This is a genomic window from Georgenia sp. G2120 (assembly GCF_055326485.1).
In genome coordinates this window covers 1-104,773 of the sequence record NZ_JBUZNL010000012.1, presented here as the reverse complement: position 1 = coordinate 104,773, position 104,773 = coordinate 1, and the positions used below count along the sequence as shown (strand labels likewise).

Sequence of the window (104,773 nt, the reverse complement as noted above, 5' to 3'; positions counted from 1 at the left end):
AAACTGCTTAACCCACCCTCCAAACAGCTCAGCGCCAGACGTACGAGCGGGGCGGCGCCACCATCCGGTGGCGCCGCCCCGCTCGTGCGTTCGTCGGCAGTGCGCCCGGCCTACCTCAGACGAGCTCGGTGAGGATGGCCGTGAGGTCGGCCGGCACGGAGATCGGGACGAGGACGAGGCCGTCGGCGAGCGCGGCGAACGAGCGCGCCTCGGCGAGGACGTCCTCGGCGGAGCCGATGACGGCCGCCGAGCCCGACCACGGCAGCTCGCGCTGCTCGACCGCCGCGATGTCCGCCACGAGCTCCGTGCGCGCCAGGGCCCGCTCGCGCGTCTCGGCGATCGCCACGTGCAGCTCGACGAGCACGCGCACGTCGGCCCCGGCCTCGGCGGCGCCGCGGCGGACGGCCGCGACGAACTCGGCCACCCGCTCGTGGTGGACGGCACGCACGATCACCGTGCCGCCGAGCCGTCCCGCGGCCTCGCACTCGGCGACCGAGTCGACGTAGGGAGCGGTCCGCACGCGCGCACCGACCGTCGTCGCCGCACCGGCGGTCCGCGCGCGGCTGGCCGAGGCGCGGCGCGCGGAGTCGGCGGTGAGGCCGGCCCCGGCGGTCGGCCCGCCCGCGGTCGGCGCGGCGGCGCCCGGGAGGAGGACGTCGACGCCGGCGTCGGTCAGGCGCTCACCGGTGCGGCGCGCGTCGGAGCCGGCGTCGGTGCGCCACGGCGCGTCCGAGCGCAGGTGGAAGGCGGGCGACAGCGCGACCTCGGCGATCCCCGCCTGGCGGGCGGCGTGGGCGTGCCGGGCGAGCCGCGGCAGGTCGGCGGTGTCGACGGGGAGGTCGGCCTCGGGGTCCGAGACCGCGGCACCGAGCCCGGACAGGTCGACGACGACGGCGCCGCCGATCCGCGACGAGCCCTCGGCGGCGCACCGCGGGTCCGGAGTGGTGGGCGCGCCGGCGCCGGTGGTGGTCGTGGTCCGCGCGGCGGGTGTTCCGGTGGACGGAGCGGTCGCGGGCGAGCGGCGGATCGTCGTCGTCGGCCCGGTCGTGGAGGTCGTGGCGGGTCGGGCAGAGGTCAGGCTGATGCTCATGGCAGGGGTCCTCACGGGGTCCCGCCGTCGGCGGCGCGGCCGACGGCTGTGCGATGACCGGGAGCGCTGCGGGCGGAGCGTGTCACTCGCTCCTGCGGGTCGCAGCCTCGACCGGCGGTGACGCGGCGCGGGAGCGCAGGCGTCGCTGGTGTCTCCGGGCTGTCAGGCCGACATTCGCCGACAGCCCGGGCGCATGCACATCATCATCGCCGGGAGGAGGGTGGAGCTGGATCGGTGGGTGCTCACCTGCTGCATCATGTCCGGATCCTTCGTGCAAGGGCGCGGGCTGCGCCGGGCGTTGCTCCACGGACGTGGAGCCAGGTCATCACCCGGAGCACCCCCGCCACACGAGGGGGGTTGCCGACCAGCGAGCCGGGGCTTCGCACTGGTTCTCAAGACCTGGAGGGACACTAGGCAGGCTTGCCGCCCGGGGTCAACGACCACCCGGTGCTGTCTCACGTTCCGGACGCGCGGGGGCGGCGTGCGCCCCGGGTCAGGTGCTCTGCGCGCGTCCGCCCACGTCCCGCATGACCGCGAGGTCGTCGCGGTGGACCGCGGGTCGCAGGTTCGCCCGCTCCGCCATCGGCGCCGCGACGAGATCTGTGAGCTCGCGGGTGTCATAACCGCTGACTCCCCGGGCCACGAGGCCCTCCGGCCCGAGCACCTCGACCACGTCCCCGGCCTCGAAGTCCCCGACCACCTCGGTGATCCCGGGGATCAGCAGCGAGCGCTGCCGCTCCCCCACGGCCGCAGCCGCACCGGCGTCGACCAGCACGCTCCCGCGCGGCCTGGCCGCGTGCGCGAGCCAGAGCCTGCGCGCGGACATCCGGCGGCCGCGGGCGGCGAACCAGGTGCCGACCGGCCGGCCGGCAAGCGCATCGGCGGCGTGGTCGGCGTCGGTGAGGACCACCGGGATGCCGGAGCCGGTGGCGATCGACGCGGCCTCGAGCTTGGTCACCATGCCTCCGGTCCCCACCGCGGAGCCACGGCCGGTGACCTCGATGCCCGCCAGATCCTCGGGCCCGATGACCGTGGGGATCAGCGACGACGTCGGGTGTGCGGGGTGGCCGTCGTAGAGGCCGTCGACGTCGGTGAGCAGGACGAGCGCGTCGGCCCGGACGAGGTTGGCCACCAGCGCGGCGAGCCGGTCGTTGTCCCCGAAGCGGATCTCGTCGGTGGCGACGGCGTCGTTCTCGTTGACGATCGGTGTCACGCCGAGGCTGAGGAGCTTGTCGAGCGCGCGGGCGGCATTGACGTGACTCTGACGGCGCACGAGATCCTCCGCCGTGAGCAGCACCTGGCCCACGCGCCGCCCGTGCCGCGCGAACGCCTCCGTGTAGCGGGCGAGGATCATCCCCTGGCCGACCGACGCCGCAGCCTGCTGCGTGGCGAGGTCCTTCGGCCGGGCGCTGAGACCGAGCGGTGCGAGACCGGCGGCGATGGCACCCGAGGACACGAGGACGACCTGCCGGTCCTGCGCGACCCGCGTGGCGAGCAGCGTGGAGAGCTGCGCGATCCGCTCGAGGTCGAGCGAGCCGTCCGTGCGCGTGAGCGAGGAGGAACCGATCTTCACGACGACGCACCCCGCCCGGGCGAGGAGCGCACGGTTGGCGAGGGGCCGGTGGACGGTCGGGAAGCTCACCCGGACATTGTGCCGCGCGGCTCCTCGGTGGCTCGGCCCGTGCCACGAAGCGGCCACGGTCAGGCCGTGACGCGCGCGCTCACTCGTCGGACGGGTCGGCCCAGTGGCCCGCCTTGCGCTCGGTCCACAGCTCCTCGCGGGCGGCGGTCTTGGCGTCCATCGACTCGTGGAACTCGCGGCGCTTCTCGGCGCGCGTGGGCCGGCGGCGCTCGTCCTCGACCCGCAGGTCGGTCCCGCGGGGGCCCAGGTGCTCGGCGCCGGTGGACATCGTGGGCTCCCAGTCGAACAGGACTCCGCCGTCGGCGGGTCCGATGACGACCGTGTCGCCGGGGACGGCGCCGGCCTTCATCAGCTCGGTCTCGACCCCGAGGCGCGCGAGCCGGTCGGCGAGGTAGCCGACCGCCTCGTCGTTGGAGAAGTCGGTCTGCTTGACCCAGCGCTCGGGGCGCTTGCCGCGGACCTGGAAGAACGGCTCGTCGGCGCTGCCCTTGCGGGTGACGGTGAACCCGGCGTCGTCGACCGCGGTGGGGCGCAGCACGACGCGCGGCGCCGCGACCTCGGCGGCCTCGGCACGCGCCCGGGACACGATCTCGGACAGGGCGAACGTGAGAGGCCGCAGTCCCTCGTGGGTGGCCGTGGAGACCTCGAAGACCTTGAGGCCGCGCGCCTCGAGGTCGGGGCGGACGAACTCGGCGAGCTCGCGGGCCTCGGGCACGTCGATCTTGTTGAGCACCACCACGCGGGGCCGCTGCATGAGGGGCACCGCCCCGGCCGCGGCGTCGAGGTCCGCGGAGTAGGCGGCGAGCTCGGCCTCGATCGTGTCGAGGTCGGAGATCGGGTCGCGCCCCGGCTCGAGCGTGGCGCAGTCGAGGACGTGGACGAGCACGGCGCACCGCTCGACGTGGCGGAGGAACTCCAGTCCCAGGCCCTTGCCGGTGGAGGCGCCGGGGATGAGCCCGGGGACGTCGGCAACGGTGAAGCGCTCGTCGCCCGCCATCACCACGCCGAGGTTGGGCACCAGCGTGGTGAACGGGTAGTCGGCGATCTTGGGCCGCGCCGCGCTGACCGTGGCGATGAGGGAGGACTTGCCCGCCGAGGGGAAGCCGACGAGGGCGACGTCGGCGACCGACTTGACCTCGAGGACGACGTCCCGCTCCTCCCCCTCCTCGCCGAGCAGGGCGAAGCCGGGGGCCTTGCGGCGCACGGAGGCCAGGGCCGCGTTGCCGAGCCCGCCGCGGCCGCCCTCGGCGATGACGACCGAGGTGCCGGCGCCCACGAGGTCCGCAATGACCTCGCCGTCGGAGGTCTTCACCACGGTGCCGTCGGGCACGCCGAGCACGAGGTCGGCCCCGTTCGCACCCTGCCGCATGTCGCCCGCGCCCTGCCCGCCGTTGGGGGCGCGCCGGTGGGGCGCGTGGTGGTAGTCGAGCAGCGTGTGGATCTGCGGGTCGACGACGAGGACGACGTCCCCGCCGTTGCCGCCGTTCGCGCCGTCGGGCCCGGCCAGGGGCTTGAACTTCTCACGGCGGATCGAGGCGACCCCGTGGCCGCCGTTCCCGCCGGCGGCATGGAGGACGACCCGGTCGACGAAGCTGGCCATGCGGTCCTCCAGGTGGGTGGATACAGACGAGGGGCGGACGGCATCATGCCGTCCGCCCCCGTCAAGGATGAAGCGGTGGTGCTCAGACCTCCAGCGGGAGGATGTTCACCACGCGGCGGTCGCGGCGACGACCGAACTCGACGGTGCCCGCCTCGAGGGCGAACAGGGTGTCGTCCTTGCCGCGGCCGACGCCGAGGCCCGGGTGCAGACGCGTGCCGCGCTGGCGGACGAGGATCTCGCCGGCCTTGACGACCTGGCCGCCGAAGCGCTTGACGCCCAGGCGCTGCGCGGTGGAGTCGCGGCCGTTCTTGGAGGAACTGGCGCCCTTCTTCGTTGCCATCTCGTTCTGCTCTCTCTTCGTGAGGTGGTGCGCTCGCGCGCGTGCGTCGGGTGCGGTCCGGGCTGCCGGACCGGCGGGATCAGGAGATGCCGGTGACCTTGAGCCGCGTGAGCGACTGGCGGTGGCCCTGGCGGCGCATGTAGCCGGTCTTGTTCTTGTAGCGCAGGATCGTGACCTTCTTGCCCTTCTCGGCACGGACGATCTCTGCGGTGACCTTGGCGGAGATGCCGTCGGCCGCGGTGGTGACCTTCTCGCCGTCGACGAGCAGGATCGGGGTCAGCTCGACGGTGTCGCCGGGCGCACCGGCCATCTTGTTGACGACGACGATGTCGCCGACGGACACCTTCTCCTGCCGGCCGCCGGCCTTGACGATCGCGTAGACCACGTTGCTGCTCATCTCTGTATCGCTGCTGGGGGAACCCTCCGCCCGCTCGGCGCGGACGTGCCGCGGCCGCGGGGCCACGGGGATTCTTCACTGTCGGCGCAGCGCGCGCCGACGACCTAGGTTACGCACCGCGGCCCCCAGCGGCAAGGCTCAGACGTGCGGGGACGCCCCGGATCGCCTGTGTGATCCCGCACAGGCACCTCCCCGCCCCGCGCGTCGCCCGCACTACCGTGACGGCATGCCTCAGCCCCACGCGCCCGGCGCGGCACCGCTGACCAGGATGACGGACGGGACGATCAAGCAGGTCTCACCGTTCACCGGGACGGAGGTCTGGACGGTCCCCGGCCGCGCCCATCGCCCGATCGGGCAGCCGCCCGCGGAGCCCACCGCGCTCGACCCGGCCCAGCACGGCCGGCACTGTGCGTTCTGCCACCTGCGCTACGACGAGACGCCGCCCGAGAAGGCCCGCCTCGTCCGGCACGAGGGTCCCACCACCTCCGACCCCTCCGACGACGACGAACGGCCCGACGCCGACGCCCGGTTCGCGCCGGACGATCACTGGCAGCTCCTGCGCGGTCTCCCGGCGGCGCGGATGTTCGACACGGTCGCCGAGTTCCGGCGCATCCCCAACCTGTTCGAGATCCTCTCCTTCGACTACTGGCACCAGAACTACGGCTACGAGGTGCCCGCCGCGGTGGCGGAGCGCCGCGACGCCTACCTCGCCACCCCCGACGGCGAGGCGCACGTCGCCCGGGTCGTCGACCAGCGCCTGCGGGCCTCCGGCGACGCGACCTCCACGTGGGAGTCGATGGGCGAGGCCGACCGCCTCGCGCACGCCACCGGGTTCTTCGGGGGCGGCCACGACGTGATCGTCGCGCGCCGGCACTTCACCGACGACGCCACGACCGACGTCGACCTCGCCTCGTCGGGGACGCTGACCCCGCAGGAGCACCACCGGTACACGTCCTTCACGGTCGACGCGATGCGGTCCCTCTACGAGGCCAACCGCTACGCGCGCTACGTGGCGGTGTTCCAGAACTGGCTGAAGCCGGCCGGGGCGAGCTTCGACCACCTGCACAAGCAGCTCGTGGCGATCGACGAGCGTGGCGTCCAGGCCGAGCTCGAGCTGCAGCGGCTGCGCGCGAACCCCAACCTCTTCAACGAGTCGGCTGTCAACTACGCGCAGTACCAGAACCTCGTGGTGGCGGAGAACGACCACGCGGTCGCGTTCGCCGGGTTCGGCCACCGCTACCCCACGCTCGAGATCTACTCCCGCTCGGAGCGCACGGCGCCGTGGGAGCACTCGGCCGACGAGCTGCGCGCGGTCTCGGACCTCGTGCACGCCTGCCACGCGGCGACCGGCACGCTCGTGCCGTGCAACGAGGAGTGGCACCACCAGCCGGCCGACGTCGACCAGCCGATGCCCTGGCGGATCATGCTCAAGTGGCGCGTCTCCACGCTCGCGGGCTTCGAGGGCGGCACGAAGATCTACCTCAACACGATCGACCCGTGGACGTTGCGGGACCGGGTCGTCGACCGGCTCTACGCCCTGCGCGACTCGGGCGCCGTCGCGGCGGACATGCGTATCGCCACGGAGGCCGAGTGCCGGCCCAACCCGCTGCGCTACCACCCGCTCGTGCGCTGAGCGGCGGTCGGCCGCACGCCGGAACGCCGCACGGGGAAGGCCGAACGGGCGCGCACCCCTCGGGGTGCGCGCCCGTTCGTCGTCATCGGGTCGGTCGGCGGCCCTGAGCCGGCCCGCCCTCGACCGGTCGGTCAGGCCTCCCCGGACGGAGCCGCGGTCGGCGCGCTCGTCGCGCGGCGCGACCGACGCTTCCGCGGGGCCGGGGCCTTCACGGCCTCGGTCCCCTCGTCGGCCGCACCCTGCCCGACGGCGGAGCTCACCTCGGCGGGCTCGCCCGCCTCGGCAGGGGCTGCCTCGGCGGGGGCTGCCTCGGCGGGGGCTGCCTCGGCGGCAGGCCTGTCTCCGGCCGCTGCCTCAGTAGACGTCGCGTCCTCTGCCCCGCCGCCCGTGGGCGTCGCGTCGTCGGGCGCGGCCTCGGTCGTCGAACCGGCGCCGGGGGCGTCGATCGTGGTGGCCCAGCCCGCGGCCGGCGCATCGGCGGAGGCGTCGTCGGAGCCGGACGCACCGGACGACGCGTCGTCGGCCGTGGCGTCCGCCGCAGGAACCGCGCCCGACTCGTCGGAGGCAGCCGGCGCGTCGGTCGTCGTCGTGCCCGTGTCCCCGGTCTCGCCCGCGGCCGGGGCGTCGGACGACTGTCCGACCTGAGCCCCCTCCTCGGCGGTCGCCGCGGAGTCCGCGCCCGTACGGTCGTGGGCGCTGGCCGCCGCGGCGGCGATCTGCGCGAGCGTCTGACGCACGGCCTCGCGGTCCGGCTCGGGCTTGGCCTCGCCGGACGAGTCCTGGTCCTTGCCGCCGCCGGAGCCGGACGAGCCGTTGCCGCCGGAGCCGGAGCCGCCGCCGGACCCGTTGCCGCCCCGGCCGGAGCCGCCGCGCCCGCGGCGACGGCGACCACCCTGCTCGGAGGAGTCGGCGATCTGCGCCTCGGCGGCGTCGCTGCGCTCGATCGGGTGGTCGTGGACGACGAACCCGCGGCCGTGGCAGTGCTCGCACGGCGTGGAGAACGCCTCGACCAGGCCCTGGCCGACCCGCTTGCGGGTCATCTGGACGAGCCCGAGGCTCGTCACCTCGGCCACCTGGTGACGCGTGCGGTCGCGGCCGAGGCACTCGAGCAGGCGCCGGACCACGAGGTCGCGGTTGGCGGGCAGCACCATGTCGATGAAGTCGATGACGATGATGCCGCCGATGTCCCGCAGCCGGAGCTGGCGGACGATCTCCTCGGCGGCCTCGAGGTTGTTCTTCGTCACCGTCTCCTCGAGCGTCCCGCCCGAGCCGGTGAACTTGCCGGTGTTGACGTCGACGACCGTCATGGCCTCGGTGCGGTCGATGACGAGCGAGCCGCCCGAGGGCAGCCAGACCTTGCGGTCCATGCCCTTGGCGAGCTGCTCGTCCACGCGGTGCTCGGCGAACAGGTCCTTGTCGTCCGTCCAGTGGTGCAGGCGCTCGGCGAGGTCCGGGGACATGTCGCCCACGTAGTCGCTGATCGTGCGCCACGCGGTGTCGCCGGCCACGACCAGCTTGGCGAAGTCCTCGTTGAAGACGTCGCGGACCACGCGGACGGCGAGCTCGGGCTCGCCCTTGAGCAGGACGGGCGCCTTGGCGTTGCCGGACGACTTCTTCGTGATGTCGTCCCAGATCTTCGTCAGCCGCTCGACGTCGCTGCGCAGCTGCTCCTCGGTCGCGCCCTCGGCGGCGGTGCGCACGATGACGCCGGATCCGGCGGGCACGATCTCCTTGAGCAGCTTCTTCAGGCGGTTCCGCTCGCCCTCGGGGAGCTTGCGGGAGATACCGGTCATCGCGCCCGAGGGGACGAGCACGAGGTGCCGGCCGGCGAGCGTGATCTGCGAGGTGAGGCGGGCGCCCTTGTGCCCGATCGGGTCCTTGGTGACCTGGACGAGCACCTGGTCGCCGGACTTGAGCGCCTGCTCGATGCGCCGGGGCTGGCCGTCCATACCGGCGGCCTCCCAGTTGACCTCGCCGGCGTAGAGGACCGCGTTGCGGCCCTTGCCGACGTCGATGAACGCGGCCTCCATCGAGGGCAGCACGTTCTGCACGCGCCCGAGGTAGACGTTGCCGACCATCGAGGTCTGGGTGTGCCGGGCGACGTAGTGCTCGACCAGGACGCCGTCCTCGAGCACGGCGATCTGGTTGAGGCCGTCCTGCTCGCGCACGAGCATCGTGCGCTCGACCGACTCGCGGCGCGCGAGGAACTCCGACTCGGAGATCGTCGTGCGGCGGCGGCCGGCGTCGCGACCCTCACGGCGGCGCTGGCGCTTGGCCTCGAGGCGGGTCGACCCCTTGAGGGCCGTCACCTCGTTGCGGGCACGCGCGGCGCCCCCGTCGTCGTCGCCCTGCCCGCCGGAGCGACGACGGCGCCGACGACGACGCGAGCTCGAGCCGTCCTCGCCGTCATCGTTGCCGGAGTCGTCACCGCCGTCCCCGTCGGAGTCGTTCTCGCCGGAGCGCGAGCGGTCCTGGCCGCGGCCGCCCGAGCCCGACCCGTTCTGCTCGTCGCCGTCGTCGGAGTCGTCACCGGAGTCGTCCGAGTCGCTGGAGCCCTCGCCGTTGCCGCGCGAGCCGGACCGGTTGCGTCGGCCGCGGCCGCCCCGACGACGACGCCGACGGTTGCCGCCGCCCTCGCCGTTCTGGGACTCGTCGTTCTGGGACTCGTCGGAGTCGTCGTCGGACCCGTCGTCGTCGGAGGAGGCGGAGGAGCCGGTGCTCGTGTCGCCGGCGGTGCCGGCCGCGTCGTCGGCCGGGCCGTCGCCGGAGCGGTCGCCGCCCTGGCGCGAGCCGGACCGGCCGCCCGAGCCACGGCGCGATCCGCCGCGGCCGCGGGAGCGCGGGCGCTCGTCGGCGGACTGCTCGTCACTGTCGTCGGTGTCCTCGGTGTCCGACGCCTGCGCCCGCTCCGACGCGTCATCGGTCGCCGGCGCGCCGAAGCGCACCTCGGGGGCCCCTGCCGGGGCCACGGCACGACGCCGGGGGCGCGCCTTGGCCGGGTCGGGCGCCTGGAAGAGGAGGGCCGAGGCCGGCAGTCGAGGCTCGTCGGACTGCTCGTCCGTCGCGTCCTCGTCGTCGATCTCGTCGGGGTCGACGTCGGTGGTGGCCTGCGTCGCGGTGTCGTCTGCGGGGTCGGTCGTCGCGGCGACGTCCGGGCCCGCGTCCGGCTGCCCGGCGGCCTGGGTGTCGTCGTCGGCGTCGGCCGATCCGTCGGCGGTCTCGACACCGAGCTCGGCGAGGACGTCGATGCTCTGGTCGGGCTCGCGCGCGGGGGCGGTCGCGCGGCGGCTGCGGCGCGGCTTGCGCGCGGCCGGGGCGGTGTCCTTGGCGGCGTCGGCGAGGTCGGCGGACCCGGTGGCGGCGGTCGCGGCCTCGGCGACGACGGCGTCCAGACCGGACGCCGCGGTGGCCGTGCCGGCCGTCGTGCGGGGCACCTCGGTCTCGGCGGGCTCGGCGGCCGCGGGTGTGGTCACGCGCGAGCTCGCCCGCCGTGAACCGCCGCTCGTCGCGCGGCGCGAGCGGGTGCCGGTGGAGGTGGAGGATCCCGACGTGCGGCTCGACCTGGTCCCGGTCCCGGTCGACCGTGCGGCGCGGGAGGCGCCGAGGGCCTCGACGTCGGCGGTGAGGTCGGTGGTGGTGCTCGGCGCGGCGTCGCCGGTGGTCGTCGCGGTGGCGTCCGAGGACGTGGTCGTGCCGTCGGCGGAGCTCTCGACATCGCCGCCGGTCGTCGTCGGGGCCGCGCCGGTCTCGACGGTGGACGTCGCGTCGACGTCGGCCGAGGTAGCGGTGCTTGCGCCGACGTCGGTCGAGGCGGCGTCGGTGGCGATCTCGTCGGCGCCGGCCCTGTCGGCGGGGGCGGCGGCCTGGCGCGAGCGGGTGGCGCGGCTCGTGGTCGAGCGGGTGCCGGACGCGCGGGCCGAGCCGGACGTGCGCGTCGCGCGGGTCCGGGTGACCTTCGGGGCGGCCTCGTCGGTCGCGGCCGGGGCGTCCGCGCCGGCGGCGGACGATGCGGCCTCGCCGGACGAGTCGGCGGCGCCGGGCGCTGCGGCGTCGTCGTCGGACGGGGCTGAACCGGCGGTCCCGGTGGTCTCCTCGGGGACCGTGGGCGCGGCGGCCGGCTTGGTGGCGCGGCGCGAGGCGCGCCTGCGCGGTGCCGGTGCGGCGGTCTCCCCCGCCTGCTCGCCTGCCTGTGCCGTGGGCTCGGAGCTCTCAGACATGCAAATCCTTCCACCCACCGTGCCGGCCGTCCCTCGGCCCGGTGAGCCTCTCGTCGTCCGCGGCGTGCGCGGACGGAAGTCCTGTGGGTGCGCCCCCCGCCGCGACGGGGCAGGAACGCCGACGGCGAACCCCGCAGCCGCGCGGGCTCTGTCGCCCGGCGGTTCGTCGGCTACGCAGGGCGGTCGCGGCGGCGCTCTCTGGCGGCGCGAACCGGTCCTGCTCACCGACGTGGAACTCGTCGTCGGACCCCGCGCGGGGGAACGGCCCCGCGGCAGGGTCCCGGCGAGTATCCCACACGGAGGCCGTCCGGACCCTGCAACCTCGCCCACGTCCCGCATCCCAGCGCACCGCCCGCCCCCGCCCACAGATCGCGACGTCGCGTCACCTCGCAGGACCTTGGTCCCGGCACTGACGCGGTGTCGCTTCCTACCGTGGCGGCAGCCGCGCTCACCCGTGCGACAGCCCTGCCCGGAAGGACAGCCAAGTGGAAGCCCTGGAGCTCGCCAGGTGGCAGTTCGGCATCACGACCGTCTACCACTTCATCCTCGTCCCGCTGACGATCGGCCTGGCCCCGCTCGTCGCGCTCATGCAGACGTTCTGGTGGCGCACCGGCAAGGATCACTGGCTCAAGCTGACGAACTTCTTCGGCAAGATCCTGCTCATCAACTTCGCGCTCGGCGTGGCCACCGGCATCGTCCAGGAGTTCCAGTTCGGCATGAACTGGTCGGAGTATTCGCGGTTCGTCGGCGACATCTTCGGCGCCCCGCTCGCCATCGAGGCGCTGGCCGCCTTCTTCCTCGAGTCGACGTTCCTCGGCCTGTGGCTCTTCGGCAAGGAACGCCTGTCCAAGGGCCTGCACCTGGCGTGCATCTGGATGGTGGCGATCGGCGTCAACCTGTCGGCGTACTGGATCATCGCGGCGAACTCGTGGATGCAGCACCCGGTCGGCGCCGTCTACAACGCCGAGACGGGCCGCGCCGAGCTCGACGGCATCGGCGGCTTCCTCGAGGTCATCACGAACAACACGGCGATCGCCGCGTTCGGCCACGCCGTCGCGGCCGCCTTCCTCGTGGCGGGCACGCTCGTGGCCGGCGTGTGCGGCTGGTGGATCGTGCGCACCGTCCGCGGCGCGGGCTCCCCCGCCTCCGGCCTCGCCCACGAGGGCGACCAGGCCGAGGCCGAGGCGCGGCACGTGTGGCGACCGGGCGCGATGGTCGGCCTGATCACGGTGGTGATCTCCGGCGTCGCCGTGATCCTCACGGGCCACCACCAGGGCCAGCTCATGTACGAGCAACAGCCCATGAAGATGGCCTCCGCCGAGGCCGTCTGCGACGGCGGCGAGTCCGTCCCCCTGTCCATCCTCGCGATCGGCGACCTGTCGAACGACTGCGAGAACGCCATCCACCTCTTCGAGCTGCCCGGCGTCACCTCGTTCATGGGAACCAACAGCTTCGCCGGCGAGGAGAGCTACCTGCCGGGCGTCAACGACGTCCAGGCCGAGTACGAGGAGCTCTACGGGGAGGGGGTCGACTACCGCCCCAACCTCGTCGTCACGTACTGGAGCTTCCGCCTGATGATCGGGCTCGGCGTGTTCTCCGCCGCCCTGGCGGTGTGGGGTCTGTGGGCGCTGCGCGGAGGACGGGTGACCGGCTCGCGCTGGTTCTCCCGCCTGTGCCTGGTCTCGCTGCCCATGCCGTTCCTCGCCTCCTCGTTCGGCTGGATCTTCACCGAGATGGGCCGACAGCCGTGGGTCGTCCACCCGAACCCGGACAACCCGGTCGACCAGGTCTGGCTGCGCACGGCGGACGGCGTGTCCACGGTCGTCACCTCGACGACGGTCCTCACCTCGCTGGTGACGTTCACCCTGCTGTACGCGGCGCTCGGCGTCGTCTGGTTCTGGCTCGTGCGCCGGTACGTCCGCGAGGGGATCGACCCCGCCCCCGCGCCCGAGCCGGACCCCGCCGACGACGACCAGCCGCTGTCCTTCGCCTACTGAACCGCCCGACCCGACAAGGAGACCGATCGACATGACCGAGGCGCTTCCCCTCGTCTGGTTCGTCCTCATCGCGGTCCTGTGGACCGGCTACCTCGTGCTTGAGGGATTCGACTTCGGCGTCGGCATGCTGCTGACGATCCTGCCCCGCGGCGACGCGCAGCGCCGCGACAAGGAGCGGCGCACCATGCTGTCCGCGATCGGCCCGCACTGGGACGGCAACGAGGTGTGGCTGATCACCGCGGGCGGAGCCATGTTCGCGGCGTTCCCCGAGTGGTACGCCACGATGTTCTCGGGCATGTACCTGCCGCTGCTGGTCATCCTCGTCGCGCTGATCGTGCGGATCTGCGCCATCGAGTGGCGCGGCAAGGTCACCGACCCCGCCTGGCGCCGGCGCTGGGACCTCCTGCACACGATCTCCGCCTGGGTGCCCGCCGTCCTGTGGGGGGTCGCGTTCGCCAACCTCGTCCAGGGCATGGAGATCGTCCGGGACGACGCCGGCAACGCCCAGCTCACCGGTGGCCTGCTCTCGCTCCTCACCCCGTTCACCCTCCTCGGCGGCCTGCTCACAGCGGTGCTGTTCCTCGCCCACGGCATGGTGTTCCTCGCCTGGAAGACGGCCGGAACCGTGCACGACCAGGCCGTCGCCGCCGCCAAGCCGCTCTCGCTGATCGCCCTCGTGGTCGGCGCCGCCTGGGGGCTGTGGGCCCAGCTCGCCCACTCCGCCCACGTGTGGACGTGGGCACCGCTGGTCGTCGCCGCGGTCGGCCTGGTCGGCGCCGCGTTCTTCGCGCACCGCGAGCAGGAGGGGCGGTCGTTCGTCTGCTCCGCCGTGACGATCGTCGCCGCCGTCGTGCTGATCGTCGGCGCGATGGCGCCCGACGTCATGCGCTCCTCGGTCGACCCCGCGTACTCGCTGACCTTCCGCGAGGCCGCGGCCACCGGGCCGACGCTCGTCGTCATGAGCATCGTCGCGCTCGTCCTCGTCCCCGTGGTGCTCGCCTACCAGGCGTGGTCGTACTGGGTCTTCCGCCGCCGGATCAACGCCGACGTCCTGCCCGACACGCCCGCCGGCCTCGACCGGCGGGTCACCGTCCCGGTCCGGGTCGCCGCCAGGTCGGACAGGGGCGACGCCGGGTCCGACGACGGGTCCGACGCCGGGTCCGACGACGACGGTGCGCCGACAGCGTGAAGCCGCTCGACCCCCGACTCCTCGCGCACGCCCGTGCGGCGCGGCGCTACGTCGTCGTCGTCGCCCTGGCCGGGGCCACGACGGCGGCGCTGGTGATCGCGCAGGTCCTCCTCCTCGCGCGCATCCTCGCCGCGGCGATCGAGGGCGGCGCCACCCTCACCGACGTCCGCACGCCGTTGATCTGGCTCGGCGTCGTCCTGGTCGCCCGCGCGCTCGTGCACGGCGCCCAGGAGTCAGTCGCGCACCGGGCGGCCACCGACGTCGTCGCGGAGCTCCGCGCAGGCGTGCTCGCCCACGCGCTCGCGCTCGGCCCCCGGTGGCGGGCGGAGCACGGCGCCGACAGCGTCACCCTCGCCGTGCGCGGCCTGGACGACCTCGAGCCCTACCTCGTGCGCTACCTGCCCCAGCTGGTCCTGGCCGCGACGGTCACGCCCGCCACGCTCGCGGTGGTGCTCGGGGCCGACCTCACCTCCGCGGCCATCCTCGCGGTGACGATCCCCCTGATCCCGGTGTTCATGATCCTCATCGGGCGACTCACCCAGCAGTTCGCCGACGCCCGCCTCGCGTCGATGTCCCGCCTCGGCGCCCAGCTCGTCGACCTCATGGCCGGCCTGGCCACCCTCACCGCGCTCGGCCGCGAGCACGGGCCCGCGAGGCGGGTGCGGGAGCTGGGACGAGCATGGTCGGCCGCCACCATGCGCACGCTACGCCTCGCGTTCCTCTCCGGGGCCGTGCTCGAGTTCCTCACCTCGATCTGCGTCGCGCTCGTCGCCGTCAGCGTCGGCATGCGGCTCGTCTACGGGCACGTCGGCCTCGAGGGCGCCCTGGTGTGCATCATGCTCGCGCCCGAGGTCTTCCGGCCGCTGCGCGAGGTCGGCACCCAGTTCCACGCGTCGTCCGACGGCGTCGCGGCCGCGGAGAAGGCGTTCGCCGTGCTCGACGCCCCGGCCGCCGGGTCCGGCACCGCCCCCGCACCCGGGCTGCGCGGCTCGACGGTGCTCCTCCAGGGCCTCGGGGTCCGGGCGGGCGACAGCGACCGCCTCGCCCCCGCGGGGCTCGACGCCGAGATCGCACCCGGGGAGGTCACGGCGCTCGTCGGCCCGTCGGGGTCGGGCAAGACGACGACGGCCCTCACCACCCTCGGCGTCCTCGCCCCCGACACCGGGCGGGTGGTTGTGCGCGCCCCCGACGGAACGGAGACCGACCTCGCCGACGTCGACCGGGAGTCCTGGTGGGCCCAGGTCGCGTACGTCCCGCAGCGCCCGACGATCCTGCCCGGCACGGTCGCCGAGAACGTCGCCCCGGGCGCGGGGGCCGACGTGCTCGCGGCGGCCGCCCGCGCCACCGGGCTCGACGAGGCGCTGTGCCAGCTGCCGCACGGGTGGGACACCGTGGTGGGCCACGGGGGTGTCGGCCTGTCGGTCGGGCAGCGCCAGCGGCTGGCCCTCACGCGCGCGCTCGTCGCCGACGCCCCGCTCGTCGTGCTCGACGAACCCTCGGCGCACCTCGACGCCGCCGCCGAGAGCCACGTCCTGACAGCGGTCCGGGCTCTGCGGGACGCGGGCCGCACCGTGCTCGTCGTCGCGCACCGTCCCGCGCTCGTCGCGGTCTCCGACCACGTCGTCGAGGTGGTCGCCGCCGACTCCTGCACCGTGGCGGACGAGGAGGCCGCGCGGTGACCGTGGGCGAGGGAGTGACCGTGGGCGAGGGGGCGGGCGAGCGGGTCGTGCTGCGGCGTGCGGTCGCGATGCTCGGTGTCTCGCGGTGGCGGGTGGCCTGGGCGGTGCTGCTCGGTGTCCTCGCCGTCGGCGCGGGCGTCGGGCTCACGGCCGTCTCGGCGTGGCTCATCGCGCGTGCCTCCCAGCACCCGCCCGTGCTCACGCTGTCGGTCGCGGCGGTGGGCGTGCGCACGTTCGGCATCTCCAAGGCCCTGTTCCGCTACCTCGAGCGCCTCGCCTCCCACAAGGTGGCCCTCGACGGCGTCGCCACGCTCCGCGAGCGCACCTACCTGGCGCTCGCGGGCGGCCGTACCGAGGTCGTGGCCACGCTGCGCCGCGGCGACCTGCTGGCCCGCGCCGGCGAGGACGTCGACGCGATCGGTGACCTCGTCGTCCGCTCGACCGTCCCCCGGGCGGTGGCCCTCGGCGTCGCTCTGGTGTCCGTGACGATCGTCGGTGCCCTGCTGCCCGCCGCCGGGCTGGTCCTCGCGGCAGGCCTGCTGCTGGCGGGGGTGGTCTCACCCGCCGTCACGGCAGCCGCGGCCCGGCGGGCGGCCACCGCGCAGGTCGCAGCTCGTGCCGACCTCACGGCACACTCCGGTGCGCTGATCGACGGGGCTGCCGAGCTGCAGACCTCGGGGCGGGTCGGCACCGCCCTGGCGGCGCTGGGTGCGACCGAGCGCCGCCTCGCGCGGGAGCGCGACGCGATCGGCCGGGCCCGGGGGTTCGCCGCCGCGCTCGACCTCACGGGCATGGCCGTGGGAGTCGTCGGCGCACTGGTGCTCGGGATCGCGGCCGTCGGCGCCGGGCAGCTGTCCGAGGTCGGGCTGTGCGTCGTCGCGCTCACGCCGCTCGCGAGCTTCGAGGGCACCGCGGTCCTCGGTCAGGCCGCGGTCCAGAGGGTGACGAGCGCGGCCGCCGCCCGCCGGGTCCTCGGCCTCGTGGACGCCGCGGGGGCGCCCGCCGACCAGGCCGGGGCGTCCTCCGCGTCCGCACCGGCGGACCGGTCGCCGACCGTCGCGGCGCCGGGGTCGGTACCGACCGCCGCTCCCCATGCCACCACCACCGGTCGGGACGCAACCGGGCCTCGGCTGCTCGCACAGGACCTCGCGGTCGCCTGGCCCGGCGGCCCCACCGTGGCGCGCGTCGACGTCGACCTGTCCCCGGGCCGGTCGATCGCCGTCGTCGGCCCGTCCGGGATCGGCAAGTCCACCGTGCTCGCCACGCTCGCCGGCCTGCTGGAACCGGCGGCCGGCACGGCGACGATCGACGGGCACGCCGCGACCGCCCTCACCTCGGCCGACCGCGCCTCCACCGTGACGCTCACCGCCGAGGACGCCCACGTCTTCGCCACGAGCGTGCTGGAGAACCTCCGCGTCGGTCGCGGCGACCTCACCGAGGGCGAGGCGTCCGCGCTGCTCGAGCAGGTCGGTCTCGGACCCTGGCTCGCGGGCCTCCCGGACGGGCTCGCCACCCGGCTCGGTGCCGACGCCACGACGATCTCCGGCGGCGAACGACGTCGCCTCCTGCTGGCCCGCGCCCTCGCGTCCCGCGCTCCGCTGCTCCTCCTGGACGAGCCGGCGGAGCACCTCGACCCCGGGACGGCCGACGAGCTCGTCACCGACCTGCTCACCGCGCCGCGCGCGGGAGGGGCGCCCGAGAGGGAGGCACGCGGTATCCTGCTCGTCACTCACCGTCTGGCCCCCCTCGCCGCGGCCGACGAGGTGCTCGTGCTCGGTCGGGACCACCCGTCGGACCATCCGTCGAACCGGGCGGGCGGACCCGACGACGGCTCCGTCGCGCCCGCCCGGGTGCTCGCCCGCGGCACGCACGCCGAGCTCCTCGCCGTCCACCCGCCGTACGCTGACGCGTGGCGGGCCGAGCGCGGCGCCCGCCCCGCCCGCGCCACGACCTGAGGGGGAGACATCCGGTGCACGAGCTCGACGACGACGTGCTGGGCTCCGCGCTCACCCTCACCAGCCACCTCGAGGTCCGCGGCGCGCTCGACGGGCTCGTCGCCTCCGCCGCCGCCCTGACGGGGGCCCGCTACGCGGCGCTCGGCGTCCTCGACTCCAACGGCGAGACGCAGACGTTCATCCAGGTGGGCATGTCCGAGGAGGACATGCGCGTGCTCGGGCACCCGCCGTCGGGGACGGGCGTCCTCGGCGCGATCCCCCCGGACGGCGCGCTCCTCCTCGACGACCTCACGGAGCACCCGGACTTCGGCGGCTTCCCGCCCGGGCACCCGCCGATGCACTCGTTCCTCGGCGTCCCGGTCCGCGCGGGTGGCCGCGTCTACGGACGGCTCTACCTCGCGGAGAAGGAGGACGGGCCCTTCACGCAGGCGGACGTGACGACGGCGATCACGCTCGCCCGGGCCACCGGGGTCGCGGTGGCGAACGCGACCACCTACGGCGCCTCGCAGACCCGGGCCCGGTGGACGGCCGTGGCGAACGAGATCACCACCGCCCTGCTCGAGGGCACGGACGAGGAGGAGACGCTCGAGCTCGTCGCTTCACGCCTGCTCGACGTGGCCGAGGCCGACACGGTCATCCTCGTGCTGCCCTCGGTCGGCGACACGTGGGTGGCCGAGATCGTGCGGGGCGACCGCTCCGGGGAGCTGCTCGGCCTCGTCTTCCCGCCGGACGGCCGCGCACGGACCGTCATCCGGGAGCGCTCGGGGCTCATCGTCGACTCGCTCACGCGGTCGCGCACGGTGCGTGTGCCCGAGCTCGCGTCGTACGGGCCCGCGCTGTACGCGCCGATGCTGCTCGGCGGCGAGGCCGAGGGGGTGCTCCTGCTCCTGCGGCACCGCGGCCGCCCCGAGTTCACCGAGCTCGAGCTGGAGATCGCCCAGCAGGTCGCCTCCCAGGCCGTGCTCGCGCTGCAGATCGCCGGGGCCCGGCACGTCGAGGACGTCGCGACCATGGTCGAGGAGCGCGCCCGGATCGCGCGGGACCTGCACGACCTCGCGATCCAGCAGCTCTTCGCCACGGGTATGCAGCTCACGCAGGCGCGCGCCCGCGCCGAGGACCTCGAGAAGGGGCAGGCCGGGGCCGCCGGGACGGGTGGCACCGAGGACGACCAGGCCAGCGCGCTCGGGCTCACGGCGCTCATCGACGCCGCCGTCGACGCCGTCGAGTCCTCTGTGCGGCAGATCCGGTCCATCGTCCACAACCTGCGCGAGCCCGAGCAGGGCGTGCTGCTCGTCGAGCGGCTGCGCCGCGAGGCGTCGATCGCCCGCACCACCCTGGGCTTCGCGCCGTCCTTGCTCGTCGAGGTCGACGGCACCCTCGTCTCGGACGCCGACCTCGGCGGTCCGATGTCCGACGTCATCCGGCAGCGGGTCGACCCCGACGTCGCGGACGACATCGTGGCGGTCGTCCGCGAGGGCGTGTCCAACGCCGCGCGGCACGCGGGCGCCTCGTCCGTCTCGGTGCGCCTGCGCATCCGCGGCTCCGGGCCCACTGGGTCGGTGCTGCTCGAGGTCGTCGACGACGGACGCGGCATCGACCCCGCCCGCACCCGCTCCTCCGGCCTCGGCAACCTCGCCCAGCGGGCGCGCCGGCACCGGGGGACGTTCTCGGTGGGCCGGACGGAGACCGGCCGCGGCACCCTGCTGCAGTGGCAGGTGCCCACGGGCGGACGCGGCTAGGCCGCCACCCGGTCCGCGTCCGCCCGGTCGCTCAGCCGCGCCAGCCGGCGGCCCGCTGGCCCGCGACCCAGGCGGCGACCTGCGTGCGGCGCTGGAGGCCCATCTTGCTCAGCAGGCTCGTGATGTGGTTCTTCACGGTCTTCTCCGCCACCCCGAGCCTCTCCCCGATCTCACGGTTGGACAGGCCGTCCCCGATGAGGTCGAGCACCTTGCGCTCGGAGGGGGTGAGGTCGGCGGTCGGGTCGTCGTGCGAGGCACGGCGCCGGGTGACGGTGCGGGCGTCGAGGAGGGTGCGCCCTTGGGCGACCGCGTGCACGACGTCGGCGATCTCCGCGCCGCGGACGGTCTTGAGCAGGTAGGCCTTCGCCCCGACGTCGAGGGCGGCGGCGAGGGCGTCGTCGTCGTCGAAGCTCGTGAGGACCACGGGGTGGGCGCCGGGCACCTTCTCGGCGAGGGCCTTGATGAGGTCGATGCCCGAGCCGTCGCCGAGCTGGAGGTCGACGAGCAGGACGTCGGGCCGGACGAGCTCGGCGCGCCGCAGAGCATCGGCGACCGACCCGGCCTCGGCCACGACGGTGAGCCCCTCGGCCCGGTCGACGACCTCGGCGATGCCCCTCCGGACGATCTCGTGATCGTCGATGATCATCACCCGGACGTCGCCGTTGGCCTCACTCGTCATGGTGCCGATGCTATCCGTCGCCGCGGCGCCCACCGGGCGCGAGTGCCCCCTGCATCAGCGCGGCCAGCGACCGAGCGCCGTCGCTCGTCCGGCACTCCCCTCGCACGCAGGCCGCGGCGAGCGCCTCGCCTGCGCCGACCAGGCCCGTGCACCGTCGACGCAGCTCTGCCGACGGCACCTCGGCGCGGGGGCCGAGGACGTCGACGAACAGGTCCACGCAGCTGTCCAGCAGCTCCTGGAAGACGGCATCCTTCTGCGCGCTGCCGGAGAGCGCCCGCCAGTCGGCGTCGACGTCGGCCGCACAGCGGATGTAGGCCTCGGCCAGGGCATCGATCGTCGACCCGGGGCGGGCCTCCCCCTGCGTGAGGGCTGCGCGCACGGCGTCCAGCTGCTGCTCGTGCAGGGTGCGGTACAGCGCGATCTGCAGGTCCTCCAGTGCGTGAAAGTGGTCGTAGACCACCGGCTTGGAGACCCCGGCGCGCTCGGCGAGGCGGCCCAGCGTCAGCCTGTCCGCACCCTCCTCCTGCCGGATGCGCGTCGCTGTCGTCAGCAGCTGGTCACGACGCCCGGCGCGCGTGAGTCGAGCTCTGCCGCCCCGAGCCACGCGAGCGTCTCCGGCCGGGGCCGCCGTCCCGTCCACGCCCCGCGCGGCCTCCGGCTGCTCCTGCTCGGTTCGCCGCACAGCCCCCCGTGCGGCCCCTGGCTGCGCCCGCGCGGTCCGTCGCACAGCCCCCCGCGCGACCTCCGGCTGCGCCCGCTCGGTTCGTCGCACAGCCCCCCGCGCGATCTCCCGCGGGTCGCTCGTCTCGAACTCCGCCACGTTCTCCCCGCCGTCCTCGCGCGCCGCCGTTGCTCAACCTACGAATAGTAGGTTAACGTGCATTGAACCTACTGTTCGTAGGTTACTAGCTGCAGGCAGGAGAACGACATGGACCCGATCCTGCTGGCCGGGGGATCCGGCCTCATCGGACGCTGGACCGCCCGGCACCTGCGCGACGCGCACCCGACGGTGCCGCTGCTCATCGGCGGGCGCGACCTCTCAAGGGCACGCAGGGTCGCCGAGGAGGTCGGCGCGGCGGAGGCCGTGCGTCTGGACCTCGGCGCCCCGGACCTCGGCCTCGGTGACCGCCCCGTCGCAGCCGTCGCCACCCTGTTCAGGGACGGGGCCCTGTCCGTGCTGCGCCTCGCGCAGGAGCGCGGAGCGGGGCACATCGGGATCTCGGCGCTGGGCGTCCACGAGATGGCCCCCGAGGTGGCAGCTTCCGCCGCCCGACCGCACGCCGCGCCGATCGTGCTGGGCGCCGAGTGGCTGGTCGCGGCGACAACGATCCCTGCCCTCCACCTCGCCGAGCGGTTCGCGCGTGTCGACCGGATCCGCCTGGCCGCCGTGCTCGACGAGCAGGACGCGGGCGGACCCGCCCAGGTCGCGGACCTGGAGCGGGCCGTGGGAGCGACGACACCGGCCATGGTCCGCAGCGACGGCGCGTACTCCTGGCTCCCCGAGGAAGACCTGGGGTCCATCGTCCGAGCGGCCGACGGCACGGAGATGCAGGCCGCGGCGCTCTCCCCGTTCGACGTCGTCGTGCTCGGGACCGCGACCGGCGCCCCGGACATCCGGTTCGACCTCGCCGAGGGGGTCACCTCTGCCCGCCGTGCGGGCGGGGCGTTGTCCACCGAGATCCTCGTCGAGCTCGTCGGTGAGGATCCGCAGGGCCGACCGCTGCGCCTGCGGCAGGCGGTCGTGCATCCCCAGGGGCAGATGTCTCCGACCGGCCTCGGGGTCGCGATGGTGCTCGAACGCCTGGCCGGCCTCGGGGGCGGCGACCCGGTGCCCTCCGGGCTGCACTTCCCCTCGCAGCTGCTTGACCCGGCCGCGTACCTCGACCGCCTCCGGCGCAGCGGCGCCCAGATCCTCGCCCTGGACGGGACGGAGACGTCGTGACGACGCCGCGACCTGCGTCGACGCGACGGGACCTGGCCGCGCACCCCCGACGAGCACATCAGCGCGAGCTGCCTCCCCTCACCGCCTGACCCGAGGCTCTCGCTGACAGACCGGGCAGAAGTGGCTCGAGCGGTTCATGAACCGCGCCCGTGCGATGCCCGCTCCGCACCGCGTGCACGGCTCCCCTGCGCGCCCGTAGACCTGCAGACTTCGGGCGAAGTAGCCTGGCGTGCCGGCGACGTTCACGTAGAGGGCGTCGAAGCTCGTGCCGCCCTGCGCGAGGGCCTCGGCCATCACCGCGGCGGCGGCCTCGTAGAGCTCGCGCAGCCGCGAGGCGGGCAGCGCGTCGGTGGCTCGCGTGCCGTGCAGGCGGGCGCGCCACAGCGCCTCGTCGGCGTAGATGTTGCCGACCCCGGAGACGAGGGTCTGGTCGAGCAGCGCCCGCTTGACCTCGGTGCGGCGGCGCCGGGTCCGGGCGACGAGTCCCGTCAGGTCGAGGTCCGGGTCGAGGAGGTCGCGGGCGACGTGCGCGACCGGCGCCGGGAGCACTGGCTCGGGCGAGCCGAGGCCGCCCGGCCCGCCGTCCGGGGTGGGCACGGTGCGCGTGAGGTCGACGTACCCGAAGGTGCGCTGGTCGACGAACCACACCTCGCCGCCGTCGTCGGTGCACAGGCGCGCCCGCAGGTGCGGGCCGGGGGCGAGGTCGGTGCCGGGCCGCTGGACGAGCATCTGCCCGGACATGCCGAGGTGGGCGAGAAGGGCGTCGGACGCATCGTCGAGCAGCAGCCACAGGTACTTGCCGCGCCTGACCGCGCCGACGACCTCCCGGCCGGTGAGGGCGCGGAACGCGTGGGCCCCGCCGGCGGTGTTCCGCGCGGCGCGGGGGTGGCGGATCTCGACGTCGGCGATCGTGCGTCCTACGAGTGCGGGGACCAGGCCGGCGCGGACGACCTCGACCTCGGGCAGCTCGGGCACTACGCGGTGGTCCCCGCCGGGCCGGCGTCACCCGCGGGCGCGGCGGACGAGGACGCATCGGGGGTCTCGTCGTCGGGCACCTCGTCGTTCGGGGTCTCGTCGTTCGAGGAACCCTCCTGCCCGACGCCGTCGCTCGCCTCTCCCGGCCCGGTCACCCAGGCGTAGGCGGCCTCGGCGGCCTCGGCCTCCGCGACCTTCTTCGACGTGCCCGCGCCCGTGCCGGCCACCTCGCCGGAGAAGGTGACGACGGCGGTGAACACCCTGGCGTGGTCCGGGCCCTCGTGGCTCAGCTCGTACGTGGGCGCCGGGAGCCCCTTCGCCGCGGCGGCCTCCTGGAGAGAGGACTTCCAGTCGAGCGCGGCGCCGAGCGAGCTGGCGTGCTCGAGCATCGGACCCACGAGGCGGGTGACGACCTCGCGGGTCGGCTCGAGGCCGTGGCCGAGGTAGACGGCGCCGATGATGGCCTCGACGGCGTCGGAGAGGATCGAGTCCTTCTCCCGGCCGCCGGAGGTGCGCTCGCCGCGGCCGAGGAGGACGTAGTCGCCGAGGTCGAGCTCGCGGGCGACGACGGCGAGCGCCTTCTGGGACACCGTGGCCGCGCGCATCCGGGCGAGGTCGCCCTCGGGCACGTCGGAGTGCGTGCGGTAGAGGTGCTCGGTGACGACGACGCCGAGGACGGAGTCGCCGAGGAACTCGAGCCGCTCGTTGGTCGGCAGACCACCGGCCTCGTGGGCGAAGGAGCGGTGGGTGAGGGCGAGGACGAGCAGCTCGGGGTCGATCGCCACGCCGAGGGCGTCGGTGAGCCGCTCGACGTCGGAGCGACGGGCCGGGCCCTCGCCGGTCTGCTGCCGGTTCCTGTTCCGGGTCACTCCCGGCCTCGCGGGTCGGGGGCGTCGGCGGAGGAGGTCGGTGCCTCGTCGTCCGCTCCCCCGGCCCCCGGGTCGCCGGCCTGGGTGTATCCGGCGTCCGGGTCGCTGACGACGGCGCCGTGCACCGGCGCGTCCTCGCTCGCGAGCGCGGACAGGGCGGCCCAGCGCGGGTCGACGTCCTCGTGCGCGTGGCCCGGCTCGGCGTCCGCGAGACGGATCCCGCACACGGAGCACAGGCCCGGGCAGTCAGGCCGGCACAGCGGGGTGAACGGGAGGTCGAGGACGATCGCGTCGCGCACGGCGACCTCGAGGTCGAGGTCGTCGCCGTCGACGACCGGGTACTCCTCCGCGTCCTCGTCGCCGTCCTCGACGAGCCGGGCGCGCACGTCCGGGTGGTAGAAGAGCTCGGTCAGCTCCGCCGTGACCTCGGTGTCGATCGGGTCGAGGCAGCGCGTGCACTCGCCGGCGAGGCGGGCGCGGACGGGGCCGGTGACGAGGATGCCGTCGGAGACCGCGGTGAGGGTGAGGTCCAGGTCGATGTCGGAGCCCTGCGGGACGCGCAGGACCTCGTTGCCCATCTCCTCGGGCGCCGGCGCGGCGAGCTCGACCTGGCGCACCGAGCCGGCGCGGCGCGCGAGGTCCCGGATCGAGACGGTCAGCGGGGAGCTCATCGGGACTCCGGTCGGCCGTGCTCGGGGCGGTGCTCGGAGCGCTGCTCGCGGCGGTCGCCGCCGTCGCGGCGCTCGGCGCCCTCCCGGTCGTCGGCCCCCTGCCCGGGCCGGGACAGACCCGCTCCCCCGGCGAGGTACTCGCGGCCGGCGCGGACCTGCTGGAGCAGGGCGTCGAGCTCCTTCTCGAACCGGCCGAGGTGCTGGCCGGCGTAGGAGTCGGCGTCGGCGGCGCGGCGCGCGGCGGCGTCCTCCGCCTCGGCCACGATGCGCCGGGCCTGCTCGGTGGCCTGGGCGAGGACGGGCTCGTCCTGGACGAGGCGGGCGGCCTGCTGCTCGCCGTCGTGGACGATCTCCTCGGCCTGCGTGCGGGCGCGCTCGAGGACGGCGTCGGCGTCCGCGACGATCGTGTCGGCCGCCGCGATCGACTCGGGGACCACCGCGCGCGCCGACGCGATGAGGTCGAGGACCTCGGCGCGGTTGACGATCGCCGAGGAGGACATCGGCATCGAGCGGGCCTGCGTCACCATCCGGCTCAGCTCGTCGAGGATCGCGAGCAGCGACTCCCCGGCGTCGTGGGTGGCGTCGATGGGCTCGGAGGTCATACCTGGACTCCTGGGTGTCGGGGCGGCGTGGCGTCCGGGTCGGACCCGTCGGCGACGGGGACGACCCGAGCGCCGGGACCGCCGGAGGTGCGGCGCAGGGCGAGGGGCAGGGCGGCGGCGACGTCGGCCGGCACGAGGTCGTCGACCGCGCCGCCGTGGCGGGCGACGTCCTTGACCATCGAGGAGGCGACGTGGCCGAGCCGCGGGTCGCCCATGACGAACACGGTCTCCACCCCGGTGAGGTGGCGGTTCATCAGGGCCATCGCCTGCTCGGCGTCGACGTCGGCGGCGCCGCGCAGGCCCTTGACGATCGCGCTCGCCCCGACGTCCGCGCAGTACTGCGCGAGCAGGCCGGGCACGAGCTCGACGCGCACCCCGTCGAGGTCGGCGACGGCGCGGCGGGCGAGGTCGACCCGCTCGTCGTCGGTGAAGAGGTAGCGCTTGGCGACGTTCGTGGCGACGGCGACGACGACCTCGTCGAACATCGCGCGGGCGCGGCGGACGACGTCGACGTGACCGAGGGTGACCGGGTCGAACGAACCGGGGCAGACGGCAAGACTCATGGTGCGTCCACGGTAGCCGTCGGGGCCTCGTGGGCGGCGACGTGGACGGTGGTGTCGCCGTACCGGCGGGTCCGCAGGGGGACCAGCCCGGCGGGCCAGCTCGGCTCCGGGGCACGGCGGTCCCGCTCGACGACGACGATCGCGCCGTCCGCGAGGTGGCCGTTGCTCGCGAGGGAGGCCAGGACGGCGTCGAGGTCGGCCGCCGCGAGGTCGTAGGGCGGGTCGAGGAGGACGAGGTCGGCGGGCTCCGCGGCCGGGGACGCGGCGTGGGCGGCGGCGTCGGCGGTGACGACCCGGGCGACCGCCAGGCCGAGGGTCCGGACGTTGTCCCGGATGACGGCGGCCGCCGGGGCCGCCCGCTCGACGAGGGTGACCGCGCGGGCACCCCGGGAGGCGGCCTCGAGGCCCAACGCGCCGGAGCCGGCGTAGAGGTCGAGGACGACCGCGTCCTCGACGGCCCCCATCGACCCGAGCGAGGAGAAGAGGGCCTCGCGGACCCGCTCGGAGGTGGGCCGGGTGCCCGAGCGCGGCACCTTGAGCGAGCGCCCGCCGGCGGTGCCCGCCACGATCCGTGTCACCCGCGCAGCCTACGACGGGTGGCCGGGAGGCCTGCGTAACCTGCGGGGATGCGGCTCGAGGCCACGGACCTGGTGGTGGGGTACGCGTTCCCCGTGTGCCCGCCGGTCACGTTCTCGGTCGGACCGGGCGAGGCGCTCGCGGTGGTCGGCGTCAACGGCACGGGCAAGTCGACGGTCCTGCGCACGGTCCTCGGGATGCTGCCCGCGCTCGGCGGCGAGGCCCGGATCGACGGCCGGCCGCCCGACCCGCGCTCGGCGCGCCAACGGGCCGCGATCTCCCACGACCTCGGCGACGAGGTCTTCTTCCCCGGCCTGTCCGCCGCGGAGCACCTCGAGCTCACCGCGCTCGGGCACGGTGTCGACTCCCCCGGCGAGCTCGCGGGCGAGCTGCTCACCGAGTTCGGGTTGGCCGAACGCTCGCGCGCGGTGCCGTCCGCGCTCTCGTCGGGCCAGCGCCGCCGCCTCCTGCTCGCCGCCGCGTTCGCCCGGCCCCGCGGGCTCCTCGTCCTCGACGAGCCCGAGTCCCGACTCGACACCGGGGCGCGCCACCGGGTGGCGGACCGGCTCGCCGACGAGCGCGAGGCCGGGCGGGCGGTGCTGTTCGCCTCGCACGACCCGGCCACGGTGCAGCTCGCCGCCACCTCGGTGCTCGTCCTGTCCGACGACGGCGTGCGGATCACCGACGCCGAGGACGGCGCCGACCTCGTGGCCGGGCTGTGACGGCGGGCGGGCCGGGGGGCGGGTCGAGCTCGGCTCCCGGACCACCCGGCGGACCGTCATCCGCGGCTCCGGCGGCGACCTCGTGGCCGTCCGGTCGGTCGGTGCGCCGCTGGACCGAGGTGCGCCGCTCGCTCGGCGCGTCGACGACGCTCGCCGACACCCTCGCCGACGTCTACATGGGCGTCCTCGCCGCCGCGATGGCCCTGGCCGTCGCGCTCTATGCGGCCCGGGACGCGGGACTGCTCGCCCAGGGGGCCGAGGGCGCCGCCGGCCGGGTCGACGCCGGCTGGCTCTGGCTGCTCGCCCTCGCCGCCGCCCTCGTCTCCGTGGTCCGGTTCTCGCGCCGCCTGGGCCCGGTGGGGCTCGACCGCGAACGCGTGCGCTGGTGGCTGCCGCTCCCGGTCGACCGGCTCTCGCTCATCGGCCCGGCGGCGTGGCGCTGGCCCGCCCTCGGCGCGGTCGTCGGCGGCGGGCTGGGGGCGGTCGCGGCCACCGCCCTCGGCGGGCAGGAGGTCGCCGCCGGGCCCGTCGCCTCCGCCGCCGCGCTCGCCGCGACGCTCACCGGCGCGGCCTGCCTCGCCCTCGTCCCGGCGCAGTCCGCCGGGCCGGTCGACGCCTCGACCGTACGCGCGGGCGTCGACGGTCCGGCCGGCACGCACGCCCACGAGGCGCCCCGGTCTCGCGACGAGCCTGCGTCCGCGCCCGCATCACCGGCGCGAGGCCGGACCACCGGCCGGGCGGTCGACGTCGCCACGGGAGCGGCACTTCTCGTCGTCGTCGCAGGTGCGCTCGTCGTTCTCGTCACGGCGCCCCCGGTCCCGGCCCTGCCGCCGGTGCACGTCCTGCTCGCAGTCGCGGGGCTGGGGCTTGCGGCTGCTGTGGTGGCCGGCGCGCTCGCCCGGCGCAGCGTCGAGCGGATCGCGGACGCCGAGCTCGCGCGCGGCGGAGGGGTCGCGGGGTCCGCCACGTTCGCTCTCGCCACCCTCGACACCCGCACGCTCGGGGCCCTCACGGCCGCCGACGGTGCGCCGGTCGTCCGCCGCCGGGCCCGGTGGGGGCTGCTCGCCCGCCTGCCCCGCCGCCTCCGGGCACCCGCGGCGCTGCTCGCGGCCGACGCCGTCGCCACGCTGCGCCGCCCCGCGCTCGCGCTGCGGCCCCTGCTCGCGGTGCTCGCCCTCACGCTCGTGGCCGACGTCCGCGGGGCGCCGGCGTGGTTGCTCCCGGTGGCCGTCGGTGCGCTCGGCTACGTCTCGGCGTGCGCGAGCGCGACCGGCGCCCGCATCGCCCGCACGCGCGAGGGGCTCGACGCGCACCTGCCGATGAGTGCCCGCGCGCACCGCGTGACCCGCCTGACGTGGTCGTGGGTGGCGCTCGCGCCGTTCGTCGTCGGGGCTGCGATCGTCCTCGGTCTCCACGCGTCCGGCGGCCGGGGCCCGGCCCTCGACGTCCTCGCGTGGGTGCCGGTCCTCGCCTCCGCCGCGCTCGGCTGGGCCGGGGCGGCGCTGCGCTGGGCCTACCGCAAGGACGACGAGGGCACCGGTCCGGTCGCCCCTTCCCCCATGGGCCCCGTGCCGGTCGGGTCGATCATGCTGCTGCTCACAGGGCCCGACGTCGGGGTCGTCGCCTCCGTCGCGGTCGGGCTCGCGGTCTGGGCCGGCGCTCCGCTCGGCGTCCTCACCGCGATCGCGCTCGCCGTCTCGCTGCTCGTCGCGTCCGTCGTCACGTCCCCGCCACCCCCGTACGAGGAGTAGCCCGGCGACGCAGTCTCACGACTTGTCGAGGAACTCGTCCTCGCCGTCGGCCAGCTCGATCGCGATCGCGTCCGCGAGGCCCGGATGGCGCTCGAGGTCCGGGTCGCCCGAGACGAGCTCGCGGGCGGCGGTCCGGGCGGCGGCGATGACGTCGGCGTCCCGCGCGAGCCGGAGGAGCCGCAGCCCGCTCGTACGCCCGGACTGGGCGGTGCCGAGCACATCGCCCTCCCGGCGCATCGACAGGTCCGCCTCGGCCAGGGCGAAGCCGTCCGAGGTCGAGGCGAAGACCTCGAGCCGCTCCCAGGCGGGCGTGCCGGGCTCGACGCCGCTGACGACGAGGCAGATGCTGGGCCGCGACCCACGACCCACGCGGCCGCGCAGCTGGTGGAGCTGGGACAGGCCGAAGCGGTCGGCGTCGAGGACGACGATGATGCTCGCCTCGCTCACGTCCACGCCGACCTCGACCACGGTGGTGGCCACGAGCACCGGCGTCTCGCCGGAGGCGAAGGCCGCCATGGCCGCGTCCTTCTCGTCGGCCGCCATCCGCCCGTGCAGGACCCCGACCCGTACGCCGGCGAGCGCCTGCTCCGCCGCCAGCAGCGCCGAGGTCTCCTCCACGGACGCGGACGGGAGCGGGCGAGGTGCGTCGTCGGGCGCCCCGCCGGTCGCTCCCTGGGCGGGGGCGTCGTCGGAGTCCCCGGCATCGATCCGGGGGACGACGACGTAGGCGCGCCCTCCGGCGTCGACCTCCTCGCGCACGCGCTCCCACACGCGCGCCATCCACCGGGCGTTGGCGGCAGGGACGAGGGTGGTGGCGATCGGCGAGCGCCCCGCGGGCAGCTCCCCGAGGACCGAGGTCTCGAGGTCGCCGAAGACCGTCATCGCGACGGTGCGCGGGATGGGGGTCGCGGTCATGATGAGCTGGTGCGGCACGGCTTCGCCGCGCGTGCGCAGGGCGTCGCGCTGCTCGACCCCGAACTTGTGCTGCTCGTCGACGACGACGAGGCGGAGGAACGGGATCTGCACGGTATCGGTGAGCAGGGCGTGCGTGCCGACGACGATGCCGGTCTCCCCCGACGCGAGCCGCGCGAGCTCGTCCCGGCGGGTGGCGGCCGGCTGGGAGCCGGTGAGCAGGCCGACCCGGGTGGCGGGACCGTCCGGGGCGTCGAGACGGCCGGCGCGGGCGAGCGGGCCGAGCAGGGCGCTCAGCGCGCGGTGGTGCTGCTGGGCGAGGACCTCGGTGGGGGCGAGCAGCGCGGCCTGGCCGCCGGCGTCGACCACCTGGAGCATGGCGCGGGCGGCGACCACGGTCTTGCCCGAGCCGACCTCGCCGTGCAGGAGCCGCTGCATGGGGACCGTGCCGGACAGTTCCTCGGCGATCGCGGCGCCGACCTCGGACTGGCCGCGCGTGAGGGTGAACGGCAGGGCCGCGTCGAAGGCGGCGAGCAGGCCGGCGTCGATCGCGGCGTTGGGCTCGGCGCCGTCCCCGGCGGCCTCGGCCCGGCGGCGGGCGAGCGCCGTCTGGACGAGGAAGGCCTCCTCGTGGCGAAGGGTGAGCGCTCCGGCGGCGACCTCCCGCTCGTCGGCCGGATGGTGGATCGCCCGCAGCGCCTCGAGCGAGCCGAGGAGGCCGTGCTCGGCGCGGTAGCCGGCCGGGAGCGGCTCGGGCAGGTCGCCGGGCCGCAGGGGGTCGAGGACCGAGCGCACGGTCGCGGCGATCACCCACGAGGGCAGGCCGCGGGTGGCCGGGTAGATCGGCGTGGGGCGGAGCGCCTCCTCGGCGGCGAGGGCCTCCGCCTCGGCCCCGTCCTCGCCCGCCTCGAAGGTCTGGTAGTCGGGGTGGGTGAGCTGGAGCTCGTCGCGGAAGACGGAGACCTCGCCGGTGAACTGGCCGCGCACGCCGGCGCGCAGGCGGCGCGTGTGCATCCCGAACGAGCGCGGGGACGAGCCGAAGAAGACGAGCGTGAGGAAGGCGGAGCCGTCGGTGATCGTCACGACGAGCCGGGAGCCGCCGCGCCCGCCGGCCCGGGAGACGCGCGTCTCGGCGCCGACGACCTCCGCGACGACGGTCACCTGCTCGCCGGGGCGCAGGTCCGCGAGGGAGGAGAGGCGGCCGGGGGCGACCCACCGGAACGGGTAGTGCCGCAGGAGGTCGCGCTGCGTGCGCACGCCGAGCCGGGCGAACTTGTCCGCGGCGGCCTTGCGCACGAGCCGGCTCACGGGAGAGTCGAGCCCGGCCGGGTCCTCGCCCGCACGGTGAGCCGCCACGCCTGTCACGGGGCCAGGTTACGGTGAGCCACCGACGTCGGGACCTGCGCATCCCCAGGCCCGCGCGACTCTCCCCTGTGTCTCAACGCACGCGACCGGGGGCCGCCGCCCCTTGGGGCGGGGGTGCCGACTCGGGTACGCTGTCCCGGTTGCCCGTCCGGCCCCGGCCGTCGAATGGGCGTGTCGACCATCGGCCCGCGGCTCCCGTCGCGGCCGCCCCGTACGAGCTCAGGAGATCCACCGTGGCTGCGACCTGCGACATCTGTGGCAAGCACCCCAGCTTCGGCAAGACCGTGTCGCACTCCCACGTGCGCACGTCGCGCCGCTGGAACCCGAACATCCAGCGCATCCGCGCCAACATCGACGGCGCGCCGAAGCGCATGAACGTGTGCACCTCGTGCCTCAAGGCCGACAAGGTCACGCGTTACGTCAAGAGCTGACACCTCCGCGAACCGGCTCTCGGCCGGCCGCGTGAACGAAGGACCTCGCCCGTCGGGCGGGGTCCTTCGTCGTTCCCAGGTCCGTTGTCAGACGAAGTGGTCGTAGCCGCCGATCCCGCCGACCGGGCGGGAGTCGAGCAGGACCGCGCCGCCGACCCCGTCGACCACGGGCGGGGGTGTCTCCGCCGCCGCCTCGCCCGCGCCGAGGACGCGGCCGATCGCCCGGAAGCCCGCCGGAAGCGCGGCATCGGACGGAAAGGTGGCGAGCAGCCCGTGGTCCTCGCCACCGCGCAGGACCCACTCGGCCGGGTCGGCGCCGAGCTCGGCGGCAGCACCGGCGAGGGCGTCGCGATCCGCAGCGAGCGTCGCCCGGGAGTCGAGGTCGACGACGACACCGGACGCCCGCGCGATCCGGCCCGCGTCGCGCACGAGGCCGTCGGAGACGTCGATCATCGCGGTCGCGCCGGCCTCCTGCGCCAGGGGCCCGAGCGCGACCGGCGGGTCCGGTCGGAGGAAGGCGGCCACGAGCGGGTCGCGCCCCGGCCCCTCCCCGGCGTCCCGTGCGCCCGCGTCGAGCAGCGCGTACCCGGCGGCGGCACGGCCCAGCACGCCGGCGTGCGCGAGGACGTCCCCGGGCCGGGCGCCGCGGCGCAGGACGGGGTCGCGGCCCTGGAGGTCGCCGTGGACGGCGACGGAGACGACGAGGCGCTCGGACGCGGTGAGGTCGCCGCCGACCACGCCCACCCCGATCGGCCGGCAGGCGAGCGTGAGGCCCCGGGCGAGGTCGCGCACCCACGTCAGCGGGGTCGCCCCGGGCAGGCCGAGCGAGACGACGAGGGCGAGCGGGGCCGCGCCCATCGCGGCGACGTCGGCGAGGTTCTGGGCCGCGGCCCGCCACCCGACGTCGACGCCGGTGCCCCAGTCGGTGCGGAAGTGGTGGCCCTCGACGAGCATGTCCGCGCTGACGACGAGCCGGGAGTCGGTCGACGCGACGACCGCGCAGTCGTCGCCGGGACCGACGATCGTGCCGTCGCCGGCCGGGAGCTCGGGCAGGAGCACGGCGAGCACCCCGTCCTCGCCGACGTCGCGGACCGTGGGCGTGGTGCCGTCCCGGTCGTCGACTCGCGGCTGCTGGTCGGAACTGCTCGGCGGGACGGTCACCCGGACACGCTACCCAGCGCGCGACGTACCCTGCGGACATGCCTCGCCGTCGCCCCCTCGCCCCGGCGGCGGTCCTGACCGCGCTGCTCCTCGGCGCCTGCGGCACGCCCGTCTCGCTCGAGGCCGCGCCGTCGGCGGCCGCCCCGGACTGCGGCGCCGTCCTCCAGGCCACCCCGGACGTCCTGGCCGAGGGCGAGCGGCGGTCGACCACGTCGCAGGCCTCGACCGCCTGGGGCGACCCGGCGATCACGCTGCGCTGCGGCGTCGAGCCGCCCCCGCCGACCACGGCCGAGTGCCTGTCGATCGAGCTGCCCGACGGGCGGATCCACGACTGGATCCACACCGACGCCGGCGCGGTCCTCGAGGAGGGCGCGAGCGACGGCGTCGAGTCGACCTGGGTCTCCTACGGCCGTCGGCCGGCGATCGAGGTGGTCGTCCCGCCGGAGCTGGCCGACCAGGCGTCCGCGGTGCTCGTCGACCTCGACGGTGCGGTCGAGGCCACCGAGCACGTGGCGAGCTGCGTGGGCGCGGCCGAGGTCGAGTCCGCCGAGGCGGAGTCGTCGTCGGACGGGAGCGCCACGGACGAGACCGCCACGGACGAGACGGCGACGGACGGCGCCGGCTGAGTCAGCGCAGGCCGTCGGGCCGCGCGAGCGCGAGCGTGATGAGCTCGTCGAGGAGCTCGCCGTAGGGAACGCCGCTCGCCTCCCACACCACCGGGAACATCGAGAAGGGCGTGAAGCCGGGCATCGTGTTGATCTCGTTGACGACGATCGTCTCGCCGTCGACGAAGAAGTCCACGCGCGCGAGCCCCTCGCAGCCCATGGCGTCGAAGGCCCGGACGGCGAGCTCGCGGACGCGGGCGGCCACGTGCTCGGGGATGTCGGCGGGGACCGCCATCTCCAGGCCGTCGGTGTCGACGTACTTGGCCTCGTAGTCGTAGAAGCCGGCGGGCGCGCCGTCGAGGACGATCTCGCCGGGCAGCGAGGCGCGCGGCGCGGACGTGCCGCGACCGCCGAGCACGCCGCACTCGATCTCGCGCCCGTCGATGCCCGCCTCGACGACCACCTTCGGGTCGTGCGCGTGGGCCTGATCGATCGCTGCGTCGAGCTCGGCGAGGTCGGCGACCTTGCTGATGCCGATCGACGAGCCTGCCCGGGCCGGCTTGACGAACAGCGGGAGGCCGAGGGCGGCGACCTCGGCGCGCACGGCGTCGGGCTCCGTGGCCCAGCGGCGCGCGGGGACGGACACGTACGGGCCGACGGGCAGCCCGCGGGCGGCGAGCAGCACCTTCATCACGTCCTTGTCCATGCCCGCGGCCGAGGCGAGGACGCCCGAGCCCACGTAGGGCACGTCCGCCATCTCGAGCAGCCCCTGCAGCGTGCCGTCCTCGCCGAACGGTCCGTGCAGGAGGGGCAGGACGACGTCGACGCGCCCGAGCGCGCGGAGCCCCTGAGCCGCACTCTCGACACCGGTGGCGGCAGAGCCGGTCGGGCCGGACGCGGCTACCGCATCCGCCGCGGGGCGGTCCTCGACGACGAGCTCCCGGCCGCCGTCGAGCCGGAGCAGGACGTCGGCGCCCTCGGTGACGGCGCCGTGGGCGGCGAGCTCGAGCGTGGCCGGGTCGGTCGGTCCCTCCACCCAGCGGCCCTCCCGGGTGATGCCGACGGGCACGATCTCGTAACGATCCGGGTCGAGCGCCCGCATCACACCGGCGGCCGTCGCGCAGCTGATCTCGTGCTCACCGCTGCGCCCGCCGAACACCAGGGCGACGCGGATCCTGCGGTCTGTGGCCGGGGTCTCGATAGTCATCGACCGAAGCCTAACGGCCACCCGATCGCGTCTGTCCTGTGACCACGCCGTGACGGATCCGCGCCACTCGTGAGGCAGGATCGATGCCGACCAGGCGGGCCCCCGACCGCCCTTTCCCCAGATCATGAAGGAGATCACGTGCGCGCTCGTCGCGCGGCAGCCACTGCCGCCACCGCCGCCCTCCTCGTCACGCTCGTCGCCTGCTCGTCCGAGGACGACTCCGGACCCGACGACGGCGCGAACGTCGACACCCCGACCCAGCAGTCGGGCTCGCCCAGCGAGGACAGCCCTACGGAGGCCCCCTCGAGCGAGGAGGACACCGGTTCCGCCGAGTCCGGGTCCGCCGCCGAGACCGGCTCCGAGAGCGGCTCCGACCTCAACGAGCTCGAGGACGACGACGCCGACGGGAGCGACGACTCGGCCGGTGGCACCGAGGAGGGCTCGAGCGACGAGCAGGAGCCCGGCGGCACGGACGCGCAGTGGATCTCCCCCGGCAGCTCCGACGAGGGCGCCGGCGACCCTGCCGGCGGCCCGCTGCTCGCCGTCGACGTCCGCTCGGGCATCCACCCGTACTACGACCGCGTCGTGGTCGACCTCGAGGGCGAGGGCGGCAACCCCGGCTGGTACGCCGACTACACGGGCGACCCGGTCGAGGACGGCTCGGGCACCCCGATCGACATCGACGGCAACGCGTTCCTCCACGTCTCGGTCTCGGGCTTCCGCTACCCCGAGGAGGGCGAGGAGTTCGCCGACGGCGTCTACCCGGTCGACGGCACCGGCGTCACCGAGGCCTACGTGTCCTCCCCGTTCGAGGGCCAGATCCAGGTGGTCCTCGGCGTCGACTCCGCCCGCCCCTACCGCGTGTTCGTCCTGCCCGACCCGCTGCGCCTCGTCATCGACATCGAGATCGCCGGCTAGGCACCCCGTACCCCACCGGCCGGACCCGATGACGGGTCCGGCCGGTCGGCACGTCCGGGGCCATCGACGTCGGACGGCATTCCTGACACCCGCGTCGTGGTGCCTGCCGGCGAGTCGGCGGCGGGACCGGCGTCAGCGCGCGGAGCGGCGCCGCGGGTGCGGGTCGCCGTCGACCCGGGTGTCCCACCGGCGCTCCCGCACGGGCTCGCCGCGCACCACCGACAGCATCGCGGCCAGCCGGTCCATCACACGGTCCGTCGCGCCCGTCAGCTCCTCCGGCGTCAGGGCCGCCACGGCCTCGGGGCCCGTCCCGGCGTCCGCCGTTCCCGCGTCGACGCGGTGGCCCTCCCGCCCCGTTACCCCGTCGTCCCCCAGGAGCTCGGCGCGACCCATCGGCCGCCCCGCGACGACCTCGGCGGTGGTCCGCGGCAGCGGCCGGAACCGCGAGGTGAACGGGGGCAGCACCCGCTGGCCGCCCCAGGACACGACGGGGAGGAGCGGGACGCCGGCCCCGAGCGCGAGCCGGACCGCGCCGTTGCGCCCGGTCATCGGCCACAGGTCGGGGTCACGGGTGAAGGTCCCCTCGGGGTAGACGACGACGCAGCGTCCGTCCGCGAGCGCCTCTCGCGCGTGATCGAGCGCCCGGTCCGCGTCCTCGGTGTCCCGGCGGACCTCGACCTGGCCGGCGGCGCGCAGGATGCGCCCGACCGGCCCCGACGTGAAGAGCTCGGACTTGGCGAGGAACGCCGGCGGCGCACCGTGGGCGTGGAGGAAGTCGCCCACGAGCAACGGGTCGAGGTTGGAGACGTGGTTCGAGGCGACGACGAACCCAGCCGTGGGCGGCACGTGCTCCCCGCCGGACCACCGGCGGCCCACGAGCAGGCGCAGCGGCGGCACGACCAGCCCGGCGACGGCGGCGAGCGCGGGCGGGACGCGGCGGGACACCGGGCGATGGTACGCGGGGCCCGGCTCCTCAGATCCAGCCGTGCTCGCGCGCCTTGTGCACCGCCTCGTGGCGGTTGGCGGCGTCGAGCTTGTGGGTGGCCGACGAGAGGTAGTTGCGCACGGTCCCGGCGGACAGGTGCGCGCGCTCGGCGATCTCCTCGACCGGGGCGCCCTGCGCGGCGAGCTCGAGGACGTCGGCCTCGCGCGCGGTGAGCGGGGAGTCACCCGCCCCGATGGCCTCGGCCGCGAGCTGCGGGTCGACGTACCGGCCGCCGTCGTGGACCTGCCGGACCACCTGGCCGAGCACGGTCGAGGACACCGTCTTCGGGAGGAACCCCGAGACGCCCGCGGACAGTGCGCGCTTGAGGTAGCCGGGCCGGCCGTGGCTCGTGACGATGATCGATCGGCAACCGGGGACCGCCCGCGCGATCTCCTCCGAGGCCTCGATGCCGTCGAGCCCGGGCATCTGGAGGTCGAGGACCGCCACGTCGGGCTCGTGCTTGCGCGCGGCGTCGAGCGCCTCTGTGCCCGAGGCGGCGACCGCCACCACGTCGATGTCGTCCTCGAGGCGCAGCAGTGAGGCGAGGGCGTCGCGGATGAGAGTCTCGTCGTCGGCGAGCAGGAGCCGGATCATCGGGCCACCTCCGTGGTGGTCGAGGGTGGGGCGGCGGGCGGAGCGGCACCGGCGGCCGCGCCGGTGGCGGGGTCGGCGCCGTCGGTCGCCCCGGGCTCGGGCGAGGGCGCACTCGCGGCCGACGACGCCGCCTCCGTGGGCGAGCCCTGCCGTCCGACGGCGCCGGCGGGGACGCGGGCGACGAGCACGAACCGCTCGCCGTCGCGCTCGGTCGTCAGCCGGCCGCCGACCCGGGCGAGGCGCTCCTCGAGGCCGGCGAGCCCGCTCCCCCGACGCCCGTCGGCGGCGGTGCCGTGGGGCGTCGCTCCGTCGGTGTCCGCCTCGTCCGCCCCGGGGGCGGCGCCGTCGTTGACGAGGGTGAGGACCGCATCCCCGTCCTCGCGGGCGAGCGTGAGGGTGACCTCGCGGGCGGACGAGTGTCGGACGACGTTCGTCACGCCCTCGCGGACCACCCAGGCAAGGACGTCCTGCGCGACGGGCCCGACACCGTCGACGTCCCCGGTCATCGTGGTGACCGCGCCGGTCGAGCGCAGGAGCGAGCGGGCGCCCTCGAGCTCGTCGGTGAGGCTGACCGCACGGTAGCCGGCGGCGACGGTGCGCACCTCGGCGAGCGCGTCGTGGGCGAGGTCGCGCACGCTCGTCATCTCCTCGGCCGCCTCCCCCCGGCCGCGGCGCGCGAGCTCGGCGGCGAGCTCGGACTTGACGGCGATCGCCGAGAGGGAGCGGCCCACGGTGTCGTGGAGGTCCCGGGAGAAGCGCAGCCGCTCCTCGGCGACGGCGAGCCGCCCCTCGACCTCGCGGGACTGCTCGAGGCGGCGCACCACCTCGACCATCCAGGCCGAGAGCCAGATCGAGGCGCCGAAGCCGAAGATGACGAGACCGTCGGCGACCAGCACGACGAGCGCCTCGCTCGCCTCCGAGTCGTGCGACAGCAGCCGCACGACGCCGCTGAGGACGGTGGCCGGGAGCACCGCCAGGGCCAGCGTCCGGAAGCTCCATCGCGCACCGTAGGAGGCCACCGCCGCCGTGATCGCCACGAGGACGACGAACTCGCCGTTGCTCAGCACGTCCTCGGAGCTCGGCACGAACAGCACGGCGGAGACGACGAGCAGGGCGGTCGTCACGACCTGCAGGACGAGCGTCGTCGGGCTCGACGTGCCGCGCCCGAGGCGCACCGACCAGGACTCGCGCGCGGCACGGACGTCGGCCAACGTCTGAAGGACGGCGGCCCCCACGAGGACGACGACGGTCCAGGTCCGGGTGAGTGGGACCGGAGCATCCGACTCCGCGACGGTCACGCCCTCGGTGGCGGCGGCAGAGGCCCCGAGGGCGAAGAAGGGGACGATCCAGAGCAGGACCGCGATCGACCACCACGTGTACGCCTCGAACCGGGCGGCGTCGGTCGAGCTGCGCCAGCGGTCGAGCACCTTCATCGATCGTCCTTCCTCCGGGGTGGACAGTCTTCCAGGCCGGGCCCGCCACACGTGGCGGACCCGGCCCGGAGGTTCGGTCGGTGGTCAGCGGCGCGGCTCGAACGGCATCTTCTTCGAGACGACGACGGCGAGGACCGCGATCCAGATGACGAGGACGGCCGCGGGTCGGGCCGCGTGGGTGAAGGTCTCCATGAGGCTGAGCTCCTGTCCGGCGAGCGAGGTGCCCCCGAGGCCGATCGTGACGAGCTCCGTGATCGGCATGACCGGGAGGAGCTCGAGGACGGTGGCCGCGGTGTCGGGGAGGACCGACATCGGCACGAGTGCCCCGGAGATGACGAGGCCGACGAGCATCATCGGCATCGTGGTGAGCTGGGCGGACTCGGCGGTCCGGGTGACGATGGTCGTCACGTAGGCCAGCAGGGCGAAGACGATGGCGCCGAGGAGGACGCCGACGACGGCGACGAGCGGGTTGGTCAGCGCCGGCATCTCCATGCGGGTGGCGACCACGGCGAACGCGATGACGACCTGGGCGAGGAAGACCGCCGTGTTGGGGATCGCCAGGGCGGTGAGCACCTCCCACGGCCGGGCGGTGCCGGAGACCTGCCGCTTGAGGGCGAGAGACTCGCGGCGGGCGACGGCCGCCGTCGTGAGGTTGAAGTAGATCGCCATGACGATGCCGAAGATCGCGAGCATGCCCAGCGCGCGCACGGACATCGAGGGTCCGGCGACGGACGCGATGTCCTCCCAGACGGGGAGGGTCGTCATCAGCAGCAGCATGGCCGGCGCCATGGCGATCGCGTAGAACGCGGCCACGGAGTTGCGGCGCAGGACCTTGAGCTCGGCGGTGGCGAGGGAGGCGATGCGGCCGAGCGGGCCGGTCCGGCGCGCGGTCGCCGTGGGCGGCTCCTGCGCGCCGGCCGCGGGGCGGGGCCGCCCCGCGCCGTACGGGTTCTCGGTGGACTGCTGGTTCGGCGAGAGGGTCTGCTCGGTGGTCATGTCGTTCTCCTGACGGTCGACGGGATCGGTGGCGGCCCGGGCGCTCATGCGGCGGCCTGCTGGTCGAGCTCGGAGCCGGCGACGCCGAGGAAGACCTGCTCGAGCGAGGCGTGGCGGGCGTCCAGCCCCTCGATGCGGACATCGGCGTCGGACGCGGCGGTCAGCAGCGCCGTGAGGGTGGCCTGGAGGTCGTGGGTCTCGAGGACCGTACGGCCGCGCTCGTGGGCGGGGCGGGCGAGCAGGTGCGGCAGTCCGGCGACGGGCACGTGCTCGGTGCCGGCGGTGGTGAAGGAGATCCGCTCCGGCTCGTCGGCGACGATGTCCGCGAGCGTGCCCTCCCTGACGATCTCGCCCTGGTGCATGATGGCGATCCGGTCGGCGAGGGACTCGGCCTCCTCGAGGTAGTGCGTGGTGAGCACGACGGTGGTGCCACCGGCGAGCCGGGCGCGCACGAGGTCCCACAGGACGGCCCGCGACTGCGGGTCGAGGCCGGCGGTCGGTTCGTCGAGGAAGAGGAGCTCCGGGTCGCCCATGAGCGCGAGCGCGAGGTCGAGACGGCGCCGCTCGCCGCCGGACAGCGACGGGACGCGGACGTCGAGACGGTGGTCGAGCTCGACCATCGACAGCGCGGCCTCGGGCCCGATCGAGCTGGGCAGCGTGCCGTGCCACGAGCGGGCGGTGTCCATGACGGTGAGCTCGGCGACGAACCCGCCCTCCTGGAGCAGGACGCCGGTGCGGGGACGGATGCGGGCGCGGTCCTTGACGGGGTCGCCGCCGAGGACGGAGACGGTGCCGCCGCTCCTCCGGCCGAGGCCCTCGAGGACCTCGAGGGTGGAGGTCTTGCCGGCGCCGTTGGTGCCGAGCAGCGCGAACAGCTCGCCGCGGCGGACGGTGAGGTCGATGCCGCGGACGGCCTCGTAGGTCTCCTTGCCGGAGCCGTAGGAGCGGCGCAGGTCGCGCGCCTCGATGACGGTGTCGGTCTCGGTGCCGGGACCGGGTCGGTGGGGTGCCTGGGTGCTGGTCGTCGTCGTCATGGCATCCACGATGCCGCCGGATCCGCCCCCTCCCCAGTGCGTGCACTCACCGGGTCACCTGCCCCCGTCACGGCCGCCCCATGAGGTTTGTCATCCCACCCCGTCGTCGAGATTGCGGTTCGTCGTCGTCGAGAGTGCGGTTGGTGCACGCCGTGGTCTCGGTTCCTGCACCAACCGCAATCTCGATGAACCCCCGTGACGGCACCCGGCCACCGAACGACCCGACGCCGGAGCGCGAGGTGCGCTCCGGCGTCGGGCGGGGTGGTGCTTCGGGACCCGGAGGGGCCCGGCGGTGTCAGTCGGACATCGATCAGTCGGTCATCGAGGCGGCGGCGCCGAGGGCCTCGAGCTTGTCCATGAAGTGCTCGTACCCGCGGTTGATGAGCGTGATGCCGCTGACCCGGGAGGTGCCCTCGGCGGCGAGCGCCGCGATGAGGTGGGAGAAGCCGCCGCGCAGGTCGGGCACGACGATGTCGGCCGCCTTGAGCGGGGTCCGGCCGGAGATGACGGCCGAGTGGTAGAAGTTCCGCTGCCCGAACCGGCACTGCGAGCCGCCGAGGCAGTCGCGGTAGACCTGGATCTCGGCGCCCATGCCGCGCAGCGCCTCGGTGAAGCCGAACCGGTTCTCGTACACGGTCTCGTGGACGATCGACAGCCCCTCGGCCTGCGTGAGCGCCACGACGAGCGGCTGCTGCCAGTCCGTCATGAAGCCCGGGTGCACGGCCGTCTCGAGGACGATCGGCTGGAGGTCGCCGCCGGGGTGCCAGAAGCGGATGCCGTCGTCGCGGACGTCGAACGCGCCCCCGACCTTCCGGAAGGTGTTGAGGAAGGTCATCATCTCGGGCTGGGTCGCGCCCTTGACGAGGATGTCGCCGCCAGTGGCGAGCGCGGCGGAGGCCCAGGACGCGGCCTCGATGCGGTCGGAGAGGCTGTTGTGCCGGAAGCCCTCGAGGCGGTCGACGCCCTCGATGCGGATCGTGCGGTCGGTGTCGACCGAGATGATCGCGCCCATCTTCTGCAGGACGGCGATGAGGTCGAGGATCTCGGGCTCGGTCGCGGCGCCGCGCAGCTCGGTGCGACCCTCGGCGCGCACGGCGGTGAGCAGGGTCTGCTCGGTGGCGCCGACCGACGGGTAGGGCAGCTCGATGACGGAGCCCTTGAGGCCCTTCGGCGCCGTGATGGCGATGCCGGAGGGCTGCTTGTCCACGACCGCGCCGAACTCGCGCAGGATGTTGAGGTGGAAGTCGATCGGTCGGTCTCCGATGCGGCAGCCGCCGAGGTCCGGGATGAAGGCCTCGCCGAGGCGGTGCAGCAGCGGGCCGCAGAAGAGGATCGGGATCCGCGAGGACCCCGCGTGGGCGTCGATGTCCGCGACGTGCGCCGACTCGACGTTGCTCGGGTCCATCCGCAGGACGCCGGCCTCGTGGTCGTGCTCGATGCCGACCCCATGGATGCTCAGCAGGCCGGAGACGACCTCGACGTCGCGGATGTCGGGGACGTTGCGCAGCTCCGAGGGCGTCTCGCCGAGCAGCGCGGCCACCATCGCCTTGGAGACGAGATTCTTCGCGCCGCGGACCGTGATCTCGCCGCTCAGGGGCCGACCGCCCTCGATCGTCAGGACGTCGTTCATCGTCAGCAGGTCGCTCATCGAGCCTCCGATCCGTGCGCCGCGGGCGGTCGCCGGACGCGGTGGGCCCCTGGGCCAGCCGGGGGCGGTGCCGCGCACCGGTCGGCGCGTGACGCCGTTCAGGATACGTCGCGCCTCCCCCGGACCGCCGTGAGGGCACTCACGGGGCGTCGCGGGGAGAGAGCTCTCATCCCCGCCTCACGTCGGGACGGCGAGGACCGGGGCGTCCGACGACGACGAACGGCCGCCGGCGCGGGCGCCTCGTCGGGCGTCCCGCGCCGGTGCCGACCGACGCGGCTCAGCCGAGAGCGGCCTCCTCGCCGACCGGGCGGGCGAGCGTGACCTCGCCCGGGCCCAGCGTGCGGGCGGGCAGCGTCTTGGGGCGCCAGTCGGCGCGCGTCTGCTCGAACGCCTCGATGCTGTCCTCCTTCTGGAGGGTGAGCCCGATGTCGTCGAGGCCCTCCATCAGGCGCCAGCGGGTGTAGTCGTCGATCTGGAACGGCACGGTGACGTCGCCCGCGGTCGCCGTGCGCGACTCGAGGTCGACGGTCACGGGCGTGCCCGGCTCGGACTCGAGGATCTTGAACAGCACCTCGGCGTCCTCGGCGGCGAGCTGGCCGGCGACCAGGCCCTGCTTGCCGGAGTTGCCGCGGAAGATGTCGGCGAACTTCGTGGACAGCACCACGCGGAAGCCGTAGTCCTTGAGCGCCCAGACGGCGTGCTCGCGGGAGGAGCCGGTGCCGAAGTCCGGGCCGGCCACGAGCACGGACGCCCCGGCGTAGGCCGGCTGGTTGAGGACGAAGTCCGGGTCGCCGCGCCAGGCGGCGAACAGGGCGTCCTCGAAGCCGGTGCGGGTGACGCGCTTGAGGTAGACGGCCGGGATGATCTGGTCCGTGTCGACGTTGCTGCGCCGCAGCGGGACGCCGACCCCGGTGTGGGTGGTGAACTTCTCCATGGCGTGCTCCTCCTCAGGCGCCGGCGCCGACGGGCTCGGCGGCCGGCTCCAGGTCGGCGGGCGTGGACAGGGTGCCGCGGATCGCGGTGGCGGCGGCCACGAGCGGCGAGACGAGGTGGGTGCGGCCGCCCTTGCCCTGGCGTCCCTCGAAGTTGCGGTTCGAGGTCGACGCCGCGCGCTCGCCGGGGGCCAGCTGGTCGGGGTTCATGCCCAGGCACATCGAGCAGCCCGCGTTGCGCCACTCGGCGCCGAACTCGGCGAACACCTTGTCCAGGCCCTCGGCCTCGGCCTGGAGGCGGACCCGGGCCGAGCCCGGGACCACGAGGACCCGGACGTCGTCGGCCTTCGTCTTGCCCTTGATGACCTCGACGACGGAACGCAGGTCCTCGATCCGCCCGTTCGTGCACGAGCCGATGAACACCGTGTCGACGGCGATGTCCTTGAGCGGCGTGCCCGGGGTGAGCGCCATGTACTCCAGGGCGCGCTCGGCGGCCTTGCGGGAGTTCTCGTCGGCGATGTCCGCGGGGTCCGGGACGGCGCCGGAGATCGGCAGGCCCTGGCCGGGGTTCGTGCCCCACGTGACAAACGGCTCGAGGTCCGCGGCGCTGAGGGTGACCTCGGCGTCGAAGACCGCGTCGTCGTCCGTGCGCAGCGTCCTCCAGTGCTCGACGGCGGCGTCCCAGTCCGCGCCCTGCGGCGCGTGCGGGCGGCCCTTGACGTACTCGAAGGTCGTCTCGTCGGGGGCGATCATGCCCGCGCGGGCGCCGGCCTCGATCGACATGTTGCAGATCGTCATCCGCGCCTCCATGGAGAGCTTGCGGATCGCCTCGCCCCGGTACTCCAGGACGTAGCCCTGGCCGCCGCCGGTGCCGATCTTGGCGATGACGGCGAGGATGATGTCCTTCGACGTCGTCCCCGGTCGCAGCTCGCCCTCGACGTTGATCGCCATCGTCTTGAAGGGCGCGAGCGGGAGGGTCTGGGTGGCGAGGACGTGCTCGACCTCGGAGGTGCCGATGCCGAACGCGAGCGCCCCGAACGCGCCGTGGGTCGAGGTGTGCGAGTCGCCGCAGACCACGGTCATCCCGGGCATCGTGAGCCCCAGCTGCGGGCCGACCACGTGGACGATGCCCTGCTCGGCGTCACCGAGCGAGTGGATCCGGACACCGAACTCCTCGGCGTTGGCGCGCAGCGTGTCGATCTGCTTGCGCGACGTGCGGTCGGCGATCGGCAGGTCGATGTTGACCGTGGGCGTGTTGTGGTCCTCGGTGGCGATCGTCAGGTCGGGGCGACGCACCTGGCGGCCGGCGAGCCGGAGGCCCTCGAAGGCCTGCGGGCTCGTCACCTCGTGCACGAGGTGGAGGTCGATGTAGAGGAGGTCGGGGGCGCCGTCCTCCCCGCGTGCCACCACGTGCTCCTGCCACACCTTCTCGGCGAGCGTGCCGCTCATCCGTACTCCTTCATCCGGTCCGAACCGCACGTCCGTCCAACGTGCGTGCATCTCAGGGGCTGAGATAGTAGTCTTGATCCATGGACAACTCTAGCGGAGTCGGCGTCCTTGACAAGGCCGCGGCAGTGCTCGCGGCCCTCGAGTCGGGGCCGGCCACCCTCGCCCAGCTCGTCGCTGCCACTCACCTCGCCCGCCCGACGGCGCACCGCCTCGCGGTCGCCCTCGAGTTCCACCGCCTCGTCTCGCGCGACATGCAGGGGCGGTTCGTGCTCGGCCCACGCCTCGGTGAGCTCGCGTCGGCCGCGGGCGAGGACCGGCTGCTCGCCGCGGCCGGCCCGGTGCTGCTCGCGCTGCGCGACCACACGAGCGAGTCGGCCCAGCTCTTCCGCCGGCAGGGCGAGCAGCGCATCTGCGTGGCCGCCGCCGACCGGCCGGTGGGCCTGCGCGACTCGATCCCCGTGGGCGCGACCCTGTCGATGCTCGCCGGCTCCGCCGCCCAGACGCTGCTCGCGTGGGAGGAGCCGGACCGGCTCCACCGCGGGCTGCACGGGGCCACCTTCACCGCGACGATGCTCTCCCAGGTCCGACGCCGGGGCTGGGCCCAGTCCGTCGGCGAGCGGGAGGCCGGGGTCGCCTCGGTGTCGGCGCCCGTACGCGGGCCGTCGGGGCGCGTGGTCGCCGCGGTGTCCGTCTCCGGGCCGATCGAGCGGATGGGCCGGCAGCCGGGCCGCCACTTCGCACCCGCCGTCATGGCCGCGGCGAACCGCCTGAGCGAGGTCGTGCGCACCACCGACGAGGACGCCGAGGAGTAGGCGCGTCGGGCCCGTCCCGTCCCGTCCCGGCCAGGCTCGGGACCGGTCCGACGACGAGCGCGCGGCCGGCACCCGGGTGGCCCGCCGGCGCGGCCGCGGCCGGGCATGACGACGGCCCCCGGACCATGTGGTCCGGGGGCCGTCGATCTGTACCCCCAGCGGGATTCGAACCCGCGCCGCCGCCGTGAGAGGGCGGTGTCCTAGGCCGCTAAACGATGGGGGCCTCCGATGTGCTGTTGTGTCCTGCGATCGTGCTGTGCGCCGCGGCGCCCGGGAGACATTACCGGACCGACGCCCCGCCGTCACCCGATGGGCTCCGACGTGCCGGTGAGGTCAGTCACCGTGTACCCCCAGCGGGATTCGAACCCGCGCCGCCGCCGTGAGAGGGCGGTGTCCTAGGCCGCTAAACGATGGGGGCCTGCCACCGAACGAGGCGGTGACGTCCGACGCCGGGGCGCCGGAGGAGCTGGGGTACCAGGACTCGAACCTAGAATAACTGGACCAGAACCAGTCGTGTTGCCAATTACACCATACCCCATGGGGGTAGTCGGTCGTCCGATGGTCAGCTTCCGGAGCACGCTCCGGGGCCGAACTCGCGACCTCGTACCGGCGTTGAACTTTACCCTCTTCAACCGGGTCGTCCAACCGGATCGGGCCTCCGGTGAGGGACCTCACGACCCCGACGTGACGCCGGTCCCCCGCCGGTCCGTCCTACTCCCCCAGCTGCCCGGCGAGCCGGTCGATCCGCGCGAGCGTCTCGTCGCTCCCGAGGATCTCCATCGACTCGAACAGCGGCGGGGAGACCTGACGCCCGGTGACGGCCACGCGCAGCGGACCGAACGCGTGGCGCGGCTTGATCCCCAGTCCCTCGACGACAGCGGCCCGCAGCGCGGCCTCGATGTTCGCCGTCGTGAACCCGTCCGCGGGAAGCGCCGCGAGGGCCTCGCGGCCCGAGGCGAGGACGGACGGCGCGGTGTCGGCGAGCTTGCCGACGGCCTTCTCGTCGTAGGTGAGGTCGGCGCCGTCGACGAAGAGGAAGCCGGCCATGTCGGTGACCTCGCCGAGCACCTGCATGCGGGTCTGCACGAGCGGGGCGACGGCGTCGAGGATCTCGCGCTCGCGGTCGGTCAGCGCCTCGTAGGAGTCCGCTGCCACGAACCCGCCGGAGTGCAGGAACGGCACGAGCCGGCGCGCGAGGTCGCCGACCTCGAGGCGGCGTACGTGCTCGGCGTTGATGGCGGTGGCCTTGTCGTTGTCGAAGCGCGCCGGGTTGGCCAGGACGTCGCGGATGTCGAAGGCGGCGACCATCTCCTCGCGCGTGAACAGGTCGTTGTCCGGCGCGATCGACCAGCCGAGCAGGGCGAGGTAGTTGAGCAGGCCCTCGGGGATCATCCCGCGCTCGCGGTGGAGGAAGAGGTTGGACTCGGGGTCGCGCTTGGAGAGCTTCTTGTTGCCCTCCCCCATGACGTAGGGCAGGTGCCCGAACTCCGGGACCTGGGCCGAGACGCCGAGCTCGGCGAGCGCGCGGTGCAGCGCGATCTGCCGCGGGGTCGAGGAGAGGATGTCCTCGCCGCGCAGGACGTGGGTGATGCCCATGAGCGCGTCGTCGACGGGGTTGACGAGCGTGTAGAGCGGCTGCCCGTTGGCCCGCACGACGACGAAGTCCGGCACCGACCCCGCCGTGAACGTGATCTCGCCGCGGACGAGGTCGTCGAAGGTGATGTCCTCGGCCGGCATCCGCATCCGCAGGGACGGTTCCCGGCCCTCGGCGCGGAACGCGGCCACCTGGTCGTCGGTGAGGTCGCGGTCGAAATTGTCGTAGCCGAGCTTGGGGTCACGCCCGGCCGCGCGGTGACGGGCCTCGACCTCCTCCGGCGTCGAGAAGGACTCGTAGAGGTAGCCGGCCGCACGCAGCTGCTCGATGACGCCCGCGTGGATCTCGCCGCGCTCGGACTGCCGGTAGGGGCCGTGCGGGCCGCCGACCTCGACGCCCTCGTCCCAGTCGAGGCCGAGCCAGCGCATCGTGTCGATGAGCTGGTCGTAGCTCTCCTGGCTGTCGCGCGCCGCGTCGGTGTCCTCGATGCGGAAGACGAACGTGCCGCCGGTGTGCCGCGCCCAGGCCCAGTTGAACAGGGCGGTGCGCACGAGGCCCACGTGGGGCGTGCCGGTCGGGGACGGGCAGAAGCGGACGCGGACGTCGGGGCGCGGGGCGGCGGTGTCAGTCATGGTGCGCCCAGGGTAGTCGGGCGCCGGTTCAGTCCCGGCGCAGGATCGGGTTGGTGAACGAGCCGATGCCCTCGACCTCGACCTCGACCCGCTGCCCCTCGGTGACGATCCCGTTGCCGGCGGGCGTCCCGGTGAGCACGACGTCGCCCGGCAGGAGCGTGAAGACCTCCGAGACCTGGGCGACGATCTCCCGCACCGTCGAGACGAGCTGCGAGGTGCGGCCGTCCTGGGTGAGCCCGCCGTCGACCCGCGCGCGCACGGCGAGGTCGTCCGGCTCGAGGTCGAGCGCGAGGTACGGGCCGATCGGCGTCGACGTGTCCCAGGCCTTCGCCCGCGTCCACGACGTGCCCGGGGCGAGCTGGTCCTTAGCCGTGTAGTCGTTGGCGGCGGTGTACCCGAAGATGATCTCGTCGGCGCGCTCGACGGGCACGTCCTTGCCCATCCGGCCGATGACCACGGCGAGCTCGGCCTCGTACCAGACCTCGCTGCTCCACCGCGGCAGCACCACCGGGTCGTCGGGGCCGATGACGGAGGTGTTGGGCTTGATGAACAGCACCGGCTCCGGGTCCGGCATCTCGTCGGTGCGGTAGCTGCGGGCGAGGCCGATGACCTTCGAGCGCGGGATGACCGGCGAGAGCAGCCGGGCCGAGTCGAGCGGGACCCGCTCCCCCGTCGTGTCGAACCCGGCGAACAGCGGGTCGGACTTGAGGACCACGAGCTCGGCGGAGTCCTCGTCGAGGACGCCGTAGCGGGGGTTGCCGTCGGTGACGAAGCGGGCGATGCGCATGCCCCGATCCTATGGCTCGCCGAGATTGCGGTTCGTGCTCGTCGAGATTGCGGTTGGGAGCAGCCCCGGTGGTCGAGAGTGCGGTTCAGGCCCACCACGGATGGTCGAGAGTGCGGCTCAGGGCGGCGGCCACCCACGGAACGCGCGGTTCGTCGTCGTCGGGGGCGGTGAGGTGACCTGCCTACCCTGGGCGACGTGCGACTGACGGCGAGGAACTGGCGGGCGCGCGCCGCCGAGCACGCCGCGCGCGCGGACGCGTTCACCGCCGGCCATCGCGCTCGGCGCTCGCGCCACGAGAAGCACGCGGTCGAGGACTTCCTCTACGAGTACTACCCGTTCAAGCCGGGCAAGGCACGTCGGTGGCACCCCGGGGTCGGGGTGGAGCTCCTGCCCGACGACGACGCGCACCCCGCCGATGCCCACCCCGCGGGCGAGGGCGCGGAATCGGTCGCCGACCTCGACGAGCGCTCCGCCTGGCGCTGGCACCGCCGCACCGAGGACGGCGGCGTGACCCTGGACGTGCCCGCGTTCGTGGCCGACCGCGGCGACGGCGTGCGGTGGGTCGACCAGCTGCTGCGCCGCACGGCCGGCCGGGCGCCCACCCTCGGCTGCTTCGGCTGGCACGAGTGGGCGATGGTCTACCGGCAGGAACGGCACCGGCACCCGCTACCGCTGCGGCTCGGGCAGGCGGCCACGGACGCCGCGGTCGAGTCGGCGACGATCCGCTGCAGCCACTTCGATGCGTACCGGTTCTTCACGCCCGACGCCGAACCCCTCAACACCCTCACGCCCACCCGTGAGCGACAGATCGAGCTCGACCAGCCCGGCTGCCTGCACGTCAACATGGACCTGCTGCGGTGGTGCCTCACGCTGGGGCCCGCGGTCCCCGGCGAGCTGCTGCTCGACTGCGCCGATCTCGCCCTCGACGTGCGGCGGCTCGACATGGCCGCGGCGCCGTACGACGTGTCGGGCTACGGGCTTGCGCCGGTGCGCATCGAGGAGCCCGCCGGGAGGGCGGAGTATGCGCGCCGGCAGAAGGAGATGGCGGTGCGGGCGGCGCCGCTGCGGGAGCGACTCATCGAGGTGACGAGCGCGCTTCTCGCAGACGAGTGAGCGCCGCCCGGACCGTGGTCCGGGCGGCGCTCACTCGCCATCAGCTGGTGATCGGTCAGCGGCGGATGCCGACGGTGTCGGTGCCGTTGCCGTCCCAGTCGCCGACGAAGACCTCGTCACCGGAGCGGCCGTAGTCCTGCTCGATCTCGGCGTTGACCGCCGTGAGCGAGTTCGAGACGAAGAACGTGATCCCACGCCGCACCGCGAACGTGTCGACCGCGTCACCGTCCCAGTCACCGACGTACACCTCGTCCGTGGCCCGGCCGTAGTCGAGCTCGGCATCGGCGTTGCCACCGGTCAGCGAGTTGGCGATGAAGTAGGTGTTCCCACGCCGGACGGTGAACGTGTCGATCGCGTCGCCGTCGTAGTCACCCACGAGGACGGCGTCGTCAGCGCGGCCGTAGGCCAGCTCGGTGTCCGCGTCGCCCGACTCGAGGGTGTTGGACACGAAGTAGGCGTTGCCCCGGCGCACGGCGAAGGTGTCCACGCCGTCGCCGTCCCAGTCACCGACCAGCACGGTGTCGCCGGCGCGGCCATAGTCCAGCTCGACGTCCGCGTTCCCGCCGTACAGCGAGTTGGACAGGAAGTAGCTGTTCCCGCGACGGACCGCGAGCGAGTCGCTCCCGTCGCCGTCCCAGTCACCCACGAGCACCTCGTCACCGGCGCGGCCGAAGGAGAACTCGTGCTCCGCGACCGCGTCCCAGCCGTCATTGAGGTAGAACCCACGACCCGGCGTCGGCGGCACCGGCTCACCGGGCTCGCCCGGTTCCTCGGGGTCCTCGCCGTCGCCGGCCGCGGTGGCGAACGTCGCCAGCGGGGAGACCGTCCGGCCGCCCGTGGCGTTCTCGGCCACGGCGTACCAGCCGTGCGTCTCGTCCGCGGCGAGGTCGGTCCACTGCGCGGTCGCCGTCCCCTCGCCGGCCACCGTGTCCTCACCGATGACGTCGTCGGAGAGGACGGCCACCGAGACGGCGTCCGTCGCGATCGACGTGGTCCGCGAGGTGAGGTTGACGGGGAGCGTCATCTCGTCCTCGGTGCCGTCGTAGCGCTCGTTGGTGTCGAACTCGGTCGCGCCGTGGTTGTCGATGCGCGGCGAGTAGGTGTCCACCGTCATCTCGGACCGGTCGACGTCGAACTGCAGCATGCGGAAGAAGCCGGAGGCGCGGGCGCCGTCGACCTCGTAGTTCTGGTAGTCCGCCAGCATCTCGACCACGTTGTGCCCCGGCTCGGCGACGTCCGTGCGGACGTTAGTGCCGACACCGTGGATGTGCCCGCTGAGGGTAAGGAACACGTTCGGGCTCTGCGAGACGACCTCGTCGAAGATCGGCTGCCCGTCGGGCGCGCCGAACCCGGCACCACGGCCGTCGGGGGACGACGACGCCCCCAGGTAGACGTGGGTCGCGACGATGCCGTTCCGGTCCGGGTGCTCCGCGAGGATCTCGCGGGCCCAGGTCAGCTGCGCGTCCGAGCTCCAGTACGGCAGGTGCACCGCGATGAAGTCGAGGCCACCGGCCGTGAACAGGTCGTAGTGCGCCGAGTTGTCGCCCGGCTGCCACGGGCCGCCGTAGCTGGCGTTCTCCCATCCCTCGGAGAGCGCCTCGTACCGCTCCGGGCCGAAGTACTCGTTGAAGACGTCGTTGTTCGCGCCGTAGATGTTGTCGTGGTTGCCGGGCAGGATCCCGTTCGGGATGCCGGCCTCGTCGAGCACCGTCTGCATGTCGCTGGCGAACTGGTACTCGTCGTGGACGAGCCCCATCCACTCCTCGTCGTCCGTGGTGACGATGTGGTTCTGCACCACGTCCCCGGTGTGGAACGCGTAGGCGAGGTTGCGCTCGTCCTCGTTCTCCACGAGCCAGTCGACGATGCCGCGGTAGGAGTCCGCGAACGCCTGGCGCTCCTCCTCGGGCAGCGAGTCCGGGACACCGCCGGCGGCACCAACAGCCCCCTCCGAGTAGTACTGCGTGTCGGTGACGTGGGCGAGCGAGAAGTCGTAGCTCTCCGGGTCGCGGAACGCTCCGTCCGGCTCGCCGGGGACGTCGTCGGCGAAGGGGTCGTAGCCCTCGACCAGGAGGTGCACCTCACCGGCGTCGTCGTGCACGGCGGTGGCCGGGCCGGACAGGTGGGTGTCGCCGTCGGACGCGCCGCGGGCGTCGGCGAGCCGCTCCCAGGTCAGCTCCTCGGCGTTCCACGCGTAGAGGCGCACGCCGCGGGCGGGGTCGACCTGGCCGGACCAGGAGACCACCATCTCGTCGTCGTCCGAGCCCTCGACGGGGACGTCGAAGCGCTGGTAGGTCACGCCCTCGGCGGCCGGGCTGCGCAGCACCTCGTCGTCACCGGGGCGCAGCGCGTCGGTGGCCGCCTCGGTCTGGCCGGTGAAGTCGAGCTGGCTGAGCGGGAGCTCGGCGGCCGTGCCCTGGTACGCGGCGTCGGGCCGCGCGGGGTCGGCGGCGTAGAACGTGGTCGTCACGTCGGCGCCGTTCGGGTCGGTGACGTCGACGGACAGGTCGACGGCGCCGTCCTGGTCGCGCGAACCGCTCTCCGGGCTCATCGCGCCGATCGTGGGCGAGTTCGGCGCGGTGGTGAAGGGCAGGACGTGGCGCGAGGCGTTACCGAGCGAGTCGCTCGACTCGACGACGAGCTCGTGCTCGCCCGGGGTGAGGTCGTCGGTGCTCAGGGTCGAGCCGATGCGGATCGGCTCGCCGTCGAGGGTGACCGCGACCGGGCCGCGCACGCCGGCGTCGTCGGCCACCTCGGCACCGATGGTGAACTCGCCGAGGAGGTCGTCGCCCGCGGCGGGGCTGGACGAGACGAGCGCGGGGCCCGTGTTGTCCGTCGTGATGGTCTGGGTGGTCTCGGCGCCGGACTCGGTCGACGCCGTCACCTCGTGCTCGCCGTCGTCGACGGTGGTCGTGTCGAGCACGTGGAGCAGGCCGGACTCGGCCGTGGGCTCACCGTCGATGGTGAACGTGAGGTCCTGGGTCGTGCTCCGCTCCGTGTTCGAGCCACAGCTGCCGTCGCCGACGGTCACGTTGTCGGGGTTGGCGTCGTCGCGGATCTCCGTGCCGTCGGCGAGGACGAGCCGGAAGTCGTCGAGGACGAAGTCGTCGAAGTTGACGCCGCAGGCGGACGGGCGGCCGCCGGCACCGATGGTGATGTGGTTCTCGCCGTGCACGAGGAGCTCGTAGGGCACCTCGACGCGGGTGGCCTCGCTCGCGTACGTCTCGAAGATCGTCAGGCGCGTCCCGTTGACGACGAGGTAGTTGTCGAAGCCGCGCGACATCGAGTTGCTGCCGACGTTGACCTGGAACAGCGCGTTCTCGTCGCCGCCGAGGGTCGTGCGCGCGGGGACCGGCTCGCCGTCCACGGCGAGGGACTCGACCGGGTCGTCGACCGAGGTGGGCTCGGCGACGAGCGTCTGGTGGCCCGACACGCGCGTGCCGTCGGCGGGGGTGAGCGTGGGGGCGCCGGCGGCCTCCTGCTCGGGGGTCGCCGTCGCGGGCTCGTACTGCATCGGGAGGACGGGGCCGAGCGGCTCGGCCCCGTCGGCGGGCGCGGCCTGGTCGTCGGACGGTTCGAACGGCGCGGCACCGGGGGTGGCGGCAGCCGGCAGGGCCGTCCCCACCATGAGCGCGCCGAGCGCCACCGCTGCAAGGCGGCGCGGTCTGTGGACTGTCATCGGTCGGTACTCCTTCGGAGGGGATGGCGGTCCGGGCGGACCGGCCCCTGCACCGTGCGCCAGCTGTGCGTCGCAATGACTGCCGTAGCGTGACGACCGGGTGAACTGACCTGCGCAAACGCGAAGAACGCGGCTATGCGCGCGGGTAACGGCGTCACGTGTCGTCGAACGGCCGGACCGTCAGGAGGTGCCCGACCCGCCGCTTGCCGACCGGGCTGAAGGACGTCCCGGAACCCCCGTGAGCAGCCCCACATGGGGAGCGCTCTCCCGGTCCGGGCGTGATCGCGGGTCGTGCGGGCAGGCCCTCGCGCGGCAGGATGCGCGCATGAGTCACACGCCCGCGGCGCCCATGTCCGCACCGGCCTCCGCGGGCCACGCGAACGGCAGCGTCTCGCCGTACGCCGGCGCCTCGCCGTACGGCAACGCCGGACCGAGCCCCAGCGCCTCGCCGTACGGCAACGCCGGACCGAGCACCAACGCCTCGCCGTACGTCAACGGCCGTCCCGCCACGAGCGGCGCGAGCGCCGCGACCGCCGCACGCACCACGGAGTCCGGCCCCGCGGCCCCGCGCAGCACGGGCCGCCTCGTCGGCCTCGACCTCGCGCGCGGCATCGCCGTGCTCGGCATGGTCACGGCGCACGTCGGCTACACGACCGACGACCTGTCGACCCTGTCCGGCTGGCTCGGGTTCGCCCACGGCCGCAGCTCGATCCTCTTCTGCCTCCTCGCCGGCGTCTCGCTCGGCATCCTCACGGGCGGGCGCACGCCGTCCACGGGCGTGCGGGCGCTCCAGTCGCGCACCCGCATCCTCGTCCGTGCCGTCCTCCTGCTCGCGATCACGGCGCTGCTCGCGATGCTCGACACCTTCGTCGCGCTCATCCTCGGCTTCTACGCCGTGTGGTTCATGTTCTCGCTGCCGTTCCACCGGTGGCGCGCCCGCCGGCTCCTCGTCGTCGGAGGGGTGTGGACGCTCGTCGCCGCCATCGCGAAGCCGTACCTGCTCACGCTCATCACGGCGTCGGGGATGGTGAGCGACTCCTGGGGCGTCAACGGGGCCGTCCTCGACGCCCTGCTCGGCCTCTACCCCGGCCTCGTCTGGTTCGGCCTGGTCCTCGTCGGCATGGGGGTCGCGCGGCTCGACCTGCGCAGCTGGAAGGTGCTGCTCATCCTCCTCGGGGCCGGGCTGCTCTCGGCGGGCGTCGGCTACGGCGGCGGGGCGGCGTTGCGCGCGGCGAACGTCGGCACGATGGCGTTCGGCGAGGAGAGCGCGGACGACCCCTTCCCCGGCGAGCAGCAGTCCGGCCAGTTCCTCTGGGTCGGCGAGCAGCCGGATGCGGTGATCGACGAGTCCTCCCCCGGCGCCGGCGACGCGACGACCGGCGGCGGCGAGCCGTGGCACTTTCCCGGGCTCCCGGGGGCCACCTTCGACACGGACGTCGTCTGGCCGGGCACCCTCGACCTGTTCCAGGCCACGGCCCACTCGGCGTCGCCGGTCGAGATGGTCGGCTCCGGCGGCGTGGCCCTGACGATCCTCGCGGCCTGCCTCCTCCTGCCACGCGTCGTCCACCTGGCGCTGCTCCCGATCCGCGCGATCGGGACCATGTCGCTCACCGCGTACTCGGCCCACGTCATCGCCATCGACTGGTGGCCGGACACCTTCGCCACGTTCGAGGAGTCGAACCGGCCGCTCGCCTACCTCGCCGGTGGGCTCGCGATCGGCTGCCTCGCCTGGTACCTCACGCTCGGCCGCGGGCCGCTCGAGCGCCTGATGCACGGGGCCTCCGTCCGGGCCGCCCGAACGGACGCCGGGGAGCGAGTCTCCCCGGTCGCGCCCAGCCCGGGCACGCACCCATGGCCGACGACGAACGGCGCCTCCGCCTCGTACGCCGCCCCCGCTCCGTCCCGGGCGCCCGCCGCGGGCCGCCCCGACGTCGAGGACACGTCCCGGTTCGCCCCGCCGCCCGTTCATCCGGCGGACACCGGTCCGGCCTAACCTTCGCGGGTGACCGCACCCCCCACGCCGTCGGCTCCCCCGGGCCCGTCCGGCTCGCTCGACCGGCGGCTCGGACTGCCCGGGGCCGTCGCGATCGGCCTCGGGTCGATGATCGGCGCCGGCGTCTTCGCCGCGTTCGGCCCCGCGGCTGGAGCGGCCGGCGGCCTGCTCCTCGCGGGCCTCGCGATCGCGGTCGTCGTCGCGCTGTGCAACGCCACGTCGACGGCGCAGCTCGCCGCCGCCTACCCCACCTCGGGCGGGGCCTACGTCTTCGGCCGCGAGCGCCTCGGCGAGTGGGCCGGGTTCACGGCCGGCTGGGGCTTCGTCATCGGCAAGACGGCCTCGGCCGCCGCGATGGCCACGACCTTCGCCGCGTACGCGGTCCCGCCGGGGTGGGCGCGGCCGGTCGCCGCCCTCGCCGTTCTCGCCCTCACCGCGGTCAACCTCCGCGGCATCACGCGCACCGCCCGGGCGGCCGCCGTCATCGCGGGGGTCGTCCTCGCGCTTCTCGTCGTCGTGCTCGTGGCGATGTGGGCCGGCGGGGGCGCGGACCCGGGCGCCGCCCTCGGGAGCTGGGACGCCCCCGGCGGCGCGTACGGCGTGCTGCAGTCCGCGGGACTGCTGTTCTTCGCGCTCGCGGGGTACGCGCGGATCGCCACGCTCGGCGAGGAGGTCCGCGACCCGCGCCGGACGATCCCGCGCGCCATCGTCACCACGCTCCTCGCCGTCGTGCTCCTGTACGCGGTCGTCGCGCTCACACTGCTCGGCACGCTCGGGCCGGGCGACCTCGCCGACTCGGCGGCCCCGCTCGTCGACGCCGCCCAGGCAGCCGGCCTCGGCCCGTGGTCGGAGGGGCTCGTCCGCGTGGCCGCGGCCGCCGCCTGCCTCGGGGCGCTCCTCGCCGGGCTCGCGGGGGTCTCCCGCACGGCGCTCGCGATGGCCCGGCACCGCGACCTGCCCGGGGTCCTCGACGCCGTGCACCCCGTCCACAAGGTGCCGCACCGGGTGGAGATGGTCATCGGCGCGGTCGTCGCCGTCGCGGTCCTGCTCGTCGACCTGCGCGAGATGATCGGCTTCTCCTCGACCGGCGTGCTCGTGTACTACGCGGTGGCCAACCTGTCCGCGCTCACGCAGGCGGGCGACGACCGGAGGTACCCGCGGGCGCTGCAGGTGGTGGGGCTGATCGGGTGCGTGGTGCTGGTGGCCACGCTGCCGTGGACCTCGCTCGTGGCCGGGCTCGCGGTGCTCGCCGTCGGCCTCGCGGGCCGGGCGGTCGTCGTCTCCCGCCGGCGCAGCTGACGGGGCGTGACACCCTGGGCCGGTGACCACCTCCCCCGAGCCCGACGTCGAGACGCCCGCCGCCCCCGCGCCGGAGGCGCCGTCGTCGGACGAGGTCGCCGGTCCGCCGCTCAACGTGCTCCTCGACCGCCTCGAGGACGAGGCCGACGGCACGCCCACCGGCGACGCGATCCTCGAGGGCTTCCTCGACTGGGTCTCCTCGACCGGCCGTGAGCCGTACCCGCACCAGGAGGAGGCGCTGGTCGCGCTGGCCACCGACGCCCACGTCGTCCTCGCCACGCCGACGGGCTCGGGGAAGTCGCTCGTCGCCGTCGGGGCCCTCACGCACGCGCTCGCCCAGGGCCGCCCGGGCGTCTACACGGCGCCGATCAAGGCGCTCGTCTCGGAGAAGTTCTTCGAGCTCGTCGACCTGTTCGGCGCGGCCAACGTCGGCATGGTCACCGGCGACAGCTCGATCAACCCCGACGCCCCGATCATCTGCTGCACGGCCGAGATCCTCGCGAACACGGCGCTGCGCGAGGGGCCCGACGGTCCGACGTCGGAGGCCACCGTCGTCATGGACGAGTTCCACTACTACGCGGACCCGCAGCGCGGCGGTGCCTGGCAGATCCCGCTGCTCGAGCTGCCCCACGCCCGGTTCCTGCTGATGTCCGCCACGCTCGGCGACGTCACGTGGCTGCGCGAGGACCTCACGCGGCGCACCGGCCGTGAGGTCGAGCTCGTCGACGACGCCGTACGGCCCGTCCCCCTCACCTTCACGTGGTCGGTCCAGCAGCTGCAGGACCTGCTCGTCGAGCTGACCTCCACGCACCGGGCTCCCGCCTACGTCGTCCACTTCTCCCAGAAGGACGCGGTCACCCGCGCCCAGGCGCTCACCTCGGTGAAGATCGCGACCCGCGAGCAGCGCGACGCCGTGGCCGAGGCCATCGGGGACTTCCGCTTCGGCCCCGGGTTCGGTGTCACCCTGTCCGGCCTGCTGCGCAAGGGCATCGGCGTCCACCACGCGGGGATGCTGCCGCGCTACCGCCGGCTCGTCGAGCGCCTCGCCCAGCGCGGCCTGCTTCCCGTCATCTGCGGGACCGACACCCTCGGCGTGGGCATCAACGTGCCGATCCGCACCGTGGTCCTCACGGCGCTGACGAAGTTCGACGGCGAACGGGTCCGACACCTCACCGCCCGCGAGTTCCACCAGATCGCGGGGCGTGCGGGACGCGCCGGGTTCGACACCCTCGGCGAGGTCGTCACACAGGCGCCGGAGCACGAGATCGAGAACGCGCGCCTCCTCGCCCGCGCCGGCGACGACGAGGCGAAGAAGAAGCGGATCCAGCGCAAGAAGCCCGAGCCGGGCCTGGTCAACTGGACCGAGAAGACGCACGACCGGCTCGTCGAGGCCACCCCGGAGCGGCTGACCAGCCAGCTCCAGGTCAGCCACACGATGATCCTCGCGCTGCTCGCCCGCCCCGGGGACCCGGTCGCCGCCGCGTACCGCCTGCTCACGGACAACCACGAGCCGGACTCGCCGCGGAACATGCACGTGCGCCGGGCGATCGAGATCTACCGGTCGCTGCGGCTCGCCGGCGTGGTCGAGCACGCGGACGCGCAGTGGCGGCGCGCGAATCCCGGCGAGCCCTACGTGCGCCTCACCCTCGACCTGCCGAAGAACTTCGCCCTCACCGCCCCGCTCGCGCCGTTCGCGCTGGCCGCGATCGACCTGCTCGACGTCGACGACGAGATGCACGCCCTCGACGTCGTGTCCGTCGTCGAGGCCACCCTCGAGAACCCGCGCCCCGTCCTCTACGCGCAGGAGCGCGCCGCCCGCGGCGAGGCGATCGCCGCGATGAAGGCCGAGGGCGTGGAGTACGAGCAGCGGATGGAGGCGCTCGAGGAGGTCACGTGGCCGCGGCCGCTCGACGAGATGCTCACCGCCGCGCTCGCGACCTACCGCCAGTCCAACCCGTGGGTCGCCGACCTCGAGCTCGCCCCGAAGTCCGTGGTCCGCGAGATGGTCGAGAGCGCGTCGACGTTCTCCGAGCTGATCTCCCGCTACGACCTCGGCCGCTCCGAGGGCGTCGTGCTGCGCTACCTCACCGACGCCTACCGGGCCCTGCGCCAGGTCGTGCCCGACGCGCACCGGACCGAGGCCGTGACCGAGATCGTCGACTGGCTCGGCGCGCTCGTGCGGTCGGTCGACTCCTCGCTGCTCGACGAGTGGTCGGCGCTGGCCGACGGCACGGTCGACCCAGGGGACGCGCAGGCGGCGGCGCACGCGGTCGGGGGGCTCGAGGAGCCGCGGCTGGGGGCCGACGCCGACGGCAACGTGGCGCTCACGCGCAACACGCACGCGTTCCGGTCGGCGGTCCTGCGGGCGAGCACCGCGTACGTCCGGCAGATCGCCAACGACAACCCAGGCGCGCTCGCTCGGCTGGTGGCCGGCTCCGGCTGGCCCACCTCTTCCGTCGAGATTGCGGTTGGGAGCAACCCTTCCGTCGAGATTGCGGTTGGGAGCGTGGCGGCGGCCCTGGCGCCGGGCGCACCGGTGACCGAGGACGACTGGACGCGGGTCCTCGACGACTTCTACGACGCCCACGAGTGGCTCTCGACCGGGCCCGACGCGACCAGCCGCCAGGTCGTCACGGTGACGACCGACCCCGACGACGCCGACCTCGAGCTCGCGGGCGTGGACGTCGACGCGGCCCCGGAGCCGGGCGAGCGGCGCTGGTGGCTCGTCACGCAGCGGCTCGTCGACGAGAACGAGGAGCTCGACTGGGCGCTGACGGGGGTGGTCGACCTCGCGGCGTCGGACGAGGCGGGTCGCGTCATCCTCGCGGTCGTCCGCGTGGCCGCCGCCTCCTGACCCCCGTTCGTCGAGATTGCGGTTGGTGCACGTCGAAACTGCGGTTGGTGCGACACACACCGCGATCTCGATACGCACGAACCGCACTCTCGATGACGGGACTGGTCGGGAGTGCGGGTGAGGCCCGCGAACCGCACTCTCGACATGGACGGGGCGGGGCACGATTCGCGCTGTTCGTCGTCGTCGGGTCGATCGAAGGGATGACACCGGTCGTCGGTCGGACGGCGGACGCCCGCCCCCTCCCCGCCTGCTTGACTCGGCTCCGTGACACCTGACGGCCCGAAGGGCGAGACGCCCGGCGACGAGAGCGAGCTGCGCCCCGTGACCGGCTGGCAGTGGCTCTGGCGGTCCCAGCTCGGCACGACGCTCGGCGGGACCACCTGGGACGTCGACGTCGACCTGTTCGACCTCTCCGAGAAGGTCCACCTCTACCGCGACGGTGTGCAGGACCGCGTCCAGCGCGGCAAGTCTCGGTTCGAGCTCCCGCACGGGCATCGGATCGAGGTCGCGTGGAGCACGTACGGCCTCTCGCGCGCGCACCTCGTCGACGCCGTGGGGCAGGAGATCCAGCTCGAGCCGCGCCCCGGGACGGGCGAACGATGGCGGGCCGACCTCGAGCGCGAGCGCCCGACGGCCAGCCGGATCCTCGCGGCGGCCTCGTGGACGATCCTCGTCCTCGCCCTGCTCCTCGAGCTCCCCCAGCTCGTGCAGCTCGTGTCCGGCTGGACCGGGTGGTTCGACTTCACCTCCCCGGTGTCCCTGCCGAGCTGGGCGAACGTGGCGCTCATGGTCGCCGGCGTCGTCGCCGCGCTCGAACGGGCCCTCGGGATGCGCAACCACTGGCTGCTCGACGAGTAGTCCCGTCCGACGAACCGCAATCTCGGTGAGCACCAACCGCACTCTCGACGAGAGCGGGACCGACTGGCACGCGTGAGGTGAGGCTCGCCTCACCCTCTCTTGACGTTGTGAGGTAAGGCTCACCAACCCATCGCCCGACGACGAACGACGCACACCCAGGTCGGCACGTGAGGCCAGCCTTTCCAACGGTGACAAGCACCTGGGCGCGGCGTACGGTCAGTGTCATGACCCTCTTCCTCGACCCCGCCCCGAGCGGCACCATCCGTCCGAAACCTGACGTCCCGACGTCGAAAGGCGCCTCGCCGGACGCCCCCTCCGAGCACGCCCTGGCCGCCGCGAGCGCCCACGACGAGCGCGTGGGGTCGAGCGCGCGCCTCAACCAGCTTCGCGCCGGGGTGCTCGGCGCGAACGACGGCATCGTCTCCGTGGCCGGCCTCGTCGTCGGGGTCGCGGGAGCCAGCTCGTCGGTCACCGCGCTCGCCATCGCGGGCGTGGCCGCGCTGGTGGCCGGCGCCCTGTCGATGGCCGCCGGCGAATACGTCTCGGTCTCCACCCAGCGCGACACGGAGCGGTCGATGATCGCGCGCATCCGCTCCGGGCTCGCCACGGACCCCGAGCGCGAGCGCCTCGCGCTCATGGGGTCGCTCGAGCACACCGGCGTCCCGGCCGAGCTGTCCGGCCAGGTGGCCGACGCGATGACCGCGCACGACGCCGTCGACGCCCACCTCAACGTCCGGCTCGGCATGGACGAGGAGCAGCTCGTCAGCCCGTGGCAGGCCGCCGTGGCCTCGCTCGTGGCGTTCACGCTCGGCGGCCTCGTCCCGCTCGCCGCGATGCTCCTGACCCCGGTGTCGCTGCGGGTGCCGGCGACGATGCTCGCCGTCGTCGTGGCGCTCGCCCTCACCGGGCTCGTCTCCTCCCGCCTCGGCGAGGCCGCGCAGGGTCGCGCGACCGTCCGAACGATCGCGGGCGGACTGATCGCCATGCTCGTCACCTACGGCATCGGCTCGCTCGTCGGCGGCGCGATCGGCTGACGGTCTCGCGCGTCGGGGCCGGCCGGGGACGCCGATCCCGGACCGGCACGACGGGAGCGCCGGATCAGCCCGGTCGTTCGTCGTCGTCCCGGCGAGCGCCCCCGCTCGGCAGGACGGGGAAGATGTCGGGCCGCGGGAAGCCGGCGCCCTCCACCGCGTCGGTGACCTCGGCGGCGATGCGTTCGGCGTCGGCGGCGTCGACGAGCGCGATCGACGCCCCGCCGAACCCTCCCCCGGTGAGCCGGGCGCCGTGCGCGCCGGCGGCCACCGCGGCGTCGACGGCGGCGTCGATCGCCGGCACCGAGACCTCGAAGTCGTCCCGCAGGGACGCGTGCGCCTCGGTGAGCACCGGCCCGACCGCGCGCGGCTCACCCGCCGCGAGGAGGCGCGCGACCTCGTGGCACCGGGCGGTGTCGGTCACGACGTGCCGCATCCGGCGCAGCTCGACGTCGGGCATCCGCCCCGACCAACCGGCCACCTCACCCGGCGCGACCTCGGCCAGGTGCTCCACCCCGGCGATCCGGGCCGCCCGCTCGCACTCGGCCCGCCGCGTTCCGTAGCCACTGGTGGCGTGGTCGTGGCGCACGGTGGAGTCGACGACGAGGATCGCGAGCCCAGCGTCGTCGAGGTCGAGCGGGACCTGGGACACGGTGCCGCGGCCGAAGTCGAGGAGGATGCCGGCCCCGGGCCGGGTGAGCAGCGCGGCAGACTGGTCGAGCGTGCCGGTCGGCGCCCCGGCCACCACGTTCTCCGCGCGCTGGCACACCCGCACCATCGTCTGCCGGTCGAGGCCGAGGCCCCACAGCTCGTCGAGGGCCACGCACATCGCGGCCTCGACCGCGGCCGACGACGACACCCCCACACCGACAGGGACGGTCGAGTCGATCCACGCGTCGAACCCGGACAGGCCGTCGAGCGGTCGGACCTCCCCGAGCGCCCAGACGACGCCAAGGGCGTAGGCGCCCCAGCCCGTCGGGCGCTCCGACCCGCTCGCGAGCCCGCCGAGATCGAACGTGACGGAGTCCGGGGAGAAGCTCGTGCCGGCGCGCACCACCCCGTCCTCGCGCAGGGCAACGGCGACCCGGGCCCGACGGTCGATGGCGAACGGCAGGCTCGCGCCGCCGTTGTAGTCGGTGTGCTCGCCGACGAGGTTGACGCGCCCGGGGGCCGACCAGACGCCCGTCGGTGCGTGCCCGAACGTGGCGGCGAAGGCGTCGCGCAGCCCGGTGGCGCTCAATCCAGTGGAGCTCGACCCTGTGGCGCCCGTGCCGTCACTCATCCGAGCCGTCCCCGTCGCGCGCGGCCTCGTCGGCATCGAACCGAGCCGCGTCCGCGTCGACCCGTGCGAGCGCCTCCCGCAGCCGCTCCGCGCCGGCCTCGGGCACGATGTCGGCAACCCAGGCGCCCATCGCGGCCTCGGAACCCGCGAGGTACTTCAGCCGATCCACGGCGCGCCGCGGAGAGGTGATCTGCCAGGTCAGCCGGACGTCGTCGCGCCCCTCGCGCACGGGCGCCTGGTGCCACGCGGCGATGTACGGCGTCGGGGTGCCGTAGAGGGCGTCGACCGCCCGCAGCAGGCGCAACGACAGTCCCGCGAGCTCGGTGCGCTCGTCGTCGTCGATGGCGGCGAGGTCGGGGATACGACGTCTCGGCTGCACGTGCAGCTCGATCGGCCAGCGGGCCGCGAAGGGCACGTAGGCGACCCACCGATCGGTCTGCGCCACCACGCGAGGGCCGGCGAGCTCGCTCGCGAGCACGTCGCCCTGGAGGCCCCCGCCGTGGGCGCGCACCTGGTCGAGCAGTGCCCGCGTGCGCGGGGTGACGTAGGGGTAGGCGTAGATCTGGCCGTGCGGGTGGTGCAGGGTCACACCGATCTCGACGCCGCGGTTCTCGAACACGACCACCTGCTCGACGCCGTCCATCGCGCTCAGCTCCGCCGTGCGCTGCGCCCACGCGTCGATGATCGTGCGGGCCCGCCGCTCCGTCTGCGTGGCGAACGAGCCCGTGCGGTCGGGGCTGAAGCAGACGACCTCGCACCGGCCGACCGCGTCCCGCACCTGCTCGAGGCCGCCGGTCTTCGCCGGCTCGCCGAGCCCCGGTCCGAACGACGGCGAGCGGTTCTCGAACACCGCCACCTCGTAGTCGTCCGGGATCTCGCTGGGGTTGGTGGGCGTCTGCGGCGCGAGCGGGTCGAACTCGGCCGGCGGCAGGAAGGCGCGGTTCTGCCGCGCGCTCGCGACGGTCACCCAGTCCCCCGTCAGCGGGTCGCGCCGGAGCCGGGGTGTCGCGGGCCGGGGGGCGAGGGTGCGCGGGTCGGGGCTCGGCACGCGCGGAGGAGCACCGGGCGCGTCGAAGTAGATGAGCTCGCGGCCGTCGGCGAGCGCCGCCCGGGTCATCGTCGTCCCGGTCGTCGTCGTCCCGGTCGTCGTCGTCCCGGTCGTCGTCGTCCCGGTCGTCGTCGTCCCGGTCGAGAGTGCGGGTGAGGGCGCGGGCCCGTCGCCCGAGGGGGTGCTGCTGACCACGTCGTCTCCGTCGGAGGTGTCCGGTTCGTCGGCACATGGCATGCCGTTCCATGACGCTACCGCGCCCGCGGGTACCCGTGTCACAGCCCGACGTCGGACGGTCCCGCGCTCCGGCGTACCGACCGGTGCCGGGGACCGAGCACGCGAGCTCACGGACCGGTCGTCCGGCGTCGGAGGCATCTCCGACGCGACTCCCCCGCAGCGATAAGGTGCCCCGATGACCGAGTCCGACCTCCTCGCGCGGATGCGCACCGTGCGCGACCGCGTGGTCGCCGCCGCGGATGCCGCCGGCCGCGACCAGCGCGAGGTCCGCGTGCTCGTCGCGGTCAAGACGCAGGCGATCGCCGACATGCTCGCCGTGCTCGACGCGGGCGCCACGATCCTCGGCCACAACCGGGTCGACGAGCTCGTCGCGTCCGGGCCGGAGCTCGCCGCCCCCGAGGTCCACAGCCACGAGATGCATCTCATCGGGCACCTGCAGTCGAACAAGATCAACGCGGCGCTGCCGTGGACCACGTGCGTGCAGTCCGTGGAGTCGCCCCGACGCGCGCGCAAGATCGACGAGGCAGTCGGGCGCCGCCTCGACGCCGGGGACGGGATCGGGCCGCGGGCCGAGCAGCGTCTGCTCGACGTGATGATCCAGGTCAACACCTCGCGCGAGCCGACGAAGCACGGGGTCGAGCCCGCGTCCGCCGTCGACCTCGCCGCCTACGTCGGCCAGTGCGAGAACCTCCGGCTGACCGGTCTCATGACGATCGGCGCCAACAGCCCCGACGCCGGACTCGTGCGGGCCTCCTACACCGAGCTCGCCGAGCTGCGCGAGCGGATCGGTCAGGAGGTCGGCGGGCTCGGGGCGCTCGAGCTGAGCATGGGGATGTCGAGGGACATCGAGCCGGCCGTCGCCGCCGGCGCGACGATCATCCGCGTCGGCACGGCTGTCTTCGGCCCGCGCCCCACCCCCGCGTAGGGAGACCCACCACCCGTTCGTCGAGATTGCGGTTGGTGACCGTCGAGATTGCGGCTGGTGCACACCCGACACCACAACCCCACGCCCGACGACGAACGGCACCCGTCAGGAAGAGCTCCGCTCGTCCGCGACGAAGGCCGTGATCTCGTCGGCGACCTGCGTCCCCTCGCGGACGAACAGCGCCGGCCGCCCGATCGGTGCGTCAACCTCGACCTCGGTCACGCCGTCGTCCTCCCCGTGCACGCCCCCGCTCCACGCATGAACCCAACGACCGGGCGGCAGCACGGCCTCCACGCTCTCCGCCCCGGGCTCGAGCACGGGCGTGAGCAGCACGTCGGGCCCCATCGCGATCTCGGCACCCGCCCCCTCGAGGAGCTCCGCACCCCCGTGGATCATCCACGGGTGGTGCTGCGCGGCGCCGAGCGGATCGTCCTCCGTCAGCCGGGCCCGCTCGGGTGCGAGCGCGACGAACAGCCGCGCCGACGCTGCGAGATCCGCGGCAGTCTCCGCCGATCCCGCCGCCTGCACCACCTCTGCCGGCCGGTTGCCCTCGTGCGTCCTCAGCACCGGCCCGAGCACCGAGAGCTCACCCCATCGGGCGAGCAGCTCGTCGTCGCGCCCGATGTCCGGGACCACGGGTAGGGCGAGGGAGGTGTACCCGCCGACGTCGGAATGCATCTGCGCCATCCCGCTCGCCGCGGTCGCCTGCAGCATCGCCGGGACCGAGGCCAGCCCGTCCTCCGCCGACCAGTCCTGCATCTGGTCCCCGAGCCACAGCGCGTCCGCGGCCCCGGCGGACGCCGAGTGCCCGCTGCGGTGCCACACGAGCCCCTCGGACTCGAGCCCGGCAAGCTCGAGTGCCCGGGCGTTGACCTCCTGCCAGAGCACGGGCCAGGCGGCGCGCCACTGCTCGCCGGACCCGGCGTCGAGCACGGCGTCCGGCGGCGGCCCCTCGGCGAAGTCGGCCATCCACCCGCTCGCGCCCGCGTCGGCCACCTCGTCGGCGATCACGCGGGCGAACCACTCCCGGGCGTCCTCGCTGGTGAGGTCGACCATCGCCGCGTCGAACCCCTGCTGGTCGAGCTCGTACACCTCGCCCGCGGGGTCGAGGACGAGGTGCCCGAGCTCGGCGGCCTCGGCGTGCAGGTCGCGCCCGCCCCGCTCGGCCGCGGCCGCCCCGCTGTCCGCCGTGACGAACGCGTTCGTGTACGTGAGTACCCGGATCCCCTCGGCCTCCAGCTCCGCGACGAGCTCGTCCCACCCGGGATAGCGCTCCTCGTCGAGCACCCAGTTCCACTGGAGACGGTCGCCGAACGAGGTCACGCGCCGCCCCGTCCAGTCCTGCAGCCACACCGCGGCGACCGGCACGCCCGCGTTCCGCAGCGTCTCGAGCTCGGCGCGCACCTCGTCGGTCCCGCCCTGGAGCCCGACGATCGCGCCCTCCTGCGTCCAGCTCGGCGGCGGGTCGGCCGCCCCCGCCCAGCCCGACTGGATCTCGACCGCCTCGAGCGGCGTCCCCGCGGCAGCGAGCGAGAACGACGCCTCGTCCGCCCAGACCTCCCACACGAGACCCTCACCAGTGAGGTCGACGCTCGCGATCCGCTCGCCCCGGTAGGCGAGGCTGCGCGCCTCGCTCGTCACGTTGACGCCGCTGACCAGGTAGGTCGTGTCCTGCCCGCCCGCGGCGGCCTCCGCCAGGTCAACGGCGAACGACAGCGGCTGGTTCCCGCGCCCGACTCCCTGCTCGCGAGAGACGATCGGCACCCGCCGGCCGCGCAGGTCGAAGTCGCCGCTCTGCGCGCCGAGCCCATGCACGCTCTCGTCCTCGGCCAGCACGGAGGAGAGGTAGAGCCGGTTCGGCGCGCGGCCGTCCGCCTCGCCGTCGCCGGACTCCCCAGCGGCCCCCTCCGCAGCGATCCGCACGTCGACGTCGAGCCGCCCGGGCGCCCCCTCGCTCAGCGCCATCTCCCAGCCGACCGGGCCGAGATCGCCGTCGTCCCCGGTCAGGGTCCCGGTCAGCCGCAGGGTGTCGCCGTCGGGCTCGACGGAATCGATCGTCTGCGCCGCCCACGTCGCGTCGTGCTCGTCGTCGATCCGCAGCAGTCCGACGTCGTCCCGGTAGGTCGTCTCCCCAGCCGCCGCGGTGAGGAACGCGTCCCCGGGCGCGGTCTCCCAGACCGGGCCGTCGGCGTCGTCGTGCGTGACCGTGAGCGAGTCCCCCACGACGACGTCGAACCCCCCGACCTCCCACGTCCCCCCGTCCCCGGCATCGAGGTCGCCCGTGGGCGGATCGGCGAGGTCGGTCGCCGGTGGGGGTAGTCGCCACAGGATCCCCGCGGTCACGCCGACGACCAGGACGAGTGCGACGACGAGCGTGATCCGGCGCCATCGCCTCGGGCGTCGTCGCCCCCGTCGTCGCCCGGCATCGCTGCTCGTCACCGCGTCATCGTAGGTCCGCGTCGCGTTGTGGCCCGGACCGCCTGGTGGCAGCGTGGAGACACTTGCCGACGAAGTGGGCACGACGATGACCATGCGACCGCAGGAGACCGCCACCCGCGACCGCCGTCCGCTCGACGGGATCTGGGACTTCGCCCTCGACCCCGACGGCCGCGGTCGCACCGACCGCTGGTTCGCCGGACGGCTCCCCGGCGCCCGGGACATGGCCGTGCCCGCGAGCTACAACGACCTCGTCCCCGACCGTGCGGTCCGGGAGCACGTGGGCGAGGCCTGGTACCAGCGCACGGTCCGTGTCCCGCGGGGCTGGGCCGGCGAACGGATCGTCCTCCACCTCGAGTCTGTGACGCACCGCGCCACCGTGTGGGTGGGCGAGACCGAGGTGGTCTCCCACGAGGGCGGCTACACGCCGTTCGAGGTCGACGTCACCGACCACGTACGCCCCGGGGAGACCGTCCGCGTCACCGTCGTCGTCGACAACACGCTGACCTTCCGGTCGATCCCGCCGGGCGTCGTCGATGACACCGAGGACGGGCGCCGCCAGACCTACTGGCACGACTTCTTCAACTACGCCGGGCTGCACCGCTCGGTCTGGCTCCACTCGACGCCGCGCGACCACCTCACCGACATCACCGTCGTCCCCGGCCTCGACGGCACCACCGGGACGATCGACTGGCTGGTCGAGGCGTCCTCGCAGGCCACGGAGACGGTCGCGGTCATCCTGCGGGACGCCGACGGTCGGGTCGTCGCGGAGGACGACGCCGAGGCCGGCCCGGGCGGCGCCGCCGGCACGCTCACCGTCCCGGACGTCCACCGCTGGGCACCCGGGGACGGCTACCTCTACGACCTCGAGGTCCGGCTCGTCGACGGCGAGGAGGTGCTCGACAGCTATCACCAGAGCGTCGGCGTCCGCACGGTCGAGGTGCGCGGCACCGAGCTCCTCATCAACGGCGAGCCGTTCTACTTCCGTGGCTTCGGTATGCACGAGGACCACGACATCATCGGCAAGGGGCACTCCGACGCCCACCTCGTCCACGACACCGAGCTCCTGCACTGGATCGGCGCCAACTCCATCCGAACGTCGCACTATCCCTACTCCCAGGACGTCCTCGACCACGCCGACCGGCACGGGCTGGTGGTCATCGACGAGGTGGCCGCCGTCGGGCAGAACTTGGGACTGGGCGGCGGGATCTTCGGCGCGCAGGGGTACACGACCTTCTCGCCGGAGACGATCAACGACGAGAGCCGCGAGGTCCACGCCCAGGCGATCCGCGAGCTCGTCCACCGGGACAAGAACCACCCGAGCGTGGTGCTGTGGTCGATCGCCAACGAGCCGGAGTCGGACACGGAGGCCGCCGAGGCGTACTTCCGGCCGCTGTTCGCGCTCACCCGCGAGCTCGACGCCACGCGCCCGGTCGGGTTCGTCAACGTCATGCTCGCCCCGCACGGGACGTGCCGGGTCTCGCAGTTCGCCGACGTCCTCATGCTCAACCGCTACTACGGCTGGTACGTCCACACCGGGGAGCTCGCCGCCGCCGAGCGAGCCTGGACCGAGGAACTCCAGGCGTGGGCGACCGACCGCAAGCCGATCATCATCACCGAGTACGGCGCCGACACCCTGGCCGGGCTCCACTCCGACCCGGCCGAGCCGTGGAGCGAGGAGTACCAGGTCGAGTACCTCGAGATGAACCACCGGGTGCTCGACTCGATCGACGCCGTCATCGGCGAGCACGTGTGGAACTTCGCCGACTTCGCGACCGAGGCCGGGGTCATGCGGGTGGGCGGCAACAAGAAGGGCGCGTTCACCCGCGACCGGCGCCCCAAGGCGGCCGCGCACGCGCTGCGGGAGCGCTGGCGGGCGGCTCGCGATCGAGACGCAGGGCCCGACGACGACCACCGCACCGACCGACCCGCGCGGTAGTCGCCGCCGAGCGGTCAGCGGATGGTGAATCCGCCGTCGACCACGAGGTCGGCGCCGTTGATCATCGCCGCAGCATCGGAGGCGAGGAACACGGCGGTCGCCGCGATCTCCTCGGGGTAGGCGAAGCGGCCGATCGGGATCTCGGCCTTGTGCGCGTCGCCCTTCGGGCCGGCCCACGCCTTGCGGCCCATGTCCGTGAGGACGACGGTCGGCGAGATCGTGTTGACCGTGACGCCGCGGCCGCCCCACTCGTTGGCGAGGTTCCGCGTCAGGCCGATGACGCCGAACTTCGAGGCGCCGTAGGCCACGTGCTGGTCGAGGGCAACACTCCCTCCCTGGGAGGCCATGTTGATGACTCGGCCCTGACCGGCGGGCAGCATGTGCCGGGCCACGGCCTGGGCCACGAGGAACGAGCCCGTGAGGTTGATGTCGATCGTCTTCCGGAAGTCGGCCGCGGGGAGCTCCTCCGCCGGGCCGAGGAGGGCGATCCCCGCGCTGTTGACGAGGATGTCGATGCGCCCGGTCTCGGCGATCACCGCGTCGACGGCCCGCTGCACCGACGCCTCGTCGGAGACGTCGCAGGCCTCGGCGAGCCCGCCCTCGAGGTCGGCGACCTTCGCGGCGGCGGCCTCGCCGTCGAGGTCGAGGACGGCGATCCGGGCGCCCTTCGCTGCGAAGGCGTCGACGATCGCGGATCCGATGCCGGCGGCTCCGCCGGTGACGAGCGCGACCTTCCCGGCGAGGCTGAAGTCGAGGTCGACGGTGGGTGCGGTCTCGGACACGGTGGTCTCCTTCGTTCGGTCGACGATCCGGCGCCCGGCACTCGACCGGCGTCTCGTCCACCGTCTCACCCCGGAGCGGTCACCGCACCAGGACCTCGGTCCTGTGCCGCGTCCGAGGCCGACGGCGACATCCGGGCGTTCATCGACGACGAAGTGACCTCTGCGATTCGCGGGCTCCTGCTGACGGCACAACCCAGAGCCCGGCTCACTGCGGCGCGCCGAGCAGATGCTCGAGGATTACGCGGACCTGGCTCTAGCGAGGCCGCCAGGGTCTGCCCCTCGTCAGGCCGAGGACGCCGCCGCGAGGTCGTCCGCCAGGCGGTGCGCGGCGTCGTCGTCGAGGTGGTGGACCGTGAGGCGGAGGTGCCGCGACCCCTCGGCGTCGTCGATCGCGAACTCGCCCCCTGGGCGGGCGAGCCAGCCGCGCCGCATGAGGCGCTCGGCGACCTCCCGGGCGGGCGCGGCCACCGGCACCCACAGGCTGAGCCCGTCGGAGCCCGGCACGTCGATGCCGCGCTCGGCGAGCAGCCCCGCGAACGCCGCGTTCCGCGCCCCGTAGTGCGCCGCCGCCCGCTCGATGGTGGCCAACGCGTCCGCATCCGTGAGGAGCGCGTGCGCGAGCCTCTGGAGGACGTGGCTCACCCACGTGGTGCCCGGGCTCAGGCGCAGGGCGAGCCGCTCGGCCGTGCCCGGATCGGTGGCGGTGATGGCGAGCGACATGTCCGGGCCGAGAAACTTGGACACCGACCGGACGAGTGCCCACCGCCGGTGGTCCGGCCTTACGATCGTGCGGAAAGGGCGGCGCGAGAGCCTGGAGAAGTGGTCGTCCTCGATGACGAGCACGTAGGGGTGGTCCACCAGCAGCGCCCGCAGCTCGGCCGCCCGCGCCTCGCTCAGGCTCGCGCCCGTCGGGTTCTGCGCCCGCGGCGTGCAGACCACCGCGCGCACGCCCTGCTCGAGCGCGGCCCGCAGCCCCTCGACGGTCATCCCCTCGGCGTCCATCGGGACCGGGACGGGGCGGTAGCCGGCCAGCCGCACGGTCCGCAGCGTGGCGAGGAAGCACGGGTCCTCGAGCGCGACGGCGTCGTCCCTCGTCAGCGCCTGCGCGAGCAGCCGCTCGACGGCGTCGAACGCCCCGCCCGTGACGGTCAGCCGGGCCTCGCCCTCGGCCCCGACGTCGGGCAGCAGCCACTCCCGCGCCAGCCCCTCGAGCCCGGCGTCGATCACGCGCTCCCCATACATCACCGGCCGGCTCGACAGCGTGGCGAGCGCCCGCTCGATGCCCGGGACGAGCGTCGGGTCGGGGTTCCCGGTCGCGACGTCGCGCAGCACGCTGTCCGCGGCGTACCCCTCCTCGGGGACCGACGCGAGCCCGGCGACGTGCGTCCCGGCGCGCCCGCGGGTGACGACGAGCCCCGCCTGACCGAGGAGCCGGTAGGCGGAGACCACGGTGTTCCGGTTGAGCCGCAGGCGGTCGGCGAGGGAGCGGACCGACGGGAGCTGCTCCCCCGGCACCAGCCGTCCCCGCTCGACGAGGCCGCGGACGCTCTCGACGATCTCGGCCGCCGTCGAGCCCGTGATCTCGCGGGCGGTCTCAGATGTCGTCATCGGGTCCGAGCCTACTGACAGGACAGGTAGCCTGTTTGGCCTAGGTCAAAACCCTCACCCTGCACGACGACGAACGGATCCCTCGCCATGACCACCGCACCTGCCTCCGCCACCCGCCTCTCCCCCGACGCCCTCACCGACTCCCTGCGCGGGGGCGTCATCATGGACGTCGTCACCCCGGAGCAGGCGACGATCGCCGAGAACGCGGGCGCGGTCGCCGTCATGGCGCTCGAGCGCGTGCCGTCCGACATCCGCGCCCAGGGCGGCGTGGCCCGGATGAGCGACCCCGACCTCATCGACGGCATCATCTCCGCCGTCTCGATCCCCGTCATGGCCAAGGCGCGCATCGGGCACCTGGTCGAGGCGCAGGTGCTGCAGCACCTCGGGGTCGACTACGTCGACGAGTCCGAGGTCCTCTCCCCCGCCGACTACGCCCACCACATCGACAAGCGCGCGTTCACCGTGCCGTTCGTCTGCGGGGCGACCAACCTCGGCGAGGCCCTCCGGCGCATCACCGAGGGCGCGTCGATGATCCGTTCGAAGGGCGAGGCCGGAACCGGCGACGTGTCCGAGGCGACCAAGCACATCCGCCAGATCACCGGCGAGATCAATGCCCTGCGCTCACGGTCGGCGGACGAGCTCTACCTCGCCGCCAAGGAGCTGCAGGCGCCCTACGAGCTCGTCGTCGAGGTGGCGCGCGAGGGCCGGCTGCCGGTGCCGCTGTTCACCGCCGGCGGGGTCGCCACCCCGGCCGACGCGGCGATGATGATGCAGCTCGGCTCCGACGGCGTGTTCGTCGGCTCCGGCATCTTCACGTCCGGCAACCCCGAGGCGCGCGCAGCGGCGATCGTGAAGGCGACGCAGTCCTACCAGGACCCGGCCGTCGTCGCGGAGGTCTCGCGCGGGCTTGGCGAGGCAATGGTGGGCATCAGCGTGGCCGACCTGCCGGCCCCGCACCGGCTCGCCGAGCGCGGGTGGTGACGGCGGGCGCGGGCCGGCGGCGGTTCGACCATCCGCCGGCTCACGGCACCCGGTAGGTCCACTTCTCGTCGGTGAACTTCTCGTCGACGAGCCTCTGCGCGGCCTCGAGCTCCTCGGGCCGGATCCCCGACTCGGTCGTCGAGTACCGCAGCCGCAGGTGGTCGAGGAACGAGGAGATGATCGCCTCGCGCGCCATGCCGGTCTGACTGCGCATGGGGTCCACGCGCTTGGCGGCGGACCGCACGCCCTTGTCGGAGAGCTTCTCGCGGCCGATGCGCAGCACGTCGAGCATCTTCTGGGCGTCGATGTCGTAGCTCATCGTCACGTGGTGGAGCACCACGCCGTTCGCGAACCGCTTCTGGGCGGCTCCGCCGATCTTTCCGACGTCGGAGGCGATGTCATTGAGCGGCACGTAGCGGGCGTTGACGCCGATCTCCTTCAACGCATCGAGCACCCACGCGTCGAGGAAGGCGTACGACTGCTCGAAGCTGAGGCCCTCGACCAGCGACGTCGGCACCACGAGCGAGTACGTGATGCAGTTGCCGGCCTCCATGAACATCGCGCCGCCGCCGGAGACGCGGCGGACCACGGACATGCCGTACCGGTCGAGCGCCTCCTCGTCGACCTCGTTGCGCACCGACTGGAACGAGCCGATGACGACCAGCGGCGCGTCCCACTCCCAGAACCGCAGGGTCGGGCCGCGGCGTCCGGCGGCGACCTCGGCGGGGAGCACCTCGTCGAGCGCGACGTGCATCGCGGGGTGCAGCGTGGGGCCGTGGACGAGCTCGAGCGTGAGGTCGTCCCAGGAGATCGCGCGGCCGAGCGCCCGGCGGACGGCGATGCCGACACCCTCGGCGGTGAGGCCGAACGGGTGCACGTCGGGCCGGTCGAGGACGGCGGCCGCGACAGCGGCGAGGTCCGCCGCGGACGCCGACTCCGGCTGCCCGGTCAGGGCCGCGTCGAGGTCGGCGAGCGCCGAGTCGGGCTCGAGGAAGAAGTCGCCGGCCAGGTGGACGTCGCTCAGGCGCCCGTCGCTCACCTCCAGGTCGACGACGACGAGCTTACCTCCGGGGACCTTGTACTCACCGTGCACGTGCTCGAGCCTACGCACTCACCGAGATTGCGGTTCGTCGGCATCCGTGCCGTGAGTGCGGCTCAGGGGCGCTCTTACCCGCACTCTCGACATGCCGTGGGGCTCCCAACCGCAATCTCGACGTGCACCAACCGCAATCTCGACGAACGGGGGGACGGTCACGAGCCCGACGCGTGGCGGTCGAGGAACTCGTAGACCTCGGTGTCGTCGACCCCGGGGAACGTGCCCGGCGGCAGCGCGGCGAGCAGGTGGGAGTGCGCCCGTGCGCTCGGCCAGGCGTGCGACTTCCAGCGGCCGGCGAGCTCGGCGGGCGGGCGCCGGCAGCAGGCGGGGTCCGGGCAGCTCGACCGCGCCCGCTCCCCCGTCTCGCGACCGCGGAACCACTTGGCGTAGTCGAACGGCACGCCGACGTCGATGGCGAAGTCCCCGGCGTCCGTGCGCTCCACGTGAGTCGTGCACCAGTACGTGCCCCGCCCCATGTCCGTGTACTGGAAGTGGGTGGCGTAGCGGTCGACGTTGGCGAACACCCGCCGCGAGGCCCACCGCCGGCAGACGATCTGCCCCTCGACGGCGCCGGTGACGTCGGTGGGGAACGTGACGTCGTCGTTCTCGTAGGCCTTGTAGATCACCCCGTCCTCGCCGACCCGCATGAAGTGCACGGGCAGCCCGAGGTGCTCGGTGGCGAGGTTGGTGAAGCGGTGGGCGGCGGTCTCGTAGGACACGGCGAAGGCGTCGCGCAGGTCGTCGATCGCGAGCGCCCGCTCCTTCTTGGCGGCGGCGAGGAAGTCGACCGCCGCCCGCTCGGGAACGAGAAGCGCGGCGGCGAAGTAGTTCGCCTCGACCCGCTGGGCGAGGAACTCCGCGTACCCGCGCGGGTCGGCGTGGTTCAGGGCGAAGTGACCGAGGGTCTGCAGGACGATCGTGCGCGGGTCGTGCCCGCCCTGCGCGGTGAGCGGCAGGTATATCCGGCGGTGGTGGAGGTCGGTGACCGAACGGGTCGAGCGCGGCAGGTCGTCGGTGCGGTGGATCGTGAAGCCCAGGTGCTCGGTGACGGCGGAGACGCCGCGGTCGGTGAGCGGCCCGCCGCGGTGCCCCACGGCCGCCGAGATCTCCGCCGCGGCCGTCTCGATCTCCGCGAAGTAGTTGTTCCGCCCCCGCATCGAGGCGCGCAGCTCGGCGTTCGCGCGCCGCGCCTCCTCCGGTGTGGCCGAGCGGATCGTCGCGCTGCGGGCGAGCTCGACGTGCAGGCCGACGAGCGCCTCGAGCGCGTCGGCCGGCAGCTTGGCGGTGGCGCGCACGGACGGCAGGCCGAGCGCCGCGTACCCGGGGTCGGCCTGGGCCCGCTCGAGCGCGAGCTCGAGGGCCGCCCGGCGCGAGGGCGGCACGGACCGCATGAGGTCCGCGACCGGAACGTCGAGGGCCCGCGCGATCGCGTGGACGAGCGCGAGGCGCGGCTCGCGCTTCCCGTTCTCGATCTGGGAGAGCAACGACGGCGCCCGCTCGACCCGCACCGCGAGCTCGGCCAGCGTCAGCCCCGCCTCCTGGCGGGCGTGCCGGATCCGGCGGCCGAGGACGGCGAGGTCGAGCTCGTCGTCGGAGGCGTTCGGGTCGGCCTCCCCGCGAGAGCGCGGCCCGTCCGGCAGGGCGCCGGCGCGCCGCGCGGGTCCGTCGTCGTCGGGCGTGGTCGTTCGCGTCGTCGCGGCCATCTCTTCTCTCTCGGTGAAGATCGCTCGAACTTTACACATTCTACTGCTGGTCGCGGCCAGAACGAGCCACGAGCGTGTACTCAGCGCGGATTTCACCCGAGGTTCGCCGACCGCCACGAGGAAGAGGCACACCATGAGCATCGACGTCGAGACGCACCAGACGCACACGACGACCGCGCCCCGCACCACACCCCGCACGCAGCCCCGCCCCGAGCCCCGCTCCGTCGAGGGCCGCATCCGCTCCGAGGCGGCGGACCTCGCACAGGACTGGGCGTCCAACCCCCGCTGGGCGGGCGTGCGCCGCGACCACTCGGCGGAGGACGTCGTCCGGCTGCGCGGTACGGTGCGCGAGGAGCCCACGCTCGGGCGTCGCGGCGCCGAGCGCCTGTGGGAGCTGCTCCACACCCGCGACTACGTCCACGCGCTCGGCGCGATCACCGGCAACCAGGCCACGCAGATGGTCCGCGCCGGCCTCGAGGCCATCTACCTCTCGGGCTGGCAGGTCGCGGCCGACGCCAACTCGGCCGGCCAGACCTACCCCGACCAGTCGCTCTACCCCGTCAACTCCGTCCCCGCGGTGGTCCGCCGGATCAACAACGCGCTCCTGCGGGCGGACGAGATCAGCTTCTCCGAGGGCACGGACCCGGGCTTCGACTGGCTCGCCCCGATCGTCGCGGACGCGGAGGCCGGGTTCGGCGGGGCGCTCAACGCGTTCGAGCTGACGAAGGCACTCATCGTCGCGGGAGCGGCCGGCGTCCACCTCGAGGACCAGCTGGCCTCGGAGAAGAAGTGCGGCCACCTCGGCGGCAAGGTCCTCGTCCCCACCTCCCAGCACGTGCGCACCCTCTCCGCGGCGCGCCTCGCGGCGGACGTCCTCGATACGCCCACCCTCGTCGTCGCCCGCACCGACTCGCTCGCGGCCACGCTCATCACCTCCGACGTCGATCCCCGCGACCAGGTCTTCACCACCGGCGAGCGCACGGCGGAGGGGTTCTACCGCACCACGCCGGGCACCGAGGCCGTCATCGCCCGCGCGCTGGCCTACGCGCCCTACGCCGACCTGCTGTGGGTCGAGACGTCGACGCCGGACCTCGAGCACGCCCGCGAGGTGGCCGAGGCGGTCCACGCCGAGCACCCGGACCAGATGCTCGCGTACAACTGCTCGCCGTCGTTCAACTGGCGCAAGCACCTCGACGACGACACGATCGCCCGGTTCCAGCGCGAGCTCGGCGCCATGGGCTACCGCTTCCAGTTCATCACCCTGGCCGGCTTCCACCAGCTCAACCACGGGATGTTCGAGCTCGCCCGCGGCTACTCCCGCGAGGGGATGACCGCCTACGTCGACCTCCAGGAGCGCGAGTTCGCCGCCGAGGCCGAGGGCTACACCGCGACGCGCCACCAGCGCGAGGTCGGCACCGGCTACTTCGACCTCGTCGCCACCGCGCTCAACCCGACCGCCGAGACCCTCGCCCTGCGCGGGTCCACCGAGGAGCAGCAGTTCCACTGAGCGGCCCCGCCGCCCCGACACGAAGGAGTGCACCGACATGACCCTCACCGACCTCCCGATGACCGCCCCGCTCCGTCGCGTCCCCGCCTCCCGGGTGCCCGACGCCGACAACCCCATGCCCGACGGCGAACGGCCCGCCCTGTCCGCCGACCGAGGCGCCCGCGTCGCGGTGGTCCGCCGCCGCGCCGGCCGCATCCCCTCGCCGGTGGCCCTCGCACTCGTCGGCGCCCTCCACGAGCGGTTCGACGACGAGCGGCGCGAGGTCCTGCGCGAGCGCCGGTGCCGGGCCCAGTCCGCGGCTGATGGCGCACCGATCGCCCCGGACCGCCGATCCGGCGGCGCGCACGAGGACCCCGCGTGGCGGGTGCTGCCGGGCTCGGCACGGGCGGCGGTCGTCGCGCGGCCCCGCGGGTGGGAGGAGATCGAGGACAGGCTCGAGGTCGGAGGCCGTCCCGCGTCGGCGACCCTCGTCGACGTCGCCCTGCACGTGGCCGACGCCCACGCCCGCCGCGCGGACGGCCCCGGCATCGAGGTCCGGCTGACCGGCCTGCAGGGGCGCCGGGAGGCACGGCTGTGGGACGAGGTCCTCGCGTTCACCGAGCGGTGGCTCGGCCTGCCGGGCGGAACCGTGCGGGCGCGCATCGTCCTCGGCTGCGTCCAGGCGGCGAGCGAGGCGGAGGAGGTCCTCTTCGAGCTGCGCGGCCGGGCGGCGACCTTCGCGCTCGGCGACCTCGACGCGCTGCAGGCGGAGGCGGCCGACGCCCGCGCGCGCACGGCCGCCGTGCACCCCGGCTGCGGGGAGGTCGGCCCGACGCCGGCGTCCGTGCGGGCGCTGCCGGAGCGGGTCGCGCAGATCCGGTCGCGGCGCTACACCGAACCGGTCAGCGGGAGCGTCGCGATGGCCTCGTGACGCGGGCCTCCGCCGCGCCCCTCGCCCAGGTGGGAGGACACGAGCTCGACGACGTCGGCCCGCCACGTGGGCCCCTCGTAGATCGCGAGCGCGGAGGCGAGGCCGGCCAGGTCGGTCCCCCGCGAGCGGCGTGACTCGCGGGCCACGGTGAGGTGGGCGCGGCGGCGGTCGTGGCCGGCGTGGGCCGACCGGCCGCGGCTCGAGCGGGAGCCGTTGGGCCGGGAGCCGTTCGACCGAGCACCGTTCGGCCGGCCGCGGGCCGGGGCGCCACCGGGGCGTCCCGGCTCGTCGTCGTGCTCCTCGTCCTCGTCCGGGTCGAGGTCGAGCTCGTACGGGGCTCCCGCGACGTCGGACATGAGGGCGGTGAGCCGGTCGGTGTCCCCGCCGACCCCGACCCACAGGGTCCGGCCGGTGAAGGAGCCGGCGCCGCGCAGCCGCAGGTCGAGCGGGGCGTGCCGGGCGGCGGCCTCGGCGAGGGAGTCGGCGACGTCGTCGGCCGCGCCGTCGGGGATCTCGCCGTAGAAGGCGAGCGTGAGGTGCTGCTGGTCGGGCGGCACCCAGCGCAGCGGGGCGCCGGCGCCGAGCCGGAGGTTGGTCAGCGGGAGCTCGAGGTGGTCGAGCACCTCGGCGGGCGGCCGGATCGCGGCGAACAGGCGCATCAGGTCAGCCTCTCCCCCGCGGCGCCCGGCGTCCATCCGAATCGGGCGCAAGGCGGGGTCCTGCCACGGTGCTCGGCGCGCGGTGGCCGGTTCGCGGTGGCCGATCTGCGACTACCGGCTGAAGCGGGCGATCGCGTCGGCGACCTCCTTGAACTTGGCGTCCGCCTCCTCGTCGCCGGCGATGACGGCGTCGCGGACGCAGTGCCGCATGTGGTCGTCGAGCAGCCCGAGGCCCACGTTGCGCAGCGCGGAGGTCAGCGCCGTGATCTGCGTGAGGATGTCGATGCAGTACTTCTCCTCGTCGACCATCCGCTGGAGGCCGCGCGCCTGCCCCTCGATCTTCCGAAGCCGCGCGACGTAGCGGGCCTTGTCGTTGATGTAGCCGTGGTGGTGCGCGGGGTCGCTCTCCACGGAGTCGGTGCTCGCCCCGGTGGAGGCGGTCGCCGCGCCGGGCTCGGCGTCGACGGGCGGGTCGATGTCGGTCGTCGTCATGGCTGTCTCCCGTTGGTCTTCTGGTTCGCTGGTTGGTTACTTCGCCTCGACGAGCTCGCGGTCCCCCGCCGCGGTCTCCGCACCGTGCTCGACCCCGGTGGTATCCGCCGGGCGGCCCTCGCCCAACGTCGACCGGAAGCCGCGCAGCGTCAAGGAGTTCGACACGACGAACACCGACGAGAATCCCATCGCGATGCCGGCGAGCCCAGGGTTGAGCAGCCCGAGCGCGGCGACGGGGATCAGCGCGACGTTGTACGCGAACGCCCAGAACAGGTTGCCTTTGATCGTCCGCAGCGTACGGCGCGAGAGTCGGATCGCGTCACCCGCCGAGCGCAGGTCGTTGTTCATCAGCGTGATGTCGGAGGCCTCGATCGCGACGTCGGTGCCGGCGCCCATCGCGAGGCCGAGGTCGGCCTGCGCCAGGGCGGCCGCGTCGTTGACGCCGTCGCCGACCATCGCCACACGCCTGCCTTCGTCCTGCAGTCGTGCCACGACCGCGACCTTGTCCTCCGGCATGACGTCGGCGATGACGTTGCCCTCGCCGACCCCGACCTCGGCCGCCACAGCGGCGGCGGCCCGGGCGTTGTCCCCGGTGAGCAGGTACGGCGTGAGCCCGAGCTTCGTGAACTGCTCGACCGCCTGCGCCGAGGACGACTTGATGGTGTCGCGCACGACCACCACCCCGGCGGGGACCGAGTCGACGGACACGACGACGGGCGTCGCGCCGCGGCCCTGCGCGTCCTCGAACGCCTGGGACAACTCCGCCGGGAGCTCACCGTCCGGGCGGCCGACGACGACGGTCCGACCGTCGACGACGGCGCTCACGCCCCGTCCGGCGGAGTTCTCGAAACCGGTGGCCGCGGCGAGCTCGCCGCGCTCGGACGCGGCGGTGACGATCGCCTTGGCGATCGGGTGCTCCGAGCCCGACTCGACCGCGCCCGCGAGCGCGAGTACCGCGTCCTCGTCGAAGCCGTGGGCCGCGTGCACGCCGGTCACCGACATGACGCCCTCGGTGACGGTGCCGGTCTTGTCCATGACGATCGTGTCGACCTGGCGCGTCGACTCGAGCACCTCGGGTCCCTTGATGAGCAGGCCCAGCTGGGCTCCGCGGGAGGTGCCGACGAGCAGCGCGGTCGGCGTCGCGAGTCCGAGCGCGCACGGGCAGGCGATGATGAGCACCGCGACGGCGGCCGAGAACGCCCAGTTGACGTCGTTGCCGATCGCCAGGTGGACGATCAGGGCGATGACGGCGAGGACGATGACGGTCGGCACGAACACCGCCGAGATCCTGTCGACGAGGCGCTGCACGGGGGCCTTCTTCGACTGCGCCTCGGTGACGAGCTTCGCCATCTGGGACAGGGTCGTGTCGGCGCCGGTGCGGGTGACCTCGACGAGGAGGCGGCCGGAGGTGTTGATCGTGGCGCCGGTGACGAGGCTGCCGGGCGACGCGTCGACGGGGACCGACTCGCCGGTCAGCATCGACTCGTCGATCGCGGAGGCGCCCTCGACGACCCGGCCGTCGGTCGCGATCTTCTCGCCGGGGCGGACGACGAAGACGTCGCCGACTGCCAGCTGTCCGACGGGCACGCGGACCTCACGTCCGTCGCGAAGAACGGCCGCGTCCTTCGCGCCCATGTCGAGGAGCGCCTTGAGCGCCGCCGAGGAGGCGCCCTTCGCGCGGACCTCGAACCAGCGGCCGAGCAGCAGGAAGGTGATGACGACCGCGATCGTCTCGAGGTAGATGTGGTCCATGCCGTCGGCGCGCGGCAGCAGGCTCATCTCCATCGTCATCCCGGGGTGGCCCGCGGTGCCGAAGAACAGCGCCCACAGCGACCACACGTACGCGGCGGTCGTCCCGAGCGACACGAGGGTGTCCATCGTGGTCGAGCGGTGCCGCAGGTTGAGGAGTGTGGCGCGGTGGAAGGGCATGCCGCCGTACAGGTAGATGAGCGTCGACAGCACGAGGATCGCCCACTGCCAGTTCATGAACTGAAGGGCCGGGATCATCGAGATCGCCACGACCGGCACGGAGAAGATCGCCGACCAGATCAGGCGATTCTTGAGGTCCTTCTCCTCGGCGAGGCGGGCCTCCTCGTGCCGGTCGACGATCTCGTCCCCACCCGACTCGTCGACGGCCGGCTCCTCCGCCGCCGTCATCGCGAAGGCGTCGTACCCCGCGCCGCGGACGACCTCGATGAGCTCGTCCTCCGTGATCCTGCTCGGGTCGTAGTCGATCGTCGCGGTCTCGGTCGCGTAGTTGACGATCGCGTCCGCGCCGTCGACCTTGTTGATCTTTCGCTCGATCCGGGAGGAGCACGACGTGCACGTCATGCCCGTCACCCCGAGCTCGAGGTGGACGAGGTCCGTCGCGTCGACCGGTGCAGCAGTCTGTGCCATGTGCTCTCCCCTTCCCTAGGAGGTCGCTGGATCGTTCGTTATGCCCGGTATGGGTATCCCACGGGCGGCGGCGCGGGGCGTCGCGAAGGTCAGGCCTTGAGCGAGTAGCCGGCCTCGCTGACAGCTGCGGCGACCTGCTCGTCGGTGAAGTTCTCGCCCGTGACGCTGACCTTGCCGGACTCGTGCGACGCCTCGACCTCGGAAACGCCCGCGATCTCGCCGATCTCCTCCTTGACCGACATCTCGCAGTGCCCGCAGGTCATGCCGTCGACGAGGTACTCCTTGGTGCTGGCAGCCATGACTGTTCCTTTCGTCTCGAACGGCAGCGCTCACTGCCGTTACGACCGAGCATATACCCCCTATAGGTATCAAACAAGGGCAAGGAGCGGCCTGGCACCGGGCGTGCGTCCGAGCATGGGCGAGGGCCCGACGAGCGGAAGCGGCCCGGACAGTCACGTACACGTAGAAGCACCGACGGGTCAGAATGGTTAGCCTCGAGACGAACCACGACGACAGGCCGATTCATCGACACCCGAGCTTTCGGCATGCGATCGGGCCATGGAAGGAGCTGACGACCGATGCCGACCTGGTCGATCGAGTCGTTCCCCTTCGACGAAGGGTCCGTGACCAGCTGGGCCGGCCAGGATCCACGGCATCGCAACTGGCCGGTCGTCTACAGCATCAGCGGCACGGGGTCCGTCTACGTCGGTGAGACCGGTAACGCCGCCGGCCGTATGCGCCAGCATCTGTCGACACGGGACGGGCTCGACACCGCCAACGTCATCGTCGACGACACGTTCAACCGGTCGGCATGCCTCGACCTGGAGTCGACTCTTATCAGGCTCTTCAGCGGCGACGGCCAGTTCGAGGTGCTCAACCGCAACGACGGGATCGTCGACGCCGAGTACTACGACCGCGGCCGGTATCAGCTGCTGTTCGACGAGATCTTCGAGTCACTGCGCGAATCCGGGTACTTCACCCGGTCGATTCCCGAGATCGTCAACAGCGACCTCTTCAAGCTGTCGCCGTTCAAGGCGCTGAGCAACGACCAGGCGATCGTCGTCGAGAGCATTCTCGACGGGCTCTTCGAGGACCTCTCGAACGACGCCGACAGCCGAAGCCTTGTCGAAGGACACCCCGGCACCGGGAAGACGATCGTCGCGATCTTCCTCGTCAAGCTGCTCGTCGACATCGCGCTCTCCGACGACGAGGAGCAGATCTCGTCGGACTCGTTCCTCGCCGAGTACTTCACGCCCGGCCACCGTGAGCTTCTCGCGGACTTCCGAGTCGGACTCGTCGTCCCGCAGCAGTCGCTCCGACACTCGGTGCAGAACGTGTTCAGGCGGACGCCCGGGCTCGAGCCGGGCATGGTGCTCACGCCGTTCGAGGTCGGACGGAGCACCGACACCTTCGAACTCCTGATCGTCGACGAGGCTCACCGACTCACCATCTACTCGGCCCAGGCGATGGGAACGATGACGAAGGCCTACAGAGAGATCAGCCAGGAGCTGTTCGGGGAGGACTGGCAGGCAAAGACGCAGCTCGACTGGATCACCGCGAGGAGCAGGCACCAGATCCTGCTCGTCGACACCGGGCAGAGAGTCCGTCCCGCCGACATTCCCGAACAGACGCTGGCGGCACTGCAGGACGACGCGCACCGTGACGGCCGTCGTTACACCCTCACCTCGCAGATGCGAGTCAGGGCCGACGCCGACTACGTCGGATACATCCGTCGGGTCCTGGCCGGCTCTCAGCCGGGACGACAGGAGTTCGGCGAGTACGAGCTCGAGCTCTTCGACGACTTCGATGCGATGTACGAACGCATTCGCACGCAGAACGAGGAGTACGGGCTGTCGCGCCTCGTCGCCGGCTACGCATGGAGGTGGGTGAGCAGGCGCGACAACGCCGCCCACGACATCGAGCTCGGCAGCCACAAGCTCGCCTGGAACCGCGCAACACGGGACTGGATCAACTCACCAGGCTCGATCGGCGAAGTCGGATCGATCCACACCGTCCAGGGATACGACCTCAACTACGCGGGCGTGATCATCGGGAACGACCTGCGTCTCGACCCGCTCAGCGGACGAGTCGTCGCCGACCGCTCCTCGTACTTCGACGCCAAGGGCAAGGCCAACAACAACCTGCTCGGCATCACCTACTCCGACGACGACATTCTCGGGCTCATCCGAAACATCTACGGCGTGCTCCTGACCCGAGGGATTCGCGGGACCTACGTCTACGTCTGCGACGCACCGCTGCGCGAGTACCTGCGCCGGTTCTTCTGACGCCCCCGCACCTCACACGATCGCGGTCCCGTCCTCCCGCCGGTCCCGCAGGTCCTTCACGGCCACGGCCAGCGCGGCGAGCAGCATTTCGAGCCCCGTGCCATCCATCAGGCGTCGTCGTCGGACTCCTCGCGCTCAAGATGCGTCATGAACCAGGTCAGGCTCTCTGCAATCACGTCGAATGCGGCGGCATCCGCCAGCACCTCGACCGAGAAGCCGGGCCTGGGCCGGTCCAGCAGGTCCACTCCGGGCGCGCCGTTCAGTCGCTCTCTGAGCTCGTCCCGCAACAGCACGTCATCGAACGGCGGTCGACTCTCGAGATATTGGAAGACCACTTCAACCTTTCCGCTGGGGTACAGCGCGAACGGCCAGACCGAACCATCTGCGCCCTGAGCGTTGAAGAACGCCGTGACCTCCGAGGCTCGGCCCCAATCCATCTCGCCACCGATCGTTTCCCAGTGAGCGATCAGCCGGTGGACAGCGTCCACAATATCGGGCCCCTGGTACGAGCTGAGTTGTCTCTCGAACTGTTCAGGTCGCAGTTGGGGCACCGAAAGGCCAGACAGTTCGGCAAGGTCGATCGCCCTCAGGCGATCAGCCTCCAGGGCGCGCCCATCCTGACCGAACAACACCCCTTCAGCCCGCAGCACGTCGTGCGGGTCGTCCGTGCGCTGTGGATCGATCCACCTGAACCCGGACGCGACCCGCCCGTCTGCGGTCAGGACGCGGTGAGCGTTGGCCGTGGGGACGCGAGCGAGCCGCTGACCGACGGGAACAGGGTGCGTACCCGCAACGATGGCGACGTCTCCGTACGAGGTCCATCTACCGGCTGGAATCTCGGCCAGAATCTCGGCGACCGTCAGCCAGAGTTCCTCCGACGATCCGTCATCGACAAGCGCCTCGACCGGTCCCGGCCAGATCTCGATGATCGCATCAGCAATAGCCGACGCCCGCCGCTCGATCTCGTTCGGGCCCCACGTCTCGTGAGCGCCGATCAACTGATTCAGACGCAGCCCGCTGCGCGCGAGCTCGACCCGTTTGCGCGCGAACTCATCGTTGCTGAGTTCGCTGTTGTACCCGGTGAGAGTGAGGTTGCCGATCGCGTGCACCTTCGATTCGTGGAAGGCATGAATCTCCTCGACGCTGAGCCACTGCGACAGGTCTGCACGCCACTCGTCGGACAACGACTGAGGCATGACGTGCTCGATCGAGAGGCGTTTCATGTCGACCGGCTCCTTGGAGCCGAACGACTCCTCCAACCACTCGAGGATGAGTCGCTTGTGCAGCCCACGTCCCTGCCAGTAGTAGGGAACTGCATGCACCGCCTCGCGGACCTCGCGATCCGTCCCGTAGTACTTGCGACCACGTGACAGGAACTCACGAAGCCCGGCAGCGACATCATCTGCGGCGACGACTGCCTGGACGGCCTGGAGGAGAGTCCGGTTCAGACTGGCGGTTGCACGCCCGATGACGATCCGGCGCACGAGGTAGCTCTCGAGGATCCGAAGCGCGTCGGCTACCTCTTCTGCCGTCGACGTCCCGTCGGCGCGGCGAGACAGCAGCTGGAGCATGACGGGGAACGCAGTCTTCGTACCCCAGGTCCACAGCCGTTCGAGCCGCACCCGCACTCGTGGGTCCTTCTCTCGATCAGGCTCGAGAATGAGGACGAGCAGCTCCCCGAGCGCGGCGATGCGTCGCACCTCCAGCTCGATCTGCTCCGTCTCGACCATCACGTCGAGACGCCTCTGCTGCTTGTCGTAGGTCTCCGACTGCTTGACGCGCTCGTCACGCTGGACGGAATCGAGCCAGAACAGCAGCTCGATGTTGTCGGACGACAGCAGTCTCTCGAGCGGGAGCCATACCGACTGGTAAACGGAGTCACCGCTGTCGCCAAGCCGCATGAACAGGTAGTTCTTGAGCAGGTCAGCCTGGGTCAGCTGCAGACCGGTGTTGTTGAGCGACTCGAAGATCCGATGGACGTTGTCACCCTGCTGAGCGGTGACCGAGACAAGTGACAGGCCGGCAAGAACTGCATTCTCGATGCCCTCAACCTGATCGGCAGGAACCGAGCTGAGGACCGATCTGAAGTACCGGTACGCGGCCCCCACATGGTCCGTGCCGCCCGCGCTCGGGGCGGCACGGATGACCGCGAGATAGGCGTCCCTGTCCGCCTGGGTCGGGAGAAACTTCGTCGGTGTGCCCTTGTCCCAGACGTTGACGAGGTACTGCGAGTTGAGTCGGTCGAAATGCTCGCGACCGGTGTGCTCCGACTGATGGTCCCGCAGTGCCGCCAGCAGCAGGGTCAACGTGGTCAGTCGCTGCTGACCGTCGACGACAAGGAACTGCTGCACGCCCACCGGTCCGGCTGCCGGGCTCGTCGCCAGGACGAGCGACCCGATGAAGTGCGTGGCCGCCGGGTCGGTCCGACGAGTCTCCTCGAGCTCGACGATGTCGGACCACAACTTGGTGAGTTGTCTAGGCCCCCATTCGTACCGCCGCTGGAAGAGCGGGACGACGTACTGCTTCTTGCCCTCGAAGATGCTCTGGAGGTTGGCCTCCAATGCCGTAACCACTGATGTGTCCCCCGAACGTGTGAGCGTGTCGTCCACCCTATGCGGACGGGGCCCCACACCTCAGACCATCGCTGTGCCGTCCTCCCGCCGGTCCCGCAGGTCCTTCACGGCCACGGCCAGCGCGGCGAGCAGCACCACGGCGATGACCCCGAACCCGAGCGACGCGGCCGTGGGCCAGTCCGTCGCCTCCAGCGTGCCGAACACGGCCGCGGTGATGACGGCGATGCCGATCGAGGTGCCGATCCGCTGCCCGGTCTGCATGACCGCCCCCGAGCTCCCGGCGTACGCGAGCGGGACCTCGGCGAGCGTGAGGGTCTGGTTGGGGCTGACCACACACCCCTGCGCGGCGCCGATGAAAGAGAGGGACAGCAGGAGCCACCAGACGCTCAGCCCCGCCGACGCGTGCAGCTGGACCACGACGATGCTCAGCACGAGGCCCACCAGCCCCATGAGCAGCCCGCCGATCACCAGCTTGCGGCCGTAGGTGAGCACCCGCTTGCCGGCCCAGTTGGCCCCGAACGCGGACAGCACCGCCGACGGCAGCCCGATGACGCCGGCCTCCATCGCGGAGCGGCCGTCGCCCTGCTGCATGTACAGCGCGACGAGCACCCACACGCTCGTCATCCCGAGGAAGTAGAGCGTGATCATCAGGGACCCGTTGGTGAAGCTGCGGGTGCGGAAGATGGCGAGGTCGACCATCGGGCTCCGCCCGGAGCGCGCGTACCGCTTCTCCCACCACACCCAGGCGACGACGAGCAGGACACCCGCCGGCACCAGCAGCCACAGCGCGGCCGACCCGCGCCCCTCCATGAACGGGAAGAGGATGGCGAGGACCGCGGCGCCGAGCAGCAGCGCGCCGACGGGGTCGAGGGAGCGTTCTGCGCGCGTGGCGGGATCGGCCCGGCGCAGCGACCGGATGAGGGGCCGCGGGAACCACCGCAGCCCGAGGGCGATCGTCACGAGCCCCACCGGCACGTTGACGAGGAAGGTGAGGCGCCAGCCCAGGTCGGTCCCGCCGGCGCTGATGAGGACCCCGCCGAGGACCGGTCCGATCGCGACCGACACCCCGACCGCGGCGCCGAAGTAGCCGAAGGCCCTCGCCCGCTCGGCGCCCCGGAAGTATTGCTGGATCATCCCGACGCCCTGCGGGTTGACGAGCCCGGAGCCGACCCCCTGCGCGAACCGCGAGACGTTGAGCCACTCGGCGTTCGGCGCGAGGCTCGAGGTGATCGAGAAGACGGTGAAGATCGCCATCCCGACGAGGAAGATCCCGCCGCGCCCCATGACGTCGCCGGCCCGGCCGGCCGCCACGAGCACTACGCCAAACGTCAGCGCGTAGCCGGACAGCACCCACTGGAGGTCGGACTGCGAGGCGCCGAGGCCCTCCTGCATCGACGGGAGCGCCACGTTGACGATGCTCACCGAGATGAGGGCCATGAAGATGGCCCCGAGGGTGACCACGAGGATCCGCCAGCGCGCAGGGTCCGGGGTGTCGGGCGACCGGTTCGGATCGTTCTCGGCCTGCACCGACGAGCTCCTCCCTCCGAGGCGTGGGCACCTGCCGCACGCCACTCCCCGACGACGAACACCCCGCGTCGACCCGCCGAGCCTACGTCGGCGCCCGCTCGATCACCCCTCGACGTTCACTTCCGGTCGGCGCCGTCACGCACGAGGTGCGACCGAGCACCGCGCAGGCAGGACAGGGCCTACAGGCAGGACGTGATGGGCGACGGGCCGAGGTGCCGACCGTCGAACCCGGGCGACGCGCGCACTCGCGCGGTCCACCTGGCATTCGCCGCCCGATCACCCGAGATCCATGTCGGCGGTTCAGGCTCGAGGGTATGGACACCTCGGACCGGCAGCAGCTGACGAACTGGATCCGCCGTCACGGGCCCGACTACCTCGCCGACCCGAACATCACCTCGGTCGGTATCGGCTACAAGGAGACCGGCGGGGAGCGCACGGACGAAATCTCGCTCCAGTTCACCGTGACGCGGAAGGTCCCGCTCACCGAGCTCGAGGCGCTCGGTACGCGGGCGATCCCCGAGACGATCGAGGCCGAGCGGATCTCCGTCCCCACCGACGTTCTCCAGCGCGGCTTCCGGCTCTCCTACGAGATCGTGCCCGAGGCATTCGACGACGCGCGCCGGAGGCGCGTCGATCCGCTGGTGCCGGGCGTGAGCGTGTCCCACCCTCGGGTCTCGGCCGGCACCGCGGGGGCGATCGTCCACGACCGGCACACCGGGGAGCCGGTGCTGCTGTCGAACTGGCACGTCCTGCACGGTCCGGACGGCGCGATCGGCGACGCCGCGCTGCAGCCGGGCACCCACGACGACAACCGCGCCACCGACAACCGGTTCGGCCGCCTGCTCCGGTCGCACCTGGGTGCTGCGGGGGACGCGGCGATCGCGACGATCGACAACCGCGGTGCCGACCCGACGATCCTCGAGCTGGACATCGTGCCGGACCAGATCGGCGACCCGGACCTCGGCGACCAGGTGGTCAAGTCCGGACGCACGACGGGCGTCAGCCACGGGCAGGTGTCGCGGATCGAGACCCTGGTGTCGATCGACTACGGCGACGGGACCGGCGAGCAGCAGATCGGCTGCTTCGAGATCGAGCCGGACCCGCGCCGCTCCGGCACCTCCGACCGGCTCAGCGACGGGGGCGACTCCGGCGCCGTCTGGATGCTCAAGGCGGGCAACGGGCACACCTCGACGGTGATGGGCGGGCTCCACTTCGCCGGGTCCGACTCCGCCGAGGGGGAACGCGCCCTGGCCTGCTACGCCTCCTCGGTGCGAGACAAGCTCGAGTTCTCCCTGTCCGCGGAGGTCGCGGACGAGTCCGCCACGGCCGAGGCCACAGGCGGAGGATTCGACGAGGAGTTCCTTTCCCTCCCGGTCGCGGTCCCCGAGCTCGGGAAGGATCTCGCGTCCGACGCCGTCGAGGTCGACGGCTCCCCGGTCGTCCCCTACACCCACTTCAGCCTGACCCAGTCCCGGAGCCGCCGGCTGGCCCGGTGGGTCGCCTGGAACGTCGACGGCACCGGCCTGCGGCGGCTCAGTCGCGACGGGATCGAGTTCCGCTACGACGAGCGGATCGACGAGGAGTTCCAGGCGGGTGACGACCTCTACGGGGCGAACGACCTCGACCGCGGCCACATCGCGCGTCGCTCGGACCTGCTCTGGGGACCGCGCGGCGAGGCGCAGCGCGCCAACGAGGACTCGTTCAGCTTCACCAACATCGCCCCGCAGATGAACACCTTCAACCAGTCCGGCCTCGCGGGCGTCTGGGGCAAGCTCGAGGACGCGCTCTTCGACCGGGTCGAGGTCGAGGACCTGCGGATCGCCGTGGTCGCAGGACCGGTGTTCAAGGAGTCCGACCGCGAGTACCGCGGCTTCCAGGTCCCCCGCGAGTTCTACAAGATCATCTACTACGTGGTCGGCGGCGAGCTGCGGGCACAGTCCTTCCTGCTCTCGCAGGACCTGTCCGACCTCGAGGTGCTCGACCTCTCCGAGTTCGCGACGTACCAGGTGGCGCGCGCCGAGCTCGAGGAGCGGACAGGGCTGACGTTCGCCGCAGCCGCGGCCGGTGACGGTCCCGACGGGTCGGGTCCGGAGGCGGAGCGCAGCCGCGCGCTGGGGTCGGTGGACCAGATCGCCTGGTGAGGGCCTCCCGCACGCGGCGAACGCCCTCGGCGAACCGCACTCTCGATGACAGCGGGCCGAGCTAGCGCGGCGCGACCTCCGCGTGCACGAGGCCCCAGACGAACGAGTCGACGAGCGCCTCCCAGGACGCCTCGACGACGTCGGTCCCGACCCCCACCGTCGACCACGAGCGCACGCCGTCCGAGGACCGCACGAGCACGCGGATCGAGGCGTCGGTTCCCTGCTGGGAGTCGAGGATGCGCACCATGTAGTCGACGAGCGCGAACTCCTCGATCTCCGGGTAGGTGTCCACGAGCGCCTCGCGCAGCGCGTGGTCGAGCGCGTTGACGGGGCCGTTGCCCTCGCCGGTGCGGACGATCCTCCCCTGCCCGGTGCGGAGCTTGACGGTGGCCTCGGCCTCGGTCCGGCCGCGGCCGTCCAGCGAGGTCACCTGCGCACGCCAGGACTCGACGTCGAAGTACGCGCCTGCTCCGCCCTCGCCGAGCTCCTCGCGCAGGAGCAGCTCGAAGGAGGCGTCGGCGGCGTCGTAGGTGTAGCCGCGCGCCTCGGCCGCCTTCACGCGCTCGGTGACGCGGGTGAGCAGCTCGCCCCGGCCCGAGAGGTCGAACCCGAGCTCGCGGCCCTTGAGCTCGATCGAGGCCCGCCCGGCCATGTCGGACACGATCATCCGCATGTCGTTGCCGACGGCCGCCGGGTCGGTGTGCTGGTAGAGGTCCGGGTCCACGCGGATCGCCGAGGCGTGCAGCCCGGCCTTGTGGGCGAACGAGCTGTGGCCCACGTAGGGCTGGCGCGAGAAGGCGGGGATGTTCGTCAGCTCGGCGATCTGGTGGCTGATGCGGGTGGCCTCGCGCAGACGGTCGGGCCCGATCGTCTCAAGCCCGCGCTTGAGCTCGAGGTTGGCGATGACCGCCACGAGGTCGGCGTTGCCGGTGCGCTCGCCGTAGCCGTTGACGCAGCCCTGGACGTGGGTCGCCCCGGCGTCGACCGCCGCGATCGAGGACGCGACGGCGGTGCCGGCGTCGTTGTGCGTGTGGATCCCGATCCGGCCGTCCACGCCCGCGCGGACCTCGGCGACGATCCGCCCGACCTCGTCGGGCAGGGTGCCGCCGTTGGTGTCGCACAGGACGGCGGACGTCGCGCCGGCCGCGAGCGCGGTGGCGGCGACCTCGCGCGCGTACCCCGGGTCGTGCCGGTAGCCGTCGAAGAAGTGCTCGAGGTCCACGTGCACCTCGCGCCCGAGCCCCACGAGATGGGTGACGGTGTCCCGCACCATCCGCAGGTTCTCCTCGGGCGTGGTACGCAGCGCGCGCTCGACGTGCCGCGAGTCCGACTTGGCCACGAGCGTGAGCACGCCGGCGCCGGAGTCGACCAGCGCCTGGACCTGGGCGTCCTCGGCGGCCGGAACGCCGGGTTTCGCCGTCGACCCGAAGGCCGCGAGCCGCGCGCGGGTGAGCGTCAGCTCCTTCTCGGCGAGCTGGAAGAACTCCGTGTCGCGCGGGATGGCGCCGGGCCAGCCGCCCTCGATGTAGTCGACGCCGAGCTCGTCGAGCAGGGCGGCGATCGCCATCTTGTCCGCGACGGTGAGGTTGATGCCCTCCTGCTGGGCGCCGTCGCGCAGGGTGGTGTCGTAGACGTGCAGCTCGCTGGTCATCGTGCCTCCCGCCGGCTCAGACGAGCCGGTACATCCACTCGTGCGCGTCCGCCGCGCGGCCGTACTGGATGTCGGTGAGCTCGGCGTGCAGGGAGCGGGTGACCGGCCCCGGCCGACCGTCGCCGACGGTGACGTCGAAGTCCTCCCCCGCGAGCCGGCCGATCGGGGTGACGACGGCGGCGGTCCCGCAGGCGAACACCTCGGCGACGGCGCCGGAGCGGATGTCCGCGAGCAGGTCGGCGAGCGCGATCGGCTCCTGGCGCACCTCGCGGCCGGACTCGGCCAGCAGGGTGAGCAGCGAGTCCCGGGTGCCGCCCTCGAGGATCGTCCCCGTGAGCCCGGGGGTGCGGACGGTGCCGTCGGAGTCGACGACGACGAGGTTCATCCCGCCGAGCTCGTCCACGTAGGTGTTCGTCGAGGCGTCGAGGAACAGGACCTGCTCGAAGCCCTTCTCGTAGGCCTCGGCCTGCGGGAGCAGGGACGCGGCGTAGTTCCCGCCGGTCTTCGTGTCCCCCATCCCGCCGGCGCCGGCGCGGTGGTAGGTCGAGGAGACCCAGATCCCGACCGGCTCGAAGCCGTTGACGAAGTACGGCCCCACGGGCGAGGCGATGAGCAGGTACTCGACCTGCCGCCCGGCCCGCACGCCGAGGAACGGCTCGGAGGAGAACATGAACGGTCGCAGGTACAGCGAGGCGCCCTCGTCGCCGGGCACCCAGCGCTCGTCGTGCGCGAGCAGCGCGGCGAGGGAGGCGATCATGTCCTCGGCGGGCAGCTCGGGCAGCGCGAGGCGGCGGGCGGAGTGGGCGAGCCGAGCGGCGTTGAAGCCGGGCCGGAACGTGCGCACGGAGCCGTCGGCCCAGCGGTAGGCCTTGAGCCCCTCGAAGACCTCCTGCCCGTAGTGCAGGACGGACGCGGCCGGCGAGAGCTGGAGCGGGCCGTAGGGCTCGAGGCGCAGCGGCCCCCACCCGGAGTCGTGCGTCCAGGTCGCGCGGACCATGTGGTCGGTGAAGGCGGTGCCGAACGCGAGGTTCCCCATGACGTCCGCGTACGCGGCGTCGTCGGCGGGGTGGTCGCTGCGCTCCCCCGTCACGCGAGCGGCGAGCTCACCGGCGGGCGGCAGGGCGGCGGAGTCCAGGCCCGGCATCTCGAGACCGTGGCCCCGGCCGGGCAGGGGAAGGCCACCGGGCGTCGTGGCGTCGCCGGGCTCGCCGGCGGTCACCTGGGCGTCCCCGACCTCCTGGCCGACGGCGATGGGCGTCTCGTCGCTCATCGCTCGGCCCCGGTCGTGGCCGTGGCGTCGGCCGTCAGCGAGACGGCGGCGGCGATCGCGTCGCCGACCTCGCTGGTCGATCGCGGGGCGCTCCCCCGGGCGGCGAGGTCGGCCTCGACAGCGGCATCGATCCGCGCGGCCGCCGCCTCCTCGCCGACGTGGGTGAGCATGAGCGCGGCGGACAGGATCGCGGCCGTCGGGTCGGCCTTCCCGGTCCCGGCGATGTCCGGGGCGGAGCCGTGGACGGGCTCGAACATCGACGCCGACGTGCGGTCGGGGTTGACGTTGCCGGACGCCGCGAGCCCGATCCCGCCGGTGACGGCGGCGACGAGGTCGGTGACGATGTCGCCGAACAGGTTGTCGGTGACGATGACGTCGAACCGCGCCGGGTCGGTGACGAGGTAGATCATCGTGGCGTCGACGTGGGCGTAGTCGACCGTGACCTCGGGGTGCTCGGCCGCGACGGCGTCGACCGTGCGCCGCCACAGGTGGCCGGCGTGGACGAGGACGTTGTGCTTGTGCACGAGCGTGAGCTTCTTGCGCGGGCGGGCCTGGGCACGGGCGAAGGCGTCGCGGACCACGCGCTCGACACCGAAGGCGGTGTTGACGGAGACCTCGGTGGCGAGCTCGTTCGGGGTGCCCACGCGCAGCGCGCCGCCGTTGCCGACGTAGGGGCCCTCGGTGCCCTCGCGGACGACGACGAGGTCGATCGCACCGGGGTCGGCGAGCGGCGTGCCGACGCCGGGCAGGAGCTTGGCGGGGCGCAGGTTGACGTAGTGGTCGAGCTCGAAGCGCAGGCGCAGCAGGAGGCCGCGCTCGAGGACGCCGGAGGGGACGCTCGGGTCGCCGACGGCGCCGAGCAGGATCGCGTCGTGCTCGCGCAGGGCCGCGACCTCGTCGTCGGTGATCGTCTCGCCGGTGCGGTGCCAGCGCTCGGCGCCCAGCTCGTAGGGCGTCTCCCTGAGGGTGACGCCCGTGCCGTCCAGCGCGGCGCGCGCGACCTTGAGGGCCTCGGCCACCACCTCCGGGCCGATCCCGTCGCCACCGATGACGCCCAGGTCGATCTCGCGCTGCTCGCTCACAGTTGTCCTCTCCACATTCGTGCGGGCCTCGCGGCCCCGATGATCATGACGGGCCGCCCCGGCCCGGCCCACCACGCGAGGTGGCGGGCCGGGCCGGGGCGAGCTCCGGCGTCGGGCAGGTCAGCGACCGACCTGGCCCTGCGTGTAGTCCGCGTCCCGGGTCTCGACCCAGGAGAACAGGTTGCGCAGCTCGAGGCCCGTGGCCTCGATCGGGTGCTGCTCGCCCTTCTTGCGCAGCGCGGCGAACTCCGGGCCGCCCTGGTCCTGGTCGGCGATGAAGCGCTCGGCGAAGGCACCCGACTGGATGTCCGCGAGGACCGCCACCATGTTCTCCTTGACCTGCGGCGTGATGACGCGCGGGCCCGAGACGTAGTCGCCGTACTCGGCCGTGTCGGAGACCGACCAGCGCTGCTTGGCGATGCCGCCCTCGTACATGAGGTCGACGATGAGCTTGAGCTCGTGGAGGACTTCGAAGTAGGCGATCTCCGGCTGGTAGCCGGCCTCGGTGAGGACCTCGAAGCCGTACTGCGCGAGCTGGCTGACGCCACCGCAGAGCACGGTCTGCTCGCCGAACAGGTCGGACTCGGTCTCCTCGGTGAACGTGGTCTTGATGCCGCCGGCGCGCAGGCCGCCGATCGCCTTCGCGTAGGAGGCGGCGATGTCCCAGGCCTGGCTCGAGGCGTCCTGCTCGACCGCGAGGAGCACCGGCACGCCGCGCCCGTCCTCGTACTGGCGACGCACCGTGTGGCCCGGGCCCTTCGGCGCGACCATGGCGATGTCGTGGCCCGCGGAGGGCTGGATGAGGTCGTAGCGGATGTTGAAGCCGTGGGCGAAGAAGATCGCGGCGTCGTCCTTGAGGTTCGGCTCGACCTCCTCGGAGAAGATCTTCCGCTGGTGCTGGTCCGGGGCGAGGATCATGACGACGTCGGCGCCGGAGACGGCCTCGCCGACCGTCGCGACCGCGAGGCCCTGCTCCTCGGCCTTGGCGCGCGAGGACGAACCCTCGCGCAGACCGACGACGACCTCGACGCCGGAGTCCCGCAGGTTGAGCGCGTGCGCGTGCCCCTGGCTGCCGTAGCCGATGACGGCCACCTTCTTGGACTGGATGATCGACAGATCGGCGTCGTCGTCGTAGTACAGCTCGGCCACGAGGGCCCTCCTTCGTTGTGTGCTGCTGGGCTTCGTTCGATGGTGCGTTCGTGCGTGCCGCCGGCGCCGGCCGGCGGGGTGCGCGGTGGGCCGGTGGCTCCCGCGCGGGTGAGGTGGCCGCCCGCCGTCAGGCGGAACGGACGCGGTCGAGCGTGCGGTCCGTGAGCGAGCGGGAGCCGCGCGCCAGCGCGACCGACCCCGACTGCACGATCTCACGGATGCCGTACGGCCCCAGCGCGGTGAGCAGGGCCTCGAGCTTGGCGTCGCCGCCCGTGGCCTCGATCGTCACGGCCTCCGGCGCCACGTCCACCACGTGGGCGCGGAAGAGCTCGACCACCTGGAGGACCGCGGTGCGCGACTCGTCGTCGGCCCGGACCTTGACGAGCAGGAGCTCCCGCTCGACCGTGTTGCCCGGGTCCAGCTCGACGATCTTCAGCACGTTGATCAGCTTGTTCAGCTGCTTGGTGACCTGCTCGAGCGGCAGCTCGGCGGCGTCGACCACGACCGTGATGCGGGAGACGTCCTCGCGCTCGGTCGGGCCGACCGCGAGCGAGTGGATGTTGAACGCCCGCCGGGCGAACAGGGCCGTGACCCGCGTGAGGACGCCGGGCTTGTTCTCGACCAGAACGGACAGCGTGTGCCTGGTGCTCATGTCCTTCCCCTCAGTCCTCGTGCTCGAAGTCGGGCGTGAGCCCGCGCGCGTACTGGATCTCGTCGTTGGAGACGCCCGAGGCCACCATCGGCCACACCATGGCGTCCCTGCTGACGACGAAGTCGATGACGACCGGGCGGTCGTTGATCGACATGGCCTTCTCGATCGCGGCGTCGATCTCCTCGACCTTGGTCACGCGGATCGCCACGCAGCCGTAGGCGTCGGCGAGCTTGACGAAGTCCGGGATGTGCACCGTGTCGTGCCCGGTGTGCAGGTCGGTGCTCGAGTACCGGCTCTCGTAGAACAGGGTCTGCCACTGGCGGACCATGCCGAGCGAGGAGTTGTTGATGATCGCGACCTTGATCGGGATCTGGTCGAGCACGCAGGTGGCGAGCTCCTGGTTGGTCATCTGGAAGCAGCCGTCGCCGTCGATCGCCCAGACGGGCGTGTCCGGCAGCGCGGCCTTCGCGCCCATCGCGGCCGGGATCGCGTAGCCCATCGTGCCCAGGCCGCCGGAGTTGAGGAAGGTGCGCGGCTTCTCGTAGCTGATGAACTGCGCCGCCCACATCTGGTGCTGGCCCACGCCCGCCGCGTACACGGCGTCCGGGCCGGCGAGCTCGCCGAGGCGCGAGATGACGTGCTGCGGCGCGAGCTGGCCGTCGTTCGTCGGGGCCCAGCCCAGCGGGTAGCGGCTGCGCAGGTCGCTCAGCTGCGCCCACCACGCGTCGAGCTCGGGCTCGCCGTGCTGGGCCTGCGCGTCTCGCAGCGCCGACGCGAGCGCCGGGATCGTCTCCGACAGGTCGCCGACGATGGGCACGTCCGCGTGACGGTTCTTCGAGATCTCCGCCGGGTCGACGTCCGCATGGATGACCTTGGCGAGCGGCGCGAAGCTGTCGAGCCGGCCGGTCACGCGGTCGTCGAACCGGGCGCCGAGCGCGACGACGAGGTCCGCCTTCTGCAGCGCGGCCACCGCAGCGACGGTCCCGTGCATGCCGGGCATCCCGACGTTGTTCGGGTGCGAGTCCGGAAACGCGCCGCGCGCCATGAGCGTGGTGACGACGGCCGCGTTCGAGACCTCGACGAGCTCGGCGAGCGCGTCGGTGGACTGCGAGCGAATGACGCCGCCGCCCACGTAGAGGACGGGGCGCGACGCCGACGCGATGAGGCGGGCCGCCTCCTTGACCTGACGGCCGTGCGGCTTGACGGTCGGCTTGTAGCCGGGCAGGTCCATCGCCGGCGGCCACACGAAGTCCGACTCCGCCTGCTGGGCGGACTTCGCGACGTCGACGAGCACGGGGCCCGGCCGGCCGGTCGCCGCGAGGTGGAACGCCTCGGCGATGCGCGCGGGGATCTCGTCCGGGTCGGTGACGAGGAAGGAGTGCTTGGTCAGCGGCATGGTGGCGCCGACGATGTCCGCCTCCTGGAAGGCGTCCGTGCCGATCGCCGCCGCGCCCACCTGGCCGGTGATCGCGACGATCGGGACGGAGTCCATGTTCGCGTCGGCGATGGCGGTGATGAGGTTCGTGGCGCCCGGGCCCGACGTCGCGATGCACACGCCGGTCTTGCCGGTGGCGGCCGCGTAGCCGACGGCCGCGTGGCCGGCGCCCTGCTCGTGGCGGACGAGGATGTGGCGGACCTTGTCCGACTGGAACAGCGGGTCGTAGGTCGGCAGGATCGCGCCGCCCGGGATCCCGAAGATCGTGTCGACGCCGAGCTCCTCGAGCGCACGGACGATGTTGCGGGCACCCGTGGACGGCTCGACGATCTGGGCCTCCTCCGCGACGGCCTCGATGCGACCGCCCCGCAGGACGACTCCCGTGCCGCCCGTCCCGCCGTGCGCGAGCGTGCGCTCCGCGACGGCGGCCGTGGCGAGGATGTCGGCCTCGACCGGGTCGATGCCGGGCGTGGGGCCGCGGCGGGCCGGGGCTGCGCCGTTGGAACCGGAGTCGCCCGCGAGTACGGCGTCGTCGGTCCCGGTCCTGGCAGCGTCGACGACGGGGCGTGCGGCCTCGTCGTCGGGCGCGGTACGGCCCGGCGCGCTGTGCGACGTGCTCGTCATGGTCCCTCCTTCGCCTGTCCGGCCCGCGGGGCCGGTTCGTCCGCGACCCGGGTCCGGGTCATCGGGGTGGTGCTGGACATGCAAAAGCCCCTCGACCCGATGGGTGTCGAGGGGCGCGGCCGGACCAGCTCTCAACGAGGGTCGGCCGCGCGGCCGACTACGAGAATGCTGATCCGAGGCATGCATGCACTGTACGCCCGCGCGCGAAGGGGAAGCCACCCGTCTCGCATCGTGGTTCACGTTCCCACTCTGCGAGACAATTCATTCGCCGAGATTGCGGTTCGTCGTCGTCGAGATTGCGGTTGGGAGCGCCCGTCACCCCTTGACTCCCTCACGTCCACCCCCAACACTTAGGTATATGCCGAAGTATCTGGCGGAGCTCGACGCGGTGATCCGCGCGCTCGCCGACCCGACCAGACGCGCCGTCGTCGAGCGCCTTGCGAGCTCGCCCGCCGTCGTGTCCGAGCTCGCCGCCCCCTTCGACATGTCGCTGCCCTCGTTCATGCAGCACCTCGGCATCCTCGAGAGCGCGGGCGTCGTCGCCACGGAGAAGCAGGGCCGCGTCCGCACGGTCAGCCTCCGCCCCGGCGGGCTCGACGTCCTCCACCTCTGGCTCGGCGAGCAGCGCACACCCGCCGAGCACCGGGCCGACCGGCTCGGCATCCACCTCGTGCGCACCCACCAGGACAGGAGCACGCCATGACTCGCGTCCGAGTCGACCTCAACATCTCCCTCGACGGATTCGCCACCACCACCGACCAGACGCCGGAGAAGCCGTTCGGCGAGGACTGGGAGCGACTGACCGCCGCCTACGTCGCCACCCGGACGATGCGCCGGAAGGTCCTCGGGATCACCGATGGCTCCGGCACCACGGGCGTGGACGAGGACTTCGCCGCCCGCTACTTCGAGGGGATCGGCGCCGAGATCATGGGCGCCGGCATGTTCGGGCTGCACGCCCACCCCGACGACCCCGACTGGACGGGCTGGTGGGGCGACACTCCCCCGTTCGGCTGCCCGGTCCATGTCCTCACGCACACCCCACGTGCCCCGATCGAGATGAACGGCGGGACCACGTTCCACTTCCTCGACGCCTCGCCGCAGGAGGCGCTCGAGGTCGCGGCCGCCGACGCCCGCGGCAAGGACGTGCGGGTCGGCGGCGGCGCACGCACCGTCCACGACTTCCTCACCGCGGGCCTCGTCGACGACCTGCACCTCGCCGTCGTGCCGATCGTCCTCGGCCGCGGGTTCCGGATCTGGGACGACCTGCGCGGCCTGGAGAACGACCACCGGGTCGCCTCGGTCGCCGCGCCCAGCGGCACCACCCACCTCACCTTCACGCGATAAGGAGCACCACCATGTCGACGACGACAGGCCGCACGATCGCCCACGCCGGCTTCACCCTCGTGCGGGACTACCCGGTCCCGGTCGAGAGCACGTGGGCCGCGTTCGCGGACGGCGAGCAGAAGAGGCAGTGGTTCGGCGACAGCGACGACTGGAGCACCGGCGAGTGGCGCCACGACTTCCGGGTCGGCGGCCGGGACGTCGCGGAGGGGACCTTCCACGACGGCCCGCACTCGAGGTACGAGGCCGAGTACACGAGCATCGTCGAGCACGTCCGCATCGTCACCACCTACAACATGTGGATCGACGGACGGCACATCTCCACCTCGGTGGCGACCATCGAGCTGGAGCCGACCGCGAACGGGACCCGCCTCACGCACACCGAGCACGGCGCCCACCTCGACGGGTTCGACACCGGCGCGCAGCGCGAGACCGGGACCGACGAGCTGCTCGACCGCCTCGCCGCGTTCCTCGCCCCGGGTCAGGACACCTCGGTGAGCGTCCCGTCCTCGACCGAGTAGACGAAGCCGCGCACGCTGTTGACGTGCACGTCGCCCCCTCACTCGCTAGGCAGACATCCACACGCCCCAGGCGGAACCGCGCTCACCCCCCAGATCGGGTTCCGCTCACTCCCCGCGGCCGAGGGCGCGGGCGACCGCGCGGCGCGCGTCGGAGGCGGCCGGCACGAACCGCGCCCCCTCGACCACGTCGAGGGCGGCCGTGGTGGCGACGCCGGTGACCACGAGCGCGCCGACGATCTCGGCCGCGGGGACCCCGGCGGCGAACGCCGCGGTGGCGACGGCGGCGAGCCCGAAGCCGACCACCACGATCCCCACCCCGCGCAGCGTCCCGAGCGCGTCGGCCGAGGCGGACTCGGAGGCACCGACCGCGTCGAGCGCGGCGCGGACGTCGGCCGGAAGTGCGTCGCGGTCCGGCTCGGCGGCACCGGACCCGGCACCAGCGCCGGACCCGCGGACCGCCCGGGGACGGGCCGCCTGCAGCGCCTCGTCGTCGACGGGGTCGAGGGTGTCCGCGACGGCGTCCTCCCCCGGCTCCGGCTCGTGGTCGCGTCCCTCGTGCACGACGTGCGCGTCGACGCGCATCACCTCGTCGTCCACGGCCGGCGGCGCGAGCGCCTCGGCGAGCGAGGTCGTCAGCTCGTGCCGCGCCCGACGCTCCTCACGGACGGCGCGCGAGGCCGGGACCGCGGTGGCGGCAGCGGCCGCGCCGAGCATGATGAGCGGGGCCGCGGCCACGAGGGCGAGGCTGCGGTGGACGAGCGTCAGCGCCACCGCGGCTCCGGCGAGCAGGACGACGAGCGGGACGAGCCGCGCGTGCAGGTGCGCGTTGGCGTCGCGGACCGCGCGCACGGAGTGGGCGCCGAGGCGCGAGACCGCGGCCGGGTGCTCCGCGTGGTTCTCGACGACCCCGGTGAGGAGCTGGTTCGCGTACCGGCGGGCGACCCGGTCGGACAGCGTGTGGTCGAGCCAGCGCGCCACGCCGATGAGCGCGATCGCGCCGAGCCCGACGAGGACGGTGCCCGCGAACGCCCGCGTCGAACCGGCGTCGGCCAGGTCGGTCACGACGGGGGCGACGAGGACGAGCGCGCCCGCCGAGAGGAGGCCCGCGGCGAGAAGCCCGAGCAGGTGGAGCATCCGGGACCCGGCGAACACGCCCGGCAGCGACGCCTTCGACCGTGCGTCACGCACGCCGTCCGACGCCTGCGACCGGTCGGTCCGCACGACCTCCGCCCGCGCATCCGGGCGCGTGACGGCGCGATCGCGGAACGGCACGAGGTCGGCCCGCTCGTCGTCGTGCCCGTGGTTCTCGTGCCCGTGGTCCTCGTCCTCGACGGGAGCGGCAGGCGTGGCAGCCACCGGGTCGGCGGTCGCCGAGGTGGCGCCCACGGGGCGCGCCGCCACCGGGATGGGGGCGGTCGCGGGCTCCTCCTCGACGGTGCGCAGGGGTCGCGTACCGGCGTCCGACGGCGCATACCGGGCAGCGATGCGGGCGGCCGCGGAACGGGTCGGGCGTGCGGGGGAATCGGTCATGGCTCTGCGTCCTCACGGCTGCCGGGCATCTCCCGGCTCTGGCTCGAGGTTAGGCACCCGGCCGGACCGCGAGGGTGAGTCCGCGGTGACAGCGTTCTCACGAGAGTCCCCGACGACGACGCCGCACCGTCCAGCGGGGACCGCCCGGCGGGACCGACCGCTGCCCGGGCCACCCGAACCTGCACCGCCGTCACCCCCGCACCGCCCCGGGCTACTCGAGGATCGCGCCGCGCGAGGCGGACTGGACGAGCTTCTGGTACTTGCCGAGCACACCCGTGGTGAAGCGCGGGGCGACGGGCTCCCAGGAGGCGCGGCGGCGCTCGAGCTCGTCGTCGTCGACCAGGAGGTCGAGGGTGCCGGTGCCGACGTCGAGGCGGATCCGGTCGCCGTTCTCGACGAACGCGATCGGCCCGCCGTCGGAGGCCTCGGGCGCGACGTGCCCGACGCACAGGCCCGTGGTCCCGCCGGAGAACCGGCCGTCGGTCATGAGCAGGACGGACTTGCCGAGGCCGGCGCCCTTGATCGCGCCGGTGATGGCGAGCATCTCGCGCATGCCGGGGCCGCCCTTGGGCCCCTCGTACCGGATGACGACGACGTCGCCGTCCGTGATCGTGCCGTCCGCGAGGGCGTCCATCGCGTGCCGCTCCCGCTCGAACACGCGCGCGGTGCCCTCGAAGACGTCGGACTCGAAGCCGGCGGACTTGACGACCGCACCCTCCGGGGCGAGCGAGCCGTGGAGGATCGTGATTCCGCCGCGCTTGGCGATCGGGTCGTTCATGTAGTGGATGATCTTGCCGTCCGGGTCCGGGGGCGAGAGCTCCTCGAGGTTCTCGGCGATCGTCTTCCCGGTGACCGTCATGCAGTCCCGGTTGAGCATGCCGGCCTCGTCGAGCGCCTTGAGGACGACGGGCACGCCGCCGACCTTGTCGATGTCGTTCATGACGTACTTCCCGAACGGCTTGACGTCGCCGAGGTGCGGGACGTTGGCGCTCATCCGCTCGAAGTCGGCGAGGGTGAGGTCGACGTCGGCCTCGTGCGCGATGGCGAGCAGGTGGAGCACGGCGTTGGTCGAGCCGCCGAAGGCCATGACCACGGCGATCGCGTTCTCGAACGCCTCCTTGGTCATGATGTCCCGCGCGGTGATCCCCTGCCGGAGCAGCTCGACGACGGCCTCACCCGCGGCGAACGCAGAGGTGTCGCGGCGGCGGTCGACGGCGGGCGGCGCAGCCGAGCCCGGGAGGGACATGCCCATGGCCTCGGCCACCGACGCCATGGTGTTGGCCGTGTAGAAACCGCCGCAGGCACCCTCGCCCGGGCAGATCGCCTTCTCGATGGCCGTGACGTCCTCGCGGGACATGAGGCCGCGCGCGCAGGCGCCGACCGCCTCGTACGCGTCGATGATCGTCACCTCGCGCTCCTCGCCGGTGGAGAGGCGGGCGTAGCCGGGCATGATCGAGCCGGCGTAGACGTACACGCTGGCGAGGTCGAGACGCGCGGCGGCCATGAGCATGCCGGGCTCGGACTTGTCGCAGCCGGCGAGCAGGACCGAGCCGTCGAGGCGTTCGGCCATCATCACGGTCTCGACCGAGTCGGCGATGACGTCGCGCGAGACGAGTGAGTAGTGCATGCCCTCGTGGCCCATCGAGATGCCGTCGGACACGGAGATCGTGCCGAACTCGAGGGGGTAGCCCCCGTTCGCGTGGACGCCCTCCTTCGCCTTCTTCGCGAGGCGGTCGAGAGACAGGTTGCAGGGGGTGATCTCGTTCCACGAGCTGGCCACCCCGATCTGGGGCTTGGCGAAGTCGTCGTCGCCGAGACCGACGGCGCGCAGCATGCCGCGCGCGGCGGTGGCCTCGATGCCGTCCGTGACCTGACGTGAGCGTGGCTTGATGTCGGGCGTGGCGTCGGTGCTCATGCTCGCGAGTCTAGGACCCGGGACACCAAGGGCGCGGGCCGGCGCCGTCGCCAGAGTGCGCTTCACGTACCAGGGACGGACCTGGCGCCGTCCCGGGGGCCGAGCTATCCGGACACGGCCCTCACGGGGTTCGTCAGCGACCCGAGACCGCCCACCGACACCGTCACCGAGTCGCCGTCGACAAGCGGGCCGACTCCGGCGGGAGTCCCCGTCATGAGGATGTCCCCGCGTTCAAGTCCCATGAATCGACTGACGTACTCGATGAGGAATGAGATGTCGAAGATGAGGTCGCGAGTCCGGCCACTCTGCCTCGTCTCACCCGACACGGTGCAGCTGACCTCGATGTCGGACGGATCCAGGTCGGTGTCGATCCACGGACCGACGGGGCAGAACGTGTCAAAGCCCTTTCCTCTTGTCCATTGGCCGCCCGGATCGGACTTCTGGATGTCGCGCGCGGTGACGTCGTTGCCGCACGTGTAACCGGCTCTTCCGGATTGAGGGTGTAGACGGCCTGGCGCGGTGGTGAGCGAGGTGCCGGCGTGTCAGCGTCCAGATAGGGGTCGAGGTCTTCCGATGATGGGGGTTCTCACGCCACCCACCGGGAAGACCTCGACGTGCCTGACGCTACCTTCGCCCGCCCTGATCTGACCACGTTCGCTCGTCTGGACGAGCTCGGCTTGGAGGTCGTCGGCCAGCGCATCGAGCCTGGTCGGGCGGTCCTGGCCTGCAGGGTCGTCGAACCGGACAGCTGGTGCCGGCGGTGCGGGTGCGAGGGCGTCGCGCGGGACACCGTCACGCGCGAGCTCGCTCACGAGCCTTTGGGGTGGCGTCCCACGACGCTGGAGGTGAGGGTGCGTCGGTACCGGTGCACGGGCTGCGGGCACGTGTGGCGTCAGGACACGACCGCCGCGGCCGAGCCGCGCGCTCGGCTCTCCCGCCGCGGGTTGCGGTGGGCGCTGGAAGGGATCGTGTGCCAGCACTTGAGTGTCGCTCGTGTCGCCGAGGGGCTGGGGGTCTCGTGGAACACCGCCAACGCCGCGGTCCTGACCGAAGGACGCCGCGTCCTCATCGATGATCCGACCCGGTTCGACGGCGTCAGCGCCATCGGTGTCGACGAGCATGTCTGGCGCCACACCCGCCGCGGCGACAGGTTCGTGACCGTGATCATCGACCTCACCGCTGTTCGCGAGGGGACCGGCCCGTCCCGGCTGCTGGACATGGTCGAGGGCCGCTCGAAACACGCCTTCAAGCAGTGGCTCGCGGGCCGGCCGCAGGACTGGCGCGACGGGGTCGAGATCGTCGCGATGGACGGCTTCACCGGGTTCAAGACCGCCGCCGCCGAAGAGCTGCCCGACGCGGTCGCCATCATGGATCCTTTTCACGTGGTCCGCCTCGCTGGCGACGCGCTCGATGACTGCCGGCGCCGTGTCCAGCAGGACACCTGCGGGCACCGGGGCCGCAAGGGCGATCCGCTCTACGCCGCCCGCCGGACCCTGCACACCGGCGCCGACCTGCTCACCGAGAAGCAGTCCCAGCGCCTGGAGGGCCTGTTCGACGGCGACACCCACGTAGCGGTCGAGGCCGCCTGGGCCGTCTACCAGCGCATGATCGCCGCCTACCGCGTCCCCGACCGCGCACATGGTCGCCAGCTCATGGCCCAGCTCATCGCCTCCGTCAGCTCCACCGTGCCAGCCGCCCTGACCGAGCTGCGCAAGCTGGGCAGGACCCTGAAGCGCCGCGCCGCCGACGTGCTCGCCTACTTCGACCGGCCCGGCACGTCCAACGGCCCCACCGAGGCCATGAACGGCAGGCTCGAGCACCTGCGCGGCTCGGCCCTCGGCTTCCGCAACCTGACCAATTACATCGCCCGATCACTACTCGAGACGGGCGGATTCCGACCCCAACTACACCCTCGAATGTGAAGAGCC

79 protein-coding genes, 3 tRNA genes, 1 pseudogene and 1 riboswitch are annotated in these 104,773 nt (G+C 73.4%); of the genes and pseudogenes, 30 read left to right on the top strand and 53 right to left on the bottom strand.

Annotated features, from left to right (window positions below):
• Positions 1-115: 115 nt before the first annotated feature.
• From ACZLMO_RS13240 to rplU, 5 genes are all read right to left on the bottom strand, one after another.
• Positions 116-1,090: a hypothetical protein gene (locus ACZLMO_RS13240; protein WP_463654026.1), complete on the bottom strand. Its 975-nt coding sequence runs from the start codon at positions 1,088-1,090 to the stop codon at positions 116-118.
• A 288-nt stretch (positions 1,091-1,378) separates the two neighbouring features.
• Positions 1,379-1,490, bottom strand: a riboswitch (SAM riboswitch).
• A 93-nt stretch (positions 1,491-1,583) separates the two neighbouring features.
• Positions 1,584-2,732 (bottom strand): glutamate 5-kinase, encoded by a 1,149-nt coding sequence (gene proB, locus ACZLMO_RS13235; protein ID WP_463654025.1) that lies wholly within the window; start codon positions 2,730-2,732, stop codon positions 1,584-1,586.
• A gap of 79 nt (positions 2,733-2,811) precedes the next feature.
• The gene (obgE, locus tag ACZLMO_RS13230) at positions 2,812-4,332 is read right to left on the bottom strand and encodes a GTPase ObgE (protein WP_463654024.1); all 1,521 of its coding nucleotides are present in this window, start codon (positions 4,330-4,332) and stop codon (positions 2,812-2,814) included.
• Positions 4,333-4,414: 82 nt separating this feature from the next.
• A complete protein-coding gene (gene rpmA, locus ACZLMO_RS13225) occupies positions 4,415-4,672 on the bottom strand; it encodes a 50S ribosomal protein L27 (protein WP_425712865.1) in 258 nt (85 codons plus the stop codon).
• Positions 4,673-4,751: 79 nt separating this feature from the next.
• A complete protein-coding gene (gene rplU / locus ACZLMO_RS13220; protein ID WP_425712864.1) occupies positions 4,752-5,069 on the bottom strand; it encodes a 50S ribosomal protein L21 in 318 nt (105 codons plus the stop codon).
• Positions 5,070-5,295: 226 nt separating this feature from the next.
• Between rplU and ACZLMO_RS13215 the strand changes: the two genes are divergently transcribed.
• On the top strand, positions 5,296-6,702 hold the full coding sequence (locus tag ACZLMO_RS13215) for a DUF4921 family protein (RefSeq protein ID WP_463654023.1): 1,407 nt from the start codon (positions 5,296-5,298) through the stop codon (positions 6,700-6,702).
• 131 nt (positions 6,703-6,833) lie between these two features.
• Here the strand turns inward: ACZLMO_RS13215 and ACZLMO_RS13210 are convergent, their stop codons facing one another.
• Positions 6,834-10,919, bottom strand: a complete 4,086-nt coding sequence (locus ACZLMO_RS13210; protein ID WP_463654022.1) for an Rne/Rng family ribonuclease — start codon at positions 10,917-10,919, stop codon at positions 6,834-6,836.
• A gap of 485 nt (positions 10,920-11,404) precedes the next feature.
• Here ACZLMO_RS13210 and ACZLMO_RS13205 point away from each other — a divergent pair, with 485 nt between their 5' ends.
• From ACZLMO_RS13205 to ACZLMO_RS13185, 5 genes are read left to right on the top strand one after another with little or no spacing between them, the layout of a single operon-like run.
• Positions 11,405-12,916: a cytochrome ubiquinol oxidase subunit I gene (locus ACZLMO_RS13205; protein WP_425712861.1), complete on the top strand. Its 1,512-nt coding sequence runs from the start codon at positions 11,405-11,407 to the stop codon at positions 12,914-12,916.
• Positions 12,917-12,947: 31 nt separating this feature from the next.
• Complete coding sequence (gene cydB / locus ACZLMO_RS13200) at positions 12,948-14,105, top strand: cytochrome d ubiquinol oxidase subunit II (RefSeq protein ID WP_463654021.1); 1,158 nt, start codon at positions 12,948-12,950, stop codon at positions 14,103-14,105.
• Positions 14,102-15,784: a thiol reductant ABC exporter subunit CydD gene (gene cydD, locus ACZLMO_RS13195; protein ID WP_463654020.1), complete on the top strand. Its 1,683-nt coding sequence runs from the start codon at positions 14,102-14,104 to the stop codon at positions 15,782-15,784. The genes cydB and cydD overlap by 4 nt, the downstream gene beginning before the upstream one ends.
• Positions 15,781-17,739 (top strand): thiol reductant ABC exporter subunit CydC, encoded by a 1,959-nt coding sequence (cydC, locus tag ACZLMO_RS13190; protein ID WP_463654019.1) that lies wholly within the window; start codon positions 15,781-15,783, stop codon positions 17,737-17,739. The genes cydD and cydC overlap by 4 nt, the downstream gene beginning before the upstream one ends.
• A gap of 14 nt (positions 17,740-17,753) precedes the next feature.
• Positions 17,754-19,478 (top strand): sensor histidine kinase, encoded by a 1,725-nt coding sequence (locus ACZLMO_RS13185; RefSeq protein WP_463654018.1) that lies wholly within the window; start codon positions 17,754-17,756, stop codon positions 19,476-19,478.
• 31 nt (positions 19,479-19,509) lie between these two features.
• Here ACZLMO_RS13185 and ACZLMO_RS13180 read toward each other — a convergent pair whose 3' ends face one another.
• Positions 19,510-20,157, bottom strand: a complete 648-nt coding sequence (locus ACZLMO_RS13180) for a response regulator (RefSeq protein WP_425712856.1) — start codon at positions 20,155-20,157, stop codon at positions 19,510-19,512.
• Positions 20,158-20,167: 10 nt separating this feature from the next.
• Positions 20,168-20,839, bottom strand: coding sequence for a TetR/AcrR family transcriptional regulator (locus ACZLMO_RS13175; RefSeq protein WP_463654017.1), 672 nt, complete (start codon positions 20,837-20,839; stop codon positions 20,168-20,170).
• A gap of 246 nt (positions 20,840-21,085) precedes the next feature.
• Here ACZLMO_RS13175 and ACZLMO_RS13170 point away from each other — a divergent pair, with 246 nt between their 5' ends.
• Positions 21,086-22,099, top strand: coding sequence for a hypothetical protein (locus ACZLMO_RS13170; protein WP_425712854.1), 1,014 nt, complete (start codon positions 21,086-21,088; stop codon positions 22,097-22,099).
• Positions 22,100-22,177: 78 nt separating this feature from the next.
• On the opposite strand, the gene mutM is transcribed toward ACZLMO_RS13170, so the two are convergent.
• From mutM to rsmD, 6 genes are read right to left on the bottom strand one after another with little or no spacing between them, the layout of a single operon-like run.
• Positions 22,178-23,074, bottom strand: coding sequence for a bifunctional DNA-formamidopyrimidine glycosylase/DNA-(apurinic or apyrimidinic site) lyase (gene mutM, locus ACZLMO_RS13165; protein ID WP_463654016.1), 897 nt, complete (start codon positions 23,072-23,074; stop codon positions 22,178-22,180).
• Positions 23,074-23,943, bottom strand: coding sequence for a ribonuclease III (gene rnc, locus ACZLMO_RS13160; protein ID WP_463654015.1), 870 nt, complete (start codon positions 23,941-23,943; stop codon positions 23,074-23,076). The genes mutM and rnc overlap by 1 nt, the downstream gene beginning before the upstream one ends.
• Positions 23,940-24,614, bottom strand: coding sequence for a YceD family protein (locus tag ACZLMO_RS13155; RefSeq protein ID WP_425712851.1), 675 nt, complete (start codon positions 24,612-24,614; stop codon positions 23,940-23,942). The genes rnc and ACZLMO_RS13155 overlap by 4 nt, the downstream gene beginning before the upstream one ends.
• Entirely contained in the window at positions 24,611-25,216 is a 606-nt protein-coding gene (locus ACZLMO_RS13150) for a hypothetical protein (RefSeq protein ID WP_425712850.1), read from the bottom strand. The genes ACZLMO_RS13155 and ACZLMO_RS13150 overlap by 4 nt, the downstream gene beginning before the upstream one ends.
• A complete protein-coding gene (gene coaD, locus ACZLMO_RS13145; RefSeq protein ID WP_463654014.1) occupies positions 25,213-25,779 on the bottom strand; it encodes a pantetheine-phosphate adenylyltransferase in 567 nt (188 codons plus the stop codon). The genes ACZLMO_RS13150 and coaD overlap by 4 nt, the downstream gene beginning before the upstream one ends.
• Positions 25,776-26,357, bottom strand: coding sequence for a 16S rRNA (guanine(966)-N(2))-methyltransferase RsmD (gene rsmD / locus ACZLMO_RS13140; RefSeq protein ID WP_463654013.1), 582 nt, complete (start codon positions 26,355-26,357; stop codon positions 25,776-25,778). The genes coaD and rsmD overlap by 4 nt, the downstream gene beginning before the upstream one ends.
• Positions 26,358-26,405: 48 nt before the next feature.
• Between rsmD and ACZLMO_RS13135 the strand changes: the two genes are divergently transcribed.
• Positions 26,406-27,077 (top strand): ABC transporter ATP-binding protein, encoded by a 672-nt coding sequence (locus ACZLMO_RS13135; protein ID WP_463654012.1) that lies wholly within the window; start codon positions 26,406-26,408, stop codon positions 27,075-27,077.
• Between the two features lie 101 nt (positions 27,078-27,178).
• Entirely contained in the window at positions 27,179-28,828 is a 1,650-nt protein-coding gene (locus tag ACZLMO_RS13130) for a DUF6297 family protein (RefSeq protein WP_463654011.1), read from the top strand.
• Positions 28,829-28,843: 15 nt separating this feature from the next.
• On the opposite strand, the gene ACZLMO_RS13125 is transcribed toward ACZLMO_RS13130, so the two are convergent.
• The gene (locus ACZLMO_RS13125) at positions 28,844-31,105 is read right to left on the bottom strand and encodes an ATP-dependent DNA helicase RecG (RefSeq protein WP_463654010.1); all 2,262 of its coding nucleotides are present in this window, start codon (positions 31,103-31,105) and stop codon (positions 28,844-28,846) included.
• A gap of 233 nt (positions 31,106-31,338) precedes the next feature.
• Between ACZLMO_RS13125 and rpmB the strand changes: the two genes are divergently transcribed.
• Complete coding sequence (gene rpmB, locus ACZLMO_RS13120) at positions 31,339-31,536, top strand: 50S ribosomal protein L28 (RefSeq protein ID WP_425708419.1); 198 nt, start codon at positions 31,339-31,341, stop codon at positions 31,534-31,536.
• An 87-nt stretch (positions 31,537-31,623) separates the two neighbouring features.
• On the opposite strand, the gene ACZLMO_RS13115 is transcribed toward rpmB, so the two are convergent.
• Positions 31,624-32,697: a thiamine-phosphate kinase gene (locus ACZLMO_RS13115; protein WP_463654009.1), complete on the bottom strand. Its 1,074-nt coding sequence runs from the start codon at positions 32,695-32,697 to the stop codon at positions 31,624-31,626.
• Positions 32,698-32,735: 38 nt separating this feature from the next.
• On the opposite strand from ACZLMO_RS13115, the gene ACZLMO_RS13110 reads away from it, so the two are divergent.
• Positions 32,736-33,323, top strand: a complete 588-nt coding sequence (locus ACZLMO_RS13110; protein WP_425712843.1) for a DUF3515 family protein — start codon at positions 32,736-32,738, stop codon at positions 33,321-33,323.
• A gap of 1 nt (position 33,324) precedes the next feature.
• Here ACZLMO_RS13110 and ACZLMO_RS13105 read toward each other — a convergent pair whose 3' ends face one another.
• On the bottom strand, positions 33,325-34,509 hold the full coding sequence (locus tag ACZLMO_RS13105; RefSeq protein ID WP_463654008.1) for a D-alanine--D-alanine ligase family protein: 1,185 nt from the start codon (positions 34,507-34,509) through the stop codon (positions 33,325-33,327).
• Between the two features lie 138 nt (positions 34,510-34,647).
• Here ACZLMO_RS13105 and ACZLMO_RS13100 point away from each other — a divergent pair, with 138 nt between their 5' ends.
• On the top strand, positions 34,648-35,427 hold the full coding sequence (locus ACZLMO_RS13100; protein WP_463654007.1) for an AMIN-like domain-containing (lipo)protein: 780 nt from the start codon (positions 34,648-34,650) through the stop codon (positions 35,425-35,427).
• Positions 35,428-35,559: 132 nt separating this feature from the next.
• On the opposite strand, the gene ACZLMO_RS13095 is transcribed toward ACZLMO_RS13100, so the two are convergent.
• The 8 genes from ACZLMO_RS13095 to leuC form a co-directional block, all read right to left on the bottom strand.
• On the bottom strand, positions 35,560-36,372 hold the full coding sequence (locus tag ACZLMO_RS13095) for a lysophospholipid acyltransferase family protein (RefSeq protein WP_463654006.1): 813 nt from the start codon (positions 36,370-36,372) through the stop codon (positions 35,560-35,562).
• Between the two features lie 28 nt (positions 36,373-36,400).
• On the bottom strand, positions 36,401-37,006 hold the full coding sequence (locus ACZLMO_RS13090; protein WP_463654005.1) for a response regulator transcription factor: 606 nt from the start codon (positions 37,004-37,006) through the stop codon (positions 36,401-36,403).
• Positions 37,003-38,439, bottom strand: coding sequence for a sensor histidine kinase (locus ACZLMO_RS13085; protein WP_463654004.1), 1,437 nt, complete (start codon positions 38,437-38,439; stop codon positions 37,003-37,005). The genes ACZLMO_RS13090 and ACZLMO_RS13085 overlap by 4 nt, the downstream gene beginning before the upstream one ends.
• An 84-nt stretch (positions 38,440-38,523) precedes the next feature.
• On the bottom strand, positions 38,524-39,435 hold the full coding sequence (locus ACZLMO_RS13080) for an ABC transporter permease (RefSeq protein WP_463654003.1): 912 nt from the start codon (positions 39,433-39,435) through the stop codon (positions 38,524-38,526).
• 44 nt (positions 39,436-39,479) lie between these two features.
• On the bottom strand, positions 39,480-40,469 hold the full coding sequence (locus ACZLMO_RS13075; protein WP_463654002.1) for an ABC transporter ATP-binding protein: 990 nt from the start codon (positions 40,467-40,469) through the stop codon (positions 39,480-39,482).
• A gap of 310 nt (positions 40,470-40,779) precedes the next feature.
• Positions 40,780-42,099 carry a UDP-N-acetylglucosamine 1-carboxyvinyltransferase gene (gene murA / locus ACZLMO_RS13070; protein WP_425713186.1) on the bottom strand — a complete coding sequence of 440 codons (1,320 nt, stop codon included), beginning with the start codon at positions 42,097-42,099 and terminating at the stop codon, positions 40,780-40,782.
• A gap of 295 nt (positions 42,100-42,394) precedes the next feature.
• A complete protein-coding gene (gene leuD, locus ACZLMO_RS13065) occupies positions 42,395-43,051 on the bottom strand; it encodes a 3-isopropylmalate dehydratase small subunit (protein ID WP_425712835.1) in 657 nt (218 codons plus the stop codon).
• A gap of 13 nt (positions 43,052-43,064) precedes the next feature.
• Complete coding sequence (gene leuC, locus ACZLMO_RS13060; RefSeq protein ID WP_463654001.1) at positions 43,065-44,498, bottom strand: 3-isopropylmalate dehydratase large subunit; 1,434 nt, start codon at positions 44,496-44,498, stop codon at positions 43,065-43,067.
• An 80-nt stretch (positions 44,499-44,578) separates the two neighbouring features.
• On the opposite strand from leuC, the gene ACZLMO_RS13055 reads away from it, so the two are divergent.
• Positions 44,579-45,310 carry an IclR family transcriptional regulator gene (locus ACZLMO_RS13055; protein WP_425712833.1) on the top strand — a complete coding sequence of 244 codons (732 nt, stop codon included), beginning with the start codon at positions 44,579-44,581 and terminating at the stop codon, positions 45,308-45,310.
• Positions 45,311-45,460: 150 nt separating this feature from the next.
• Here the strand turns inward: ACZLMO_RS13055 and ACZLMO_RS13050 are convergent.
• The 5 genes from ACZLMO_RS13050 to ACZLMO_RS13030 form a co-directional block, all read right to left on the bottom strand.
• Positions 45,461-45,533, bottom strand: a tRNA-Glu gene (locus ACZLMO_RS13050).
• Between the two features lie 122 nt (positions 45,534-45,655).
• Positions 45,656-45,728: transfer RNA gene (locus ACZLMO_RS13045), tRNA-Glu, on the bottom strand.
• Between the two features lie 48 nt (positions 45,729-45,776).
• Positions 45,777-45,848, bottom strand: a tRNA-Gln gene (locus tag ACZLMO_RS13040).
• A gap of 173 nt (positions 45,849-46,021) precedes the next feature.
• Positions 46,022-47,536: a glutamate--tRNA ligase gene (gltX, locus tag ACZLMO_RS13035; protein WP_425712832.1), complete on the bottom strand. Its 1,515-nt coding sequence runs from the start codon at positions 47,534-47,536 to the stop codon at positions 46,022-46,024.
• A gap of 28 nt (positions 47,537-47,564) precedes the next feature.
• Positions 47,565-48,323: a fumarylacetoacetate hydrolase family protein gene (locus ACZLMO_RS13030; RefSeq protein WP_463654000.1), complete on the bottom strand. Its 759-nt coding sequence runs from the start codon at positions 48,321-48,323 to the stop codon at positions 47,565-47,567.
• 195 nt (positions 48,324-48,518) lie between these two features.
• On the opposite strand from ACZLMO_RS13030, the gene ACZLMO_RS13025 reads away from it, so the two are divergent.
• Entirely contained in the window at positions 48,519-49,436 is a 918-nt protein-coding gene (locus tag ACZLMO_RS13025) for a 3-methyladenine DNA glycosylase (protein WP_425712830.1), read from the top strand.
• Positions 49,437-49,491: 55 nt separating this feature from the next.
• Here the strand turns inward: ACZLMO_RS13025 and ACZLMO_RS13020 are convergent, their stop codons facing one another.
• Positions 49,492-53,112: a hypothetical protein gene (locus ACZLMO_RS13020; protein WP_463653999.1), complete on the bottom strand. Its 3,621-nt coding sequence runs from the start codon at positions 53,110-53,112 to the stop codon at positions 49,492-49,494.
• 325 nt (positions 53,113-53,437) lie between these two features.
• Between ACZLMO_RS13020 and ACZLMO_RS13015 the strand changes: the two genes are divergently transcribed.
• The 5 genes from ACZLMO_RS13015 (at position 53,438) to ACZLMO_RS12995 (ending at position 61,150) form a co-directional block, all read left to right on the top strand.
• Complete coding sequence (locus ACZLMO_RS13015; RefSeq protein ID WP_463653998.1) at positions 53,438-55,105, top strand: heparan-alpha-glucosaminide N-acetyltransferase domain-containing protein; 1,668 nt, start codon at positions 53,438-53,440, stop codon at positions 55,103-55,105.
• A 9-nt stretch (positions 55,106-55,114) separates the two neighbouring features.
• Entirely contained in the window at positions 55,115-56,404 is a 1,290-nt protein-coding gene (locus tag ACZLMO_RS13010) for an APC family permease (protein WP_463653997.1), read from the top strand.
• 22 nt (positions 56,405-56,426) lie between these two features.
• Entirely contained in the window at positions 56,427-59,258 is a 2,832-nt protein-coding gene (locus tag ACZLMO_RS13005) for a DEAD/DEAH box helicase (RefSeq protein ID WP_463653996.1), read from the top strand.
• A 264-nt stretch (positions 59,259-59,522) separates the two neighbouring features.
• Positions 59,523-60,116, top strand: coding sequence for a hypothetical protein (locus tag ACZLMO_RS13000; RefSeq protein ID WP_463653995.1), 594 nt, complete (start codon positions 59,523-59,525; stop codon positions 60,114-60,116).
• 224 nt (positions 60,117-60,340) lie between these two features.
• Entirely contained in the window at positions 60,341-61,150 is an 810-nt protein-coding gene (locus ACZLMO_RS12995) for a VIT1/CCC1 transporter family protein (protein WP_425715837.1), read from the top strand.
• A 64-nt stretch (positions 61,151-61,214) separates the two neighbouring features.
• On the opposite strand, the gene ACZLMO_RS12990 is transcribed toward ACZLMO_RS12995, so the two are convergent.
• A complete protein-coding gene (locus tag ACZLMO_RS12990; RefSeq protein WP_425715836.1) occupies positions 61,215-62,429 on the bottom strand; it encodes a galactokinase in 1,215 nt (404 codons plus the stop codon).
• The gene (gene galT / locus ACZLMO_RS12985; RefSeq protein ID WP_463654037.1) at positions 62,422-63,546 is read right to left on the bottom strand and encodes a galactose-1-phosphate uridylyltransferase; all 1,125 of its coding nucleotides are present in this window, start codon (positions 63,544-63,546) and stop codon (positions 62,422-62,424) included. Before galT ends, ACZLMO_RS12990 begins: the two co-directional genes overlap by 8 nt.
• Before the next feature lie 343 nt (positions 63,547-63,889).
• Here galT and ACZLMO_RS12980 point away from each other — a divergent pair, with 343 nt between their 5' ends.
• Positions 63,890-64,639, top strand: a complete 750-nt coding sequence (locus tag ACZLMO_RS12980) for a YggS family pyridoxal phosphate-dependent enzyme (RefSeq protein ID WP_463653994.1) — start codon at positions 63,890-63,892, stop codon at positions 64,637-64,639.
• A gap of 105 nt (positions 64,640-64,744) precedes the next feature.
• On the opposite strand, the gene ACZLMO_RS12975 is transcribed toward ACZLMO_RS12980, so the two are convergent.
• Positions 64,745-67,078, bottom strand: coding sequence for an alpha-glucosidase (locus ACZLMO_RS12975; RefSeq protein WP_425715834.1), 2,334 nt, complete (start codon positions 67,076-67,078; stop codon positions 64,745-64,747).
• Between the two features lie 85 nt (positions 67,079-67,163).
• Here ACZLMO_RS12975 and uidA point away from each other — a divergent pair, with 85 nt between their 5' ends.
• On the top strand, positions 67,164-69,014 hold the full coding sequence (gene uidA / locus ACZLMO_RS12970; RefSeq protein ID WP_463653993.1) for a beta-glucuronidase: 1,851 nt from the start codon (positions 67,164-67,166) through the stop codon (positions 69,012-69,014).
• 14 nt (positions 69,015-69,028) lie between these two features.
• Here the strand turns inward: uidA and ACZLMO_RS12965 are convergent, their stop codons facing one another.
• Both ACZLMO_RS12965 and ACZLMO_RS12960 read right to left on the bottom strand, forming a co-directional pair.
• Positions 69,029-69,796: a GolD/DthD family dehydrogenase gene (locus ACZLMO_RS12965; protein WP_463653992.1), complete on the bottom strand. Its 768-nt coding sequence runs from the start codon at positions 69,794-69,796 to the stop codon at positions 69,029-69,031.
• A 282-nt stretch (positions 69,797-70,078) separates the two neighbouring features.
• Positions 70,079-71,404, bottom strand: a complete 1,326-nt coding sequence (locus tag ACZLMO_RS12960) for an aminotransferase class I/II-fold pyridoxal phosphate-dependent enzyme (RefSeq protein WP_463653991.1) — start codon at positions 71,402-71,404, stop codon at positions 70,079-70,081.
• Positions 71,405-71,491: 87 nt separating this feature from the next.
• Here ACZLMO_RS12960 and pdxS point away from each other — a divergent pair, with 87 nt between their 5' ends.
• Positions 71,492-72,385: a pyridoxal 5'-phosphate synthase lyase subunit PdxS gene (gene pdxS, locus ACZLMO_RS12955; protein WP_463653990.1), complete on the top strand. Its 894-nt coding sequence runs from the start codon at positions 71,492-71,494 to the stop codon at positions 72,383-72,385.
• Positions 72,386-72,425: 40 nt separating this feature from the next.
• Here pdxS and ACZLMO_RS12950 read toward each other — a convergent pair whose 3' ends face one another.
• Positions 72,426-73,478: a lipoate--protein ligase family protein gene (locus ACZLMO_RS12950; RefSeq protein ID WP_463654036.1), complete on the bottom strand. Its 1,053-nt coding sequence runs from the start codon at positions 73,476-73,478 to the stop codon at positions 72,426-72,428.
• Positions 73,479-73,636: 158 nt separating this feature from the next.
• Complete coding sequence (locus tag ACZLMO_RS12945) at positions 73,637-75,184, bottom strand: helix-turn-helix domain-containing protein (protein WP_463653989.1); 1,548 nt, start codon at positions 75,182-75,184, stop codon at positions 73,637-73,639.
• Positions 75,185-75,317: 133 nt separating this feature from the next.
• Between ACZLMO_RS12945 and aceA the strand changes: the two genes are divergently transcribed.
• Both aceA and ACZLMO_RS12935 read left to right on the top strand, forming a co-directional pair.
• Positions 75,318-76,691 carry an isocitrate lyase gene (gene aceA / locus ACZLMO_RS12940; RefSeq protein ID WP_463653988.1) on the top strand — a complete coding sequence of 458 codons (1,374 nt, stop codon included), beginning with the start codon at positions 75,318-75,320 and terminating at the stop codon, positions 76,689-76,691.
• Between the two features lie 37 nt (positions 76,692-76,728).
• Positions 76,729-77,601 carry a hypothetical protein gene (locus ACZLMO_RS12935; RefSeq protein WP_463653987.1) on the top strand — a complete coding sequence of 291 codons (873 nt, stop codon included), beginning with the start codon at positions 76,729-76,731 and terminating at the stop codon, positions 77,599-77,601.
• Here ACZLMO_RS12935 and thpR read toward each other — a convergent pair.
• From thpR to ACZLMO_RS12915, 4 genes are all read right to left on the bottom strand, one after another.
• A complete protein-coding gene (thpR, locus tag ACZLMO_RS12930; RefSeq protein ID WP_463653986.1) occupies positions 77,559-78,260 on the bottom strand; it encodes an RNA 2',3'-cyclic phosphodiesterase in 702 nt (233 codons plus the stop codon). The genes ACZLMO_RS12935 and thpR overlap by 43 nt on opposite strands.
• A 111-nt stretch (positions 78,261-78,371) precedes the next feature.
• The gene (locus tag ACZLMO_RS12925) at positions 78,372-78,752 is read right to left on the bottom strand and encodes a metal-sensitive transcriptional regulator (protein WP_463653985.1); all 381 of its coding nucleotides are present in this window, start codon (positions 78,750-78,752) and stop codon (positions 78,372-78,374) included.
• A 36-nt stretch (positions 78,753-78,788) separates the two neighbouring features.
• The gene (locus tag ACZLMO_RS12920; RefSeq protein ID WP_463653984.1) at positions 78,789-81,149 is read right to left on the bottom strand and encodes a heavy metal translocating P-type ATPase; all 2,361 of its coding nucleotides are present in this window, start codon (positions 81,147-81,149) and stop codon (positions 78,789-78,791) included.
• A gap of 89 nt (positions 81,150-81,238) precedes the next feature.
• Positions 81,239-81,448, bottom strand: coding sequence for a heavy-metal-associated domain-containing protein (locus ACZLMO_RS12915; RefSeq protein ID WP_425715822.1), 210 nt, complete (start codon positions 81,446-81,448; stop codon positions 81,239-81,241).
• 279 nt (positions 81,449-81,727) lie between these two features.
• Between ACZLMO_RS12915 and ACZLMO_RS12910 the strand changes: the two genes are divergently transcribed.
• The gene (locus tag ACZLMO_RS12910) at positions 81,728-83,434 is read left to right on the top strand and encodes a DNA/RNA helicase domain-containing protein (protein ID WP_425715821.1); all 1,707 of its coding nucleotides are present in this window, start codon (positions 81,728-81,730) and stop codon (positions 83,432-83,434) included.
• A 107-nt stretch (positions 83,435-83,541) separates the two neighbouring features.
• Here the strand turns inward: ACZLMO_RS12910 and ACZLMO_RS12905 are convergent, their stop codons facing one another.
• Positions 83,542-85,995 carry a GmrSD restriction endonuclease domain-containing protein gene (locus ACZLMO_RS12905; protein ID WP_425715820.1) on the bottom strand — a complete coding sequence of 818 codons (2,454 nt, stop codon included), beginning with the start codon at positions 85,993-85,995 and terminating at the stop codon, positions 83,542-83,544.
• Positions 85,996-86,067: 72 nt separating this feature from the next.
• Complete coding sequence (locus ACZLMO_RS12900) at positions 86,068-87,444, bottom strand: MFS transporter (RefSeq protein ID WP_463654035.1); 1,377 nt, start codon at positions 87,442-87,444, stop codon at positions 86,068-86,070.
• A gap of 404 nt (positions 87,445-87,848) precedes the next feature.
• Between ACZLMO_RS12900 and ACZLMO_RS12895 the strand changes: the two genes are divergently transcribed.
• On the top strand, positions 87,849-89,675 hold the full coding sequence (locus ACZLMO_RS12895) for a DNA/RNA non-specific endonuclease (RefSeq protein WP_425715818.1): 1,827 nt from the start codon (positions 87,849-87,851) through the stop codon (positions 89,673-89,675).
• A gap of 61 nt (positions 89,676-89,736) precedes the next feature.
• Here ACZLMO_RS12895 and cimA read toward each other — a convergent pair whose 3' ends face one another.
• The 6 genes from cimA to ACZLMO_RS12865 form a co-directional block, all read right to left on the bottom strand.
• The gene (gene cimA / locus ACZLMO_RS12890) at positions 89,737-91,326 is read right to left on the bottom strand and encodes a citramalate synthase (RefSeq protein WP_425715817.1); all 1,590 of its coding nucleotides are present in this window, start codon (positions 91,324-91,326) and stop codon (positions 89,737-89,739) included.
• Positions 91,327-91,342: 16 nt separating this feature from the next.
• Complete coding sequence (locus tag ACZLMO_RS12885; protein ID WP_425715844.1) at positions 91,343-92,470, bottom strand: branched-chain amino acid aminotransferase; 1,128 nt, start codon at positions 92,468-92,470, stop codon at positions 91,343-91,345.
• Between the two features lie 122 nt (positions 92,471-92,592).
• Complete coding sequence (locus tag ACZLMO_RS12880) at positions 92,593-93,678, bottom strand: 3-isopropylmalate dehydrogenase (RefSeq protein ID WP_425715816.1); 1,086 nt, start codon at positions 93,676-93,678, stop codon at positions 92,593-92,595.
• Positions 93,679-93,798: 120 nt separating this feature from the next.
• Positions 93,799-94,827, bottom strand: a complete 1,029-nt coding sequence (ilvC, locus tag ACZLMO_RS12875; RefSeq protein ID WP_425715815.1) for a ketol-acid reductoisomerase — start codon at positions 94,825-94,827, stop codon at positions 93,799-93,801.
• 127 nt (positions 94,828-94,954) lie between these two features.
• The gene (ilvN, locus tag ACZLMO_RS12870; protein WP_425715814.1) at positions 94,955-95,479 is read right to left on the bottom strand and encodes an acetolactate synthase small subunit; all 525 of its coding nucleotides are present in this window, start codon (positions 95,477-95,479) and stop codon (positions 94,955-94,957) included.
• 10 nt (positions 95,480-95,489) lie between these two features.
• Positions 95,490-97,538: an acetolactate synthase large subunit gene (locus tag ACZLMO_RS12865; RefSeq protein WP_425715813.1), complete on the bottom strand. Its 2,049-nt coding sequence runs from the start codon at positions 97,536-97,538 to the stop codon at positions 95,490-95,492.
• A 358-nt stretch (positions 97,539-97,896) separates the two neighbouring features.
• Between ACZLMO_RS12865 and ACZLMO_RS12860 the strand changes: the two genes are divergently transcribed.
• Genes ACZLMO_RS12860 through ACZLMO_RS12850 form a run of 3 tightly spaced genes read left to right on the top strand, consistent with a single transcriptional unit; the run spans position 97,897 to position 99,400 of the window.
• Entirely contained in the window at positions 97,897-98,241 is a 345-nt protein-coding gene (locus ACZLMO_RS12860; RefSeq protein WP_463653983.1) for an ArsR/SmtB family transcription factor, read from the top strand.
• Positions 98,238-98,882, top strand: coding sequence for a dihydrofolate reductase family protein (locus tag ACZLMO_RS12855; RefSeq protein ID WP_425715925.1), 645 nt, complete (start codon positions 98,238-98,240; stop codon positions 98,880-98,882). Before ACZLMO_RS12860 ends, ACZLMO_RS12855 begins: the two co-directional genes overlap by 4 nt.
• A gap of 11 nt (positions 98,883-98,893) precedes the next feature.
• Positions 98,894-99,400 carry an SRPBCC domain-containing protein gene (locus ACZLMO_RS12850; protein WP_425715926.1) on the top strand — a complete coding sequence of 169 codons (507 nt, stop codon included), beginning with the start codon at positions 98,894-98,896 and terminating at the stop codon, positions 99,398-99,400.
• Between the two features lie 105 nt (positions 99,401-99,505).
• On the opposite strand, the gene ACZLMO_RS12845 is transcribed toward ACZLMO_RS12850, so the two are convergent.
• The 3 genes and pseudogenes from ACZLMO_RS12845 to ACZLMO_RS12835 form a co-directional block, all read right to left on the bottom strand.
• Entirely contained in the window at positions 99,506-100,930 is a 1,425-nt protein-coding gene (locus ACZLMO_RS12845) for a hypothetical protein (RefSeq protein WP_425715927.1), read from the bottom strand.
• A gap of 211 nt (positions 100,931-101,141) precedes the next feature.
• Complete coding sequence (gene ilvD / locus ACZLMO_RS12840) at positions 101,142-102,845, bottom strand: dihydroxy-acid dehydratase (RefSeq protein ID WP_425715928.1); 1,704 nt, start codon at positions 102,843-102,845, stop codon at positions 101,142-101,144.
• Positions 102,846-102,949: 104 nt separating this feature from the next.
• Positions 102,950-103,327 (bottom strand): annotated as a pseudogene (locus ACZLMO_RS12835) (fumarylacetoacetate hydrolase family protein); the annotation flags it as partial.
• Positions 103,328-103,459: 132 nt separating this feature from the next.
• Between ACZLMO_RS12835 and ACZLMO_RS12830 the strand changes: the two are divergent.
• Positions 103,460-104,767, top strand: coding sequence for an ISL3 family transposase (locus tag ACZLMO_RS12830; RefSeq protein ID WP_425713489.1), 1,308 nt, complete (start codon positions 103,460-103,462; stop codon positions 104,765-104,767).
• Positions 104,768-104,773: the final 6 nt, after the last annotated feature.

Excerpts from the sequence above, each read along its gene's own strand:
- ACZLMO_RS13240 (WP_463654026.1), bottom strand. The coding sequence starts at position 1,090 with ATGAGCATCAGCCTGACCTCTGCCCGACCCGCCACGACCTCCACGACC.
- obgE (WP_463654024.1), bottom strand. The coding sequence starts at position 4,332 with ATGGCCAGCTTCGTCGACCGGGTCGTCCTCCATGCCGCCGGCGGGAAC.
- rpmA (WP_425712865.1), bottom strand. The coding sequence starts at position 4,672 with ATGGCAACGAAGAAGGGCGCCAGTTCCTCCAAGAACGGCCGCGACTCC.
- rplU (WP_425712864.1), bottom strand. The coding sequence starts at position 5,069 with ATGAGCAGCAACGTGGTCTACGCGATCGTCAAGGCCGGCGGCCGGCAG.
- ACZLMO_RS13215 (WP_463654023.1), top strand. The coding sequence starts at position 5,296 with ATGCCTCAGCCCCACGCGCCCGGCGCGGCACCGCTGACCAGGATGACG.
- ACZLMO_RS13210 (WP_463654022.1), bottom strand. The coding sequence starts at position 10,919 with ATGTCTGAGAGCTCCGAGCCCACGGCACAGGCAGGCGAGCAGGCGGGG.
- cydB (WP_463654021.1), top strand. The coding sequence starts at position 12,948 with ATGACCGAGGCGCTTCCCCTCGTCTGGTTCGTCCTCATCGCGGTCCTG.
- ACZLMO_RS13180 (WP_425712856.1), bottom strand. The coding sequence starts at position 20,157 with ATGACGAGTGAGGCCAACGGCGACGTCCGGGTGATGATCATCGACGAT.
- ACZLMO_RS13170 (WP_425712854.1), top strand. The coding sequence starts at position 21,086 with ATGGACCCGATCCTGCTGGCCGGGGGATCCGGCCTCATCGGACGCTGG.
- ACZLMO_RS13155 (WP_425712851.1), bottom strand. The coding sequence starts at position 24,614 with ATGAGCTCCCCGCTGACCGTCTCGATCCGGGACCTCGCGCGCCGCGCC.
- ACZLMO_RS13150 (WP_425712850.1), bottom strand. The coding sequence starts at position 25,216 with ATGACCTCCGAGCCCATCGACGCCACCCACGACGCCGGGGAGTCGCTG.
- coaD (WP_463654014.1), bottom strand. The coding sequence starts at position 25,779 with ATGAGTCTTGCCGTCTGCCCCGGTTCGTTCGACCCGGTCACCCTCGGT.
- ACZLMO_RS13135 (WP_463654012.1), top strand. The coding sequence starts at position 26,406 with ATGCGGCTCGAGGCCACGGACCTGGTGGTGGGGTACGCGTTCCCCGTG.
- ACZLMO_RS13110 (WP_425712843.1), top strand. The coding sequence starts at position 32,736 with ATGCCTCGCCGTCGCCCCCTCGCCCCGGCGGCGGTCCTGACCGCGCTG.
- ACZLMO_RS13105 (WP_463654008.1), bottom strand. The coding sequence starts at position 34,509 with ATGACTATCGAGACCCCGGCCACAGACCGCAGGATCCGCGTCGCCCTG.
- ACZLMO_RS13090 (WP_463654005.1), bottom strand. The coding sequence starts at position 37,006 with ATGATCCGGCTCCTGCTCGCCGACGACGAGACTCTCATCCGCGACGCC.
- ACZLMO_RS13085 (WP_463654004.1), bottom strand. The coding sequence starts at position 38,439 with ATGAAGGTGCTCGACCGCTGGCGCAGCTCGACCGACGCCGCCCGGTTC.
- ACZLMO_RS13080 (WP_463654003.1), bottom strand. The coding sequence starts at position 39,435 with ATGACCACCGAGCAGACCCTCTCGCCGAACCAGCAGTCCACCGAGAAC.
- ACZLMO_RS13075 (WP_463654002.1), bottom strand. The coding sequence starts at position 40,469 with ATGACGACGACGACCAGCACCCAGGCACCCCACCGACCCGGTCCCGGC.
- murA (WP_425713186.1), bottom strand. The coding sequence starts at position 42,099 with ATGAACGACGTCCTGACGATCGAGGGCGGTCGGCCCCTGAGCGGCGAG.
- leuD (WP_425712835.1), bottom strand. The coding sequence starts at position 43,051 with ATGGAGAAGTTCACCACCCACACCGGGGTCGGCGTCCCGCTGCGGCGC.
- leuC (WP_463654001.1), bottom strand. The coding sequence starts at position 44,498 with ATGAGCGGCACGCTCGCCGAGAAGGTGTGGCAGGAGCACGTGGTGGCA.
- ACZLMO_RS13055 (WP_425712833.1), top strand. The coding sequence starts at position 44,579 with ATGGACAACTCTAGCGGAGTCGGCGTCCTTGACAAGGCCGCGGCAGTG.
- gltX (WP_425712832.1), bottom strand. The coding sequence starts at position 47,536 with ATGACTGACACCGCCGCCCCGCGCCCCGACGTCCGCGTCCGCTTCTGC.
- ACZLMO_RS13030 (WP_463654000.1), bottom strand. The coding sequence starts at position 48,323 with ATGCGCATCGCCCGCTTCGTCACCGACGGCAACCCCCGCTACGGCGTC.
- ACZLMO_RS13020 (WP_463653999.1), bottom strand. The coding sequence starts at position 53,112 with ATGACAGTCCACAGACCGCGCCGCCTTGCAGCGGTGGCGCTCGGCGCG.
- ACZLMO_RS13015 (WP_463653998.1), top strand. The coding sequence starts at position 53,438 with ATGAGTCACACGCCCGCGGCGCCCATGTCCGCACCGGCCTCCGCGGGC.
- ACZLMO_RS12995 (WP_425715837.1), top strand. The coding sequence starts at position 60,341 with ATGACCCTCTTCCTCGACCCCGCCCCGAGCGGCACCATCCGTCCGAAA.
- ACZLMO_RS12990 (WP_425715836.1), bottom strand. The coding sequence starts at position 62,429 with ATGAGTGACGGCACGGGCGCCACAGGGTCGAGCTCCACTGGATTGAGC.
- galT (WP_463654037.1), bottom strand. The coding sequence starts at position 63,546 with ATGACCCGGGCGGCGCTCGCCGACGGCCGCGAGCTCATCTACTTCGAC.
- ACZLMO_RS12980 (WP_463653994.1), top strand. The coding sequence starts at position 63,890 with ATGACCGAGTCCGACCTCCTCGCGCGGATGCGCACCGTGCGCGACCGC.
- uidA (WP_463653993.1), top strand. The coding sequence starts at position 67,164 with ATGACCATGCGACCGCAGGAGACCGCCACCCGCGACCGCCGTCCGCTC.
- ACZLMO_RS12960 (WP_463653991.1), bottom strand. The coding sequence starts at position 71,404 with ATGACGACATCTGAGACCGCCCGCGAGATCACGGGCTCGACGGCGGCC.
- pdxS (WP_463653990.1), top strand. The coding sequence starts at position 71,492 with ATGACCACCGCACCTGCCTCCGCCACCCGCCTCTCCCCCGACGCCCTC.
- ACZLMO_RS12945 (WP_463653989.1), bottom strand. The coding sequence starts at position 75,184 with ATGGCCGCGACGACGCGAACGACCACGCCCGACGACGACGGACCCGCG.
- aceA (WP_463653988.1), top strand. The coding sequence starts at position 75,318 with ATGAGCATCGACGTCGAGACGCACCAGACGCACACGACGACCGCGCCC.
- ACZLMO_RS12935 (WP_463653987.1), top strand. The coding sequence starts at position 76,729 with ATGACCCTCACCGACCTCCCGATGACCGCCCCGCTCCGTCGCGTCCCC.
- thpR (WP_463653986.1), bottom strand. The coding sequence starts at position 78,260 with ATGCGCCTGTTCGCCGCGATCCGGCCGCCCGCCGAGGTGCTCGACCAC.
- ACZLMO_RS12925 (WP_463653985.1), bottom strand. The coding sequence starts at position 78,752 with ATGACGACGACCGACATCGACCCGCCCGTCGACGCCGAGCCCGGCGCG.
- ACZLMO_RS12920 (WP_463653984.1), bottom strand. The coding sequence starts at position 81,149 with ATGGCACAGACTGCTGCACCGGTCGACGCGACGGACCTCGTCCACCTC.
- ACZLMO_RS12915 (WP_425715822.1), bottom strand. The coding sequence starts at position 81,448 with ATGGCTGCCAGCACCAAGGAGTACCTCGTCGACGGCATGACCTGCGGG.
- ACZLMO_RS12910 (WP_425715821.1), top strand. The coding sequence starts at position 81,728 with ATGCCGACCTGGTCGATCGAGTCGTTCCCCTTCGACGAAGGGTCCGTG.
- ACZLMO_RS12900 (WP_463654035.1), bottom strand. The coding sequence starts at position 87,444 with ATGGCCCTCATCTCGGTGAGCATCGTCAACGTGGCGCTCCCGTCGATG.
- ACZLMO_RS12895 (WP_425715818.1), top strand. The coding sequence starts at position 87,849 with ATGGACACCTCGGACCGGCAGCAGCTGACGAACTGGATCCGCCGTCAC.
- cimA (WP_425715817.1), bottom strand. The coding sequence starts at position 91,326 with ATGACCAGCGAGCTGCACGTCTACGACACCACCCTGCGCGACGGCGCC.
- ACZLMO_RS12885 (WP_425715844.1), bottom strand. The coding sequence starts at position 92,470 with ATGCCGGGCCTGGACTCCGCCGCCCTGCCGCCCGCCGGTGAGCTCGCC.
- ilvN (WP_425715814.1), bottom strand. The coding sequence starts at position 95,479 with ATGAGCACCAGGCACACGCTGTCCGTTCTGGTCGAGAACAAGCCCGGC.
- ACZLMO_RS12865 (WP_425715813.1), bottom strand. The coding sequence starts at position 97,538 with ATGACGAGCACGTCGCACAGCGCGCCGGGCCGTACCGCGCCCGACGAC.
- ACZLMO_RS12860 (WP_463653983.1), top strand. The coding sequence starts at position 97,897 with ATGCCGAAGTATCTGGCGGAGCTCGACGCGGTGATCCGCGCGCTCGCC.
- ACZLMO_RS12855 (WP_425715925.1), top strand. The coding sequence starts at position 98,238 with ATGACTCGCGTCCGAGTCGACCTCAACATCTCCCTCGACGGATTCGCC.
- ACZLMO_RS12850 (WP_425715926.1), top strand. The coding sequence starts at position 98,894 with ATGTCGACGACGACAGGCCGCACGATCGCCCACGCCGGCTTCACCCTC.
- ACZLMO_RS12845 (WP_425715927.1), bottom strand. The coding sequence starts at position 100,930 with ATGACCGATTCCCCCGCACGCCCGACCCGTTCCGCGGCCGCCCGCATC.
- ilvD (WP_425715928.1), bottom strand. The coding sequence starts at position 102,845 with ATGAGCACCGACGCCACGCCCGACATCAAGCCACGCTCACGTCAGGTC.